Source organism: Streptomyces sp. SudanB25_2051 (assembly GCF_964272635.1).
Classification (GTDB): domain Bacteria; phylum Actinomycetota; class Actinomycetes; order Streptomycetales; family Streptomycetaceae; genus Streptomyces.
Genome location: NZ_OZ186787.1, coordinates 3,411,587 through 3,526,929, shown reverse-complemented (window position 1 = coordinate 3,526,929; position 115,343 = coordinate 3,411,587). Strand labels below are relative to the sequence as shown.

83 protein-coding genes, 10 tRNA genes, 3 rRNA genes, 1 other RNA gene, 5 pseudogenes and 1 riboswitch (2 of these 103 running past the window's edge) are annotated in these 115,343 nt (G+C 72.5%); of the genes and pseudogenes, 54 read left to right on the top strand and 48 right to left on the bottom strand.

The window, feature by feature from the left end; all coding sequences use genetic code 11:
• Window positions 1-574 carry the final stretch of a HAMP domain-containing sensor histidine kinase gene (locus ACSUPT_RS15745; RefSeq protein ID WP_436944693.1) on the top strand. It extends 872 nt beyond the left edge of the window, so the window shows 574 of its 1,446 coding nt (coding positions 873-1,446); its start codon lies off the left edge, out of view; it ends in the stop codon at window positions 572-574.
• On the opposite strand, the gene ACSUPT_RS15740 is transcribed toward ACSUPT_RS15745, so the two are convergent.
• Together ACSUPT_RS15740 and ACSUPT_RS15735 are read right to left on the bottom strand one after the other, a co-directional pair.
• The gene (locus ACSUPT_RS15740; protein ID WP_436944691.1) at window positions 554-1,423 is read right to left on the bottom strand and encodes a phosphatidylinositol-specific phospholipase C; all 870 of its coding nucleotides are present in this window, start codon (window positions 1,421-1,423) and stop codon (window positions 554-556) included. The two genes, ACSUPT_RS15745 and ACSUPT_RS15740, sit on opposite strands and share 21 nt — an antisense overlap.
• 205 nt (window positions 1,424-1,628) lie before the next feature.
• A complete protein-coding gene (locus ACSUPT_RS15735; protein WP_436944690.1) occupies window positions 1,629-3,452 on the bottom strand; it encodes a bifunctional metallophosphatase/5'-nucleotidase in 1,824 nt (607 codons plus the stop codon).
• A 510-nt stretch (window positions 3,453-3,962) separates the two neighbouring features.
• Here ACSUPT_RS15735 and mshD point away from each other — a divergent pair.
• The 8 genes and pseudogenes from mshD (at window position 3,963) to pstB (ending at window position 13,426) form a co-directional block, all read left to right on the top strand.
• The gene (mshD, locus tag ACSUPT_RS15730) at window positions 3,963-4,934 is read left to right on the top strand and encodes a mycothiol synthase (RefSeq protein WP_351963842.1); all 972 of its coding nucleotides are present in this window, start codon (window positions 3,963-3,965) and stop codon (window positions 4,932-4,934) included.
• Between the two features lie 348 nt (window positions 4,935-5,282).
• A complete protein-coding gene (locus tag ACSUPT_RS15725; RefSeq protein WP_436944689.1) occupies window positions 5,283-7,523 on the top strand; it encodes an RNA degradosome polyphosphate kinase in 2,241 nt (746 codons plus the stop codon).
• Window positions 7,510-8,472 (top strand): CHAD domain-containing protein, encoded by a 963-nt coding sequence (locus tag ACSUPT_RS15720; protein WP_351963840.1) that lies wholly within the window; start codon window positions 7,510-7,512, stop codon window positions 8,470-8,472. Before ACSUPT_RS15725 ends, ACSUPT_RS15720 begins: the two co-directional genes overlap by 14 nt.
• Entirely contained in the window at window positions 8,469-8,993 is a 525-nt protein-coding gene (locus ACSUPT_RS15715) for an NUDIX hydrolase (protein ID WP_436944688.1), read from the top strand. The genes ACSUPT_RS15720 and ACSUPT_RS15715 overlap by 4 nt, the downstream gene beginning before the upstream one ends.
• A 280-nt stretch (window positions 8,994-9,273) precedes the next feature.
• Window positions 9,274-10,404 (top strand): phosphate ABC transporter substrate-binding protein PstS, encoded by a 1,131-nt coding sequence (pstS, locus tag ACSUPT_RS15710; protein WP_351963838.1) that lies wholly within the window; start codon window positions 9,274-9,276, stop codon window positions 10,402-10,404.
• 105 nt (window positions 10,405-10,509) lie between these two features.
• A complete protein-coding gene (gene pstC / locus ACSUPT_RS15705) occupies window positions 10,510-11,508 on the top strand; it encodes a phosphate ABC transporter permease subunit PstC (protein WP_351963837.1) in 999 nt (332 codons plus the stop codon).
• A pseudogene (pstA, locus tag ACSUPT_RS15700) lies at window positions 11,505-12,583 on the top strand (phosphate ABC transporter permease PstA). Before pstC ends, pstA begins: the two are co-directional and overlap by 4 nt.
• Window positions 12,584-12,649: 66 nt before the next feature.
• Window positions 12,650-13,426 carry a phosphate ABC transporter ATP-binding protein PstB gene (gene pstB / locus ACSUPT_RS15695; protein WP_351963835.1) on the top strand — a complete coding sequence of 259 codons (777 nt, stop codon included), beginning with the start codon at window positions 12,650-12,652 and terminating at the stop codon, window positions 13,424-13,426.
• A gap of 162 nt (window positions 13,427-13,588) precedes the next feature.
• Here the strand turns inward: pstB and ACSUPT_RS15690 are convergent, their stop codons facing one another.
• Together ACSUPT_RS15690 and ACSUPT_RS15685 are read right to left on the bottom strand one after the other, a co-directional pair.
• A complete protein-coding gene (locus ACSUPT_RS15690; RefSeq protein ID WP_351963834.1) occupies window positions 13,589-14,587 on the bottom strand; it encodes an inorganic phosphate transporter in 999 nt (332 codons plus the stop codon).
• Between the two features lie 6 nt (window positions 14,588-14,593).
• On the bottom strand, window positions 14,594-15,214 hold the full coding sequence (locus ACSUPT_RS15685) for a DUF47 domain-containing protein (protein ID WP_031129396.1): 621 nt from the start codon (window positions 15,212-15,214) through the stop codon (window positions 14,594-14,596).
• Between the two features lie 190 nt (window positions 15,215-15,404).
• Here ACSUPT_RS15685 and ACSUPT_RS15680 point away from each other — a divergent pair, with 190 nt between their 5' ends.
• Window positions 15,405-15,758 carry a metal-sensitive transcriptional regulator gene (locus tag ACSUPT_RS15680; RefSeq protein WP_351963833.1) on the top strand — a complete coding sequence of 118 codons (354 nt, stop codon included), beginning with the start codon at window positions 15,405-15,407 and terminating at the stop codon, window positions 15,756-15,758.
• 113 nt (window positions 15,759-15,871) lie between these two features.
• Here the strand turns inward: ACSUPT_RS15680 and ACSUPT_RS15675 are convergent, their stop codons facing one another.
• From ACSUPT_RS15675 to ACSUPT_RS15665, 3 genes are all read right to left on the bottom strand, one after another.
• On the bottom strand, window positions 15,872-16,537 hold the full coding sequence (locus ACSUPT_RS15675) for a maleylpyruvate isomerase family mycothiol-dependent enzyme (RefSeq protein ID WP_436944687.1): 666 nt from the start codon (window positions 16,535-16,537) through the stop codon (window positions 15,872-15,874).
• 208 nt (window positions 16,538-16,745) lie between these two features.
• Window positions 16,746-16,967 (bottom strand): hypothetical protein, encoded by a 222-nt coding sequence (locus ACSUPT_RS15670; RefSeq protein ID WP_351963831.1) that lies wholly within the window; start codon window positions 16,965-16,967, stop codon window positions 16,746-16,748.
• Between the two features lie 251 nt (window positions 16,968-17,218).
• Window positions 17,219-18,127, bottom strand: a complete 909-nt coding sequence (locus ACSUPT_RS15665) for a hypothetical protein (RefSeq protein WP_436944685.1) — start codon at window positions 18,125-18,127, stop codon at window positions 17,219-17,221.
• 149 nt (window positions 18,128-18,276) lie between these two features.
• Between ACSUPT_RS15665 and ACSUPT_RS15660 the strand changes: the two genes are divergently transcribed.
• Both ACSUPT_RS15660 and ACSUPT_RS15655 read left to right on the top strand, forming a co-directional pair.
• On the top strand, window positions 18,277-18,498 hold the full coding sequence (locus ACSUPT_RS15660; protein WP_351963829.1) for a hypothetical protein: 222 nt from the start codon (window positions 18,277-18,279) through the stop codon (window positions 18,496-18,498).
• 4 nt (window positions 18,499-18,502) lie between these two features.
• Window positions 18,503-20,113 carry an FAD-binding oxidoreductase gene (locus tag ACSUPT_RS15655; RefSeq protein WP_436944683.1) on the top strand — a complete coding sequence of 537 codons (1,611 nt, stop codon included), beginning with the start codon at window positions 18,503-18,505 and terminating at the stop codon, window positions 20,111-20,113.
• Window positions 20,114-20,145: 32 nt separating this feature from the next.
• Here ACSUPT_RS15655 and ACSUPT_RS15650 read toward each other — a convergent pair whose 3' ends face one another.
• The gene (locus tag ACSUPT_RS15650) at window positions 20,146-20,874 is read right to left on the bottom strand and encodes a phosphatase PAP2 family protein (protein WP_436944681.1); all 729 of its coding nucleotides are present in this window, start codon (window positions 20,872-20,874) and stop codon (window positions 20,146-20,148) included.
• Between the two features lie 148 nt (window positions 20,875-21,022).
• Window positions 21,023-22,039 (bottom strand): bifunctional lytic transglycosylase/C40 family peptidase, encoded by a 1,017-nt coding sequence (locus ACSUPT_RS15645; protein WP_351963826.1) that lies wholly within the window; start codon window positions 22,037-22,039, stop codon window positions 21,023-21,025.
• 849 nt (window positions 22,040-22,888) lie between these two features.
• Here ACSUPT_RS15645 and ACSUPT_RS15640 point away from each other — a divergent pair.
• The 7 genes from ACSUPT_RS15640 (at window position 22,889) to ACSUPT_RS15610 (ending at window position 30,795) form a co-directional block, all read left to right on the top strand.
• Window positions 22,889-23,017 carry a hypothetical protein gene (locus ACSUPT_RS15640; protein WP_023587499.1) on the top strand — a complete coding sequence of 43 codons (129 nt, stop codon included), beginning with the start codon at window positions 22,889-22,891 and terminating at the stop codon, window positions 23,015-23,017.
• Window positions 23,018-23,411: 394 nt separating this feature from the next.
• Entirely contained in the window at window positions 23,412-23,720 is a 309-nt protein-coding gene (locus ACSUPT_RS15635) for a hypothetical protein (RefSeq protein WP_023587500.1), read from the top strand.
• Between the two features lie 141 nt (window positions 23,721-23,861).
• The gene (locus tag ACSUPT_RS15630; protein WP_436944679.1) at window positions 23,862-24,734 is read left to right on the top strand and encodes a hypothetical protein; all 873 of its coding nucleotides are present in this window, start codon (window positions 23,862-23,864) and stop codon (window positions 24,732-24,734) included.
• Window positions 24,724-26,088 carry a hypothetical protein gene (locus ACSUPT_RS15625; RefSeq protein ID WP_436944678.1) on the top strand — a complete coding sequence of 455 codons (1,365 nt, stop codon included), beginning with the start codon at window positions 24,724-24,726 and terminating at the stop codon, window positions 26,086-26,088. Before ACSUPT_RS15630 ends, ACSUPT_RS15625 begins: the two co-directional genes overlap by 11 nt.
• Window positions 26,085-27,644: an SCO6880 family protein gene (locus ACSUPT_RS15620; RefSeq protein ID WP_351963823.1), complete on the top strand. Its 1,560-nt coding sequence runs from the start codon at window positions 26,085-26,087 to the stop codon at window positions 27,642-27,644. Before ACSUPT_RS15625 ends, ACSUPT_RS15620 begins: the two co-directional genes overlap by 4 nt.
• Before the next feature lie 110 nt (window positions 27,645-27,754).
• Complete coding sequence (locus ACSUPT_RS15615; protein ID WP_351964066.1) at window positions 27,755-29,164, top strand: ATP-binding protein; 1,410 nt, start codon at window positions 27,755-27,757, stop codon at window positions 29,162-29,164.
• A 2-nt stretch (window positions 29,165-29,166) separates the two neighbouring features.
• Window positions 29,167-30,795 (top strand): type VI secretion protein, encoded by a 1,629-nt coding sequence (locus tag ACSUPT_RS15610; RefSeq protein ID WP_436944676.1) that lies wholly within the window; start codon window positions 29,167-29,169, stop codon window positions 30,793-30,795.
• Window positions 30,796-30,847: 52 nt separating this feature from the next.
• Here the strand turns inward: ACSUPT_RS15610 and ACSUPT_RS15605 are convergent.
• Window positions 30,848-31,433: pseudogene (locus tag ACSUPT_RS15605) on the bottom strand (N-acetyltransferase family protein).
• Window positions 31,434-31,572: 139 nt separating this feature from the next.
• On the opposite strand from ACSUPT_RS15605, the gene ACSUPT_RS15600 reads away from it, so the two are divergent.
• Genes ACSUPT_RS15600 through ACSUPT_RS15585 form a run of 4 tightly spaced genes read left to right on the top strand, consistent with a single transcriptional unit; the run spans window position 31,573 to window position 35,258 of the window.
• The gene (locus ACSUPT_RS15600) at window positions 31,573-32,487 is read left to right on the top strand and encodes an ABC transporter ATP-binding protein (protein WP_436944674.1); all 915 of its coding nucleotides are present in this window, start codon (window positions 31,573-31,575) and stop codon (window positions 32,485-32,487) included.
• On the top strand, window positions 32,484-33,308 hold the full coding sequence (locus tag ACSUPT_RS15595) for an ABC transporter permease (protein WP_436944672.1): 825 nt from the start codon (window positions 32,484-32,486) through the stop codon (window positions 33,306-33,308). The genes ACSUPT_RS15600 and ACSUPT_RS15595 overlap by 4 nt, the downstream gene beginning before the upstream one ends.
• A gap of 25 nt (window positions 33,309-33,333) precedes the next feature.
• The gene (locus tag ACSUPT_RS15590; RefSeq protein ID WP_399219488.1) at window positions 33,334-34,593 is read left to right on the top strand and encodes a sensor histidine kinase; all 1,260 of its coding nucleotides are present in this window, start codon (window positions 33,334-33,336) and stop codon (window positions 34,591-34,593) included.
• A complete protein-coding gene (locus ACSUPT_RS15585) occupies window positions 34,590-35,258 on the top strand; it encodes a response regulator transcription factor (RefSeq protein WP_351963819.1) in 669 nt (222 codons plus the stop codon). Before ACSUPT_RS15590 ends, ACSUPT_RS15585 begins: the two co-directional genes overlap by 4 nt.
• Window positions 35,259-35,353: 95 nt before the next feature.
• Here ACSUPT_RS15585 and rrf read toward each other — a convergent pair.
• The 4 genes from rrf to ACSUPT_RS15565 all read right to left on the bottom strand — a co-directional run bounded on the left by rrf (window position 35,354) and on the right by ACSUPT_RS15565 (window position 41,667).
• Window positions 35,354-35,470, bottom strand: a 5S ribosomal RNA gene (gene rrf, locus ACSUPT_RS15580).
• Between the two features lie 77 nt (window positions 35,471-35,547).
• Window positions 35,548-38,670, bottom strand: a 23S ribosomal RNA gene (locus ACSUPT_RS15575).
• Between the two features lie 282 nt (window positions 38,671-38,952).
• Window positions 38,953-40,480: ribosomal RNA gene (locus tag ACSUPT_RS15570) — 16S ribosomal RNA — on the bottom strand.
• Together the 16S, 23S and 5S rRNA genes form the textbook arrangement of a ribosomal RNA operon.
• 632 nt (window positions 40,481-41,112) lie before the next feature.
• The gene (locus ACSUPT_RS15565; protein WP_351966924.1) at window positions 41,113-41,667 is read right to left on the bottom strand and encodes a MarR family winged helix-turn-helix transcriptional regulator; all 555 of its coding nucleotides are present in this window, start codon (window positions 41,665-41,667) and stop codon (window positions 41,113-41,115) included.
• A 142-nt stretch (window positions 41,668-41,809) separates the two neighbouring features.
• Between ACSUPT_RS15565 and ACSUPT_RS15560 the strand changes: the two genes are divergently transcribed.
• Window positions 41,810-43,087, top strand: a complete 1,278-nt coding sequence (locus tag ACSUPT_RS15560; RefSeq protein ID WP_436946220.1) for an MFS transporter — start codon at window positions 41,810-41,812, stop codon at window positions 43,085-43,087.
• A gap of 10 nt (window positions 43,088-43,097) precedes the next feature.
• Here ACSUPT_RS15560 and ACSUPT_RS15555 read toward each other — a convergent pair whose 3' ends face one another.
• Window positions 43,098-44,831 (bottom strand): ATP-binding SpoIIE family protein phosphatase, encoded by a 1,734-nt coding sequence (locus tag ACSUPT_RS15555; protein WP_436944670.1) that lies wholly within the window; start codon window positions 44,829-44,831, stop codon window positions 43,098-43,100.
• Window positions 44,832-44,939: 108 nt separating this feature from the next.
• On the bottom strand, window positions 44,940-46,475 hold the full coding sequence (locus ACSUPT_RS15550) for an NAD(P)/FAD-dependent oxidoreductase (RefSeq protein WP_351966926.1): 1,536 nt from the start codon (window positions 46,473-46,475) through the stop codon (window positions 44,940-44,942).
• Window positions 46,476-46,830: 355 nt separating this feature from the next.
• Between ACSUPT_RS15550 and ACSUPT_RS15545 the strand changes: the two genes are divergently transcribed.
• The 3 genes from ACSUPT_RS15545 (at window position 46,831) to ACSUPT_RS15535 (ending at window position 50,502) form a co-directional block, all read left to right on the top strand.
• A complete protein-coding gene (locus tag ACSUPT_RS15545) occupies window positions 46,831-47,604 on the top strand; it encodes a TetR/AcrR family transcriptional regulator (RefSeq protein ID WP_399218562.1) in 774 nt (257 codons plus the stop codon).
• A gap of 427 nt (window positions 47,605-48,031) precedes the next feature.
• Entirely contained in the window at window positions 48,032-49,957 is a 1,926-nt protein-coding gene (locus ACSUPT_RS15540; protein WP_436944667.1) for a sigma-70 family RNA polymerase sigma factor, read from the top strand.
• Between the two features lie 8 nt (window positions 49,958-49,965).
• Window positions 49,966-50,502: a hypothetical protein gene (locus ACSUPT_RS15535; RefSeq protein WP_361654532.1), complete on the top strand. Its 537-nt coding sequence runs from the start codon at window positions 49,966-49,968 to the stop codon at window positions 50,500-50,502.
• A 34-nt stretch (window positions 50,503-50,536) separates the two neighbouring features.
• On the opposite strand, the gene ACSUPT_RS15530 is transcribed toward ACSUPT_RS15535, so the two are convergent.
• Complete coding sequence (locus ACSUPT_RS15530; protein WP_399218564.1) at window positions 50,537-52,654, bottom strand: asparagine synthase-related protein; 2,118 nt, start codon at window positions 52,652-52,654, stop codon at window positions 50,537-50,539.
• Window positions 52,655-53,737: 1,083 nt separating this feature from the next.
• Between ACSUPT_RS15530 and ACSUPT_RS15525 the strand changes: the two genes are divergently transcribed.
• From ACSUPT_RS15525 to ACSUPT_RS15510, 4 genes are all read left to right on the top strand, one after another.
• On the top strand, window positions 53,738-55,294 hold the full coding sequence (locus ACSUPT_RS15525) for an MFS transporter (protein WP_436944666.1): 1,557 nt from the start codon (window positions 53,738-53,740) through the stop codon (window positions 55,292-55,294).
• Between the two features lie 170 nt (window positions 55,295-55,464).
• A complete protein-coding gene (gene lhgO / locus ACSUPT_RS15520; protein ID WP_436946219.1) occupies window positions 55,465-56,655 on the top strand; it encodes an L-2-hydroxyglutarate oxidase in 1,191 nt (396 codons plus the stop codon).
• A 206-nt stretch (window positions 56,656-56,861) separates the two neighbouring features.
• A complete protein-coding gene (trmB, locus tag ACSUPT_RS15515; RefSeq protein WP_436944665.1) occupies window positions 56,862-57,803 on the top strand; it encodes a tRNA (guanosine(46)-N7)-methyltransferase TrmB in 942 nt (313 codons plus the stop codon).
• A gap of 261 nt (window positions 57,804-58,064) precedes the next feature.
• On the top strand, window positions 58,065-59,348 hold the full coding sequence (locus tag ACSUPT_RS15510; protein WP_351966990.1) for a PrsW family intramembrane metalloprotease: 1,284 nt from the start codon (window positions 58,065-58,067) through the stop codon (window positions 59,346-59,348).
• Between the two features lie 267 nt (window positions 59,349-59,615).
• Here the strand turns inward: ACSUPT_RS15510 and ACSUPT_RS15505 are convergent, their stop codons facing one another.
• Complete coding sequence (locus ACSUPT_RS15505; protein ID WP_404146319.1) at window positions 59,616-60,704, bottom strand: M23 family metallopeptidase; 1,089 nt, start codon at window positions 60,702-60,704, stop codon at window positions 59,616-59,618.
• 12 nt (window positions 60,705-60,716) lie between these two features.
• Window positions 60,717-60,851: riboswitch (cyclic di-AMP (ydaO/yuaA leader) on the bottom strand.
• Window positions 60,852-61,177: 326 nt separating this feature from the next.
• Window positions 61,178-61,251, bottom strand: a tRNA-Met gene (locus ACSUPT_RS15500).
• Window positions 61,252-61,645: 394 nt separating this feature from the next.
• On the opposite strand from ACSUPT_RS15500, the gene ACSUPT_RS15495 reads away from it, so the two are divergent.
• A complete protein-coding gene (locus ACSUPT_RS15495) occupies window positions 61,646-62,128 on the top strand; it encodes a DUF5994 family protein (protein ID WP_361654523.1) in 483 nt (160 codons plus the stop codon).
• An 85-nt stretch (window positions 62,129-62,213) separates the two neighbouring features.
• Here ACSUPT_RS15495 and ACSUPT_RS15490 read toward each other — a convergent pair whose 3' ends face one another.
• From ACSUPT_RS15490 to ACSUPT_RS15465, 6 genes are all read right to left on the bottom strand, one after another.
• A complete protein-coding gene (locus tag ACSUPT_RS15490) occupies window positions 62,214-62,387 on the bottom strand; it encodes a hypothetical protein (RefSeq protein ID WP_351966931.1) in 174 nt (57 codons plus the stop codon).
• 115 nt (window positions 62,388-62,502) lie between these two features.
• A complete protein-coding gene (locus ACSUPT_RS15485; protein WP_351966932.1) occupies window positions 62,503-62,859 on the bottom strand; it encodes a PRC-barrel domain-containing protein in 357 nt (118 codons plus the stop codon).
• A gap of 281 nt (window positions 62,860-63,140) precedes the next feature.
• Window positions 63,141-63,213, bottom strand: a tRNA-Lys gene (locus ACSUPT_RS15480).
• Window positions 63,214-63,365: 152 nt separating this feature from the next.
• Window positions 63,366-65,618, bottom strand: coding sequence for a DEAD/DEAH box helicase (locus ACSUPT_RS15475; protein WP_404146327.1), 2,253 nt, complete (start codon window positions 65,616-65,618; stop codon window positions 63,366-63,368).
• Between the two features lie 253 nt (window positions 65,619-65,871).
• Complete coding sequence (locus ACSUPT_RS15470; RefSeq protein ID WP_436944664.1) at window positions 65,872-66,483, bottom strand: hypothetical protein; 612 nt, start codon at window positions 66,481-66,483, stop codon at window positions 65,872-65,874.
• A 160-nt stretch (window positions 66,484-66,643) separates the two neighbouring features.
• Window positions 66,644-66,994, bottom strand: coding sequence for a metallopeptidase family protein (locus ACSUPT_RS15465; protein WP_228983271.1), 351 nt, complete (start codon window positions 66,992-66,994; stop codon window positions 66,644-66,646).
• 78 nt (window positions 66,995-67,072) lie between these two features.
• On the opposite strand from ACSUPT_RS15465, the gene ACSUPT_RS15460 reads away from it, so the two are divergent.
• From ACSUPT_RS15460 to ACSUPT_RS15425, 8 genes are all read left to right on the top strand, one after another.
• On the top strand, window positions 67,073-68,779 hold the full coding sequence (locus ACSUPT_RS15460) for a metallophosphoesterase family protein (RefSeq protein WP_436944662.1): 1,707 nt from the start codon (window positions 67,073-67,075) through the stop codon (window positions 68,777-68,779).
• Between the two features lie 137 nt (window positions 68,780-68,916).
• Window positions 68,917-68,989 (top strand) — tRNA-Glu (locus ACSUPT_RS15455).
• 39 nt (window positions 68,990-69,028) lie between these two features.
• Window positions 69,029-69,103: transfer RNA gene (locus ACSUPT_RS15450), tRNA-Asp, on the top strand.
• 22 nt (window positions 69,104-69,125) lie between these two features.
• Window positions 69,126-69,202: transfer RNA gene (locus ACSUPT_RS15445), tRNA-Phe, on the top strand.
• Window positions 69,203-69,549: 347 nt separating this feature from the next.
• Window positions 69,550-70,128, top strand: a complete 579-nt coding sequence (locus ACSUPT_RS15440) for an RICIN domain-containing protein (RefSeq protein WP_351966936.1) — start codon at window positions 69,550-69,552, stop codon at window positions 70,126-70,128.
• A gap of 239 nt (window positions 70,129-70,367) precedes the next feature.
• The gene (locus ACSUPT_RS15435) at window positions 70,368-71,219 is read left to right on the top strand and encodes a PRC and DUF2382 domain-containing protein (protein WP_436944660.1); all 852 of its coding nucleotides are present in this window, start codon (window positions 70,368-70,370) and stop codon (window positions 71,217-71,219) included.
• Window positions 71,220-71,236: 17 nt separating this feature from the next.
• The gene (locus ACSUPT_RS15430; protein WP_436944658.1) at window positions 71,237-71,548 is read left to right on the top strand and encodes a WGxxGxxG family protein; all 312 of its coding nucleotides are present in this window, start codon (window positions 71,237-71,239) and stop codon (window positions 71,546-71,548) included.
• Between the two features lie 157 nt (window positions 71,549-71,705).
• Window positions 71,706-71,873: a hypothetical protein gene (locus ACSUPT_RS15425; protein ID WP_351966939.1), complete on the top strand. Its 168-nt coding sequence runs from the start codon at window positions 71,706-71,708 to the stop codon at window positions 71,871-71,873.
• An 8-nt stretch (window positions 71,874-71,881) separates the two neighbouring features.
• Here ACSUPT_RS15425 and ACSUPT_RS15420 read toward each other — a convergent pair whose 3' ends face one another.
• The 3 genes from ACSUPT_RS15420 to ACSUPT_RS15410 all read right to left on the bottom strand — a co-directional run bounded on the left by ACSUPT_RS15420 (window position 71,882) and on the right by ACSUPT_RS15410 (window position 74,156).
• A complete protein-coding gene (locus tag ACSUPT_RS15420) occupies window positions 71,882-72,736 on the bottom strand; it encodes a cytochrome c biogenesis CcdA family protein (RefSeq protein WP_436944656.1) in 855 nt (284 codons plus the stop codon).
• Window positions 72,733-73,524 (bottom strand): DsbA family protein, encoded by a 792-nt coding sequence (locus ACSUPT_RS15415; RefSeq protein WP_436944654.1) that lies wholly within the window; start codon window positions 73,522-73,524, stop codon window positions 72,733-72,735. Before ACSUPT_RS15415 ends, ACSUPT_RS15420 begins: the two co-directional genes overlap by 4 nt.
• 80 nt (window positions 73,525-73,604) lie before the next feature.
• On the bottom strand, window positions 73,605-74,156 hold the full coding sequence (locus ACSUPT_RS15410; RefSeq protein WP_436944653.1) for a hypothetical protein: 552 nt from the start codon (window positions 74,154-74,156) through the stop codon (window positions 73,605-73,607).
• 114 nt (window positions 74,157-74,270) lie between these two features.
• Here ACSUPT_RS15410 and hrpA point away from each other — a divergent pair.
• Window positions 74,271-78,228: pseudogene (gene hrpA / locus ACSUPT_RS15405) on the top strand (ATP-dependent RNA helicase HrpA).
• 90 nt (window positions 78,229-78,318) lie between these two features.
• Window positions 78,319-78,393 (top strand) — tRNA-Asp (locus ACSUPT_RS15400).
• A gap of 52 nt (window positions 78,394-78,445) precedes the next feature.
• Here ACSUPT_RS15400 and ACSUPT_RS15395 read toward each other — a convergent pair.
• The 3 genes from ACSUPT_RS15395 to ACSUPT_RS15385 all read right to left on the bottom strand — a co-directional run bounded on the left by ACSUPT_RS15395 (window position 78,446) and on the right by ACSUPT_RS15385 (window position 81,209).
• Window positions 78,446-78,988 (bottom strand): SMI1/KNR4 family protein, encoded by a 543-nt coding sequence (locus ACSUPT_RS15395; RefSeq protein WP_399218572.1) that lies wholly within the window; start codon window positions 78,986-78,988, stop codon window positions 78,446-78,448.
• A gap of 638 nt (window positions 78,989-79,626) precedes the next feature.
• On the bottom strand, window positions 79,627-79,833 hold the full coding sequence (bldC, locus tag ACSUPT_RS15390) for a developmental transcriptional regulator BldC (RefSeq protein WP_003949541.1): 207 nt from the start codon (window positions 79,831-79,833) through the stop codon (window positions 79,627-79,629).
• A 518-nt stretch (window positions 79,834-80,351) separates the two neighbouring features.
• Window positions 80,352-81,209, bottom strand: coding sequence for a hypothetical protein (locus tag ACSUPT_RS15385; RefSeq protein ID WP_351966945.1), 858 nt, complete (start codon window positions 81,207-81,209; stop codon window positions 80,352-80,354).
• A gap of 153 nt (window positions 81,210-81,362) precedes the next feature.
• Between ACSUPT_RS15385 and ACSUPT_RS15380 the strand changes: the two genes are divergently transcribed.
• Window positions 81,363-82,445 (top strand): Leu/Phe/Val dehydrogenase, encoded by a 1,083-nt coding sequence (locus ACSUPT_RS15380; RefSeq protein ID WP_351966946.1) that lies wholly within the window; start codon window positions 81,363-81,365, stop codon window positions 82,443-82,445.
• 437 nt (window positions 82,446-82,882) lie between these two features.
• Window positions 82,883-83,134 (top strand): DUF3073 domain-containing protein, encoded by a 252-nt coding sequence (locus ACSUPT_RS15375; RefSeq protein WP_351966947.1) that lies wholly within the window; start codon window positions 82,883-82,885, stop codon window positions 83,132-83,134.
• Window positions 83,135-83,190: 56 nt separating this feature from the next.
• Here the strand turns inward: ACSUPT_RS15375 and purM are convergent, their stop codons facing one another.
• The 8 genes from purM to purS all read right to left on the bottom strand — a co-directional run bounded on the left by purM (window position 83,191) and on the right by purS (window position 93,073).
• The gene (gene purM, locus ACSUPT_RS15370) at window positions 83,191-84,270 is read right to left on the bottom strand and encodes a phosphoribosylformylglycinamidine cyclo-ligase (RefSeq protein ID WP_351966948.1); all 1,080 of its coding nucleotides are present in this window, start codon (window positions 84,268-84,270) and stop codon (window positions 83,191-83,193) included.
• A gap of 60 nt (window positions 84,271-84,330) precedes the next feature.
• On the bottom strand, window positions 84,331-85,857 hold the full coding sequence (gene purF, locus ACSUPT_RS15365; RefSeq protein WP_351966949.1) for an amidophosphoribosyltransferase: 1,527 nt from the start codon (window positions 85,855-85,857) through the stop codon (window positions 84,331-84,333).
• Between the two features lie 153 nt (window positions 85,858-86,010).
• A complete protein-coding gene (locus ACSUPT_RS15360) occupies window positions 86,011-86,853 on the bottom strand; it encodes an META domain-containing protein (protein WP_436944650.1) in 843 nt (280 codons plus the stop codon).
• Between the two features lie 201 nt (window positions 86,854-87,054).
• Window positions 87,055-87,861, bottom strand: coding sequence for a maleylpyruvate isomerase family mycothiol-dependent enzyme (locus tag ACSUPT_RS15355; RefSeq protein ID WP_361654480.1), 807 nt, complete (start codon window positions 87,859-87,861; stop codon window positions 87,055-87,057).
• Between the two features lie 23 nt (window positions 87,862-87,884).
• The gene (locus ACSUPT_RS15350) at window positions 87,885-89,765 is read right to left on the bottom strand and encodes a protein kinase domain-containing protein (protein WP_436944648.1); all 1,881 of its coding nucleotides are present in this window, start codon (window positions 89,763-89,765) and stop codon (window positions 87,885-87,887) included.
• Between the two features lie 133 nt (window positions 89,766-89,898).
• Window positions 89,899-92,148: a phosphoribosylformylglycinamidine synthase subunit PurL gene (purL, locus tag ACSUPT_RS15345; protein WP_361654474.1), complete on the bottom strand. Its 2,250-nt coding sequence runs from the start codon at window positions 92,146-92,148 to the stop codon at window positions 89,899-89,901.
• Window positions 92,148-92,828, bottom strand: coding sequence for a phosphoribosylformylglycinamidine synthase subunit PurQ (gene purQ / locus ACSUPT_RS15340; protein ID WP_351966954.1), 681 nt, complete (start codon window positions 92,826-92,828; stop codon window positions 92,148-92,150). The genes purL and purQ overlap by 1 nt, the downstream gene beginning before the upstream one ends.
• The gene (gene purS / locus ACSUPT_RS15335; RefSeq protein ID WP_023587565.1) at window positions 92,825-93,073 is read right to left on the bottom strand and encodes a phosphoribosylformylglycinamidine synthase subunit PurS; all 249 of its coding nucleotides are present in this window, start codon (window positions 93,071-93,073) and stop codon (window positions 92,825-92,827) included. The genes purQ and purS overlap by 4 nt, the downstream gene beginning before the upstream one ends.
• Before the next feature lie 394 nt (window positions 93,074-93,467).
• Between purS and ACSUPT_RS15330 the strand changes: the two genes are divergently transcribed.
• The 8 genes from ACSUPT_RS15330 to ACSUPT_RS15295 all read left to right on the top strand — a co-directional run bounded on the left by ACSUPT_RS15330 (window position 93,468) and on the right by ACSUPT_RS15295 (window position 98,756).
• The gene (locus ACSUPT_RS15330; protein WP_351966955.1) at window positions 93,468-93,794 is read left to right on the top strand and encodes a histone-like nucleoid-structuring protein Lsr2; all 327 of its coding nucleotides are present in this window, start codon (window positions 93,468-93,470) and stop codon (window positions 93,792-93,794) included.
• A gap of 562 nt (window positions 93,795-94,356) precedes the next feature.
• Window positions 94,357-94,431 (top strand) — tRNA-Gly (locus tag ACSUPT_RS15325).
• A gap of 76 nt (window positions 94,432-94,507) precedes the next feature.
• A tRNA-Gly gene (locus ACSUPT_RS15320) sits at window positions 94,508-94,580 on the top strand.
• Window positions 94,581-94,772: 192 nt separating this feature from the next.
• Window positions 94,773-95,738: an ABC transporter ATP-binding protein gene (locus ACSUPT_RS15315; RefSeq protein ID WP_403504649.1), complete on the top strand. Its 966-nt coding sequence runs from the start codon at window positions 94,773-94,775 to the stop codon at window positions 95,736-95,738.
• A gap of 1 nt (window position 95,739) precedes the next feature.
• Window positions 95,740-96,546, top strand: coding sequence for an ABC transporter permease (locus ACSUPT_RS15310; protein ID WP_365725723.1), 807 nt, complete (start codon window positions 95,740-95,742; stop codon window positions 96,544-96,546).
• A 58-nt stretch (window positions 96,547-96,604) separates the two neighbouring features.
• Window positions 96,605-98,050 carry a sensor histidine kinase gene (locus ACSUPT_RS15305; RefSeq protein WP_436944645.1) on the top strand — a complete coding sequence of 482 codons (1,446 nt, stop codon included), beginning with the start codon at window positions 96,605-96,607 and terminating at the stop codon, window positions 98,048-98,050.
• Window positions 98,050-98,658, top strand: coding sequence for a response regulator transcription factor (locus tag ACSUPT_RS15300; RefSeq protein ID WP_351966959.1), 609 nt, complete (start codon window positions 98,050-98,052; stop codon window positions 98,656-98,658). The genes ACSUPT_RS15305 and ACSUPT_RS15300 overlap by 1 nt, the downstream gene beginning before the upstream one ends.
• A 22-nt stretch (window positions 98,659-98,680) precedes the next feature.
• A tRNA-Gly gene (locus ACSUPT_RS15295) sits at window positions 98,681-98,756 on the top strand.
• A 192-nt stretch (window positions 98,757-98,948) separates the two neighbouring features.
• On the opposite strand, the gene ACSUPT_RS15290 is transcribed toward ACSUPT_RS15295, so the two are convergent.
• From ACSUPT_RS15290 to ffs, 6 genes are all read right to left on the bottom strand, one after another.
• Complete coding sequence (locus tag ACSUPT_RS15290; protein ID WP_361654460.1) at window positions 98,949-99,851, bottom strand: phosphoribosylaminoimidazolesuccinocarboxamide synthase; 903 nt, start codon at window positions 99,849-99,851, stop codon at window positions 98,949-98,951.
• Window positions 99,852-99,937: 86 nt separating this feature from the next.
• Window positions 99,938-101,404 (bottom strand): N,N-dimethylformamidase beta subunit family domain-containing protein, encoded by a 1,467-nt coding sequence (locus ACSUPT_RS15285; RefSeq protein ID WP_399218581.1) that lies wholly within the window; start codon window positions 101,402-101,404, stop codon window positions 99,938-99,940.
• A gap of 186 nt (window positions 101,405-101,590) precedes the next feature.
• On the bottom strand, window positions 101,591-103,441 hold the full coding sequence (locus ACSUPT_RS15280; RefSeq protein WP_436944644.1) for a hypothetical protein: 1,851 nt from the start codon (window positions 103,439-103,441) through the stop codon (window positions 101,591-101,593).
• A gap of 361 nt (window positions 103,442-103,802) precedes the next feature.
• A complete protein-coding gene (gene purD / locus ACSUPT_RS15275) occupies window positions 103,803-105,056 on the bottom strand; it encodes a phosphoribosylamine--glycine ligase (RefSeq protein ID WP_351966963.1) in 1,254 nt (417 codons plus the stop codon).
• A 61-nt stretch (window positions 105,057-105,117) separates the two neighbouring features.
• Window positions 105,118-107,550, bottom strand: a complete 2,433-nt coding sequence (locus ACSUPT_RS15270; RefSeq protein WP_436944642.1) for a DNA polymerase III subunit gamma and tau — start codon at window positions 107,548-107,550, stop codon at window positions 105,118-105,120.
• Between the two features lie 165 nt (window positions 107,551-107,715).
• Window positions 107,716-107,814: signal recognition particle sRNA small type (gene ffs, locus ACSUPT_RS15265), an RNA gene on the bottom strand.
• A gap of 73 nt (window positions 107,815-107,887) precedes the next feature.
• Between ffs and ACSUPT_RS15260 the strand changes: the two genes are divergently transcribed.
• Both ACSUPT_RS15260 and ACSUPT_RS15255 read left to right on the top strand, forming a co-directional pair.
• Window positions 107,888-107,975: transfer RNA gene (locus ACSUPT_RS15260), tRNA-Ser, on the top strand.
• Between the two features lie 243 nt (window positions 107,976-108,218).
• Window positions 108,219-112,415 carry a hypothetical protein gene (locus tag ACSUPT_RS15255; RefSeq protein WP_436944641.1) on the top strand — a complete coding sequence of 1,399 codons (4,197 nt, stop codon included), beginning with the start codon at window positions 108,219-108,221 and terminating at the stop codon, window positions 112,413-112,415.
• Here the strand turns inward: ACSUPT_RS15255 and ACSUPT_RS15250 are convergent.
• The 3 genes and pseudogenes from ACSUPT_RS15250 to ACSUPT_RS15240 form a co-directional block, all read right to left on the bottom strand.
• Window positions 112,399-113,175 carry a hypothetical protein gene (locus tag ACSUPT_RS15250; RefSeq protein WP_436944640.1) on the bottom strand — a complete coding sequence of 259 codons (777 nt, stop codon included), beginning with the start codon at window positions 113,173-113,175 and terminating at the stop codon, window positions 112,399-112,401. The two genes, ACSUPT_RS15255 and ACSUPT_RS15250, sit on opposite strands and share 17 nt — an antisense overlap.
• A 189-nt stretch (window positions 113,176-113,364) precedes the next feature.
• Window positions 113,365-115,118 (bottom strand): annotated as a pseudogene (locus ACSUPT_RS15245) (tyrosine-type recombinase/integrase).
• Window positions 115,115-115,343 (bottom strand): annotated as a pseudogene (locus ACSUPT_RS15240) (helix-turn-helix domain-containing protein); it runs 42 nt beyond the window's last position. Before ACSUPT_RS15240 ends, ACSUPT_RS15245 begins: the two co-directional pseudogenes overlap by 4 nt.

Sequence of the window (115,343 nt, the reverse complement as noted above, 5' to 3'; positions counted from 1 at the left end):
GGACCGGCGGGCGCTGATGGCGTCGGTGAAGGCGCAGATGACGGAGCTCGCGGCGCTGATCGGCGACCTCCAGGAGCTGGCGCGGCCGGACGCGGTGGCGCAGGGCCGCCTGGAGGTCGTCGCGCTGCACGAGGTGCTGGACCAGGCGCTGGGCCGGGCCCGGCTGCGGGGCCCGGAGCTGGAGTTCGACCGGGACGTGTGGCCGTGGTTCGTGCGGGCGGAGCCGGCGGCGCTGGAACGGGCGCTGGTGAACGTGCTGGACAACGCCGTGAAGTTCTCCCCGCCGGGCGGCGCCGTGGAGGTCCGCCTGGTGGACGGCGTCCTGACGGTGCGGGACCACGGGCCGGGCGTCGCGGAGGACGAACTCCCGTACGTCTTCGACCGGTTCTGGCGCTCACCGTCCGCCCGCTCGCTGCCGGGCTCGGGCCTGGGCCTGTCGATCGTGGCCCGCACGGTCGGCCAGGCGGGCGGCACGGTGGCCCTGACCCGCGCGGAGGGCGGCGGCACCCGCGCGGAGATCCGCCTCCCGGGCGCCCCGACGCCGCCGCCGGGGTCAGTTGTGCCGCAGGAGTGAGGCGACCAGGCCGGGGCGGGTGTCGGGGAAGTCCATGGGGACGATGCCCAGGCCGCGCCAGGTGGTGGCCTGCGCGCTGTCGAGGAGGGTGTGGACGCGGGGGTTGAGGCGGTCGGCGTTCCAGCGGGGTGGGAGGAGCGCGGCGGTGGAGACGTGGTTGACGTACAGCCTGCCGGGCTGTGTGGCGGCCTTGCGGAAGTGGGCCTCGATCTTCGGCCACTTCGCGGTGGGCTCGGCCATGTAGTCGTCCTGGATGTCGAACAGCGCGCCGTCGCCCCAGCGGACACCGGGCAGCCCGCCGTTGTCGGCGAGGAGCACGACCCGGCCGCGGGCCTCGCCGAGGAGGGGCAGTCCGTCGCCGATGCGGAAGAGGGGCCGCCAGCCCTTCACGTCGAGGTAGCGGTCGAAGACCTGCCGGAAGACCGTGTCGCTCTCCTGCGAGTACTCCTGCTTGACCCGCATGAGGACGGTCTCCGACGGGTGCGCGGCGAGGAAGTCGCGGCAGGCGGCGAGGACGTCGCCGAACATCTGGTTCTGGTAGTAGGCGCCGTGGTGGATGGCGAAGGAGTCGCCGGTGACGCGGCAGCGGATGTCGAGGTAGCGGACGCCGCTGTCCAGCTGCTGGGCGACGGTCGTGTCCTGGCAGGCCACCCAGAGGCCGCCGGCCGGGGCGGCGGAGTTGTGGGTGCCGGGGATGGTGAGGGCGCGCAGCGGGGTGGTGTCGGGGTGGCCGCCCATCCAGTCCTGGAGGCCGGCGGCGCGGGCGCGCGCGGGGGCGGCGGGTAAGGCGCCGAGGGCGAGGGCGGTGCCGGTGGCGGCCGTGAGGAAGCCGCGTCGGGTGAGGGCCATGCGCGGGATTATGGCGCGCACACGTCAATGACTGAAGGTGCGAGGACGGCCGGAGGCGCGTGGGCGGACGTAGGCGGGAAGGCCGGAGGCGGGAAGGCCGGAGGCGGGAAGGCCGGAGGCGCAGGGTGGACGGGCCGCGCGCCGGGAGACGCGGAAGCGGGGGCGGGCCCACCGGACCCGCCCCCGCTTCCTTCCGTACGGCGTGTTACTTGACGACCGTGATCCGGTCGGTCGCCGGCGGCGCCAGCGGGGCCTGCGGCGAGGAGTGCGCGCCGAGGTAGGCGATGAACACGTCCAGGTCGGAGGCGCCGACCAGCTTGTTCGCGCCCTGGCCGAGCGCGGCGAAGCCGTCACCGCCGCCCGCGAGGAACTCGTTCATCGCGACGCGGTAGGTCTTGGCCGGGTCCAGCGGCTGGCCGTTCAGCTTCACCGAGGAGACGTCGACGCGGGCGGCGCCGGTCTTGGTCATGTCCAGCGTGTAGGTGAAGCCCCGGGAGACCTGGAGGATCTTCGGGGAGGCCTCGTTGGAGCCGCTGACCTGCTGCTGGAGCGCGGTGACGATCTGCGCGCCGGTCAGGTCGACGGTGGTCATCATGTTGGTGAACGGCTGGACGGTGTACGCCTCGCCGTACGTGACGATGCCGTCCGCCGCCTCCGTGCCCGACTTGGCGTGGACCAGGTCGGCGCGGATGCCGCCCGGGTTCATGAAGGCAATCTGCGCGCCGCCCTTGTCGGCCGGGGCGAGGCCCTCCAGCTGCGCGTCGGCGATCAGGTTGCCGAGCGGCTTCTCGTACGCGGTGGAGCCGCGGCCGTCGATGTTGGCCGAGATGTGGCCCACCGGGCGGTTCGCGATCGGCGCGGCGAGACCGTTCCACTTGGTGATCAGGTCGGTCATGTCCGCGGCCTTCGGGACGTCGCGCGTCACGACGTGGTTCGCGGAGGCGACGGCCGTGCGGACGATGTCCTTGGTGGCGCGGTCGTAGGTGAGGGTCGTGTCGGTGTACAGCTTGCCGAACGACGCCGCCGAGGTGACCGTGCGCGGCTTGCCCGCCGGGTCCGGGATGGTGCACGCGTACGCCTGGTGGGTGTGGCCGGTCACCAGCGCGTCGACCTGCGGGCTGAGCTTCTTGGCGATGTCCACGACGGGGCCGGAGACGCCGTCGCCCGGGCCGGGGCTGTCGCAGTCGTAGTTGTACGCGGTGGAGGCCGGCGCGCCGCCCTCGTGGATCAGGGCGACGATGGACTTGACGCCCCGGCGCTCCAGCATCCTCGTGTACTTGTTGATCGTCTCGACCTCGTCGCCGAACTTCAGGCCCTTGATGCCCTCGGCGTTGACGATGTTCGGGGTGCCCTCCAGGGTCACGCCGATGAAGCCGACGCGGACGCCGTCCTTCTCCCAGATGAAGTACGGGTCGAGGATCGGCTTGCCGGTCTTCTCGTCCGTGACGTTCGCGGCCAGGTAGGGGAACCGGGCGCCCTCGTACGTGGTGCCCTCGGCGCAGCCGTCGACCGGGTGGCAGCCGCCGTTCTGGATGCGGGCCAGCTCGGCCGCGCCCTCGTCGAACTCGTGGTTGCCGACGGAGCTGACGTCGAGCTTCAGCTTGTTGAGCGCGTCGATGGTCGGCTCGTCGTGGAACAGGCCCGAGACCAGGGGCGAGGCGCCGATCATGTCGCCGGCGGCCGCGGTGATGGAGTACGGGTGGTTCTTGCGGGCCTCGCGCAGGTGGGTGGCGAGGTACTCGACGCCGCCCGCCTTGATCTTCTCGGTGGTGCCGTCCGCGTGGCGGTGGACGACCTCGCCGGAGGAGCCGGCCGGGGGCTCCAGGTTGCCGTGCAGGTCGTTGAAGGAGAGCAGCTGCACGTCCACGGTGCGGCCGGTCGCCTGCTTGCCGTACGTCCAGTCGCCCTTGCCGCTCTCCTCGGCCGCGCCGGCCGGGAGGGCCGCGACGAGCGCGCCGAGGGTGGCGATACCGGCCGCGGTGGCGAGTATCCGCCGCCCCGTCCGCTTCTTGTGTCGTGTCGCTGCCATTTGTCTGATTTTCCCCTTTGACACCACATGACCTTATGTGCCGTCAGGTGACGCCGTGGCCATGGTCCCTGGTCTGCCGTGCGCAGCCTAAGGTCAACGCGCGTAGCGGAACAGGGGGGAACGGGTTACGACCTGGTTGCCATCCCCCTTCCGTACGAGGGGCGAGGCCTGGGACCGATGGCCGGAACTCACCGTGCGTGACCGGCACCGGCGACCGGTACGGGCGTCACGGCGGGGACGGCGGCGGTGGGCGGGGCGGGCGACGGCGGGGCGGGCGGCGGCGGGGTGGCGACCATCCCGTACGTACGCACCGCGGCGACCACCCCTCGGGTCCGACCCGGCAACGGCGACCGCCCCGCACCCGGCAACGGCGACCGCCCCGTACAGGCCCCGGCGACCGTCCCGTACAGGCCCCGGCGACCGCCCCCGCGCAAGCCGCGGCGACCGTTCCGCCCGGGCTGTGCCGCGCAGTTCGGGTCCTGCCCGGGGTCAGGGCCTAGGCTCGTATCCATGACCACTGACGTTCGCGCAACAGCCCCCGAGGCGGGACGCCGCATCGAGATCCTCGACGAGCTCACCCCCGATCAGGCCCGCAGCGTCCTCGACCTGCTCGCCGACGCCGCGCGCGTCGACGGCATGCAGGCGGTGTCCGAGCAGGGCAGGCTGCAGCTGAAGGCCTTCATCGCGGCGCGCGGCGACTCCGAGGGGAGCGGCGGCCGGCGCGAGGGCGTGCGGCATCTGCTGCTCACCGTCTCCGACCGGCTCGCCGGCTACGCCCAGCTGGAGGACACCGACCCGGTCGAGGCCCCCGCCGCCGAACTGGTCGTCGACCCCGCGATGCGCGGCCGCGGCCACGGGCGGGCGCTCGGCTCCGCGCTGCTCGCCGAGTCCGGCAAGCGGCTGCGGGTGTGGGCGCACGGCGGCAAGTCGGCCGCCCGCCACCTGGCGCAGGTGCTGGGCCTCACGCTCTTCCGCGAGCTGCGCCAGCTGCGCCGCCCGCTGGTCCCGCTCGACATCCCCGAGCCGGTCCTGCCGCCCGGGATCGCGGTCCGCACGTTCGTGCCCGGCCAGGACGACGCCGCGTGGCTCGCGGTCAACGCCGCCGCGTTCGCCCACCACCCGGAGCAGGGCGCGCTGACCCAGCGGGACCTGGACGACCGGAAGAACGAGCCGTGGTTCGACCCGAAGGGCTTCTTCCTCGCCGAGCGCGAGTCGGACGGCGCCCTGGTCGGCTTCCACTGGACGAAGACGCACGCCGAGGAGCAGCTCGGCGAGGTGTACGTGCTCGGCATCTCCCCCGACGCGCAGGGCGGCGGCCTCGGCAAGGCGCTCACCGCGATCGGCCTGCGCCACCTGGCCGCCCAGGGCCTGCCGACGGCGATGCTCTACGTGGACGCCGACAACCCGGCGGCCCTGCGCGTGTACGAGGGCATGGGCTTCACCACCCACGAGGTGGACCTGATGTACCGCACGGAGACCTGACCCGACCCGCCACAAGGGGCGCCGCCGACGGGCCGGCGCCCCTTCCCGGATCACCGGCACGGGACCCCCGGCCCGCGAACGCCCCGCGCGCCCCGCGCCCCCGCCGGCCCCGCCCCCGCGCCCCGCCGGGACAGCCCCCGCCGGTACCGGCCGGATCCGCGACGCTGCGTGTGTTGCGGGCACTGCGCGTACACACTCCGCCCGCACCGCGCCGCACCCGGGACGTCACGTCCTCGTTACCGATCATTCAGACACGCTTGCGAAGCTCGCGCAATGAAGCCCGCCGTGTCCGCCTTCACGGCCCGCTCCGACGCGCCTGACCAGCCTCTGGCGCGGAAGAATGGTGTCATGAGCCAGCAGCCCGCAGAGGTCCCGGTCCAGCAGGTAAAGCCGTCCGCCCCGCACGCGCAGCAGCCGTCCGGGGCTCCCACAGCCGCGCGGCGGACGGGTGGCGTGCCCGCCGCCGATCTCGCGCCGGACATCGACTCCGACCTCGACGCGTACGGCGTGGACGGCGCGCGCGCCGAGCTGCCCGAGGGGCGGTTCCTCGACCGCGAGCGCAGCTGGCTCGCCTTCAACGAGCGCGTGCTCGAACTGGCCGAGGACCCCACCACGCCCCTCCTGGAGCGGGCGAACTTCCTCGCCATCTTCGCCTCCAACCTGGACGAGTTCTTCATGGTCCGGGTCGCCGGCCTGAAGCGCCGCATCGCCACCGGCGTCGCCACCCGCTCCGCGTCCGGGCTCCAGCCGCGCGAGGTCCTCGACCTGATCTGGACCCGCTCCCGGGAGCTGATGGCCCGCCACGCCGCCTGCTTCCAGCAGGACGTCGCCCCCGCGCTGGCCGACGAGGGCATCCACCTGATCCGCTGGCCCGATCTGACGGAGAAGGAGCAGGCGCGGCTGTTCACCCTGTTCCGCCAGCAGATCTTCCCGGTGCTGACGCCGCTCGCCGTCGACCCCGCGCACCCCTTCCCGTACATCTCCGGCCTCTCCCTCAACCTGGCCGTCGTCGTCCGCAACCCGGTCAGCGGCCACCGCCACTTCGCGCGCGTCAAGGTGCCGCCGCTGCTGTCGCGGTTCCTGGAGGCCTCCCCGCAGCGGTACGTGCCGCTGGAGGACGTCATCGCCGCGCACCTGGAGGAGCTGTTCCCCGGCATGGAGGTGCTGGCGCACCACATGTTCCGGGTGACCCGCAACGAGGACCTGGAGGTCGAGGAGGACGACACCGAGAACCTCCTCCAGGCGCTGGAGAAGGAGCTCATGCGGCGCCGCTTCGGCCCGCCCGTGCGCCTGGAGGTGGAGGAGTCCATCGACCCGTACGTCCTCGACCTGCTCGTACGGGAGCTGAAGGTCTCCGACGCGGAGGTGTACCCGCTGCCGGGGCCGCTCGACCTGACCGGCCTGTTCGGGATAGCCGGGCAGGACCGGCCCGAGCTGAAGTACCCCAAGTTCGTGCCCGGGACGCACCGCGACCTGTCCGAGGTCGAGTCGGCGTCCGCGCCCGACATCTTCGCCGCGCTGCGCGAGCGGGACGTGCTGCTGCACCACCCGTACGACAGCTTCTCCACGTCCGTGCAGGCGTTCCTGGAGCAGGCCGCCGCCGACCCGGACGTCCTCGCCATCAAGCAGACGCTGTACCGCACCTCCGGCGACTCCCCCATCGTGGACGCCCTGATCGACGCCGCCGAGTCCGGCAAGCAGGTCCTCGTCCTGGTCGAGATCAAGGCCCGCTTCGACGAGCAGGCCAACATCAAGTGGGCGCGCAAACTGGAGGAGGCCGGCTGCCACGTCGTGTACGGCCTGGTCGGCCTCAAGACCCACTGCAAGCTGTCGCTGGTCGTCCGCCAGGAGGGCGAGCTGCTGCGCCGGTACTCCCACGTCGGCACCGGCAACTACCACCCCAAGACGGCCCGCCTCTACGAGGACCTCGGTCTGCTCACCGCCGACCCGCAGGTCGGCGCCGACCTGTCGGACCTGTTCAACCGGCTGTCCGGCTACTCCCGCCGCGAGACCTACCGCCGTCTGCTCGTCGCGCCCAAGTCGCTGCGCGACGGCCTCGTCTCGCGCATCCACAACGAGATCGTCCACCACCGGGCGGGCCGCCCCGCGTACGTCCGGATCAAGGTCAACTCCATGGTGGACGAGGCGGTCATCGACGCCTGCTACCGCGCCTCGCAGGCCGGCGTCCCCGTCGACGTGTGGGTGCGCGGCATCTGCGCGCTGCGCCCCGGCGTCACCGGACTGTCGGAGAACATCCGGGTCCGCTCCATCCTCGGCCGCTTCCTGGAGCACTCGCGGGTCTTCGCCTTCTGCAACGGCGGCGAACCCGAGGTGTGGCTCGGCAGCGCCGACATGATGCACCGCAACCTCGACCGCCGCATCGAGGCACTGGTACGGGTCGCCGACCCCGCCCACCGCGCGGCCCTCACCCGGCTCTTCGAGACCGGCATGTCCGACACGACCTCGTCGTGGCACCTCGGCCCCGACGGCGACTGGACGCGGCACGCGACCGACGCGGACGGCCAGCCCCTGCGGCACGTCCAAGAGATGCTCATAGACGCCCGGAGGCGCCGACGTGCACAACCCTGACCCCCACCAGGCGACCGCCGGTGAGGTCCTGGCGCCGTACCTCCACGCCCGCGCGAACGACTTCCTGCGGGCGCTGCGCACCCACGCGGAGAGCAGCGGCACGGACACCGCCGGCGCGGAGGAGGCCACCCGCGCCCTGCGGGCCGCGGCCCGGCGCATCAGCGGAACGCTGCACACCTTCCGCCCGCTCCTCGACGGGGCGTGGGCGGACGGGCTGCGCTCGGAGCTGGCCTGGCTGTCCGGCACGCTCGCCCAGGAACACGCCTGCACCTCCCGGCTCGTCCGGCTCGTCGACGCCCTGTCCCGGCTGACCGGCGGCCCCGTGCCCGCCCCCAGGGGCTCCCGTACGGGCGGCTCGGGGGCGCGCGGCGCGGGCGAGACCATCGCGATGGGCGCCGCCCGCGCGGGCGCCCTGCTGGAACGGCAGATCACCCTCGCCCGGACCCGCGCCCACTCGGCCGCCCTGGAGGCGCTGGGCTCGTCCCGCTTCCACGCGGTGGCCGACGCCGTGGCCCTGCTGGCGTCGGAGGTGCCGTTCGGGCCCGCCGCGAAGTCGCCCGCCGAGGAGATCCTGCCGGTCCCCGCCGAGGCGGTGGAGCGGCGCCTCCTGGACGCGGTCGCCGCCCTGCCCATGAGCCCCGCCGTGGGCGGCGAGCACCAGGACGGCCCCTGGCACCAGGTGCGGCTGCTGCTGCGGCTGCACCGGTACTCCTTGGAGGTGCGGAGCGCCCCGGTGCCCGAGCTGTACGAGGCGGCGACCGCGCTGGACCGGCACCGGGACGCCGCCGACGCCGCCGCCGCGGCCGCGAGCGCCGCCCGCACCCCGCGCATCGCGCCCGCGACCGCGTACACGCTGGGCGTCCTCCACGCCGACCAGCGGCACGAGGTGGAGGCGGCCCGGCTCGCCTTCCACCGCGCCTGGCGCCGCACGGTGGTGGCCGCGCCGTGACCGGCGGCGCGCGGGGCGGCCGCGACGGCGCGGACGGCCGCCCCGGAGTCGTACGGGCGGCCGGCTGCGTCCTGTGGCGCCCCGCGCCCGCCGCACACCCGCGCCCCGCGCCCGCCGCACAGCAGGCCGCCCCGCCCGGCGCGCACCCCGGCCCCCCGCCCGGCGCGGGCGCGGCCGCCGGCGTCGAGCTGTGCCTGATCCACCGCCCCAAGTACGACGACTGGTCCTTCCCCAAGGGCAAGCTGAAGCCCGGCGAGGACCCGCTCGCGGCCGCCGTGCGGGAGGTACGCGAGGAGACCGGCCACACCTGCCGGCCCGGCGCCCACCTGGGCACCGTCCGGTACCGGGCGCGCGGGCGGCAGAAGGAGGTCGACTACTGGTCCGCCGAGGCGGGCCCCGGCGCCTTCACGCCCGGCAAAGAGGTGGACGCCGTGCGCTGGCTGCCGCCCGAAGAGGCGCGCGAGCTGCTGTCCCACCCGCAGGACCGGACCCTCGTCTCCTGGTTCCTCGCGGCGCTGTAGGTGAGCGGGCCGGGCAGCGGGGCACCAGGGGTGTACACGCTCCGTGGCGAACGGCGACAGAGCCTCTCACCGGCACTTACGACATGGTTCACCTCGCGTTCACTCGCCCCCGTCGGCGGCTTCACCTGATCTGCCTAATTTCGGCCGTACAAGGTGACCGACAGACGCCACCACCACCCACCCCGACACACGCCGTCGTACAACCGGCCATGGACATGGATCACCACGACCAGCCCTTTACGGCCACCAGCTCGGCGGTTACTGGAAGGAACACCCGAAAGTGAAGCTTCATCGCAAGACCGGGCTTCGCGCCACCGCGCTCGGCGCCCTCGCCGTCTCCGGCGCCCTGGTTCTCACGGCGTGTGGCTCGGACGACAACACGAACCCGAGCGGGGAGAAGAAGCCCACGGCCGCGTCGAACGTGAAGTGCGACGGCGCCACCGGCCAGCTCCTCGCCGCGGGCTCGACCGCCCAGAAGAACGCCATGGACCTCTGGGTCAAGAACTTCCAGGCCGCCTGCTCCGGCGTCGAGGTGAACTACCAGGCCATCGGCTCCGGCGGCGGCATCACCAAGTTCAACCAGGGCCAGGTGGCCTTCGCCGGCTCCGACTCCGCGCTCAAGGAGGAGGAGGTCGCCGAGTCGCAGAAGATCTGCAAGGGCGGCAAGGGCATCAACCTCCCGATGGTCGGCGGCCCGGTCGCCATCGGCTACAAGCTGGACGGCGTGGACAACCTGGTCCTCGACGCCCCCACCCTCGCCAAGATCTTCGACTCGAAGATCAAGAAGTGGAACGACCCCGCCATCGCCAAGCTGAACCCGGGCGTCAAGCTGCCCGACCTGGCGATCCAGGCCTTCCACCGCTCCGACGAGTCCGGCACCACGCAGAACCTCGGCAAGTACCTCAGCGAGGCCGCCGCCGCCGACTGGAAGCACGACCCGAAGACCAAGTCGTGGCCCGCCCCCGGCGGCCAGGCCGCGAACGGCTCCTCCGGTGTCGCCGCCGCCGTCAAGGACACCAACGGCGCGATCGGCTACTTCGAGCTCTCCTACGCCGAGGCCAGCAACATCAGCACGGTCAAGCTGAACACGGGCGCCGCCCAGCCGGTCGAGGCCACCACGGAGAACGCCTCCAAGGCCATCGCCGCCGCCAAGATCAAGGGCACGGGCAACGACCTGGCCCTCTCCCTCGACTACAAGACCAAGGCCGAGGGCGCCTACCCGATCATCCTCGTCACCTACGAGATCGCCTGCGACAAGGGCAACAAGCCCGAGACGCTGAAGACCCTCAAGGCGTTCCTCAACTACACGGCCAGCGAGGAGGGCCAGAAGGTCCTCTCCGACGCCGGCTACGCCCCGCTGCCGGCCGAGATCGCGACCAAGGTCCGCGAGATCGTCCCGACGCTCTCCTGACGTCCCCGCCGGGGCCGGCCCACTCACCCCTGGGCCCGGCCGGCCCCGGCATCCGGTGCACCGCCGCCAGGAGCCGCCCCGGCTCCGCAGACCGGAGAACTCACGATGGCCACAGCCACCACGCACACACCACCGCCCTCCGGGCCGCGCGAGAGCGCGCCCCCGAAGGCCACCGCCCCGTCCCAGGCGGGTGACCGGATATTCCGCGGGCTGTCCCGCGGCTCCGGCATCACCCTGCTGGTGATCATGGCCGCGATCGCCGTCTTCCTCACGTACCGCGCGATCCTCGCCATCGCCGACAACGAGGGCAACTTCCTCACCACGTCCGAGTGGAACCCGGCGGGCAACCCGCCCGTCTTCGGCATCGCCGTCCTGGCCTTCGGCACGATCGTCAGCTCGGTCATCGCCATGGTCATCGCCGTGCCGGTCGCCATCGGCATCGCGCTGTTCATCTCGCACTACGCGCCGCGCAAGCTCGCCGGGCCCCTCGCCTACGTCGTCGACCTGCTCGCCGCCGTCCCCAGCATCATCTACGGCCTGTGGGGCGCGATCTTCCTCGTCCCGTACCTGGACGGCCTCAACAAGTGGCTCGACCAGTACATGGGCTGGACGTACATCTTCGACAAGTCCGGCGAGGGCGTCGCGCGGAACATGTTCACCGTCGGCATCCTGCTGGCGATCATGATCCTGCCGATCATCACCAACGTCACCCGCGAGGTCTTCCTCCAGGTGCCGCGCATGCACGAGGAGGCCGCACTGGCCCTCGGCGCGACGCGCTGGGAGACCATCCGCATGTCGGTCCTGCCGTTCGGCCGCTCCGGCATCATCAGCGCCTCCATGCTGGGCCTGGGCCGCGCGCTCGGCGAGACGATGGCCGTCGCCGTCGTCCTGTCGCCCAGCTTCATCATCTCCGGGCGGCTCCTCGACCCGGGCGGCGGCACGTTCGCGCAGAACATCGCCGCCAAGTTCAACGAGGCGAACGAGTACGGCCGCGACGCCCTGATCGCCTCCGGCCTCGTCCTCTTCCTCATCACGCTGCTGGTCAACGGCGCCGCGCGGTGGATCATCGCGCGCCGCAAGGAGTACTCGGGGGCCAACGCATGAGCCACGCCATCCAGGACAAGCGCCCGGCCGTCGCCCCCACGCGCCGCCCCGCCCCGCTCGCCCATGCCCGCATGCCGCGCTGGGCCCCGGCCGCGATAGCCGTCGGCTCCATCGCCGCGGGCGTCGGCATCGGCCTCGCCGCCGGCTGGGAGAGCCGCGTCCAGTGGGGCATGATCGCCGCCCTGCTGTTCGTCCTCGCCACCTACGTCATCACCGCCAAGGTGGAGAACGCCCGCCAGGCCAAGGACCGCGTCGCGACCAGCCTCGTCTGGGTCTGCTTCGTCCTCGCCATCGTCCCGCTCGCCTCGCTCTCCTGGGTGACGGTGACCAAGGGCATGGAGTCCTCGACGGGTACTTCCTCACCCACTCGATGAACGGCGTCCTCGACGCCGAGATGGGCGGCGGCGTCTACCACGCGCTGCTCGGCACCATCGAGCAGGTCGCCATCGCCGCGGTCATCGCCGCCCCGATCGGCATGCTCACCGCGATCTACCTGGTCGAGTACGGCAGGGGCAAGCTCGCCCAGGCCGTCACCTTCTTCGTCGACGTCATGACGGGTGTCCCGTCCATCGTCGCGGGCCTCTTCATCCTCGCCACCTGGAACCTGATCCTCGGCTTCGGGCCCTCCGGCTTCGCCGGCTCCATGGCGCTGGCCATCCTGATGATGCCGGTCGTCGTCCGCTCCACGGAGGAGATGCTCAAGCTCGTCCCGAACGAGCTGCGCGAGGCGTCCCTCGCACTGGGCGTCCCCAAGTGGAAGACGATCCTCAAGGTCGTCCTGCCGACCGCGATCGGCGGCATCACCACGGGCGTCATGCTCGCGATCGCCCGTATCACCGGCGAGACGGCCCCCGTGCTGCTCCTCGTCTTCGGTACGAAGCTGATCAACCCGAACCCGTTCGAAGGCGCCCAGGCGTCGCTGCCCCTCTACGTGTACGAGCAGTACGCCGTCGGCACGGACGCCGCCGTGGCCCGCGCCTGGGCCGCCGCGCTCGTCCTGATCGCCTTCGTCATGATCCTCAACCTGGTGGCCCGCGGCATCGCCCGCTGGAAGGCCCCGAAGACCGGCCGCTAAGGCCTCGACATTCGGCTCCGCCCGGCGCACCCCGCCGGACCGGCGCACACTTGGAAGTGATTGAAGATGGCCAAGCGAATCGACGTCAGCGGCCTCTCCGCGTACTACGGCAACCACAAGGCGATCGACGACATCTCGATGACCGTCGAGCCCCGCTCCGTCACGGCCTTCATCGGCCCGTCCGGCTGCGGAAAGTCCACCTTTCTGCGCACCCTGAACCGGATGCACGAGGTCACCCCCGGCGGCCGCGTCGAGGGCAAGGTGATGCTGGACGACCAGAACCTGTACGGCAAGGACGTCGACCCGGTCGCCGTCCGCCGCACGGTCGGCATGGTCTTCCAGCGGCCCAACCCCTTCCCCACCATGTCGATCTTCGACAACGTGGCGGCGGGCCTGCGCCTCAACGGCAACTACCGCAAGTCCGAGCTGGGCGACATCGTCGAGCGCTCCCTCAAGGGCGCCAACCTCTGGAACGAGGTCAAGGACCGCCTGAACAAGCCGGGCGCCGGACTCTCCGGCGGCCAGCAGCAGCGCCTGTGCATCGCCCGCGCCATCGCGGTCGAGCCGGACGTCCTGCTGATGGACGAGCCCTGCTCCGCCCTGGACCCGATCTCCACGCTGGCGATCGAGGACCTGATCGGCGAGCTGAAGGAGCAGTTCACGATCGTCATCGTGACGCACAACATGCAGCAGGCGGCCCGCGTCTCCGACCGCACCGCGTTCTTCAACCTCGCGGCGGTCGGCCAGCCCGGCAAGCTGATCGAGATCGACGACACGGACCGGATCTTCTCCAACCCGTCGGTCCAGGCCACCGAGGACTACATCTCCGGCCGCTTCGGCTGATCCTCCCCGCCCCACAGACGTCCTGCGGTGCTGCATGGCGGTGCCACCGCAGGACGAAGGGCCCGCCCTCTCACTCCCGGAGAGGGCGGGCCCGCTCGCGTTCGGCGCCCTGCCGCCGGATCACCGCCCCGGCCGGTCAGCGCGGCCGGCGGGACCGACGGCTCAGCCGAAGAAGATCCGTACGGCGAAGAAGCTCACCGCCGCCACCGCCGCGGCGGCCGGCATGGTGATGAACCACCCGAGGATGATGTTCTTCGCGACGCCCCAGCGGACCGCGTTGACCCGCTTGGTCGCGCCCACGCCCATGATCGCGGAGGTGATGACATGGGTGGTGGAGATCGGCGCGTGGAACATGAACGACGCCGAGTACATGACCGACGCCGCCGTCGTCTCCGCGGCGAAGCCCTGCGGCGGGTCGAGCTCGATGATCCGCCGGCCCAGCGTCCGCATGATCCGCCAGCCGCCCGCGTACGTGCCGAGCGACAGCATCAGCGCGCTCGCGACCTTCACCCACAGCGGGATCGGGTCCCCGGCCTGCTCGACGTCGGCGATGACCAGCGCCATCACCACGATGCCCATCGTCTTCTGGGCGTCCTGGAGGCCGTGGCCCAGCGCCATGCCGGCGGCGGACACGGTCTGCGCGATGCGGAAGCCGCGCTTGGTCTTGTGCGGGCCCGACCTGCGGAAGATCCACATGATCGCGGCCATCACCAGATAGCCGATGATCAGACCGACGAACGGCGAGATGAACATCGGAATGACGATCTTCTCGAGGACGCCGCCCCAGATCACCTCCGTGCCGCCCGCGAGCGCCGCGCCGACCATGCCGCCGAACAGGGCATGGGACGAGGACGAGGGCAGCCCGAAGTACCAGGTGATCAGGTTCCAGACGATCGCCCCGACGAGCGCGGCGAAGAGGATGCCCATGCCCTTGTCGCCGGTCGGCGTGGCGATGATGCCCTCGCTGACCGTCTTGGCGACGCCGCTGCCCATGAAGGCGCCGGCGAGGTTCATGACCGCCGCCATCAGCAGCGCGGCGCGCGGGGTGAGCGCCCGCGTGGACACGGACGTGGCGATGGCGTTCGCCGAGTCGTGGAAGCCGTTCGTATAGGTGAAGAAGAGCGCGACCCCGATGGTCACGACCAGTGCGAAGGTGTCCACGGGACCTCAGGACTCCTTGACGGCGATGGTCTCCACCGTGTTCGCCACGTGCTCGAAGGCGTCGGCCGCTTCTTCCAGCACGTCCACGATCTGCTTCAGCTTCAGCACCTCGATGGCGTCGTACTTGCCGTTGAAGAGGTGGGCGAGCAGCTTGCGGTGGATCTGGTCGGCCTGGTTCTCCAGGCGGTTGACCTCGATCCAGTACTCGGTGAGGTTGTCCATCGTCCGCAGGTGCGGCATCGCCTCGGCGGTCAGCTCGGCGGCCCGGGCCAGCACCTCGATCTGCTGCTCGACGCCCTTCGGCAGCTCCTCGATGTTGTAGAGGACGACGAGGTCGACGGCCTCCTCCATGAAGTCCATGATGTCGTCGAGCGACGAGGCCAGGGCGTAGATGTCCTCGCGGTCGAACGGCGTGATGAAGGAGGAGTTCAGCTGGTGGAAGATCGCGTGGGTGGCGTCGTCCCCGGCGTGTTCGGCCGCCCGCATCCGCTCCGCGATGTCGGCCCTCGCGGACGCCTCCGCTCCCAGCAGTTCCATCAGGAGCTTCGAGCCGGTGACGATGTTGTCCGCCGACGCGGAGAACATGTCGTAGAAGCTCGTCTCCCGGGGGGTCAGACGAAAGCGCACGTGGGGTCCTTCGGTGCATGGAGGTCGGTCAGGCTGATGCTAGGCGCATCATCCGGCCACGGCGAACCGGCGTTCCTCAGTGTCGCCCATCGGGCACAGTGAACAGAACCGACCCCGCACAATCCCGCGAGGATCGGTACCATATACCCGCGAGGGGTATACCCACCCTTTGCGGACAACGGGAGGACCCATGACGACCACCGAGCCGGCCGGCCTTCCGGTCGCGGAGCCCGTCGAGGCGCACGGTGACCACGATCACGCGGTGCACGGGTACCACGACCAGAAGCCCGAGCACCTCAAGCGGCTGCGCCGGATCGAAGGCCAGATCAGGGGCCTGCAGCGGATGGTCGACGAGGACGTCTACTGCATCGACATACTCACCCAGGTCTCGGCGTCCACGAAGGCCCTGCAGTCCTTCGCGCTCCAGCTGCTGGAGGAGCACCTGCGCCACTGCGTCGCGGACGCGGCGGTGAAGGGCGGCGACGAGATCGACGCGAAGGTCGAGGAAGCGACAAAAGCGATCGCCCGCATGCTGCGCACCTAGCCTCCCGCCCCTGTCCGAATCGCACCGCCCCGTCGGCGCCCCGCTCCCGCCCGGCCACCCTCGCGGATGGGCGCCCCACGCGCCGGTGGGCGCCCACCCGCTGAGCGCGGCCGTCAGGGCGTGGGGCAGCGGCTGCGGAGAAGCTCGACGCCGTCGCCCACCAGGTCGTCGCAGTACACCCCCCGCCCCGTCATCGCCATCACCAGCGCGACGGTCGGCCCCGACACCAGCGCCCCGGCCCCCGCGGCGAACGCCCCGTCCTCCGCGACGAGCCTCAGCCCGCCGACCCGCCCCTTGGCCGGGACCACGAGGTCCGACCCCCGGTAGTACTCCGCCACGAGCGTCACGACGTCGACCGGGTACGCCCGCCGGATGCCCAGGGGCCTGCGGATGTCCTCCGCGTGGACGAGCGTCTCGCCGAGCATGGCCACCACGGGAAGGGGCGGTTTCGTCGTACTGGCTGCCACGCGCCGGAACCGCTCCAGCGTCTCCGCCGGGCCCGCACCCAGCTGCTCGGCCAGCCGCATGGCGACCTGCCGGTCGAAGTCGAACCGGCAGCGGATCACGCCCGCCATCCAGCGCACCGCGTCGAGGCTCGCCCCCGCGGTGAGGTGCGCCAGCACCTCGCGGACCGTCAGCCCGGCGCACAGCGACGGCGTCGCCCACTCCCGCTCGGGCAGCCCGGCGAGATCGGCGGCCAGCGCCGCGCGCTCGGCGTGGATCGCGGCCCAGGCCCACGCCTTCGCACGGCGGTCGGCGGTCGCTTCGGGAACAGTCATACGGCGGCTCTCCTGTCACGGGTGGATGTGCGAGGAGAGACTGCCGCCGGCCGTCGAAGTCATCGGCAGGACGGGGCTCGGCACGTACCCGAGCGGCGCCCTCGGAGCCATCACGGCCCCCCGGCCGCGACCGGACCCGGACGGCTCCAAGCGGCCCCCAGCCGACGGGTCCGGCGCGTGGCGTCCGGGCCCCGGACGGCGGGGTGTCTCAGGCGCGTGGCGTCCAGGTGCCCGGTGCGGGGCGCGGCTCGGGGACGTACGGGGACTGCGTACCGGAGGACACCTTCAGCACCTCGTCGATCCGGTCCGCGCTGAGCCGCTCGCCGTCCGCGGTGGAGGCGGCGATCATCAGCTCCCCGCACAGTTCTATCTCGGCGAGGGCCACGTGGTCCTGGAAGGTCTTCGCACTGAGGAGCGGGAGCGGGACCACGCGCGTTCACCTCTTCCAGCCGGTATCGGCTTCCCACGGTGCCGGTATCGGTGTCCCAGCGTAGGGAGTGCGACACGGACCGCGCATGACACGTCCGGACCATTCGGGAGTCACCCAGAGGGCCCTCCCCCGGCGCCTCCGCACCACCCGGTCAGGCCGGGCGGCGGCGGATACCGGCCCGCGTCCGGCACCCGGCCCCCGTCACGGACCCGAGGTCCGGGAGGCGCGACGGCCGGGCCGGGGCCTCGGGCTCAGCCGGCGATCCGCCCCGTGTAGATGTCGCGGCGCGGCGGCAGCCGTACGTCGACGGGCGCGCCGAACCCGTACAGCTCCGTCGTCGACGCGACCTCCACCTCCCGCTCGCCGTTCGCGAAGCTGAACCGGTGGCGCACCTTCCGCAGCCGCCCCTCGCCGTCCAGGTACGCGTCGAACGGCACCGTGTCGGTGGTGAACCCTTTCGCCGCCGCCTCCAGCACATCCCGCACGCGCGGCGACGCGACCTTCGCGGCAGCACCGATGTCGGTCGTGCCCCGGTAGTGCGCGACCCGCACCCCGCCCATCCGCACGGCGCCGACGTAGGTGACCCGCCGGGCCGCCCGCAGCAGCTCGGCCGCGGCGCCCGGGTCGGTGGCGCCGCCCGTGACGAGGTTGCCGTCGGCGAGCCCCGTCGTGTCGATCCGCACCCACTTGTCGGCGGGCACGCCGGCGCCCCGGTTCTTCATGTAGAGGGCGCCCGGCGTGAACAGCTCGGTGATCCTGCGGCGCGGCCGGTCGCCGTCCTCGGGGAGCAGCACCCGTACCCGGCCGTGCCCGGCCCGGAAGTCGTAGCCGCCCTCGCCCTCGATGGTCAGCCGCGTGCCGCCGGTCGCCATCTCCAGTGCCGTCCTGGCCTTCGACGTACCGGCCCGCGCCAGCAGGTCGGGAGCGGCGCGCACCGCGTGGAGCGGCCCGCCCGCGTCACCGGCCTTCGCCCCGCCGGCGGCCGCCCCGTCCGGGCCCGTGCCCGCGGCCTCGCCGACCACGGCGCCCGCGGGCGGCGCGGCACCGGCGCCCGTGCCCGGCGAGCACCCGGCCAGCCCCGTCGCCACCGCCGCCACGACCGCCGCGGTGGCGGTGACGGCGTCCGCGCCGCCCGCCCGCCTGAGCTTGTGCACCACCATCGCCTGCCTACCCCCAACGCCTGCCGCTGCCTGCCGAAACCCCCGCCCCTTCGGCCCGCGGCCTCGACGACCGGGGGACGACCCACTCGCATAACGACCGCTTCCGCCGCCCGTCACGCCCTCCGACCGGGGCCCGGTACCGTGGACGTGTGCACCCGCATGACGCGCCTTCGTCGCCGCCTCTCGACAGCGGCGCCCCGCACGACACACCGCCCCGGGTCCCGCACCAGGCGACCACCACCGAGCGCGGGGCCTTCGCCCTCGCGCGCTGCAGCTGCGGCTGGTCGGGGCCGGCCCGCCGCTCCCGCGACAGGGCCCGTACGGACGCCGTCGCGCACATGTCGGAAGAGGGGCTGCCCGTGCGACAGTGACGCCATGGACCGGCGCGCACTGCTGACCACGGGACTGACGACCGGGCTGGCGACGGGGCTGACGGCGGCGATGGCCGCGACGTCGGGCTGCGACGGCCCACCCCCCGCCGGCACGCCCTCCGCCGGTCCGTCCTCCGCGACGGCACCCACCTCTTCCTCCTCCCCCTCCCCTTCCTCCGGCCGGGCGCCGTCCTGGAAGGCGCTTGCCGCGGGGCTGGAGGGGCTCCTCGTGCTGCCCGGCGACGCGGCGTACGCGACGGCCCGTCAGCTCTACAACCGCCGCTTCGACCGGCTGCGTCCGGCGGCGGTCGCGTACGTGGCGGGCGAGGAGGACGTACGGGAGTGCCTGGCGTTCGCCCGCCGCCACGGCCTGCGGGTGTCGGCGCGGGGCGGCGGCCACTCGTACGGCGGCTGGTCCAGCGGCGACGGCCGCCTCGTGGTGGACGTGTCGCGGCTGGCGGGGGCGGAGGCGGACGGCGGCACGGGCGCCGTGGTGGGGGCGGGGGCGCGGCTGGTGGAGGTGTACCGGGCGCTGGCGGCGCGGGGCCGTACCGTGCCCGCGGGGTCGTGCCCGACGGTCGGGGTGACCGGCCTGACGCTGGGCGGCGGGCACGGGGTGATGTCCCGCGCGTACGGCCTGACCTGCGACAGCCTGGAGGCGGCGACGGTCGTGACGGCGGACGGCCGCACCGTGCGGGCGTCGGCGGACGAGGACGCGGAGCTGCTGTGGGCGCTGCGGGGCGGCGGTCTGGCCGGGTTCGGGGTGGTGACGGAGCTGCGGTTCCGTACGCACGCGGCGCCGCCGACGGTGACCGCGTATCTGAACTGGCCGTGGACGCGAGCGCGCGCGGTGCTGGCCGCCTGGCAGGAGTGGGCGCCGGGGCTGCCGGACGAGGTGTGGTCGCAGCTGCACCTGTCGGCGGGGGCGGGTGGCGGTACGCCGTCGGTGACGGTGACGGCGATGACGCTGGGCGGGCGCGGCGGTCTGGAGGACGCGGTGGACCGGCTGGCGGACCGGTCGGGCGCGCCGGCGCCGCGGGTTGCGCTGCGGGAGCGGGGGTTCCTGGAGTCGATGCTGGTCTTCGGGGGGTGCGCGGGGCTCTCGGAGGAGCAGTGCCGGCTGCCCGGTGAGCTGCCGGGGCGCAGCCCGCGCGGGGCGCTGGGCCGGGAGACGTACGCGGCGTCGTCGGACTTCTTCGACCGTCCGCTGCCGGACGCGGGGCGGGCGGCGCTGACCACGGCGGTCGAGGCGTTCACCCGTACGGCGGTCGCGGAGGGCGGGGGCGGTGGTTCGGTGGCGCTGACGGCGCTCGGCGGGGCGGTGAACCGGGTGGACCCCGCGGCGACGGCGTTCGTCCACCGGGGCTCGCGGATGCTGGCGCAGTACGTCGCGTCCTGGCAGCCGGGCACGCCGGGCGCGGCGCAGCGGCGGTGGCTGCGGGAGGCGCGGGCGGGGATGCGCCGGTACGCGTCGGGGGCGGCGTACCAGAACTACCCGGACCCGGATCTGCCCGACTGGCGGCGGGCCTACTACGGCGCGGCGGCACCGCGCCTGGCGGAGCTGCGGGGGCGGTACGACCCGGAGGGCCTGTTCACGTACGCGCAGTCGCTGTGAGCCGGTGGCCCGCGCGGGCTCGGGCGGCCGCGCTACGCGGCGAGGTCGCGCTCACCTCCCCCGCCCGTCTCGCGCCGAGGGTCCGTGAGTTCCACCGTGCCGTGCGCGCCTCGGGTCCCACCCCCCGGGGGCGCCTTCGGGGAGCGCACGAGCCGGCCGACGCGCGGGGAGCGGGCGACGGCGGCGGTGAGCGGGGTCAGCAGGGCGAGGGCGACGGGCGCGAGGAGGAGGGCGACGGCGGTGCCGAGGGCGAAGCCGCCGACGACGTCGGTCGGGTAGTGGACGCCCATGTAGACGCGGCAGAAGCCCTCCGCGAGGGCGAGGGCGATGGCGGCGAGGCCGAAGCGCTTGTTGGCGATGAAGAGGCCGACGGCGATGGCCATGGCCATGGTGGCGTGGTCGCTGACGAACGAGTAGTCCGTCTTGCCCTGGACGAGGACCTCCAGGTTCTGGTGGTCCCGGAAGGGCCGGGGCCGTTCGACGAACCCGCGGATGGGGATGTTGACCAGGACGGCGACCGCGCCGGCGAGCGGCGCCCAGACGATGGACGCGGCGGCGGAGACGGAGTCCTCCAGGGTGCCGCGCCGTCGGACGCTCCACCAGCACCAGAGGGCGACGAGGACGAGACCGAGCATGATCCCGTACTCGCCGACGAACCCCATGACGCGGTCCAGCCAGCCCGGGGCGGCCTTGGCCAGCCCGTTGATGTCGTAGAGCAGGCTGACATCGGGGTTCGTACCGTCCGATGCGAGTCCGGCCATGCGCTGCGGCCCCTTGCCTTGTGCTGCGGTGAGGTGGGTGCGGTCAGTCGGGGGAACGTCCTGTGTGAGGGGTACGTTCCACGCTCCACGAAACGCTCACACGACGTTATCGAAGAGAGATCACACGGCTTCGGCCGGGCCCGTCCGATCAGGCGTCAGTTCCGTGCCGGGGCAAGGCGGCTGCGCCGTCCTGGGTGACGCGGGTGGCGCCGAAGTAGTCGGGTGTGTCGATCTTGTCGAAGCGGATGACGGCCCCGGTGTAGGGGGCGTTGATCATGTATCCGCCGCCGACGTAGATGCCGACGTGCCGGATGGCTCGGGAGTCCGTGAGGTCGTCGGAGAAGAAGACCAGGTCGCCGGGGAGGAGCTCGTCGCGCGAGGGGTGGGGTCCAGCGTTGTACTGGTCGTTGGCGACGCGCGGGAGCTCGATGCCGACGGTGGCGTACGCGGCCTGGGTGAGCCCGGAGCAGTCGAAGCGGCCGCCGTCGGCCGCGGTGCCCTCGCCACCCCACAGGTAGGGCTTGCCGAGCTGCTTCTGGGCGAAGTAGATGGCGCCGGCGGCCTGCCGGGACGGTTCGACGGGGCCGACGGGGCGGGCGAAGCTCTTCTCCAGGGAGCGGATGATCCGGACGTAGTTCTGGGTCTCCTTGTACGGGGGGACGCCGCCGTACTTGATGACCGCGTAGGCGCCGGCGTTGTAGGCGGCGAGCATGTTGTCGGTCGGGTCGCCGGGGACGTTCTTCACGTACTGGGCGAGGGAGCAGTCGTAGGAGGCCGCGGACGGGATGGCGTCGTTGGGGTCCCACACGTCGCGGTCGCCGTCCTTGTCGCCGTCGACGCCGTGCGCGGCCCAGGTGCCGGGGATGAACTGGGCGATGCCCTGGGCCTGGGCGTGGCTCTGGGCACGCGGGTTCCAGCCGCTCTCCTGGTACAGCTGGGCGGCGAGCAGCGCGGGGTTGACGGCCGGGCACAGATTGCCCCACCGCTGGACGAGCGGCTGGTACGCGGCCGGCACGGCGCCCTTGGCGAGGCCGACGACCCCGCGGACGCCCCCGCCGGCGCCGCCGAGGTGGGCGGCGGCGACGTAGGTGCCGACGACGAGCAGCGCGACGAAACTCAGGCAGGCGCCGAAGACGACCCCGCCCACCAGCCACGTCTTACGCACCGTCAACCCCCGTCGGCAGTAGGGCCTCTCGTCCACGCCGCATCCAGTCTAGGCGCGGGCCGCCCGCCCGAGCAGGCGCGGAAGCCCATTGCATCCGAAAACCCGCACATGTGATGATCCGACACATGGCCACATGGGGGAAGGGTCACCCGTCCGGCGACCCAGCGACACGACAACGCAGGTCATCCCGCCTGGCGTCCCTCGACACCCAGCCGGTCGACCTCACCGCGCACCCCAGGCCCAGGAAGTTGAATCCGCAACTGCAACGCTCGGTTCCAGCCATCACGACCGAAGCGAGCCACCGACCCTCCGCGAGCCGACCGCAATAGCGCGGGCCGCGAGCCGCGGTTGGGACGAGCGCACGGCTTCGTCGGGTACCGACCGCCTTGGGGGCGGCGAACAAACGGTGTACGCATGTGAACATCTGGCGAACACATGCGCTCCTCCTCGGCCGAAAGTACGCCCGCCCGTACGGCATCCATCACTACCGCAGACATCACACACCCCGGAAGCAACCGCACCGCCCCATCCCACGTCTACCCTTGAGCCGACGGTTTGTCAGCGTGCGTCGCGGTGGGCGATCCGGCGACAGACAGGCTCTGACGTGCCCGGATGCCGCCAAGCCGCAAACCCGAGTGGCGCCCGGAGCCCGGCCGCGCGGGCGGTCGGCCCCGGGGCCCGCCTCGGGCCGAACGCCAGTCGACCCCTCCGACCCCCGCCACCACCCTCCACCCGACCCCCTCCAACTGGTCTGGACCACTCGCGCTACGCTGGGCCACGCAGCCGCAAACGGCTGTGTTCACACCCCGGCACCACGACCAGCCGGGGTCAGCACCACAGGAGAGCACCATGGGGAACAAGGTGAGCCGGCTCGGAGACTCCGGGGGAACGGCCGCCGCGATCGCCGTCATCGCACTGACCGCCGTCGCCATCGTGGTTCTGGGTTACTTCCTCTTCAGCCAGACGGGGCAGTCCTGACCCTGACGGGGACCCCCGACGGCCCCCTCCGGGGGACCCTCGCAGGGGTCTGACGGGCGATCGACCTCGCCCAGCCACGCGCACCGCGCCCACGCCGCCGCCGGAAGCCTTCCGGTGGCGGCGTCGCCGTTCACCGGGCAAATCCCCAATCAAGGGACAACGACGGTCATTGCCCGCAGTCACGCACCGTGATACACAGAGTGACCGCACGCGTATCCGTACGAGCCGGGCACCCGACCGCGCAGGTCAGAGGCATCGGCTCGGTCAAACGTGCGGGGATCGGGTAAAGAGACCAGCCAAGTCGTCGTACGCCGACGGTTCGATCAGCGAAGATAGTTGACGACCCATGCCATCCGGCGGGGCGTCAAACTACCGAACAGGGGCGGTGAGTTACATGTACCTGGCGGCCGAAAAGGGCGACATCACCACCATCATTGGCGGAATCGCCCCGAACTGGGGCCCCTTCGGGAGCCTGGGGAACCAGGCCCGTGTGATGATCGAGATCGTGATGGCCGTGGCCATCCTTCTGTGTCTCGGCATCGCCATCTGGGGTGCGGCCAAGCAGCGCATCGGCGCGACGGCCATGCGGGACACGTTCAGCGCCGAGCAGGGCAAGGGCCTGATCGTGGCCGGCCTGACCGGCGTCTTCATCATCGGATCGCTCGGCACGCTGTTCACCATCGTGTACGGGATGGCCGTCTAGCCCGCCGTCCCGCCCGTCCCGCCTCCAGCTCCGGCGCCCGCAGAGGATGCGTCTCCTGATGTCCACTCACCCCACCGCGCACCCGGCGCGGACAGCAGTACGGCAGCGGCAGCAGTCGTCGTTCGAGGAGGCGTACCCGTCATGAGCTTCGGCGACGAGTACGAGGGCGGGAGCGGCCGGGGCAGGGGCGGCCGGGGCGGCACGGGCCGGACCCGTACCCGCCTCCCGGAGAACGAGGCCGCGGACACGTACGGCGACGGGTTCGGTGACGGCTTCGGCGGCCCGGCGCGGCGCCCACCGCGCACCTCCCGCTCGCTGGTGACCGTCGTCGGGGTGGTCGTCCTGCTGATCGCCGCGATCGCCTTCGCGAACCGGCAGGGCGACGGCGACAGCGACGGCACCGCGAAGGCCCCCCGCGAGGGCGCCGCGCCCACGGCCGCCACCGGCACGAAACCCATCACCGGCAAGAACGGCACGATCCCGGCGGGCTTCGCCCAGGACGAGCAGGGCGCGCAGAGCGCCGCGGCGAACTACGCGGTGGCGCTCGGCTCCGCCGGCATGTTCCAGCAGGAGTCCCGGCACGCCATCGTCCGCGCCGTACACGACCCGGCCGTGGCCGACGGCCTGCTGGCGGATCTGGACAAGGCGTACTCCCCCGCCTTCCTCAAGAAGGTCGGTCTCAACGAGGACGGCACCACCCCTCCGGGCCTGACCTTCGTCTCCCGCACCATGCCCGTCGGCACCCAGCTGATCGAGATGAACGGTTCCACGGCCACCGTCGAGGTCTGGTGCACGGGGCTGGTCGGCATGGCCGGCGAGACGTCGACGAAGCCCGTGACGCAGAACTGGTTCACCATCACCCAGAAGCTCAAGTGGGTGGGCGGCGACTGGAAGATCCAGTCTTCGACCCAGGAGGAGGGGCCGACGCCGGTGAACGGTGACGACCGCGCCTCCACCGCGGACGAGATCGCCGAGGCGGTCGCGGGATACGGAGGCTTCACCTATGCCCGGTAAGGCCCGGCAGCACCGCCGCTCGCTCATCACCGCGCTTGGCGTGACCGGTGCGGCCCATGCGCTCCTCCTCGCTCTCCCCACGCGGGCGAGCGCCGCGCCGACTCCGACGCCCAGTCCGTCCCCGTCGCCCAGTGGGAGCAACGACCCCTGCGACCTCGTCTCGGGGCTCGCCCGTGATTACTGCGAAAGCGACAACCCCGGCAGCAGCTCCCGCTCCGTCAACCCCCTGGAGCCCGGTGACGCGGTCGACCCCCTCTCCTCCCTCGCCCGCGGCTGCGCCGACGCCGCCGCGTGGACCGTCGACAAGCTGAGCGCCGCCGTCGACAGCACCGCCGCCGTCGACTTCACGAACCCGCAGTTCCTCAAGCAGTACGCCGTCGTCTTCGCGGCCTCCACCATCCTGACGCTGGTCCTGTGGCTGCTGGCCGTCGCCAAGCGGGCCATCCGGGGCGTGGCGCTGAGCACGGCGATCTCCGAGGCCGTCGGGTTCCTGTGGCTGACGGTGCTGGCCTCGGCGTTCACGCCGCTGATCCTGCACACGGTCGTCTCCGCGACCGACGGCGTCACCGAGGTCATCGCGTCCGGCACCGGCGGGCAGACCGACGCGTTCTTCGGTTCGTTCTCCGCCGCGCTGAAGAAGGGCGACGACATCGGCGGCGGGCCGATCATGCTGATCGTCGTCGCGCTCGTGTCGATCCTCGCCGCCGGCATCCTGTGGCTGGAGCTCGTCATCCGCGCCGCCCTGCTCTACGTGGGCGCGCTGCTCGGGACGGTCGTGTACGCGGGGCTCGTCGACAAGAACATGTGGGGCCACGTCCGCCGCTGGGCCGGCATCATGATCGCGATCATCCTGGTCAAGCCCGTGATCGTGATCGTCCTCGGGCTGGCCGGGGCGCTGTCCTCCGGTGACGGCCCCGACGCGTTCTCCGCCGTCGTGTCCGGCCTCGCCATCATCCTGCTGGCCATCTTCGCGTCCGCCGCGATCTACCGCTTCGTACCGGGCTTCGGCGACGAGATCGCCACCGCCCGTACGAACCGCAAGCAGGCCACCGACGGCGCCCAGGCCGCCGCCGTCATCTCCTCCCCCGCCGCGCTGGTCTCGCAGGGCATCAAGACCCACAGCTCCCGCAACCACCAGCAGCAGGCGAGCGCCCCCGTCAGCGCCAACACCGTCTCCGGCGGCGTCGCCGCCCACAGCAGCCGAGGCGGCACGGCCGGCGCGGGAGGCACCGGAGCCGCCGCGCCCCCGCCCCGCAGCGCTCCCAGCGCCCCGGCGACCACCAGCAGCCCGCACACCAGCCGCGGCACCAGCAACACCGGTAACAACAACAGCTCAGGAGGTGGAGGGCGGTGACGACCCAGACCCATCCGATCACGCCCCGCCGCACGTATCTCATCGGCCGCGCCCGGCCGAACGCGATCATCGGCAAGAACCGCGAGACCGGCGAGATCGCCCTGATCATCGCCGGCGCGTTCCTCGGCATGATGTGCGGCCTCCTCGTCCCGGTCCTCTCGCTGCGCATCGTGCTGCTCGCCGGGTTCCCGATGCTCGCCCTCGCCGCCGTGTACGTGCCCTACCGCGGCCGCACGTTCTACCGCTGGTACGAGGTGAACCGCAGCTACAAGCGGGTCCTCCGCCAGGGCACCACGTACCGCTCCGCCGCCATGGAGGCCGGCACCCGCCTCGACGGCAGCGAGGTCGAGATCGGCCCCCCGCCCGGCATCGGGCGCATCAACTGGCTCTCCGCCCCCTTCGGCCCCGACGAGATCGCCGTACTCCTCCACGCCGACCGCCGCACCGTCACCGCGGCCATCGAGATCGAGGGCCCCGGCGTCGGGCTGCGCGACAGCGAGGACCAGGAAGCCCTGGTGGACCGTTTCGGCACCCTCCTCAAGCACGTCGCCAACGGGGACGGCTTCGTCACCCGCATCCAGATGCTGGCGCGCACCCTGCCCGCCGACCCCGACGCCCACGCCAAGGACGTCGCCCAGCGCGGCGACCCGAACGCCCCGCGCTGGCTCCTCGACTCGTACGACCAGCTGCTCTCCATGGTGTCGACCTCCAGCGAGCAGCACCGCGCGTACCTCGTCGCGTGCATGCACTACACGCGGGAACTGGCCGCCGAGGCCCACGCCATCGCCCGCGCCGCCCGCCACGCCGCGGGCGGCAGGCGGCAGCGGCTCGACAAGGACGCCGGGCTCGCCGTCGTCATGGCCCGCGAGCTGACGGACATCTGCGCCCGCCTCGCCGAGGCCGACATCCGCGTCCGCCAGCCCCTCGGCCAGTCCCGGCTCGCGTCGCTCATCCACTCCATGTACGACCCCGACCACCCGATCGACCACATCCAGGCCATGTCGAAGCGCAACGCCTGGCCGGCCGAGCTGGACGCCGTAGAGCCGACGTACCTTCAGGCGAAGACCCGCGAGTCGGCGACCCGCGCGCCCTGGTGCCACGCCACGGCCTGGATCAAGGAGTGGCCGATGACGCCCGTCGGGGTGAACTTCCTCGCCCCGCTCCTGGTCCACACCCCCGACGTGATCCGCACGGTCGCCGTCACCATGGACCTGGAGCCGACCGAGGTCGCCATCGAGCGGATGCTCACCGAGAAGACCAACGACGAGGCGGAGGCGAGCCGCGCCGCCAAGATGAACCGCACCGTCGACCCCCGCGACATCGCCGCCCACGGCCGCCTCGACCAGCGGGGCGAGGACCTCGCCAGCGGCGCCGCCGGCGTCAACCTCGTGGGGTACATCACGGTGTCGTCCCGCTCCCCCGAGGCACTCGCCCGTGACAAGCGGACGATCAGGGCGTCCGCCGGCAAGTCGTACCTCAAGCTGGAGTGGTGCGACCGCGAGCACCACCGGGCGTTCGTGAACACGCTGCCGTTCGCGACCGGCATCCGCCGGTGAGCCGGCCGCCGGCGGTGGACCGGCCGCCGCGGCGGTCGCCCGCGGGCCCGGCCGGCCGCCCGCGAACGGGACACAGGACGAGACGACGATAGGACGATAGGGGCCTGATGATGCGCGATCCGCTGTCCGTCCTCACCGACGCCTTCACCTCCTTCCTCTTCGGGAAGGTGGAGACCACCCGCCTGCCCGTCCGCACCTCCACCGGCCAGGCCCAGGCCGTCTACCTGCCGACCGCCGCGCCCGGCCTGGGCGACTCCGGCGTGATCATCGGCCGCGAGGTGTACAGCGGCAAGGGCTACATCTACGACCCGTTCCAGCTGTACGGCCAGCAGCTGCCCGCCCCGCACTGGCTGGTCCTCGGCGAGTCCGGCAACGGCAAGTCGGCGCTGGAGAAGACGTACGTGCTGCGCCAGCTCCGGTTCCGCGACCGCCAGGTCGTCGTGCTCGACGCGCAGGGCGAGGACGGCGTCGGCGAGTGGAACCTCATCGCCGAGCAGCTGGGCATCACGCCCATCCGCCTGGACCCGATGGCCGCCCTCGACGACGGCATCCGCCTCAACCCGCTCGACCCGTCCATCACCACGACGGGCCAGCTCGCCCTGCTGCGCACCATCATCGAGGTCGCGATGGGCCACGGGCTGGACGAGCGGGCCGGCTTCGCGCTGAAGGTCGCCCACGCGTACGTCAACGAGACGATCACCGACCGGCAGCCCGTCCTCACCGACATCGTCGAGCAACTGCGCCACCCGGAACCGGAGTCGGCGCACGCGATGAACGTCGACATAGACGATGTGCGCGCCTGGGGCCTCGACGTGGCGCTGGTCCTCGACCGGCTGGTCGACGGCGACCTGCGCGGCATGTTCGACGGGCCGACCACCGTCGGCATCGACCTCGACGCGCCGCTGATCGTCTTCGACCTGTCGCACATCGACCGCAACTCCATCGCCATGCCCATCCTCATGGCGATCGTCGGCGTCTGGCTGGAGCACACCTGGATCCGCCCCGACCGGAAGAAGCGCATCTTCCTGGTCGAGGAGGCCTGGCACATCATCAACAGCCCGTTCGTCGCGCAGCTGTTCCAGCGGCTGCTGAAGTTCGGCCGGCGCCTCGGCCTGTCCTTCGTCGCCGTCGTCCACCACCTCAGCGACGTGGTCGACGGGGCTGCGGCGCGGGAAGCGGCGGCGATCCTCAAGATGGCCTCCACCCGCACCATCTACGCCCAGAAGGCCGACGAGGCGCGGGCCACCGGGCGGGTACTGGGCCTGCCGCGCTGGGCCGTGGAGATCATCCCGACGCTGACGCCCGGCATCGCCGTCTGGGACGTCAACGGCAACGTCCAGGTCGTCAAGCACCTGATCACCGAGGCGGAACGGCCGCTCGTCTACACCGACCGCGCCATGACCGAGTCGGCCCCGCCCGAGCTGCCCGACGACCTGAAGGCCGCCGAGTGGGAGGCGGAGCAGCGTGCGGCCCTGATGGAGCGCCAGATGAACGGCTCGCCCGAGTCGACGGTGGCCTGACCGTGCACGGCACGCGGGACGTACGGGACGGGGGCGGCGCGGCGGGGCCCGGGGCGCAGCGGGGCGGCATCCCCGACGGGCTGCTCGTGGGGCTGCTGGGGTTCCTGCTCGGCATGACGCTGGTGGTGTGGACGGCGACCGGCCTGGCGGGGCTGTTCGCGCACGGCGCGTGGCCGCGCGGGGTCACCTTCACCCGCACTCCGCTGGCGCTGCGCCATCTGATCGCCGACCCGCGCGACCTGGCGGGCGCCTGGCCGCTGACGCCGGCCGATCAGCTCCCCGGGTACGGGGTGTTCTGGGGGCTGCTGATCGGCGAACTGATGGTCGCGGCGGTCCTGGCCGTGTTCGTGATCGGTACGGTGGCCCGCTGGCGCGCGGTACGGGCGGCCGCCCGCGCCGCCCGGCACGGCCACCCCGGCAAGGCGGTCGCCGTGCGTACGGCGTCCGAGGCGCCCGCGCCGACGGCGGCGCCCCTGACGGCACGGGACCCCGCACCCGTAGGCGCGCCGGAAGAGGAGCCCGTACGGGACGAGGTACCGGAGCCGGTACGGCAACCCGTACGGGACGCGGTGCCTGAGCCGGTACGGCAACCGGTGCAGGAGCCGGTACGGGACGGGCTGCGCGAGCCGGTACGAGAGCCCCGTACGGTCCTCGCGGCGCACCCCCCGGCCGCCGCCTTCCCCGGCCCCCGCACCGCCGCGCCGTGCCTCGTCTACGGCGACCGCGCCGCGCGCCGCCCCCGCGCCCTGCAGGCCGTACTGGACGCGGAAGGCCCCGCCCTCGTCGTCACGTCCGACCCCAGCCTGTGGGCCGACACCAAGGACGCGCGCGCCAAGCTGGGCCCCGTCCTCCTCTACGACCCCGGTCACCTCTGCGACAGCCCCGCCCGCCTCCACTGGTCGCCGGCCGACGGCTGCGAGGACACCGCCACGGCCGCCGCCCGCGCCGCCGCGCTCCTCGCCCCGGTGCGCCCCCGCGCCCGCGTGGACGCCGCGATCGCCGACACCGCCGAGACGCTGCTGCGCTGCTGGCTGCACGCGGCGGCGGTCGACGGGCGGCCGTTCAAGCAGGTCCACCGCTGGGCGCAGCACGGCGGCGCCGCCCACGAGCCGGTGCGTATCCTGCGCACCCACCCCAAGGCCACCAACAGCCACGCCGGTCTCCTGGAGTCCGCGCTCACCGCGTATCCCGAACGCCGGGACGCCGCGCGCGCCCTGACGGGCCGTGCGCTGGCCGCCCTCTCGCTGGTCCACATCCGCGAGGCGTGCACCCCGAACCGGACCGACACCCTGACCTTGGAATCATTCGCCGCCGAAGGGGGAACCCTTTATGTGGTGGGCGAACCGATCGAGGACCCCCGGACCGACGCCGGGGCGATGCCCCTCCTCACCGCCCTCGCCTCGCACGTGGTCGAGCACGGCCGCCGCATGGCCGCACGGTCATCCGACGGTCGGCTCGACCCACCAATGACCCTGGTGCTCGACGACGCGGCCGCCGTCGCCCCGCTCCCCGGGGTGCCGGAGCTCCTCGCGACCGGCCACGACCAGGGCCTCCCCACGCTCGTACTGCTCCGCTCACCGGAACAGGCCCGCGCCCGCTGGCAGACCCCCCTGGCCACACCGGCCCCCTGAGCCCCTGGAGCCACGCTCGTGGCCCCCTGAGCGCCCCGGCAGCCCCCAGCGCCTACAGCCCCAGCGGCCCGAAGTCCCCCGCGCACACGACCGGCCGCCGCATCTCGTACTCCAGCTCCAGCGCGCCCGGCTCGCCCTCCACCGGAACCGTCCGCCCCGTCGGCCGGAACGCGACCTTCCGGTACAGCGCCGCCGCCCGCCCGTTGCGCTCGTGGACGTACAGCCGCACCCGCCGCACCACCGGGTCGGTCAGCGACCACGACCACCGCCGCCCACATCAGCTTCTGCGCCACGCCCGCCCCGCGCGCCTCGGGCCGCAGATACACGCCCACCAGGTGCGTCTGGTCCTCCTCCGGCGTCTCGCCGAACACCACGCCGGCGCCCCGCCGCTCCACCAGAGCGGTCACCGAACCGACCCACCGCCCGTCCGGCGCGACCGCCACGAACTGCCGCGCCGAGCCGCTGCCCTCCGCCGCCCGCTCGGTCCGCTCCCGCCAGTACGCCTCCGGCCTGGCCGCCGCGTCCTCGTACGACTCCAGGAACGCGAGCGGCGCGTCCGGGTCCCGCAACGCCGCCAGCCGCAGCTCCCGCACCGCGGCCCACTCATCGGCCCGTACGGGCCTCACCTCGTAGTCCATCGTCATCCCCCGATCGTTCAGACCAGCCCGCCCCCGGGGCAACCCCTTAACCGCCGTCATACCCCGGTACCACTCCGCCGCCCGCGCTCCCGCCCCCGGTCCGACGCCCCGGGGCGCTCCGCTCCCTAGCGTCGACAGCATGATCCGGGCACATGACCTCACCAAGACGTACGGCACGAGAACGGCCGTCCAGGACCTCACCTTCACCGTCCGCCCCGGCACCGTCACCGGCTTCCTCGGCCCCAACGGCGCCGGCAAGTCCACCACCCTGCGCATGCTCTGCGGCCTGGACGCGCCGACCCGCGGCCGCGCCACGGTCAACGGCCGCGCCTACGCCGCCCACCGCGCGCCCCTCACCGAGGTCGGCGCCCTGCTGGAGGCCCGCGCCGTCCACCCCGGCCGCACCGCCCGCGCCCACCTCCACTCCCTCGCCCTCACCCACGGCCTGCCGCGCCGCCGCGTCACCGAGGTCCTGGAGCTGACCGGCCTGACGGCCGTCGCCGACCGGCGCGTAAAGGGCTTCAGCCTCGGCATGGGCCAGCGCCTCGGCATCGCCTCCGCCCTGCTCGGCGACCCGGCGACGCTCATCCTGGACGAGCCGGTCAACGGCCTCGACCCGGAGGGCGTCCTGTGGATGCGCACCCTCCTGCGCTCCCTCGCCGACGAGGGCCGCGCCGTGCTGATCTCCTCCCACCTCATGTCGGAGATGGCCCTCACCGCCGACCACCTGATCGTCATCGGCCGGGGCCGGCTCCTCGCCGACACGACGGTGGCCGACCTCGTACGGCGCTCCAGCGGCCGCACCGTCCACGTCGTCACCCCGCACGCCGCCGATCTGCGCCGCGCGCTCCTCGCCGCCCACCCGGACGCGGAGGTCACCGCGGACGGCCCCGAAGCCCTCGACGTACGGGGCGTGGAAGCACCGGACATCGGCCGCGCCGCCGCCGCGCAGGCGATCCCGCTGTACGAGCTGACGCCCCGCGAGGCGTCCCTCGAGGAGGCGTTCATGGACCTCACCCGCGACACCGTCGAATACCAGGGAGCAGCCGCATGACCACCACCGTCCCCGGCACCACGCCCCCGAGCGCCCCCGACGCGCGGGCGGCCGGCCCCTACGGGGTCACACCGGTCCGCGTCGTGCGCTCGGAGTGGTTCAAGCTCCGCTCGCTGCGCTCCACCCGTGTCACGGCCGCGACCGCGGTCCTCGCCGTCGTCGGTGTCGCCCTCCTGATGGGCGGCACCTACGAGTCGGGGGGCGGCGACGGCGACATCGACCCGGTCGTCCTGGTCCTCCAGGGCACGCTGCTGTCGCAGATCTGCCTCGCCGTCCTCGGCATCCTCGTCACGGCCGGCGAGTACGCGACGGGCGCCGTCCGCGCCACCCTGACCGCCGTCCCGGCCCGGCTGCCCGTGCTGTGGGCGAAGGCGGCCGTGTTCACCGCCACGGCGTTCACCCTCAGCTTCGTCACGGCCCTGATCGCCTACCCGTCGGCGCAGCTGCTGCTCGCCGACACGGACAAGGCCGGTTCGCTGGGCGACGACGGGGTGGTGGCCGCGCTCGCCGGGAACTCCCTGGGCGTCACGCTGGTCGCGCTCATCGCCCTCGGCCTGGGCGCGCTGCTCCGCTCGGTGCCGGGCGCGCTGGGCGCGTTCATCGGCGGCGTCGTGATCGTCCCGGAGATCCTCGGCGCCCTCCCGTACGGGTTCACCGACGACGTCCTGCGGTACTTCCCCACGCAGGCGGCGAACGCGCTCGGCTCGTCGACCCCGCTGCCAAGCGCGGCCGCGCCGGGCGGGGCGCTCCTGGCGCTGCTGCTGTGGGCGGGCGGCACCCTGGCCCTCGCGGGTGTGCTGCTGAAACGCCGCGACGTGTGACGGCGTCCCGTACGAGGATGGCGGCATGGAGGAACGCGCGGAAGGCGTCGGGGCGTTGACGGCGCGGGTGCAGTCGGTGCTGCACCGGGTGCGGGTGTTCGACCGGCGCCGCCCGCTGGTGTGGGACGCGCTGCTGACGGGCTTCTTCGTGGTGGCCGCGATGACCGACGCCCGCGGCGGGTGGCGGAACATCGCCGCGAACCCGGACGTGGCGCCGGAGCTGGTGGCGGCGGTGAGCCTGGTGTTGTCGCTGCCGCTGCTGTGGCGCCGCCGAAGGCCCCTGGCGGTGCTGGCGGTGATGGCCGCGGGGGCGCTGGTCAGCCAGTGGACGGGGGCGTTGCTGCAGGCGGCGCTGATCCAGCTGGTCGTGGTGTTCAACATCGCCCTGCGGCTGCCGCTGCGCCGGTTGTGGTGGGCGATGGCGCTGGTGCTGCCGCCGCTGGTGGTGGGTGCCGTGCGCTTCCCGCGGGGCTCGTGGGATCAGTTGATCGTGGCGCCGCTGTGGGCGTATGTGCTGGTGGCGCTGGGGGCGGTGGTCGTGCGGACCCGGCAGGAGTACACGGCGTCGCTGCTGGAGCGGGCACGCCAGCTGGAGGTGGAGCGCGACCAGCAGGCCCGGCTGGCCGCGGCGGCGGAACGGGCCCGTATCGCGCGGGAGATGCACGACATCATCGGCCACAACCTGTCGGTGATCACCGGCCTCGCGGACGGCGGCCGGTATGCGGCGGCGAAGTCGCCGGAGCGGGCGGCGCAGGCGCTGGACGGGATCGCGTCGACGAGCCGCCAGGCCCTGACGGAGCTGCGCCGGCTGCTGGGGGTCCTGCGCGACGAGCCGCCCGCGGGCACCGCGCCGCCGGAGCTGTCGCCGCAGCCCGCGCTCGCCGATCTGGACCAGCTGCTGGAGGGCGTGCGGGCGGCGGGCCTGCCGGTGCGCTTCACGGTCCGCGGCGAGCCGGCCGCGCTGCCGCCGGGCCGGCAGTTGACGGTGTACCGGGTGGTGCAGGAGGCGCTCACCAATACGCTGAAGCACGCCGGGCCCGGCGCGACGGCGACGGTGGAGGTGTCGTACGGCTCCGGTGCCGGCGTCGCCGTCACGGTCACCGACACGGGCCCCGCCGCGGGTGCTCCCCGCCCGGTGTCCGGCGAGCGTGCCGGGGGCCGGGGTCTGACGGGCATGCGCGAGCGGGCCGCCCTGTACGACGGCACGTTGGAGGCCGGCCCGCTGCCCGCCCCGTCGGGGGGCTGGCGTGTCCATCTGTCCCTGCCGAAGGATTCCGTGACGTGACGACCGTACTCATCGTGGACGACCAGCCCTTGCAGCGGTTCGGTTTCCGCATGCTCCTGGAGAGCCAGGACGACATGGTGGTGGCCGGGGAGGCCGGGACGGGCGCGGAGGCGGTGCGTCTCGCGGCGGAGCTGCGGCCGGACGTGGCCTTGATGGACATCCGCATGCCGGGCATGGACGGGATCGAGGCGACGCGTCGGATCGTGGCGTCGGGCGGCCGGACGCGGGTGCTGATCCTGACGACGTTCGATCTGGACGAGTACGCGTACGCGGGGCTGCGGGCGGGTGCGAGCGGGTTCCTGCTGAAGGACGCGCAGCCGGAGGAGGTCCTGTCGGGCATACGGGCGGTCGCGTCGGGCGACGCGGTGGTGGCGCCGCGCCTGACGCGCCGGCTCCTGGACGCGTATGTGCAGCATCTGCCTCCGGTGCCGGGTGCCGCGCCGGCGCCGGACCCGCGGCTGGCGTCGCTGACGGAGCGGGAGCGGGAGATCCTGACGGTGATCGGCCGGGGCTGGACGAACACGGAGATCGCCGAGCGTTTCCATCTGGCGGAGTCGACGGTGAAGACCCATGTGGGCCGCATCCTCGCGAAGACGGGCTCCCGCGACCGGGTGCAGGCGGTGATCCTGGCGTACGACGCCCGCCTGGTGCACCCGGAGGGGTAGGGATCGGGGCCTGCCTGGGCCCTTCACCCATCGAATTGACCCTGGAAATGCGGAAAGCCCCGTGCCATCAGGCACGGGGCTCCCCGTCAAAAATTGTTCGGCGGCGTCCTACTCTCCCACAGGGTCCCCCCTGCAGTACCATCGGCGCTGAAAGGCTTAGCTTCCGGGTTCGGAATGTAACCGGGCGTTTCCCTAACGCTATGACCACCGAAACACTATGAAGATATGAACTCAACCAGCCAAATGGGAGTTCGTTACTTCAGAACTAACACAGTGGACGCGAGCAACTGAGGACAAGCCCTCGGCCTATTAGTACCGGTCAACTCCACCCATCACTGGGCTTCCATATCCGGCCTATCAACCCAGTCGTCTACTGGGAGCCTTACCCTCTCAAGGAGGTGGGAATACTCATCTCGAAGCAGGCTTCCCGCTTAGATGCTTTCAGCGGTTATCCCTCCCGAACGTAGCCAACCAGCCATGCCCTTGGCAGAACAACTGGCACACCAGAGGTTCGTCCGTCCCGGTCCTCTCGTACTAGGGACAGCCCTTCTCAATATTCCTACGCGCACAGCGGATAGGGACCGAACTGTCTCACGACGTTCTAAACCCAGCTCGCGTACCGCTTTAATGGGCGAACAGCCCAACCCTTGGGACCGACTCCAGCCCCAGGATGCGACGAGCCGACATCGAGGTGCCAAACCATCCCGTCGATATGGACTCTTGGGGAAGATCAGCCTGTTATCCCCGGGGTACCTTTTATCCGTTGAGCGACGGCGCTTCCACAAGCCACCGCCGGATCACTAGTCCCGACTTTCGTCCCTGCTCGACCCGTCGGTCTCACAGTCAAGCTCCCTTGTGCACTTACACTCAACACCTGATTGCCAACCAGGCTGAGGGAACCTTTGGGCGCCTCCGTTACCCTTTAGGAGGCAACCGCCCCAGTTAAACTACCCATCAGACACTGTCCCTGATCCGGATCACGGACCCAGGTTAGACATCCAGCACGACCAGAGTGGTATTTCAACGGCGACTCCACCTGAACTGGCGTCCAAGCTTCACAGTCTCCCACCTATCCTACACAAGCCGAACCGAACACCAATATCAAACTGTAGTAAAGGTCCCGGGGTCTTTCCGTCCTGCTGCGCGAAACGAGCATCTTTACTCGTAGTGCAATTTCACCGGGCCTATGGTTGAGACAGTCGAGAAGTCGTTACGCCATTCGTGCAGGTCGGAACTTACCCGACAAGGAATTTCGCTACCTTAGGATGGTTATAGTTACCACCGCCGTTTACTGGCGCTTAAGTTCTCAGCTTCGCCTGGACGAATCCAAGCTAACCGGTCCCCTTAACGTTCCAGCACCGGGCAGGCGTCAGTCCGTATACATCGCCTTACGGCTTCGCACGGACCTGTGTTTTTAGTAAACAGTCGCTTCTCGCTGGTCTCTGCGGCCACCCCCAGCTCCGAGTGCAAGACTCATCACCAGGCGTGGCCCCCCTTCTCCCGAAGTTACGGGGGCATTTTGCCGAGTTCCTTAACCATAGTTCACCCGAACGCCTCGGTATTCTCTACCTGACCACCTGAGTCGGTTTAGGGTACGGGCCGCCATGAAACTCGCTAGAGGCTTTTCTCGACAGCATAGGATCATCCACTTCACCACAATCGGCTCGGCATCAGGTCTCAGACTATGTGTCACGCGGATTTGCCTACGTGACGTCCTACACCCTTACCCCGGGACAACCACCGCCCGGGCTGGACTACCTTCCTGCGTCACCCCATCGCTCACCTACTACCAGTCTGGGCCACCGGCTCCACCACTCCGTGCTTGTCCGAAGACGCACACGGCGGTTTCACGGGCTTAGCATCGCTGGGTTCAGCGCTGGCGCTTCAAAGCGGGTACCGGAATATCAACCGGTTGTCCATCGACTACGCCTGTCGGCCTCGCCTTAGGTCCCGACTTACCCTGGGCAGATCAGCTTGACCCAGGAACCCTTAGTCAATCGGCGCACACGTTTCTCACGTGTGTATCGCTACTCATGCCTGCATTCTCACTCGTGAACCGTCCACAACTCGCTTCCACGGCTGCTTCACCCGGCACACGACGCTCCCCTACCCATCACAGCGGGCGTTGGCCCTCATGCTGCAATGACACGACTTCGGCGGTACGCTTGAGCCCCGCTACATTGTCGGCGCGGAATCACTTGACCAGTGAGCTATTACGCACTCTTTCAAGGGTGGCTGCTTCTAAGCCAACCTCCTGGTTGTCTCTGCGACTCCACATCCTTTCCCACTTAGCGTACGCTTAGGGGCCTTAGTCGATGCTCTGGGCTGTTTCCCTCTCGACCATGGAGCTTATCCCCCACAGTCTCACTGCCGCGCTCTCACTTACCGGCATTCGGAGTTTGGCTAAGGTCAGTAACCCGGTAGGGCCCATCGCCTATCCAGTGCTCTACCTCCGGCAAGAAACACACGACGCTGCACCTAAATGCATTTCGGGGAGAACCAGCTATCACGGAGTTTGATTGGCCTTTCACCCCTAACCACAGGTCATCCCCCAGGTTTTCAACCCTGGTGGGTTCGGTCCTCCACGAAGTCTTACCTCCGCTTCAACCTGCCCATGGCTAGATCACTCCGCTTCGGGTCTTGAGCGCGCTACTAAAATCGCCCTATTCGGACTCGCTTTCGCTACGGCTTCCCCACACGGGTTAACCTCGCAACGCACCGCAAACTCGCAGGCTCATTCTTCAAAAGGCACGCAGTCACGACCCACATCCGAAGATGTGAGCGACGCTCCCACGGCTTGTAGGCACACGGTTTCAGGTACTATTTCACTCCGCTCCCGCGGTACTTTTCACCATTCCCTCACGGTACTATCCGCTATCGGTCACCAGGGAATATTTAGGCTTAGCGGGTGGTCCCGCCAGATTCACACGGGATTTCTCGGGCCCCGTGCTACTTGGGTGTCTCTCAAACGAGCCGTCAATGTTTCAGCTACGGGGGTCTTACCCTCTACGCCGGACCTTTCGCATGTCCTTCGCCTACATCAACGGTTTCTGACTCGTCTCACGGCCGGCAGACCGTGAAAGAGAGATCCCACAACCCCGCATGCGCAACCCCTGCCGGGTATCACACGCATACGGTTTGGCCTCATCCGGTTTCGCTCGCCACTACTCCCGGAATCACGGTTGTTTTCTCTTCCTGAGGGTACTGAGATGTTTCACTTCCCCTCGTTCCCTCCACTTACCCTATGTGTTCAGGTAAGGGTGACAGCCCATGACGACTGCCGGGTTTCCCCATTCGGACACCCCCGGATCAAAGCTCGGTTGACAGCTCCCCGGGGCCTATCGCGGCCTCCCACGTCCTTCATCGGTTCCTGGTGCCAAGGCATCCACCGTGCGCCCTTAAAAACTTGGCCACAGATGCTCGCGTCCACTGTGCAGTTCTCAAGCAACGACCAGCCACCCATCACCCCACCGCTATCGCGGCGAGTTCACTGGGGCCGGCGTTCGAAGGGCGAGCAACGCTCGCACCCTCAGACACCCAACAGCGTGCCCGGCACGATCTCCGCCACTCTTACTGTGTTCCACGCCGAAGCAGTACTAACAGAAGGCTTTGAAGAATCGCGCCGAATAGTCAACGTTCCACCCATGAGCAACCGTGCGAGTCATTCGCTCGCAGTCGGCTATGTGCTCCTTAGAAAGGAGGTGATCCAGCCGCACCTTCCGGTACGGCTACCTTGTTACGACTTCGTCCCAATCGCCAGTCCCACCTTCGACAGCTCCCTCCCACAAGGGGTTGGGCCACCGGCTTCGGGTGTTACCGACTTTCGTGACGTGACGGGCGGTGTGTACAAGGCCCGGGAACGTATTCACCGCAGCAATGCTGATCTGCGATTACTAGCGACTCCGACTTCATGGGGTCGAGTTGCAGACCCCAATCCGAACTGAGACCGGCTTTTTGAGATTCGCTCCACCTCACGGTATCGCAGCTCTTTGTACCGGCCATTGTAGCACGTGTGCAGCCCAAGACATAAGGGGCATGATGACTTGACGTCGTCCCCACCTTCCTCCGAGTTGACCCCGGCGGTCTCCCGTGAGTCCCCAGCACCACAAGGGCCTGCTGGCAACACGGGACAAGGGTTGCGCTCGTTGCGGGACTTAACCCAACATCTCACGACACGAGCTGACGACAGCCATGCACCACCTGTACACCGACCACAAGGGGGCACCCATCTCTGGGTGTTTCCGGTGTATGTCAAGCCTTGGTAAGGTTCTTCGCGTTGCGTCGAATTAAGCCACATGCTCCGCCGCTTGTGCGGGCCCCCGTCAATTCCTTTGAGTTTTAGCCTTGCGGCCGTACTCCCCAGGCGGGGAACTTAATGCGTTAGCTGCGGCACGGACGACGTGGAATGTCGCCCACACCTAGTTCCCAACGTTTACGGCGTGGACTACCAGGGTATCTAATCCTGTTCGCTCCCCACGCTTTCGCTCCTCAGCGTCAGTATCGGCCCAGAGATCCGCCTTCGCCACCGGTGTTCCTCCTGATATCTGCGCATTTCACCGCTACACCAGGAATTCCGATCTCCCCTACCGAACTCTAGCCTGCCCGTATCGAATGCAGACCCGGGGTTAAGCCCCGGGCTTTCACATCCGACGCGACAAGCCGCCTACGAGCTCTTTACGCCCAATAATTCCGGACAACGCTTGCGCCCTACGTATTACCGCGGCTGCTGGCACGTAGTTAGCCGGCGCTTCTTCTGCAGGTACCGTCACTTTCGCTTCTTCCCTGCTGAAAGAGGTTTACAACCCGAAGGCCGTCATCCCTCACGCGGCGTCGCTGCATCAGGCTTTCGCCCATTGTGCAATATTCCCCACTGCTGCCTCCCGTAGGAGTCTGGGCCGTGTCTCAGTCCCAGTGTGGCCGGTCGCCCTCTCAGGCCGGCTACCCGTCGTCGCCTTGGTGAGCCGTTACCTCACCAACAAGCTGATAGGCCGCGGGCTCATCCTGCACCGCCGGAGCTTTCCACCACCATCAGATGCCTGAAGTGGTCGTATCCGGTATTAGACCCCGTTTCCAGGGCTTGTCCCAGAGTGCAGGGCAGATTGCCCACGTGTTACTCACCCGTTCGCCACTAATCCCCCACCGAAGTGGGTTCATCGTTCGACTTGCATGTGTTAAGCACGCCGCCAGCGTTCGTCCTGAGCCAGGATCAAACTCTCCGTGAATGCTTCCGGGTTATCCCGGTGAACACTCGCGTTGAGCGGAACCCGAAGGAGGAATAGTCCTTCCGGTTCTCAGCGTCCTCGCTGTGTTTTTCAAAGGAACCTCGTCTCAGAGAGACGGGGTTATCAACATATCTGGCGTTGACTTTTGGCACGCTGTTGAGTTCTCAAGGAACGGACGCTTCCTTTGTACTCACCCTCAGTTCCCTGCGGGCTTTCCTCCGGGCGCTTCCCTTCGGTGTTTCCAGCTTAGCAGATCCCTTTTCCGTTTCTGCCACCCGCTGGAGCGGGCTGCCGGGCTGTTCTCCGCTTTCGCGTTTTCCTTTCCGGCGGTTCCGACTCTATCAGATCCTTTCGGGCCTGACTCCCAGTCAGCGGGCTTTGCCTTCCCGACCGTTGGGCCGTTCCGACGTTTCAAACTCTAGCTGATTTCCCCGGCCGCTCATAATCGAGCCGCTGGAATGAATTACGGCATGCCGAAATCCACCCCGTGAGGAGATCGTGCTTGGGTTTGGGTGCCGCTATTCGCGGCGGAGTGGCTGCCCCGGAACCGTCCGGCTCCGCGACAACCCGAAGAACTTTACGGACCGGGGAGGGTCGTGTCAACCCCCCTCCGGCGGCGGCCGGGCTGTCGCTCAGCCGTCCAGGTCCGTGAGCCGGCCGCCCGCGTCCGGCTGGGCGTGCTCCACCCTGCGCAGCAGGCGCGTGAGCAGCTCGCCGAGGACGCGCCGCTCGTCGCCGGAGAGGTCCTGGAGCAGGTCGCCCTCGAAGGCCGTGGCCATGCGCATGGCCTCCAGCCACTTCGCGCGGCCCTCGTCGGTCAGCTCCACGATGACCCGCACCCGGTTGTTCTCGTCGCGGTCGCGGGTGACCAGGCCCTCGCCGGCCATGCGGTCGATGCGGTGGGTCATCGCGGCCGGGGTGAGGCCCAGGCGCTTGGCCAGCTCGCTCGGCCCCATCCGATAGGGGGCGCCCGCCAGGACGAGGGTCTTGAGGACCTCCCACTCGGCGTTGCTGATGCCCAGCTCGGCGAGCTGGCGCCCGTACGCCACGTTCATGCGGCGGTTCAGCCGGCCGAGTGCCGAGACGACCTGCTCGACCTGGGGGTCGAGGTCGCGGTACTCGCGCTGGTAGGCGGCGATCTGCTCGTCGAGGCTCGGCTCGACGGTCGGCTCGTGGGCTTCGGGCATGCCGAGGAGTATCCCACGGCCCGCTTGGCTTCAAAGTCCTTCAATGTGTACAGTTAAGCATCGAACTTTAGTGTTGAAGTCTTCAGACTTCAGTCCTACGAACATGAAGTGGGTGAGTGTGTCCAAGGCGAGGGGCGCCGCGATGCGCCGGGTACAGGCGGGCAACGCGCTGAGCGCGTTCGGGCTCGGGTTCACCGTGCCGTATCTGTACGTGTACGTGGCCCAGGTGCGGGAGCTGGGCGCGGGCGCGGCCGGTGCCGTGCTGGCGGTGTTCGCCATGGCCGCTCTCGTCGTGCTGCCGTTCACCGGCAGGGCCATCGACCGCCGCGGCCCGCTGCCCGTCCTGGTCGGCGCGGCGCTGCTGGCCGCGGTCGGCGCGCTCGCCATGGGCGTGGCCGGCAGCGTCGCCACCGTGGTCGGGGCCGCCGCGCTGCTCGGAGCCGGTACGGCGGTGATGCAGCCGGCGCTGGCCACGATGATCGTCTGGAGCTCCGCGCCGGACGCCCGTACGCGCGCGTTCGCCCTCCAGTTCTTCCTGCAGAACCTCGGCCTGGGCCTCGGCGGGCTGATCGGCGGCCAGCTGGTCGACGAGAGCCGTCCCGGCAGCTTCCTGCTGCTCTTCTCCATCGAGGCGGCCATGTTCCTGGTGCTGGCGGTCATCGCCGCGACCGTGCGCATGCCCCGTACGCCGGCCATCGCGGGCGCCCGTCCCGCCGAGGCGGGCGGCAAGGGCGCGGGCGGGCTGCGGGCGCTGCTCGGCCACCGGGCGATGGTCCAGCTGTGCGTGCTGGGCTTCGTGCTGTTCTTCGCCTGCTACGGGCAGTTCGAGTCGGGCCTCGCCGCGTACGGCACGGAGGCCGCCGGGATCGAGCCGTCGACGCTCGGCATGGCGCTGGCCGCCAACACGGCCGTCATCGTCGTCGCGCAGTTCGTGGTGCTGCGGTACGTGGAGCGGGCGCGTCGTACGCGGGTCATCGCCGCCGTGGGCCTGATCTGGGCCTTCGCGTGGCTGATCGCCGGGTACGCGGGGCTGGGGCACGGCAGCCAGGCCATGGCGACGGCGGCGTTCATCACCACGTACGGGCTGTTCGGCCTGGGCGAGGCGATGCTGTCGCCGACCGTGGCGCCGCTGGTGGCGGATCTGGCCCCGGAGTCGGCCGTCGGGCAGTACAACTCGGCCTTCGCCCTGGTGAAGCAGCTGGCGCTAGCCGTCGGCCCCGCCGTGGGCGGGCCCATGGGCGCGTCGCTGCACGGGCCGTACATCGTGACCTTCGTGCTGTTCTCGCTGGGCATCAGCGTGCTCGCGGTGCGGCTCGGCCGGGGGCTCACCGCCGCGCAGGACCACCCGTACGCGGTGGCCCGGTCGAGGGTCGTCGTCCGGCACGCGCCGGGCGAGCGGGCCGTGGAGACGGCGGCCTGACCCCGGCGGGTCAGCCCGGGAGGGCGAACTCGCACCACACGGCCTTGCCACCGCCCGGAGTGCGGCGGCAGCCCCAGGACGAGGCGATCGTGGCGATGATCGAGATGCCGCGACCCGCCTCGTCCTCCGTTTCGGCGCGGCGGCGGCGCGGCAGATGGTCGTCGCCGTCCGTGACCTCGATGATCAGCCGCCGGTCGGTGCGGCGCAGGCGCAGCCGCATCGGCGGGGTGCCGTGCTGCAGGGAGTTCGCGACCAGTTCGCTGGTGGCGAGGACTCCCAGGTCGCGCAGCTCCACGGGGAAGCGCCAGCTGGAGAGCACCCCGGAGGCGAAGGCACGCGCGCGTGGCGCCGCTTCCACGCCGCCGAGCAGGTCGAGCGCGGCGTTGTGGAACAGCTCCGCGTCGGCGCCCGTGCGCGAGGGGTGCTGGAGGACGAGGACGGCCACGTCGTCGTCGTGGTCGGCGGCCACGCCCAGGGAGCGCAGCAGGCGGTCGCAGACGACGTGCGGGGCGCCGGTCGCGCCGGACAGGGCGCGCTCCAGGGCGGCGACGCCCTCGTCGATGTCCTCGCCGCGCCGCTCGACCAGGCCGTCGGTGTAGAGGACGGCGGTGGAGCCGGGTGGGAGGTCGATCGTGCCGGACGTGTGGAGCCAGCCGCCGGTGCCGAGCGGCGGGCCCGTGGGGTCCTCGGCGCGGCGGACCGTGCCGTCCTCGTCGCGTACGAGGATCGGCAGGTGGCCGGCGGAGGCGTAGACGAGGCGGCCCTCGTTGGGGTCGTGGACCGCGTACACGCAGGTGGCGATCTGGCTGGCGTCGATCTCGGCGGCCAGGCCGTCCAGCAGCTGGAGCACCTCGTGGGGCGGGAGGTCGAGGCGGGCATAGGCGCGGACGGCGGTGCGGAGCTGGCCCATGACGGCGGCGGCGCGGACGCCGCGGCCCATGACGTCGCCGATGACGAGCGCCGTGCGGCCGGCGCCGAGGGTGATGACGTCGTACCAGTCGCCGCCGACCGCGGCGTCCGCGCCGCCCGGCTGGTAGGTGGCGGCGACCCGCAGGTCGTCGGGCTGCTCCAGCTTCTGCGGGAGGAGGGAGCGCTGGAGGGTGACGGCGGTCTCGCGGTGGCGGCGCTCGCTGGCGCGGAGCCGCTCGGCCGCCTCGGCGTGGTCGGTGACGTCGGCGGCGTGGACCAGGACGCCGCCGCCCGGCTGCCCGGGGCGGCCGTGGTGCGCGGGGACGTCGACGGGGAGGCAGGAGACCGTGTACGAGCCGCCGCTCCTGGTGCGGCGGGATTTGACCGTCCGGGACTTGCCGCTGCGCAGGACCTGGTCCATCAGCGGGAGGAGGCCCAGCTCGTCCAGCTCGGGGCAGCTGTCGGCGACGGTGTGGCCGGGTGCGCGGGGCCCGAAGGCGGCGGCGTAGGCGTCGTTGACGTAGGCGACGCGGTGGTCCGTGCCGTACGTGAGCGCGACGAGTCCCGGCAGGTGCCCCAGGAGCTCCCGTACGGAGAAGTCCTCCAGCGCGGGGGGCGCGGGGTGTGCGCCGGGCGCGCACGGGTCGGCGGGCGCGCCGGGTGGCTCCGCCGGTTCGTCGTCGGAGCCGGGCGCCGGGCGCTCCCCGTAGGCGCCGCGGGCGGCCGGGACGGAGCCGTCACCGCGCTGCGCCGGCGCACCCGCGTGGTCGGTGCGGCGCGCGGCGGCGCGGCGCTGCGTACCGGGGAAGCGGGCGCTCCAACGCGTGAAGTTCACGGATCTCTTTGCCTCGTGGTGTCGTTGCCGTGGGGGTCACTCTGTGCAGGTGTGGGCCCACCTATGGTCACACGCCCAGTGTGACGGAGCGCACTGACAGCGGGGGCGTCAATCGGCCGCGCGGCCGGTGTCCCCGCGTCCCGGGGTCTCGCCTTCGACGCCGCCGCTGCGCGTGTCCCCGGTTCTGCCGGTGTCCGCCGCGCGGTCCGCCGCCGCGTCGTCGGTCGTGTCGTGGGCGCCCGGCGACGAGTCGGCGGTGACGGCCGTGTCCGGCGGGGGGCTCGCCGCCTGCGCGAACTCGGCGCGGGGGTGCTCCAGCGAGCCGAGGGAGACGATCTCCCGCTTGAACAGTCCGGCGAGCGTCCACTCGGCCATCACGCGTGCCTTGCGGTTGAAGGTGGGGATCCGGCTGAGGTGGTACGTGCGGTGCATGAACCAGGCCGGGTAGCCCTTGAGCTTGCGTCCGTAGACGTGGGCGACGCCCTTGTGGAGGCCGAGCGAGGCGACGGACCCGGCGTACTTGTGCGCGTACCGCCGCGGCGGGCGTCCCCGCAGGGACTCCACGAGGTTGTCGGCGAGGACCTTCGCCTGCCGTACGGCGTGCTGGGCGTTGGGGGCGCACTCGCGGCCGGGTTCCGGGGCGGTGACGTCCGGGACGGCGGCGGCGTCGCCGGCCGCCCAGGCGTGTTCGACGCCCTCCACGGTGAGGTGGGGGGTGCAGCGGAGGCGGCCGCGTTCGTTGAGCGGCAGGTCGGTCGCGGCGAGGAGGGGCGCCGGTTTGACGCCGGCCGTCCACACGACCGTGCGGGTGGGGAAGCGGCTGCCGTCGCTGAGGACGGCGACCCGGTCCACGCAGGACTCCAGGCGGGTCTCCAGGCGTACGTCGATGTTCCGGGCGCGCAGTTCCCGCACGGTGTAGCGGCCCATCTCCTCGCCCACCTCGGGCAGGATGCGGTCGCTGGCCTCGACGAGGACCCACTTCAGGTCCTCCGGCTTGATGTTGTGGTAGTAGCGCGACGTGTAGCGGGCCATGTCCTCCAGCTCGCCCAGCGCCTCGACGCCGGCGTATCCGCCGCCGACGAAGACGAAGGTGAGCGCGGCGTCGCGGATGGCGGGGTCGCGGGTGGAGGAGGCGATGTCCATCTGCTCGATGACGTGGTTGCGCAGCCCGATGGCCTCCTCGACCGTCTTGAAGCCGATGCCGTGGTCGGCGAGGCCGGGGACGGGCAGGGTGCGCGAGATGGAGCCGGGGGCGAGGACCAGCTCGTCGTAGCCGAGTTCCAGCGGGCCCGCGCCCTCCTCCTCGGTGGCGAGGGTGGCGACCACGGCGGTGCGCTTGGCGTGGTCGATGGAGGTGACCTCGCCGATGACGATCCGGCAGTGGTCCAGGACGCGCCGCAGTGGTACGACGACGTGGCGGGGGGAGATGTTCCCGGCCGCCGCCTCGGGCAGGAACGGCTGGTACGTCATGTAGGGGTCGGGGGTGACCACGACCACTTCGACCGCGCCGCTCCTCATCTCGGCTCTGAGCTGCCGCTGGAGGTGCAGGGCGGTGTACATGCCGACGTAGCCACCGCCGACGACGAGAACGCGCACGCGTGCCGGGGATTCGTCGGTTCCCCTCGGGATTGCAGCCGTCACCATCCCATGACGCAACGGCCCCGGTGGTTTGTCCACAGGCCCGACCGGATTGTGTGACTGGAAGTGCGGGCGGGAGCGGGGTGCAGACAGGGCTGCGGGAAGAGGGGATTCCGCAGGTCGGAGGGGGTTTGGAGGGGTCCGTGCGGGTGGGGAAACAGGAGTCTTCCGGGCCTTGCTCCGATCGGGGGGCGCACCGGACGGAACTACCCCTTCTGAATTGACTGCCTCTCAACTATGTTCGTATCTCACCGGGGTGCCGGGGCCGACGCGTGTGACCTGATCGTCGGCAGGCCGGGCAACCCGGACGTCAGGGCGGGGAGTCTCCGGGGGGAGACGTCGAAGCAACCGGGGGAAACACATGCACATTCAGGATTCGCATGGGCAGGCGCGGGCCGCGCAGACCGTCGGCGGGATGCCGGCGCAGGGCGCGGTCGGCACGGTGGCGGGGGCCGGTGTGGCCGGGGCCGCGCGTCCCGCGCCGCTCCGCGTGGACGCCCAGCGCAACCTCGAGCACGTCCTGAGGGCGGCGCGCGAGGTGTTCGGGGAGCTGGGGTACGGGGCGCCGATGGAGGACGTGGCGCGCCGGGCCCGGGTCGGTGTGGGCACGGTCTATCGCCGCTTCCCGAGCAAGGACGTGCTGGTCCGGCGCATAGCCCAGGAGGAGACCGCGCGGCTGACCGAGCAGGCGCGGGCCGCCCTGGGGCAGGAGGACGAGCCCTGGTCGGCGCTGGCCAGGTTCCTGCGCACGTCCGTCGAGTCGGGTGCCGGACGGCTGCTGCCGCCGCAGGTGCTGCGGGTCGGCGTGGACGTGGAGGAGACGGGCGCGGCCGACGACGTGCGGGTGCCGCACCAGCGGGGCGCGGGCGCGTCGGGCGCGCTGCGGGTGGTGACGCCGCGTGCGGTGCCCGCGGCGGAGCTGGACGACGCGGGTGCGTCGGAGCTGCTGGACGTGGTGGGCCGGCTGGTCAGCCGCGCCCGGGAGGCCGGGGAGCTGCGGCGGGACGTGACGGTCGCGGACGTGCTGCTGGTCATCGCGACGGCGGCGCCTTCCCTGCCGGACGCGGCGCAGCAGAGCGCGGCGTCGGCGCGGCTGCTGGAGATCCTGCTGGAGGGGCTCCGCTCGCGCCCGTGACGGTACGCGTGTGAGGTGCGGGCCGCGGGGCGTCCGTGAGGGGAGCCCGTGGCGGGGCGTCCGTGAGGGGAGCCCGTGGCGGGGCGTCCGTGACCCGGCGCCCACGGGGTCCGTGTGCGGAGTCCCCGCTGCGGCCTGTGGCGCACGCCCCGCTGCGGGTCCGTGTGCGGAGTCCCCGCTGTGGCCTGTTCGCGTGCCTCACGGTGCGGGCCCGTGGCGCGGCGGCCTTGGCGGCGCGCCTTGGCCGAGGTGCCTGTGGCGGGGCCGTGTCGGGGGAGCCTACTCCGAACATGTGCCCGCCGGCGGGCGCGTGGGAAAGTTCCGCCCCGGACGGGTGGTTGGCGGGCCCGTGCCCGCGGCCGTTCGGGGCGCTGTGGGAACCTTGGCCGGTGTTCCGGTCTGAGGTTGGGTACGGGGGGCGGTCGCGTTGAACGGTGACGGTGGCGACGAGCAGCTCGGCGGCACCGACGCGGTCGGGTCGGCCGGAGGACGGCACTCGGCGCAGGTTCCGGCCCAGGGCGGCCGCGGACCGGTGCGGGGCGGGCCCCGCCCGGACGAGCCGGGCATCCCTCCGCAGCGCGCCGAATCGGTGCTGCCGCCGCCGGTGGAGCTGCCGCCGTCCGACGCGGAGCTGGTCCAGCGGATGCGGGGCGGTGACGACTCCGCGTACGAGGAGCTGTTCCGGCGCCACTCGGGCGCGGTGCTGCGGTACGCGCGCACCTGCTGCCGCGACCGGCACACCGCCGACGACCTGACCGCCGAGGTGTTCGCCCGGACCCTCCAGGCGGTGCGGCGCGGCGCCGGTCCCGAGCAGGCCGTGCGGGCGTATCTGCTGACCACCGTGCGGCACGTCGCGGCGGCCTGGACGAAGACGGCCAAGCGCGAGCAGCTGGTCGAGGACTTCGGGGTGTTCGCCGCGGAGGCCGCTCGGGCCTCCGAGCTCACCGACGAGGACACGGTGGAGCTGGGCGCCGATGTGCGGGCCATGCAGGAGGCCGAGCAGTCGCTGGCCCTGCAGGCGTTCCGGTCGCTGCCGGAGCGGTGGCAGGCGGTGCTGTGGCACACGACCGTCGAGGAGGAGCCGCCGAGCGCGGTGGCGCCGCTGTTCGGGCTGACCGCGAACGCCACGGCGGTCCTGGCGAGCCGTGCCCGCGAGGGGCTGAAGCAGGCGTACCTCCAGGCGCACGTCAGCCAGTCCCTGACGGCGGGCGGCGACTGCGCCAGGTACGCGGACCGGCTCGGCGCCTACGCGCGCGGCGGGCTGCGGATGCGGGCCGAGCGGGGGCTGCGCAAGCACCTGGAGGAGTGCGCGAAGTGCCGCCTGGCCGCCGGTGAGCTGGAGCAGGTCAACGCCGGAATCCCGGCGCTGCTGCCGGTCGCGGTCATCGGCTGGTTCGCCACCGGGTTCTCGCTCAAGGCTGCGGGGGTCGTCGCCGGGGGCGCGGCGGGTGCGGCGGGCGCCGGTGCGGCGGCCGCGGCGACCGGGGGTGCCTCGGGTGCCGCCGCCGGGGGCGCGGCGGCCGAGGGGCTGGGCGCTCCCGCGAAGGCGGGCATCGCGGCGACGCTGGCCGTCGCGGCGACCGCGGGGCTCGTCTGGGCGCTGTCGGGCGACCCCGGTCCCGCGCCGAAGGCGGTGGCGCGGCCGCCGGTCGCCCAGCCCGTCGTACCGCCCGTGGTGGAGCCGCCGGCGCCCGCGCCGCAGCCGCCACCGCCGCGGATGGTGCCCGTGTCGGCGCCGAAGCCCGCCCCTGAGCCCACGCCGACGCCCACGCCCACCCCCGCTCCGGAACCGAGCCCCACGCCGACGCCGAAGCCGGCGCCGCCGAAGCCCTCGCCGTCCCCGACGCCCACGCCGTCCCCCACCCCGACGCCGAAGCCGAAGCCGAGCCCCACGCCGACCCCGGCGCCCGCGCCGGCCACCTACCGGGTGGGGCACCTGAAGTACGACGTGTTCGGCGACCACACCGGGCCCGAGCTGCGGCTCGGCGGGTCCGGCTGGGTGTGGCAGCGGTCTGGTCTGTCGATCGGCGGCACGACGTACGGGCACGGCATCACCGTGCACCCCCGCTCGTCGGTGATCGTGGACCTCAACGCGGAGTGCTCCACCTACCAGGCGTTCGTCGGGGTGGACGACATGTCGAAGGGGCTCGGCTCCGTCCGGTTCTCCGTGTGGGCGGACGGGGTGCGGCTGTGGCAGTCGCCCGTGGTCGACGGGGGTGATCCGGCGGTGCCGGTGAGCGTCGGCATCGCGGGCCGCGAAACGATCCGGCTGGTGACGGAGCCGTCCCGGCCGTCGGGAGCGATGGCGCTCGCGGACTGGGCGGACGCCGGCATCAGCTGTACAGGAGGGTGAGGAAGTCGATGGACCTGCCGTGTGAGGCGCCCGTGACGGTGCGGGAGACCGAGGACACGCTGTTCGGGTCGGTGGCGGTCGCGCTGGACACCGCCGCCGGAGTCGTGGACGTCCGCGGCGACACGGTGCCGGGCGTCGTCGTGCGCCGCGCCGACGGAGTGGCCGACGTGGACGAGCACATACCCGTCGGCACCCGCGACGGGGCGCTGCTGTCGCTGGTCGTCGACGGCGAGGCCGTGCCGGTCCGGCCGGGCAAGGGGCGGCTGACCAGGCGCTCCTTCCGGGTGGACGTGACGTACGAGGGGGTCGCCTACCGGCTGGTGCCCGACGCGCTGTCGGAGAGCCGGCTGCTGCGGGACGGCAAGCCGATCGGGCGGTTCTCGTCGGACGGCGACGGTGTCGTGCTGGCCGAGTGGCAGGACGACGCGCGGGTGCGGGCCGTGGAGGCGGCGCTCGGCTACGCCCTGGCCGCGGCGTTCGGCACCGGGGCGCTGCCCATGTGGATGCTGGTGCTGGAGGCGCTCGGGGACCTGCTGCCCGGTTAGGGCCTGTCTTTCGAATCTTCCCGGGGCCGCGGGCTTACGAGCGGAGGGTCGGCCGGGACGGTACGCCCCCGGCGACGGCGCGGCGGCGGGGCGCGGCCGTGCCGGTCCAGCAGGTGCCGCGGCGGGCCACGAGGCGGTGCAGCCACAGTTCGGTGGAGACCAGGTCCGCGATGCCGTCCAGGGGGACCGGTTCGCCGTCGGCGGCGGCGCGCAGGGCGGTGCGGACGACCCGCGCCTCGATCAGCCCGGCGTCCGCGAGGAGCGGCGCCTCGAACAGGCGGAGCAGCTGCGGCAGGGCGACGCGCAGCCCGGCCTGGACGGCCGCCTGCGACGGCGTGAGGGTGGGGGCGCCCCAGCCGGGCGGCAGGTCGTGGATGCCGCTGCCGGCGAGGACGGCGCGCAGGATGTCGGCGCGCGCGCCGGGCCGTACCCGCAGCGATTCCGGGAGGTCCCGGCAGGCCCGTACGACCTGGTTGTCGAAGAACGGGGCGTGCAGGCGCTGGCTGCGGACCTCGGCGGCCTGCTCCAGGACGCGGTGGTCGGCGGCGTGGCGGGCCAGGGCGGCGCGGGCGCGGGCCTCGCCGGGGCGCTGCACCGAGGTCGGGCGGGTGGCGGCCTGGTGGAGGCGAACCGATACTTCCGCGAGCGCCTCGCCGGTGAGCCAGCGGGCGGCGGGGCCGGGCCGCGACCAGGCGAGCGCGGCGAGGGACGCGTCGAGCGGGCCGGGCGCGGTCGCGCCGGTGGCGAGGCCCCGGTTGGCTTCGAGGAGGCGCCCGGCGGCGGCCTCCAGACCGGCGCGGTACGGGGTGCGGGCGAGGCGGCGGGCGGCCCGGTAGACGGTGATCGGCACCAGCAGCGAGCCCGCCGTGGTGCCGGTCGCGCGGGCCAGGGCGGTGACGGGGCGCAGCAGGTGGCGGCGCCTGCGGTCCATCAGCAGGTCGGCGAGGCGGGCGGGGTGGGCGTCGAGGACCTGGCGGGCGCCGTGCCCGGTGAAGTGGTCGGCGCTGCCCGCGGCGAGGCGGCGGCGGTGGCGGGCGGCGGTGACGAGGGCGGGTCCCGGCTCGTCGGTGAGCGGCACGTCGAGGTCGGCGTACGGCAGGGCCTCCTCGGTCGCGGCGACGACGACGTGGTGGAGGCGCGGGTCCTCGGCGAGGGCGTGGGCGCGTTCCAGTTCGGCCGTGTGGGCCGGTTCGCGGGCCGCGGCGGTGAGGTCGTTGAAGGTGACGGCGAGGAGGCGTTCGCCGGCGCCCGCGCCGCCCTGCCCGGTGATGGTGCCGGGTACGCCGGGCAGGCCGGCCGCGAGGAGGGCGAGGGTGCTGGAGGCGCTGCCGCCGGACAGGTCGGCGCCGATGCCCGGCGCGGGCGCCTCGCCGCGGGCGGCGCGCCGGTCGGCGGGCCCCATGCCGGGGACGGGGCCGGGGTCGGGCGGCAGGCCGGCGGGGGCGTGGCGGGGGGCGGTGAGGCGGGCCCGTACGGCTTCGACGAGGGCGTCCCGGACGCCTTCGACGGCGCGGTCGGGGTCGACCTGGGGCGCGGCGACGGCGAGGGAGGCGACGGGTTCGTACCCGGTGATCTCGCGGGAGCCCTCGCGCAGGACGAGGGCGTGGCCGGGCGGTACGCGTTTGACGCCGGCGTACGGGGTGGAGTCGCGCAGCGCCTCAGGGGTCTCGGGGCAGGCGAGGAGCGCGGCGAGGTGGCCGATGTCGAGCTGTGCCTCGATGAGGTCGGCGAGCGGCAGCGCGGCGGTGGCGTAGGCGGTGCCGTTGGCCCAGGGGGTGTGGAAGACGGGGCGGGCGCCGGCGAGGTCGGAGGTGACGGTGATGCGGCGGCCGGTCTGGACGACGGCGGTGTAGCTGCCGGGCCAGGCGGTGAGGTGGCGCAGGGCCCCGCCGCGCGCGGCGAACAGGCCGACCTTCAGTTCCTCGTCGGACGCCGCGCAGCAGCCGAGGACGGCGAGGCGCACGTCGGGGGCGACGCCGACCACGCGGATCTCGTCGGGGCGCCAGTCCCCGACGGCCCACAGCGGATCGGGGTCGCCCCACAGGAGCTGGCCGCCGACGGGCTGGATGGTCGCGCCGTCGTCGGTGGGGCCGACCGCGCCCGCGGTGCCGAAGCTCGCGGCGATACTGCTCCACCCCACCAGCCAGCGCATCGCCGCCTCCACAGCCTGTGGACATCTTCAGCCACTCGCGGCACGCCCGGCACGGGCCACTGGGGCGGCTGGTGCGACGGGGGTGCCGACGGGGACATGCTGCCACGACAAGGGGCGCACGGGAGGGCGTCGGGGCGGCGGGCCGGTAAACGGGTACGCGCCCCTGGCAATTGGCGCCGAGGCCCGCGGGGCGGCCGCGTCCGTGAGCGGGCGGCGCGGCGGGGGCCGGGCGCGGCCGTGGACGGGGCGGCGCCCACGCGCGGGCGGCGGGCGCACGGCGGGCCTCGGAGCGGGGCGGGGCGGTGTCCACGCGCCGGGCGCGGCGGGTGTCCGGGCTGTCGGGAAGGCGACCGGGTACGAGGCGCGGCGGGCCTCGGAGTGGGGCGGGAGCAACGCCCAAGCGCCGGACGCGGCGGGCGTCCGGGAAGGCGACCGCGTACGAGGTGCGGCGGGCCTCGGAGCGGGCAGGGCGGGTGTCCGCGAGGCGCAGGCTCAACTCCCCCGCCGCGAAGGCCTCTTCTCCGCCCGATCCGGCGGGCGGCCCCTCACACGGGCCCTTGGACTCGTACGCACAGCGGACCCAGCCCCGTACGCACAGCGACCCGTCGCCCCAACTCCGCATCGGTACACAGGGGTTCGCCCGGCCGAACCATGGGCATCATTCAGCCATTCTCAGGAACCCAACCAACCGGAACGTTTGTCGGCCACTCCCCCCTCCACGGTGATCCATACGCGCGGTCCGGAGGGCGCTGCTCGCCCTCCGGACCCGTCCGCCGCCCGCGGGGAATGAGGCGGCGGTGTCCCCCAGCCCGCTGGTTCCCGCCAGCGGGCCGACCCACGCGGCACCATGGAAGCGCTCCCCGCACGCCGCGAGCCAGAGCGCACGGACGGGCGCACGGCCACACGCCCGGGAGCACGGTGGGACGGGGCCGGGCGCACGCCAACTTCCCTTACGCACAACAATCCCGCCATAGGGAACACCACCCCTTAACGGTAGGGATGCGGCGAACTACGCTGGGTTTACGAATGCCGCGCGCCTATGCCTGGCAGCGCGGCGGCCGTCTGGGTGTCGAGGGGTGGCGCATGTCCAGGGAGCTACGCGGACCGAACGAGAAGCTCGGCACCGTTCTCGCCCTCGCCGGGATCAGCAACGCCGGCCTGGCGCGGCGCGTCAACGACCTGGGGGCGCAGCGGGGCCTGACCCTGCGCTACGACAAGACGTCGGTGGCCCGCTGGGTGTCGAAGGGCATGATCCCGCAGGGTGCCGCGCCGCATCTGATCGCCGCCGCGATCGGCCAGAAGCTCGGCCGTCCGGTGCCGCTTCACGAGATCGGCCTCGCGGACGCCGACCCGGCGCCCGAGGTGGGCCTGGCGTTCCCGCGCGACGTGGGCGAGGCGGTGAAGTCGGCGACGGAGCTGTACCGGCTGGACCTCGCGGGGCGCCGGGCGGGTGCGGGCGGCATATGGCAGTCGCTGGCCGGCTCGTTCGCGGTGAGCGCGTACGCGGTGCCCGCCTCCCGGTGGCTGATCACCCCGGCCGACCCGTCGGTGGAGCGGCGCCTCACGCGCGCGGAGGGCGGCGCGACGGGCGCGGCCGGTCCGGGCGCGGCGGGCTCCGGTGCGGGCACCGCCACGGGAGCCGGGGCCGGCGCGGGGGCCGGGGCGCAGCAGGCCGCCGTGCCCGTGGCGACGGTCGACGAGCCGCCGCCGGAGGGCGCCCACGCGCGCGTGGGCCACAGCGACGTGGCGAAGCTGCGGGAGGCCGCCGAGGACGCCCGCCGCTGGGACTCCAAGTACGGCGGAGGAGACTGGCGTTCGTCGATGGTGCCCGAGTGCCTGCGCGTGGACGCGGCGCCGCTGCTGCTCGGCTCGTACTCGGACGAGGTGGGCAGGGCCCTGTTCGGCGCGACCGCCGAGCTGACCCGGCTGGCCGGCTGGATGGCCTTCGACACCGGCCAGCAGGAGGCCGCCCAGCGGTACTACATCCAGGCGCTGCGCCTCGCGCGCGCGGCGGCGGACGTGCCGCTCGGCGGGTACGTGCTGGCGTCGATGTCGCTCCAGGCCACCTACCGGGGCTTCGCCGACGAGGGCGTGGACCTGGCGCAGGCCGCCGTGGAGCGCAACCGGGGACTGGCCACGGCGCGCACGATGTCGTTCTTCCGCCTCGTGGAGGCCCGCGCCCACGCCAAGGCCGGGGACGCGGCGGCGGCCGGGGCCGCGCTGAAGGCCGCCGAGGGGTGGCTGGAGCGCTCCCGCGACGGCGACGCCGACCCGTCGTGGCTGGGCTTCTACTCGTACGACCGGTTCGCCGCCGACGCCGCCGAGTGCTACCGCGACCTGAAGGCGCCGCGCCAGGTCCGCCGGTTCACCGAGCAGGCGCTCTCCCGCCCGACGGAGGAGTACGTGCGCTCGCACGGGCTGCGGCTCGTCGTCAGCGCCGTCGCCGAGCTGGAGTCGGGCAACCTCGACGCGGCGTGCGCGGCCGGCACGCGCGCGGTGGAGGTGGCCGGGCGGATCTCGTCGGCGCGTACGACCGAGTACGTACGGGACCTGCTGCACCGCCTGGAGCCGTACGGGGACGAGCCGCGCGTCGCCGAGCTGCGCGAGCGCGCCCGCCCGCTGCTGACCGCCCCGGTGTGACGGCTCCGGCCCCGCACGTCCCGGCCCGGCCGGGGACACGCCGCCGAAGGGCGTGCCACCTGGCGTGATCCATCTCCCACCGCCGTACGCGCCTGGTTTAACGGCGTTGTCAGCGGGCCAGTGCACTATCGGGGTGGGAGGTGGCACAGGTGTCCGGGTTCGGCGGCGGCATGTTCGACTGCGACGTCCTGGTGGTCGGCGGCGGGATCATCGGACTGTCGACGGCGTACGCGCTGTCGCGGGCCGCGCCCGGCACCCGCGTGACCGTCCTGGAGAAGGAGCCCGGCCCCGCCCGCCACCAGACGGGGCGCAACAGCGGCGTCATCCACAGCGGCATCTACTACCGCCCCGGCTCCCTGAAGGCCCGGTTCGCGGTGCGGGGCGCCGCCGAGATGGTGAAGTTCTGCGCCGAGTACGGGCTGCCGCACGAGGTGACCGGCAAGCTGATCGTCGCCACCGACCGCGCCGAGCTCCCCCGCCTGCACGCCCTCGTCCAGCGCGGCCGCGAGAACGGCATCCCCGTGCGCGAGCTGGGCCCGGCGCAGATCAGCGCGTACGAGCCGCACGTCGGCGGCATCGCGGCCATCCATGTGGGCACGACCGGGATCTGCGACTACGGCGCGGTCGCGGCGCGGCTCGCGGAGGCGTCCGGCGCCGAGGTGCGCTACGGGGCGCGGGTCACCTCCGTGGACCGGCGCCCCTGGGGCGTGGCGGTGCGCACGGCGGACGGCGCGGTGGTGCGCGCGCGGGCGCTGGTGAACTGCGCCGGGCTGCACTGCGACGCGGTGGCGCGGCTCGCGGGCGACGAGCCGGGCATGCGGATCGTGCCGTTCCGGGGTGAGTACTACGAGCTGGCCAGGCCCGGGCTGGTGCGGGGGCTGGTGTATCCGGTGCCGGACCCGGCGTTCCCGTTCCTGGGCGTGCATCTGACGCGGGGCGTCGACGGGGGCGTCCACGTCGGACCGAACGCGGTGCCCGCGCTGGCCAGGGAGGGGTACGGCCGGCTCACGGTACGGCCCGGCGAGCTGGCCGGGACGCTGGCGTGGCCCGGCGCGTGGGCGATCGCGCGCCGGCACTGGCGGTACGGGGCGGGCGAGCTGCGCCGGTCGCTGTCGAAGGCGGCGTTCACGGAGGCGGTGCGGCGACTGCTGCCGGAGGTGCGGGCCGAGGACCTGCGGCCGGCCCCGGCGGGGGTGCGGGCGCAGGCGGTGCTGCGGGACGGGACGCTGGTGGACGACTTCCTGATCCGCGAGGCGCCGCGCACGGTGCACGTGCTGAACGCCCCGTCCCCGGCGGCGACGGCCTCCCTGCCGATCGGGCGCGAGGTGGCGCGGAGGGCGCTGGCGCACCTGAGCGGGTAGGGGCGGCGCGGGCCGCCGGTGGGCCGGGAGCGCGGGCCCGTCGAGGGGCCGGGAGCGCGCGCCGGTTGGGAACACGGCCCGGAGCGCGGCCCCCGGTTGTCTGCGGGCGCGGCCCCCGTGCCTGCGGGCCCGGAGCGCACCCGCCCACGGGCCGGGAGCGCGGGCCCGGGGGGAACGCGGGCCGGGTTCGTAGAATCGAAAGCACTGTGTCCGAGAAGACCGCGTCGAGCACGCCCCCCACGCCCCCCGCCCCCCAGCCGGCCGCGCCCGCGTCCGCCGCGTCCGGGCCCGCCCCCGAGCCGGCCGCGCCCGCGTCCGCCGCGCACGGGTCCGCCCCCGGGTCCGGCGCGCCCGGCACCGGCGCGTCCGGGTCCGCCGCCCGGTCGTCCGCGTCCGGGACCGTACCGGCCTCGCGGCGCGGGAGCCGGATGTTCCCCGACGGGACCGGGCCCTCGCCCGACCCGGCCGGGTCGCACTTCGAGCGCCGCATCCGCAGCTTCCAGCCGCGCCGCAGCCGGGTCACCACCGGCCAGGGCGAGGCCCTGCGCCGCCTGTGGCCGGTCTGGGGCCTGGACATCGACGGGCGGCGCGTCCTCGACCTGGACGAGATGTTCGGCGGGCTGCCCGTCGTCCTGGAGATCGGCTTCGGCATGGGCGAGGCGACCGCGGCCATGGCCGCCGCCGACCCTTCGACCGGCATCCTCGCCGTGGACGTCCACACGCCCGGCCAGGGCAACCTGCTGGGCCTCGCCGAGCGCAACGGCCTGACCAACGTGCGCGTGGCCAACGGCGACGCGATCATCCTGCTCCGCGAGATGCTGCCGCCCGCCGCGCTCGCCGGCGCCCGCGTCTACTTCCCGGACCCGTGGCCGAAGCAGCGGCACCACAAGCGGCGGCTGATCCAGCCCGAGTTCCTCAGCCTCCTCGCGACGCGGCTGAAGCCGGGCGCCGTCCTGCACTGCGCCACGGACTGGGAGCCGTACGCCGAGCAGATGCTGGAGGTGCTGACCGCGCACCCGGACTTCGTGAACACGGTGCCGGACGGCGGGTTCGCGCCACGGCCCGGCTTCCGGCCGCTCACCCGGTTCGAGCAGCAGGGCCTGCGGAAGGGGCACGTCGTCCGCGACCTGCTCTTCGCCCGCGCGTAACAGCCTCGCCGTAACCCTCCGCAACGCCCTCGCGCGGTGTCAGTCCGGCCGTCTAGGGTCGATGGGGTGTCAGATTCGCACGCACCCCGCCTCGATCCACGGACCCCCGCACCGGGCTCGCCCGCCCGCCACGCCCGTCCGGCGGGCCAGGCGCGTCCGGCGGACCGCCCCCGGGCGGCGGACCACGCCCCGCTGCCGGGTCAGGCCGGGCGGCCCCGGCCCGCCGACGCCGAGCGGCCGGCCGGGCATGCCCAGCCGGCCATCCCGGCCTACGATCCGCGGCCGTCGTTCGACGCCGTGCCGGAGCGGGCCCGCTGGCGGTACAAGCCGAGGGGCCGGTTCTGGCGGAGCCGGGTGGTGCGGCTGTCGGCCGTCTGCCTGGTCCTCGCGCTGTGCGCCCTGGTGATCCTGGCGCTGGTGCGGGAGCAGACGGGCACGACCGGCTTCCTGGTGGGGCTCGGCCTCGCGCTGCTGCCGGTGCCGCTGCTGATGGCGGCGTTCCGCTGGCTCGACCGGGTGGAGCCCGGCCCGTGGAAGAACCTGCTGTTCGCCTTCTCCTGGGGGGCGTTCGCGGCGGCGCTCGTCGCGATCCTGGCCAACACCCTCGCGACCCGCTGGATAGCCACGGCGACGGCGGACCCGACGTCGGCGGACACGCTCGGCGCGACCGTCGTCGCCCCCGTGGTGGAGGAGAGCGCCAAGGCGGCGGCGATCCTGCTGATCTTCCTGTTCCGGAGGCGGGACTTCACGGGCCTGGTGGACGGGGTGGTCGTCGCCGGGTTCACAGCGACGGGCTTCGCGTTCACCGAGAACATCCTGTACCTGGGCAGCGCGTTCGGCGAGGACCAGGAGATCGGCACATCGGGCCTGGAGTCGGTGACGGCGGCGACGTTCTTCGTACGCGTGGTGATGTCGCCGTTCGCGCATCCCCTGTTCACGGTGCTGACGGGCATCGGCTTCGGCATCGCCGCGATGACGGCCCGCCGCCGCAGGGTGGTGCGGACACTGCTGCCGCTGCTGGGCCTGGTCCTCGCGATGGGTGTGCACGCGCTGTGGAACGGCTCGACGACGTTCGGGCCGTGGGGGTTCATCCTCGTGTACGGGGCGTTCATGCTGCCGGCGCTGGGCCTGCTGACGTGGCTGGCGATATGGACGCGGCAGCGGGAGCTGCGGACGATATCCGGTGAGCTTCCGGCGTACGCGGCGGCCGGCTGGCTCTCCGCCGACGAGCCGCTCGCCCTGTCGTCCATGCGGGCGCGGAGCCTCGCCCGGTCGTACGCGGCGCGGGCGTTCGGCCCGGCGGCGGCGCGGACGGTGGGCGAGTACGAGGCGTTCGCCACGTCCCTGGCCTTCCTGCGGTACCGGGCGCGCAAGGGCGTGACGGACCGGGACTTCACGGCGCGGGAGCAGGAGCTGCTGCACCACCTGTGGCAGCGCAAGGCGGTGGCGGCCCCGTCCCTGACGTTCGCCGCGCGGGCCACCGGCCGCGTCTGGACCCCGCCGCCCCACCGGGACTACGCGGGCTACAACCCGTACCGGTACTGACCGCCGTACGGGCCGCGCGACGGCCACGGGCCCGGCGTGCGGGCCCGCAACGCGGACCGGCAGCCCTGGCGTGGGGGGTGTGCGCCAGGGCTGCCGGGGTACAGGGGGTGGAGCGCGACGGGCTCGCACCGGCGCCGCGGTGAGGCGGCGTACGGGGTGGGCCGGCCGTCGGGTCGGGCCCGTGCCGCACGAGGGGACCGTGCGGCACCGGCTCCGATGGCGGCCAGGACCGACGGCCGGGTGAGAAGGCCCGGCCGGTGAACCGGGTCAGACGGTGAGGCCCTTGCCCCGCATCCAGGCCAGCGGGTCGATGCCGCCGCCGGACGGGGTGTGGACCTCCATGTGGAGGTGCGGGCCCGTGACGTTGCCGGTCGCGCCGACGCGGCCGATCGTCTCGCCCGTGCCGACCGTCTGGCCGGCGCTGACGGTCATGGAGGAGAGGTGGCAGTACCAGACCTCGGTGCCGTCCGGGAGTTCGAGCACGATGCGGTACCCGTACGCGCCGGACCAGCCCGCCGACTTGATGGTGCCGCCGTGGACGGCGTTGGCCGGGGTGCCCGTGGGGGCGGCCAGGTCCAGGCCGGTGTGGTAGCCGGAGGACCACATGGAGCCGGCCTGGCCGTACGTCGAGGTGATCGTGTACGAGGAGGTCGGCAGGGCGTAGCTCGCGGCGAGCTTGGCCAGGCGCTCGGCCTCGGCCTTCGCCGCGGCTTCGGCCTCCGCGCGCTTGCGCTCCGCCTCGGCGGCCTTCGCGGCGGCCTCGGCGGTGGCCTGCTGGGCGGCGGCCTCCTGCGCGGCCTTCTCGGCCGCCGCCTTCTCCGCGGCCTCCTGCGCCGCGGCCTCGGCGGACGCCTGCTGCTGCTCGACCTGCTGGAGGATGCGCGCCCGCAGCGCCTCGCCCGCGTCGGCCTCGGCGCCCTGGGCGTCGGTCGCGGCCTGGTCGGAGGAGAGGGTCAGCGTGGCGAGGTTGGCGGGGGCGGCGGCGGGCGCCTCCTCGGCCGTGTCCTGCGCGTCGTCGCCGATGAGCGTGCCCACGCCGGGAAGTGAGGAGGCGTCGGGGAGGTTCACGTCGGGGAGGGATATGGCGACGCGCGGCTTGTCGTGCGCGGTGGCCATGCCGCCCGCTCCGACGGCGGCGATGACGCCGACCCCGAGGACGGTGGAGCTGCGGGCGAGGCCGCCGCGCTGCTTGACGACACGGTGCCGGCCCCGGACGGGGCGGACGGTGTCCTCGGTGGGGTTCCACTCGACGGTGGCCGCGGGGGCGGCGGCGTCCGGGATTCCCGAAGCCGTGGGGTGGCCGATCGGGTCGTACGAGCCGAAGGGGGCTTCGGGGGCAGGCCTGTTGGACGCCACGGAGGCGTACTCCTTTCCTTCCTTCACCGCCTACCGGGTTAGCTGACGGGTTCGGAGCAGGAAGGTCTCCTACGGGCCGGTGAGGGCCCGATTCACCCCAAGTGTGTGGTTCCCCGGTTCCCTTGCGGGATTCGGCGCATGCGCACGGTGCCGCCTCTTGCGACGACTGGGACGACCGCGCTGCGTTATCGAACGTTAATAGAAGCGGGGCCCGTATTCCAAGCCGTTCCCTTGGATGCCCCGCCCACGTACCGGCGGCGCAAGACCCCATAAAGGGACAAGCCAGAGCGAACTGACCCCGAATCAGGCCGCTGCGGGACCGGAACGCCTTAATCGAGTTTCTGACTGCCTGTCAACTGCCCTAGCGGAACGCGCCCCGGCGTTCACGGAGCGTGGGGACCGGTCGTCGGGGGCCCAGAGGGGCCCGGACACGCCGAAGGCCGGATCTCGAGAGATCCGGCCTTCGGTTTCAGTAGCGGGGACAGGATTTGAACCTGCGACCTCTGGGTTATGAGCCCAGCGAGCTACCGAGCTGCTCCACCCCGCGTCGGTGAACACCACCTTACGCCATCCCGGAGGGGGTCGTTTACCAATTACCGGCCCAGGCTCCGAAAACCTGGTCGAATCGGCCGGCTGAGCGTCCGGCCGAGCGCCCTGGGCGTGCGCGACGGCCCCGAGACCGCGGGCCCGGAGACGCGGGCGCCACCTCCCCAGCGTGCGCGCGACGGCCTCGAGGCCGCGGCCCCGCCGGGCCGGGCGGAGGCGGTCCGCCCGTACGGCTCCGTCCGGCCGGGCCGAGGGCGGTCCTCCGACCCGGGTACGTGCCGTCCCCGTGGGGCGCGAGTGGCGCGGCGGGCCCCTTGTCGCGGAGTACCGTGGAAGAGGGTGAACGTCCGGTTCGCCGCAGCGACCGGACCCCGCGCAGACAGGCGAACACCACCATGGCCGACTTCGACACCCCTTCCGCCCCCGGCCGCCTCCCGGACGCCGTCCACGAGGCGGTGCGGCCGGGCACGGCGCTGCTCCGGCTGGAGACCACGGGCTCCCGCGAGGGAGTGCTGGACGGGGCGTGGTGGCCGCGCTCCCGTGACATCGGGGAGGAGCTGCCCGCGCTGGTACGCGCGCTGAGCGAGCACCTGGGCCCGGTGACCCGCGTCGGCCTGGACGCCGCCGCGTGGGACGAGCTCCCGGTGCGGCTGATCGTGGACGACCGGGTGGTCCACATCGCCTCGTTCCCGGTCGGCGACGACACGGTACTGATCACCCGCGGCGACCGGGACCACTTCTCGCTGCTCGTGGTGCCCCCGCACGCGACGCCCGAGGCCGCGCGGGCCGCGATGGCGCGGGCCGTGCAGCCCGGCAACACCGCGCAGGCCGGGCAGATCCTCATCGACACGGGCACCGGGAGCAGCGCGCAGGTCTGAGCCGCCGGACGCCCGCTGGCCGCGTGCCAGGGCGCCGGGCCCTCGCGTGCGCGGCGCCGGGCAGCGCGTGCCGGCGCGCCGGGCCCTACCGGGCGGCGCGCCCGCGGCCGCGCCGCCGGGACAGGAAGGCGCCGAAGAAGATCAGGTCGGCGACCAGCAGGACGGCGCCGATGACCAGCAGGTACATCAGCCCCTCGACCGCGACGCCGATGAGGCCGAGCACGATGGCCACGAGGATCAGGAACAGGAAGATCGCCATGCTGGTACTCCTCCGTGCGACGGGCCGGTGACGGACCTGTGGGGCGGGGCCCCGGGAAGCGGACCTGTGGAGCCGGGCCCCGAGAGCGGGCCTGCGGGAGCGGGCCCACGGGGGCTCAGCGGCGGGCGAGGACCCGCTCGCCCGCGGGACCGGGCTGGTAGGCCAGGCCGTAGTGGTGGAAGACGACCGCCTCGTCCTCGGCGGCCAGCACGTCGTCCAGCCCGATCGCCGGGGCCTTGCGGACCGTGCCCTTGTCGTACGGGACCCTGACGTACCCCGGACCGACCGTCGCGTCGTCCAGCGGGACGAACACCAGGCGCTGACGGGTGGGCAGTCCCGTGCGGACGGTCGCCATGGCCGGCTCGTCCGTCGCGGTGTGGACGTAGACCGCCTCCAGGACGCCGATCTTGTGCCCCTTGGGGTCCACGACGTCCTGGTTGCGCCACTCGCGGATGTCTGCTGGATGGATCATGCGGTCTGCTCCCCTGGTCGGGCCACGCTCCGGCAGTGCCGCTCCACGGGACGCCGACGGCGCGACGGCGCGCCCGCCCTGCCTCTTCCCCAGCCTGCCCCGCCGCTCCCCGCCCCGCCACACGAGCGGGCGTGCCCGCCCCGGCCGGTCGGCGCACCGGACGGGCCTCCGGTCCCGGACGGGGCCGCGACCGGTCCCGCACCGGGCCGGCGAACGCTCGTCCAGGCGGCCGAAACGACGAGGACCCCGGCTCGCCGCAGCGCGAGACGGGGTCCTTCCGGTAGGCCCTGTGGGACTCGAACCCACAACCAATGGATTAAAAGTCCACTGCTCTGCCAATTGAGCTAAGGGCCCGTGACGGGTCATCCCCGAGCATAGCCCGCCGGGGGGCGTGAGCCGATCGGGTATCGGCACAACACCGCTTCCGGCGCGTCCCGGACGGGGGACGGGCCCGCACGCGGCACCTGGGGTGCCGGGCGCGGGCCCGTCCGGGGTCCTACGGGGCGTCAGCCGTTGCGCTTCCAGCGCGGCTTGTCGTCGCGGCGGCCGAACGAGGACGAGGAGCCGGAGCCCCGGTGGTCGTCACGACGGTCGTCGCGGCGGCCGAACGGGCGGTCGTGGCCGCCGGCGCGGTGGCCGCCCGCCGGGCGGTCGTCGCGGCGGTCGCGGTTGAACGGGCGGTCCGGGCGGCGGAAGCCGCCGCGGTCGCCACCGCGGTCGTCACGGCGGTCGCGGTTGAACGAGGGGCGCTCGTCGCCGCGGTCGCGGTTGTTGTACGACGGGCGGTCGTCACGGCGGAAGCCGCCACGGTCACCGCCGCGGTCGTCACGGCGGTCGCGGTTGAACGACGGACGCTCGTCCCGGCGGTCCCGGTTGAACGCCGGACGGTCGTCGCGGCGGAACCCGCCACGCTCGCCACCGCGCTCGTCGCGGTCGCGGTTGTTGTACGACGGGCGGTCGTCACGGCGGAAGCCGCCACGGTCGCCACCGCGGTCGTCACGACGGTCGCGGTTGTTGTACGAGGGACGGTCGTCCCGGCGGTCGCGGTTGCCGTAGGACGGGCGGTCGTCGCGGCGGAAGCCGCCACGGTCGCCGCCGCGGTCGTCGCGGTCGCGGTTGTTGTACGAGGGGCGGTCGTCACGGCGCTCGTACGACGACGGGCGCTCCTCGCGCTGCGCCGGCACGGACACCGTCTCGTCGGCCTCGGCCACGACGGGGGCGGCAGCCGCCTCGGCGGCCTCGGCGACGGCCTTCTCCGGGTCCTCGCCCCGCTCGCGCGCCGCGCGCGCCACCAGGCGGTCGGCCTCCTCGCGCAGCTCGGCCGCGCGGCGCTGCATGCGCTCCAGCTGCTTCGCCAGGTCGGCGACCTCGCGCTCGGCCTGCTTGGCGGCGTTGTTCGCCGAGTCGGCCTGCACCTCGGTCAGCGACCGGGCGCCGGTGATCTCCGCGACCTCCGGGTCGAAGGCGCCGCCCTGGCCGATGATGTGGCGCGAGGCGTCGACGCCGGCGTCCTCCATGAGGCGGAAGATCTGGCGGCGCTGGTGCGGCAGCGCCAGGGAGACGACGACACCGGAGCGGCCGGCGCGCGCCGTACGGCCCGAGCGGTGCAGGTAGTCCTTGTGGTCGCCGGCCGGGTCCACGTTCAGGACCAGGTCGATGCCGTCCACGTGGATGCCCCGCGCGGCGACGTCGGTGGCGACGAGGACGTTGACGTACCCGTCCTTGAAGTCGGCGAGCGTCCGCGTACGGGCGCCCTGCGTCATGCCGCCGTGCAGCGCGTCGGCCTTCACACCGGCGTCGCGCAGCTGCTCGGCGACGCGGTCGGCGCCCAGCTGGGTGCGGACGAAGATGATCGTGCGGCCCTTGCGGGCGGCGATCGCGGCGGTGACCGGCGCCTTGTCCTTCGGCTTCACGACGAGGACGTGGTGGGTCATGGTCGTGACGTTGCCCTGGGCGCTGTCGACCTCGTGGTTGACCGGGTCGTTCAGGTAGCGCTTGACCAGGGTCGCGATCTCGTTCTCCATGGTGGCGGAGAACAGCATGCGCTGGCCGCCCGCCGGGACCTGGTCGAGCAGCTCGGTGACCTCGGGCAGGAAGCCCAGGTCGGACATCTGGTCGGCCTCGTCCAGTACGGCGACCTGGACCTGCTCCAGGGAGCAGGCGCCGCGGTTGATGATGTCGCGCAGACGGCCCGGCGTGGCGACGAGGACGTCGACGCCGCGCTCCAGGGCGTAGATCTGGTTGCCCATCGACGTGCCGCCGCAGACGACCTTCATCTTCAGGCCGAGCACGTCGCCGTACGGCTGGAGGGCGTCCGCGACCTGCATCGCGAGCTCGCGGGTCGGGGTGAGGATGACGCCGCGGGGCTTCTTCTTCTCGGTGCGGCCGGTCGCCAGGGTGGCGAGCAGCGGCAGACCGAAGGAGAGCGTCTTGCCGGAGCCGGTGCGGCCGCGGCCCAGGATGTCCTTGCCGGCCAGGGCGTCCGGGATGGTCGCGGCCTGGATCGGGAACGGGACGGTGACGCCGTTCTGGGCGAGCTTGCGGACGACGCCCTCGGGGAGGCCGAGGTCGGCGAAGGTGACGGTGTTCTCGTCGTCGCCCTCGTCGGCGGCGTCGGCGGCCGGGGCGGCCTCGGCGGCGGCGGTCTCCTCGATCGCCTGCTCCGCGGCGGCGACGGCGGCCTGCTCGTCGGTGGACTCGGTGATCTGGGTGATCTCGGCGTTCTCGTTCAGAACGGCGTCAGTGCTGGAAATGGACATGCGAAATGCGAAACCTTCCGGAGTCTCGGCACGCGCCCGTCAACTCCGTGTTTCGCTGCTTAGCAAATCGACCGCCTCGATGCGGTCAGCCACGGCAAGGGAGAGAACGCGCCACACGGCGCGCTTCGGTTCACGGCGCCGGGCAAATGGGATCAAACGATCTACCACCATACGCACCTTCCCCCACTCAGCGCAAGCCGCCCCGTGGCGGGCGGACGAGATCTACGTCACGCGCCCCCGGCTCCGGCCGGCCTCACGCGGGGGCGGCCTGGGGGGAGGCGGCGGGCTCCAGCCAGTCGGCCGGCGGGTAGGGGGCGCGCAGCGCCTCGGTGCGGGAGTCGGCGGACGGTGACTCGCTGGGCGGCTCCGTCGGCCCCGTCGCGGGCGGTTCGGTCGGCTGCGGCTGCCCCGTGGGCGTCGGCTCGGGCGGGTTCGCGGGCTCGGAGGGCGTCGGGGCCGGCCCGCCGCCCGTGCCCGCACCGCCGTCGTGGCCGCCCGCGCCCCCGCCCGTACCGCCGCCCTGTCCCGCCGTGCTGCCCGTGCCGCCCGCGCCCCCGGTGGCGCCGCCGTGCCCCGCACCGGGGCCGGCACCGGGCGCGGGCCCGCCGGAGTGGCCCGTACCGCCGCCGGGGTCGCCGCCCCGGCCGGGAGCGGGGGACGGGGACGCCGGGCCGGAGGGCGCCGGGGACGGCCGCGAACCGTCCGCGTGGCCGCCGTCCGCCGCGCCGCGCGGGCGGCCCGCGCCGCGCGGTTCGTGGCCGCCGCCGGTCGTGGCCACCCCCGCGTCACGCTCGGCCGCCGCCGCCCCGGAAGGGTCCACCGCCTCGGTCGGCAGGGGCCTGGCGCTGTCGTCGGACACGCTCATGCACCCGCTGACGGAACCTGCGGAGGCCACGACCGCCACCGCGGTGACGGCCCATCGGACGGGTGCGGGCAGCTGGCGCACGGGGGCACCTCCAGGCGGACGGGGTTTCCCTGACCAACTCCCCGCGCCCCGTGGGGGACACGCCCGGACGGCGTACCGGTCAGCCGTATCCCAGTTCGTGCAGCCGCGCGTCGTCGATGCCGAAGTGGTGGGCGATCTCGTGCACGACGGTGATCTCCGTCTCGGCGACGACGTCCTCGCGGGAGTCGCACATCCGCAGCGTCGGCCCCCGGTAGATGGTGATCCGGTCGGGCAGCACACCCGCGTACCACTCGCCCCGGTCGGTCAGCGGCGTCCCCTCGTACAGCCCGAGCAGGTCGGGGTCGTCGGCGGACGGCTCGTCCTCGACGAACACGGCGACGTTGTCCATCAGCCGGGTGAGTTCGGGCGGGATCCGGTCGAGCGCCTCGGCCACCAGTTCCTCGAACTCCTCGCGCGTCATCTCCAGCACTCGGCCATTGTCGTGGATGAGGGGCGCGTACGGGCGCGTACCGGCATAGCCGCGCGCCCCCGCGGGCATACGGCCCCAATGGCCCGAGCAGTCGCCCGTACGACGTACGTCCGCATCGCCCGAGCCCTGCGCCGCACGAGGGGCCGACCGGGGGGCGGTGCCCCGTCCGGCACCCCCCGCCGCCGCACCCGCCTCCCCGGCCGTACCGGCTCCTTCGCGCTCCCCGGAGGTCACGCCCCGGCCCCCCGCCGCCTGGTCCGGGCCCTGGGGCTGTTCGCCGTGGTGGTCGCCGGGGCGTGGCTCGGGCTGCTGGTGGTCGGCAGCGTGCGCGCGCCCGTGGGGCCGATGGACACGAGCATGACGCTGCGCCCGTCCCTGACCGGCGGCACGAAGATCAACGTCTCGCCGCTCGGCGCCCTGGAACTGGACTCCCACACCGCGCCGATCCGCCTCGACGTGGACGTCGACCAGCTGGACCCGGACCGCTCCCAGGCCCTGGTGCAGCACCCGGAACGGATCTCCGGACTCCAGGAGGAGATCGCCGCCGACGTGGAGGACGGCACCCGCGAGCTGGCCGTGCGCTCCCTCGTCGCCGTCGTCTCCGGCGCCACGGCGCTGGGCCTGGTCGTGTACCGCCGCCCGCGCCGCGCCCTCGCCGCAGGCGGGCTGGCGCTGGCGCTGCTCGCGGTCTCGGGCGTCTCGGCGTACGCGACCTGGAACCCGAAGTCCGTGCTGGAGCCGCGCTTCTCGGGGCTGCTGAGCAGCGCCCCTTCGGTGGTCGGCAGCGCGCGGTCGATCGTCACCGAATTCGACGTGTACCAGAAGGAACTGGCGCGGCTCGTCACCAATGTGACGAAGCTGTACGACGCCACGTCGACGCTCCCCACCTACCAGCCCGACCCCGCGACGATCCGCGTCCTGCACGTGTCGGACATCCATCTGAACCCGGCCGCGTGGCACATCGTGGCGTCGCTCGTGGAGCAGTACGAGATCGACCTGATCATCGACTCGGGCGACACGATGGACCACGGCAGCGCCGCCGAGAACGTCTTCCTGAACCCGATCCCGACCCTCGGCGCCCCCTACGTGTGGGTGCGCGGCAACCACGACTCGCCCGTCACGCAGAAGTACCTCGAGGGGCTGCGCAACGTCCACGTCCTGGACGGGGGGCGTGCCGTCACGGTCGCCGGAGTGCGGGTGGCCGGCATCGGGGACCCGCAGTTCACCCCGGACCGGTCGGTCGTGGCGGCCGGGGACGACGCCGAGCGGGCCGCGGGCCGGCAGCTGGCCGAGTCGCTGCGGGCGCAGGCCCGGGCGGGCACGCCCGTGGACATCGCGGTCGCCCACAACCCGGTCGCCGCCCACCAGACGGACGGGGCGGTGCCGCTCGTCCTGTCCGGCCACGTCCACCGGCGGGTCAACGAGGTGCTGCCGAACGGCACGCGGCTGAAGATCGAGGGCTCGACGGGTGGCGGGGGGCTGCGGGCGGTCGAGAAGGAGGAGCCGGAGAAGGTCCACGCCTCCGTGCTGTACCTGGACCGGGACTCGCGGCGGCTCCAGGCGTGGGACGAGATCACGCTGGGCGGTCTCGGCCTGACCACGGCGGAGGTGGCGCGCCGCGTCCCCGACGAGGTCCTGCCGGGCACCACCCCGGCCCCCACCGGCTCCCCCACCGGCCCCGTGTCCCCCGCGCCCCCCTCGGGCAGTCCCTCGGGTCCCGCCCCGTCCCCGCCCACGGCTCCCGCGCAGCCGCCCCGCACGTCCGCGCCGGCGCCCCGACCGTAGGGCCGCCGGGCACGGACGTGCGGCGGTCCCGCGGGCCGCCGGCAAGGCCCCCGTAAACCGTTTTGGCGAACCGTCCCCCCATCCCATATGCTTCTCACGTCCCCGACGCGCTGACGAAGCGCCCAGGCGGGCCTTTAGCCCTCATCGTCTAGTGGCCCAGGACGCCGCCCTTTCAAGGCGGTAGCACGGGTTCGAATCCCGTTGGGGGCACGCTTTACCTTGTGCGAGACTAGTGATCGCGCGAAGCTTGGTCCTGTGGAGCAGTTTGGAGTGCTCGCCACCCTGTCAAGGTGGAGGCCGCGGGTTCAAATCCCGTCAGGACCGCTGTGACTCGCAAGAGTCACGTGGCTGGGTAGCTCAGTTGGTACGAGCGTCCGCCTGAAAAGCGGAAGGTCGCCGGTTCGACCCCGGCCCCAGCCACCAGCCGAAAGGCCCCGTCTCCGGACGGGGCCTTTCGCGTGTGCGCCCACCGGTACGCCGGCGGTCCCCGAAGGCGCCGCGCGGACCCGCGTCCGCCGCGCCTTTCACCCGGTTGCAGGGCACCGGGCGGGCGCCGATAGTGGAGGTGCGGCCCCTGCCGCGGCGGGCCGAGCCCCCCCCCTTCCGGGCCGTACGGCCGTCGAGCCGGCCGCCTGGCCGCCGGGCCGATCTCCCGCTCCCGTCCCGCGCTCGCCGCGCCGCCTTCGGGCGCGCCGCCTTCGGGCGCGCCCGCCCGACCGGTGCTTCCGGCCTCTCCCCCGGGTCACTCCGATCAAGAGAGAAGCACTCCCATGCGCAAGAACACCCGGTCGCGCCGTGTCGTGACCGCATCGACCGCCCTACTCGCCGGCGGTGTCCTGCTGCTGCCCTCGCCCGCGTCCGCCCGTGCGGTCGCCGCCGACAGCGCCGCGCCGCAGATCTCGGGGGGCAGCTTCCAGATAAGGAACCTGCAGACCGGCAAGTGCGCGACCCTCGCGGGCGGCCGCTCCGTCGAGAACAACGTCGAACTGCTGCAGTTCTCCTGCGACACCGACCCGTCGCGGCGCTGGCGCGTCACCAACTGGGACGGCAGCTCCTACCAGCTCGTCAACGTCCAGACCCGCAAGTGCGCCACCGTCGCGGGCGGCCGGTCCACGGACAACAACGTCGGGCTCGTCCAGTTCACCTGCGACACCGACCCCTCACGCCGCTGGCGCGTCACCAACTGGAACGGCAACTCGTACCAGCTCGTCAACGTGCAGACGGGCAAGTGCGCCACCGTCGCCGGTGGCCGGTCCACGGACAACAACGTCGGGCTCGTCCAGTTCAGCTGCGACACCGACCCCTCACGCCGATGGACGCTCCGCCTGGCCGGTACACCCGCCGGCTGACGCGGCACGGAGGTGGCCCCCCGACCCCCGGTGCTCACCCGTTCGGCGCAATGCCGTGCCGGTTGCCGTGTGGCCGGGGCACGGGGCTCCGGCGGGCCCGGGGCGCGGTCCCGCCGGGCGGTGCCCGAGTTGCAGGGCGTCGCGGGGTCACCGGCAATGGACCCAGGGTCCGGCCCATCACACGCGCCCTCACTCGCGCTGTCTCGGAGGCCGGGCCCCCAGCTAGGGAGGAATCCAGCATGGCCCAGAACGAGAAGGCGTTCCCCGTGGAAGGACTCCAGGGCGCGACGGCCTACGACTCGAACGGCGAGAAGATCGGCACGATCGGCCAGGTGTACGTCGACGACCGGCTCGGCACCCCGGAGTGGGTCACCGTCAAGACCGGCCTGTTCGGCACCAAGGAGACCTTCGTGCCCCTCGCCGGCGCCCGCCGGCAGGGCAGCGACCTCCATGTGCCGTACACCAAGGACATGGTGAAGGACGCCCCTCGCCTCGACGCCGACGAACACCTCGACTCCTCCGAGGAGCAGCGGCTCTACCGCCACTACCAGCTCACCCCCGGCGGCGCGGCCACCGGCACCCAGGGCCGGACGGGCACGGCAGCCGGCGGCGTCGCGGCGGGCGGCATGGCCGGCGCGGAGGGCACCCGCGGCCGCCACGCCCGCGAGCACCGCGAGCCCGCCACCGCCATGCGCGGCCGCGAGGACGAGGGCATGACCCGTTCGGAGGAGCAGCTCCAGGTCGGCATGGAGCAGTACGAGTCCGGGCGCGCCCGGCTGCGCAAGTACGTCGTCACGGAGGACGTGACCACCAGCGTGCCGGTGACCCACGAGGAGGTCCGCGTGGTGCGCGAGCCCATCCGCCCCGGTGAGCGCGAGACCCGCATCGAGGAGGCCGAGCAGGAGGTCACCCTGCACGCCGAGCGGCCGACGGTGAGCAAGAAGAACGTCCCGGTCGAGCGCGTCCGCCTGGAGACCGAGAAGGTCACCGAACAGCAGGACGTCACCGGCCAGGTCCGCAAGGAGAAGATCGAGTACGACGACGGCCGGACCGAGCGCGGGCGCGGCCCCAAGCAGGGACCGAACCGCTGACCGGCGAAGGAGGAGCCATGCGACGCACCACTGCCGGCGCCCTTCTGGCCGCCGCACTGCTCGCGGGCCCCGCGACGGCGACCGCCGCGGCCCAGCCGCTGCCCGCGGCCCAGACCGCCGCCGTCACGGCGGCACCGGCGCAGGGAGCCGCGCTCGCCGCGGACAGCGCCCGCGACGATGACGACGGCGGAGGCGGCTGGGGCCTGTGGGGTCTGCTCGGACTGCTGGGCCTGCTGGGGCTGATCCCCCGCAAGTCCAAGGGCGGCGGCACCACCCACCGCGGTACCCCCGGCACCGGAAGCGGCGCCCACCCGACGGACCGCATCTGACGGACCACGTCCGACGGACCGCGTCCGACGAAGCGCATCCGACGGGACCCGTTCCCCCCGGCCCGGCCACCCGCCGCGCCGTGTCAGTACGTACGGCCCGACCGCTCGCCGGCCGGGCCGTACGTCGTGCGCGCCGGGGCCGCTAGCATCGGGCCCCATGGGGGAGTTCGCGCGTCGGGGACCGGTCGTCGTCCCGTGCAAGTGGTGCAACAAGCCGGTGGTGCAGAACCGCCGCTGGTTCGCGAAGCAGTACTGCGGCCGCTGGCACAAGTGGAAGCACCGCGTCACGGAGATCGTCGGCGATGTCCTCGGCGGCGGCGCCTGACCCTCGGCTCAGGCGCGTCCGCGCCAGCCCCGCACGCCCAGGACCACGGCGGCGACCGCGACCACGGCCAGCAGCAGCATCCAGTCGGGCACCGCGCCGCCCACCCGCGACGCCCACCGCTCCACCTCGAACGAGGCGTCCACGGGCAGCGGGGAGGGCAGGGCGCTCGTACCGTCGAAGGCCAGGAACAGCACGCCGAGCAGGACGAAGAAGCCACCCGACAGCAACGACGTCGTGTGCAGTTCCCACCCCCCGGGCCGGCCCGGCCCGTCCGAGGGGCGCCGTCGGCCCAGCCGCACCACCCGTCCGCGCAGCCATGCGCGGCGCCCCAGGTCGTACCGCTCCCACAGCAGCGCCAGGACGAACAGCGGCACCGCCATGCCCAGCGCGTACACCGCCAGCAGCAGCCCGCCGTACACGGCGCTGCCGCCCAGCGCGGCCACCGTCAGCACGCCGCCCAGGATCGGGCCCGCACAGAACCCGGCCAGCCCGTACACCAGGCCCAGCGCGTACACGGACACCGCCGTCGTGGGGCGGATGCGCCCGCTCGCCTCGGCCAGCCGGCGCGGGGCGAAGCCGAGACCCAGCACCTGCGCCGCGCCCAGCGCGATGATCAGCCAGCCGCCCGCCGTGACGAGCAGGTCCCGGTTGCCGTAGAAGAAGCGCCCCGCCAGCGAACCGGCCGCGCCCAGCGGCACCAGCGTCGTCGCCAGGCCCGCGTAGAAGATGCCGGTACGGGCGAGGAGCCGGGCCGCGGAGTCGATCGAGTACGCGAAGAACGCCGGCAGCAGCAGCGCGCTGCACGGACTGACCAGCGCCAGCAGGCCGCCCAGGAACGCGGCCAGATAGCCGACCTGGGTCACCGGCCGGCCTTCGCCTTCGCCGCCGCCTCGTCGATCGCGGCCGTGAACGTCTCCAGCGGCTGGGCGCCCGAGAGGGGCCGCCCGTTGACGAGGAACGACGGCGTGGACGCCACGCCCAGCGCGAAGCCCTCGTCCTGGTCGCGCTTCACCGCCTGGCGGGCCGCCGCGCCGTCCAGGTCGCGGGCGAACCGGGCGATGTCCTTCACGCCCGCCTCGCGCGCGAGGACGGTCAGCTGGTCCTTGCCGAAGCCTTTCTCCTTGGCGTCCTCGGCGTACGCGGCCCGGTGGAACTCCCAGAACCGGCCCTGCTGCCCCGCCGCCCACGCGGCCCGGGCGACCCGCTCCGACTCCTCGCCGAAGATCGGGAAGTTCCGCCACTCGATGCGCAGCACGCCCGCCTCGACGTACTTCTCCATCAGCGCGGGCTCCGTGTCGCGGGCGAACTTGCCGCAGTACCCGCACTGGAAGTCGGCGTACTCGATCAGGACGACCGGGGCGTCGGCGCGGCCCGCCGCGAGGGCGTCCTTCGCGTCGCGGCGCGCCAGCTTCTCCGCCTCGGCGTAGAGGCCCTCCTGGCCGCCCGGCGCGGCGGCGGCCGGGTCGGACGGGGCGGCGGAGGCGGGCGCGGACGCCGACGCGGCGGGGGCGGCCTCGGTGGCGTCCCGCTCGGCGGGCTTGGTGGCCGTGTACGAGCCGAACGCCAGCAGCCCGGCGGCGACCGCGACGCCGGCGCCGATCAGGTACGGCTTCACGGAGGAGGTGGAGGACGGAGAGGGCTTGGTGGACACGCGTGTGCTCCTGCGGTGTGGTGGTGGAAGAGGGGTGCGGGGTCGCGGCGGTGTGGCGTGAGGCCGCCACGGCGGCGCCGCTACACGCGCAGGATCGACAGGTCCATCGGGGACGGCGGTGCGAGCGGTGGCGGGGCCCGCCCGGGGCCGGTGGCCCCGGGCTCCCGGGGCGTCCAGCCGGCGCAGCCGGAGGCGCCGCGCGCGTCGTGCGGGGCCGGGAGGAGGTCGCCGGCCGTCAGACCACGCGGCGGCGCCGCGGGGGCGAGCCCCCCGTCGTCGGCGCGGGAGTCGCCGCGGCAGCCGGGCGGACGCCCCTCGCGGGCCGGCGCGGCGACCGGGTGCGGACGGCTCGCGGCGGCCTCGGTGATCCGCGCGGGACGGTCGGCGGCGCGCGCACCGCCGAAGGCGTACGCGGCCCCGGAGACCCACCCGGCATCGGAGACCCGCCCGGTATCGGAGGCGTGCGCGGCATCGGAGCCTCGCCCGGCATCGGAGGCGTGCGCGGCCGGCGTACGGTCGCCGTGGCCCCGCTCCCCGTACGTCGGTGTCCCGGCCGCACCGGGGCACACGCAGAGCACCAGTACCACCAGCACCAGGGCCCACGCGCCCCGCCGGGCATCGGTACGGGGCATCGGGCGGGTGCCTTCCTGGTCGGGGCCGGGTGATCAGCTGATCGGCTCGCCCGAAATGGTACGGCGAAATGGGTTCGCCACTCCCGAGCCGCGGGTGAGATCCTGGGACACGGTATGTCTACTTCCTTCGCCGACCTCCAGACCCTGCTGACCGAGGTCTCGCTGCGCGACGCCCACCGGCTCGGCCGCCGTCTCGAAGGCGCCCGCCGCATCCGTAAGCCCGAGGCCAGGCAGGCCGTGCTGGACGAGATCGCCGCCGAGGCGGCGAAGGCGGCGGCCCGCACCGCCGAGCGGGCGTCCCGCGTGCCCGAGGTCACCTACCCCGAGCAGCTGCCCGTCAGCCAGAAGAAGGACGAGATCCTGGAGGCGATACGCGACCACCAGGTCGTGATCGTCGCCGGTGAGACGGGCTCCGGCAAGACCACGCAGATCCCCAAGATCTGCCTGGAGCTGGGCCGGGGCGTGCGCGGCATGATCGGCCACACGCAGCCCCGCCGGATCGCGGCCCGCACGGTCGCGGAGCGGGTCGCCGACGAGCTGGGCACCCCGCTCGGCGAGGCGGTCGGCTGGAAGGTGCGGTTCACCGACCAGGTCGGCTCCGACACGTTCGTGAAGCTGATGACGGACGGCATCCTCCTCGCGGAGATCCAGACCGACCGCGAGCTGCGCGCCTACGACACGATCATCATCGACGAGGCGCACGAGCGCAGCCTCAACATCGACTTCCTGCTCGGCTACCTCGCGCAGCTGCTGCCGAAGCGCCCGGACCTCAAGGTCGTGATCACCTCCGCGACCATCGACCCGGAGCGGTTCTCGCGGCACTTCGGGGACGCGCCGATCGTGGAGGTCAGCGGCCGGACGTACCCGGTGGAGGTGCGCTACAGGCCGCTGCTGGAGGAGGACTCCGAGGAGCCGGACCGCGACCAGATCACCGCGATCTGCGACGCCGTGGACGAGCTCCAGGCGGAGGGCCCCGGCGACATCCTGGTCTTCCTCTCCGGCGAGCGGGAGATCCGCGACACGGCGGACGCGCTGCTGAAGAAGAAGCTGCGGAACACCGAGGTCCTGCCGCTGTACGCCCGCCTGTCGCACGCCGAGCAGCACCGGGTGTTCCAGCAGCACTCCGGCCGCCGCATCGTCCTCGCGACCAACGTGGCCGAGACGTCCCTGACGGTTCCCGGCATCAAGTACGTCATCGACCCCGGCACGGCCCGGATCTCCCGCTACAGCCACCGCACGAAGGTGCAGCGGCTGCCGATCGAACCGGTCAGCCAGGCCAGCGCCAACCAGCGCAAGGGCCGCTGCGGCCGCACCAGCGACGGCATCTGCGTCCGCCTGTACTCCGAGGACGACTTCCTCGCCCGCCCGGAGTTCACCGACGCGGAGATCCTCCGGACGAACCTCGCCTCCGTCATCCTCCAGATGACCGCGGCCGGGCTCGGCGACATCGAGAAGTTCCCCTTCATCGACCCGCCGGACCACCGCAACATCCGCGACGGCGTGCAGCTCCTCCAGGAGCTCGGCGCGCTCGACCCGGCGCAGAAGGACCCGAAGAAGCGCCTCACCCCGCTCGGCCGGAAGCTCGCCCAGCTGCCCGTCGACCCCCGCCTGGCGCGCATGGTGCTGGAGGCCGACAGGAACGGCTGCGTCCGCGAGGTCATGGTCATCGCGGCGGCCCTGTCCATCCAGGACCCGCGCGAGCGGCCCGCGGAGAAGCAGGCGCAGGCCGACCAGATGCACGCCCGGTTCAAGGACGAGACGTCCGACTTCCTCGCCTTCCTCAATCTGTGGCGGTACATCCGCGAGCAGCAGAAGGCCCTGTCGTCGTCGGCGTTCCGCCGCATGTGCAAGTCGGAGTACCTGAACTACCTGCGCATCCGCGAGTGGCAGGACATCTACAGCCAGCTGCGCACGGTCGCCAAGCAGATGGGCCTCCACCTCAACGAGGACGACGCCGGCGACCAGCAGGTCCATGTCTCGCTCCTCGCCGGACTCCTGTCCCACGTGGGGATGAAGGACGTCAAGACCACCGGGGGCGAGACCGGGAAGGGCTCGGCGAAGAACGAGTACCTGGGCGCGCGGAACGCCAAGTTCGCGATCTTCCCCGGCTCGGCGCTGTTCAGGAAGCCGCCGCGGTTCGTGATGTCGGCCGAGCTGGTGGAGACGTCCCGGCTCTGGGCGCGGGTCAACGCGAAGATCGAGCCCGAGTGGATCGAACCGCTCGCCGGGCACCTGCTGAAGCGCACGTACTCCGAGCCGCACTGGGAGAAGGACCAGGCGGCCGTCATGGCGTACGAGAAGGTGACGCTGTACGGCGTGCCGATCGTCGCCCAGCGCAAGGTGCACTACGGGCGCATCGACCCCGAGGTGTCCCGCGAGCTGTTCATCCGGCACGCCCTGGTGGAGGGCGACTGGCGCACCCACCACAAGTTCTTCGCCGACAACCGGAAGCTGCTCACCGAGGTCGAGGAGCTGGAGCACCGGGCGCGGCGCCGCGACATCCTCGTGGACGACGAGACGCTGTTCGACTTCTACGACCAGCGGGTCCCCGAGCACGTCGTGTCGGGCGCGCACTTCGACTCGTGGTGGAAGCACAAGCGGCGCGACGAGCCGGAACTGCTCGACTTCGAGCGGGAGATGCTCATCAACGAGAAGGCGGGCGCGGTCACCAAGGCCGACTACCCCGACTCGTGGCGGCAGGGCCCGCTGAAGTTCCGGGTGACGTACCAGTTCGAGCCGGGCGCCGACGCGGACGGCGTCACCGTCCACATCCCGCTCCAGGTGCTGAACCAGGTCACCGACGAGGGCTTCGACTGGCAGATCCCCGGCCTGCGCGAGGAGGTCGTGACGGAGCTGATCCGCTCCCTGCCGAAGCCGATCCGCCGCAACTACGTACCGGCGCCGAACTTCGCCAAGCGCTTCCTGGAGACGGCGGCGCCGAGCGCGGAGCCGCTGGCGTCCGTCCTGGCGCGGGAACTGAAGCGCATGGTCGGCGTCCCGGTGAGCGCGGACGACTTCGACTGGGCAGGTCCCCGACCATCTGAAGATCACGTTCCGGATCGTGGACGAGCGGCGGCGGAAGCTCGCCGAGGACAAGGACCTGGAGGCGCTGAAGCTGAGGCTTCGCCCGAAGGCCCGTCAGGCCCTGTCGAAGGCCGCCGCGGCGGCCACGGCGGGCCCCTCGGGGCAGGGCCAGTCGCTGGAGCGCACGGGCCTGAAGGACTGGACGATCGGCACGCTGACGCGCGTCTTCGAGACCCGCAGGGCGGGCCAGCCCGTGAAGGCGTATCCGGCGCTGGTCGACCAGGGCGAGAGCGTCGCCGTGCGCCTCTTCGACACGGAGGCCGAGCAGGCCCGCGCGATGTGGCGGGGCACCCGGAAGCTGATCATGCTGAACATCCCGGTGAACCCGGCGAAGTTCGCCTCCGACCGGCTGACGAACCAGCAGAAGCTGGCGTTGTCCCGCAATCCGCACGGATCGGTGCAGGCCCTGTTCGAGGACTGCGCGACGGCGGCGGCCGACCAGCTGATCGCCGACCACGGCGGCCCGGCGTGGGACGAGGAGTCGTACCGGAAGCTGTACGACGACGTCCGCGCCGACCTGGTCGAGCTGACCGTGCGGACGGTGGACCGGGTGCAGCAGATCCTGGCCGCCTGGCAGGCCTGCGAGCGCCGGCTGAAGGCCACGAACAGCCTGGCGCTGGCCGCCAACGTCCAGGACGTGCGGGAGCAGCTGGCGGCCCTCGTGCCGCCCGGCTTCGTCACCGCGACGGGCCTGCGGCGGCTGCCGGACCTGATGCGGTACCTGGTGGCGGTGGACCGCCGGCTCCAGCAGATGCCGACGTCCGTGCAGCGGGACACGACCCGCATGGAGAAGGTCCACGAGATGCAGGACGAGTACGCGTGGCTGCTGGAGCAGTTCCCGAAGGGCCGCCCGGTGCCGCAGGAGGTCCTGGACATCCGGTGGATGATCGAGGAGCTGCGGGTCAGCTACTTCGCGCACGCGCTGGGCACGGCGTACCCGGTCTCCGACAAGCGGATCGTGAAGGCGATCGACGCGGCGGCGCCGTGATCACGCGGTCGCCGTGGGTGAGTTCGACCGCACGGTCTGAGCTGCTGTAGAGTCTTACTCGCAGCCACGGAGCAAGCGGCTGCGAAACCTGGTCCTGTGGAGCAGTTTGGAGTGCTCGCCACCCTGTCAAGGTGGAGGCCGCGGGTTCAAATCCCGTCAGGACCGCAGTAATCGAGGCCCGCACCGGTTGGTGCGGGCCTCGCTCGTTGTGCGTGGATCAGTCCCACCACTCATGGCCGGCGTGCCAGTGCCGCACCCACTCCTCGAAGCCCCACGCGACGTCGCCGGGCGCCGGGGCCGCGCCGACGTCGCCGGCCATCCACACCTCGCCGCGGCGCGGCCCGGCGGTCACCAGAAGCCAGTACGTCGCCCCGTCCTCGGAGCCGAGCACCACGGAGCCGTCGTTGTACGCGGCGTCGGTCCGCGGATCGCCGTCCGGGTCGACGGTCTCGTCGTCCTCCCAGTTCCACGCGGCGTCCAGCGGGAACGGTGCGCCGGGCCTGCGCGGCCCGAGATCGGGCCAGCCGTCGGGCAGCACGCCGAGCGGCTGCAACCCGCCGTCTCCCGCGGGGCCGAGAGCGGAGCCGTTGCTGATCTCGGCGACGAAGGTCCGGTACGGCTCCGGGAGCCTCACGCCGTTCTCCTCCTCCCACGCCGCGACGGCCGCCTCCCCGAGCGGGGACTCGCGCCACTCCTCGGGGAAGGCGGTGCGCAGGAAGTGGAGGGTGGTGTCAGAGGGGTACGTGTCAGGTGCACTCACGTCGGCATGCTGCCACGCGCCGGGACCGCCGGCGCCTGCCGCCCCAACTCCCCCGGGGAGCGGACGGGAAGGCGCACGGGGGGCCGCCGCGGGCGGGGGAAGCACACGCACCACAGGGTCGGCAGCCGCAAGGGCGACGGGGTGATCCGAAGACGCGTGGGGTGCCGGCTCGGGCAAGAGCGGCCGGAAGGCGCGGGGGCCTCCGTACCGGCCCGCGGACGGGGCCGGCGGCGCCCAGCGGGGCTCGGCTCGCGAGGGGCCGCCAGAGCCGCACGGAGGGACCGTTTCTGACGGGGCGTCGGCGGCCGGGGTCGCGGGGCAGGGGCCGGACGGCCTGGTGAAGCGGGGCACGATACCCCAGAAAGCGCCGCGTCCGTGTGACGCGAGTCACGGAACTCACTGGAGAAACCGCTTCACTTATCCCATCCCTACACCCGCCCCATTTAATACGTGCAATTGCACCGCCATACCGCCATCCGCAAACCCCACCCCCCTGGGCATAAAAAAAGACCGCGCCGGACCCGGCGGAGTCCAGCGCGATCGGAGACGTCAGCCCGTTGGGGCGGGATGCCGTCAGTGGTGCTCGGGGTGGGCGGTCCGGGTTGGGGGGCCCGGAAATGCCCGGTCTACAGGGGTGTTCAGGCCTCGCTACGCTGCTGCGGGATACCCGCGAGCAGCGCACGGACCTCTGCCTCGCGGTACCGGCGGTGTCCACCCAGGGTGCGAATGGACGTGAGCTTGCCGGCCTTCGCCCAGCGGGTCACCGTCTTCGGGTCCACGCGGAACATCGTGGCAACCTCAGCGGGGGTCAGCAGCGGCTCAGCATCAGGGGTGCGAGCGGTCATGAGCGGCCTCCTCGGGAGAACCGACGTTCTCGGTTCTTTCCTCTAAATTCTGCACCTTGACCCGCGTTGCCCGAAATGGCGGACGCGGGCCGAGTCGGTTATAGGACGAACGGCTTGTCCTCGGCACTACAACTACACCATCTGTCCAGCCACGTTCGGCCAAACCGATGGAATTGCCCTCTCAGGTGTCCATCAGCGGCGGAAGCCGATGGACCATGCCATAGCGGACAGTCACGTCACAGTGACGATCAGTCACAGAGCGATCAGGAGCCACCAGACCCCCCATAGCGTGCAATGCTGAGCCTTCCACCCAAACTTGGGCGGAAGGAGCCCTCCCCGGACTCCTTGTCCTATTTTGGCATGAGGTTGGGCGATGGGCGCAAGAGCCGCTGTTAGTGCGATCCATCACCCTTGAGACAAAGGACCGGTTCGGGACCCGCCGCTTCGTTCTCTGACGTCACACAAGACTCAGGTGCAACAGCCTCCGGCGCAATGGCCTCAACTGGGCAATTTTCGGTTCAGTTGGCGAACTGCCGGTCCCGGACCGCGCGCCACCGCTCCGCGAGCCGCCCGTACGCCTTCTCCGCCGCCGCCTCGTCGCCGTCGCGCAGCGCGGCGATCCCGGCAGTGACATCCGCCACGGACCGGTCACCGGCGAGCAGCTCGGCGGGCAGGGCGTGCACCAGGCCGCCGTAGTCCAGCTCCACCAGCGAACGCGGATGGAACTCCTCCAGCCACCGCCCCACGTCCACCAGGCCCTCGGTGAGCGGCCCCTCGTCGACCGACTCGCGCAGGGTCCGCAGCGTCCGCGCCACCCGCCGCCGCGCCTCGACCATCGGCGTCCGGTACCGCAGCAGCGGCCCCTTCCCGGAGGGCGCGCCGGCGGGGACGTACTCGCGCTCCCCGTCGGCGAACAGCACGAACCACCGCACCGGCACCTGCCACACCGCGCTCCTGATCCACGGCCGCGCGTCCGGGTTGCGGGCCCGCCACCGCTCGCGGTCGGCCTCGGCCTGCCCCCGCACCACCGGCGGCAGCGCCGCGTCCAGCACCGGCCGGGGCAGCAGCTGGTCCAGCTCCTCCAGCGCCAGCCAGGCCCGCAGCCGCGTACGCCACGGGCAGACGCACACCGACCCGCCCGCCTCCACCACGAACGCGTCGCCGCTCTCGTGCACCGGCACGGGCACGGGGGGCGTCGGCACCAGGTCCGCGAGCGCGCGCCGGAGCTCGTCCTGCGCGGTGGGCGCCCCGCCGCGCAACGCGCGCTCCGCATAGCGGGCCCAGTGGGCGCGCTCGGGCTCCGGGAAGGCGGCCAGGGGCTCGTACACGCGCAGATAGGAGGCGTACGGGACGAGAACCGATGAGACAGCCGGCATGCGCCGCATCCTTCCACGCGACCACACCCCTGAGGGTGATCCTGAGCACTGCGTCGGACCTACGCCCAGGTAGGACTTACTCTCTTGCCGAACAGGTCCCTCCCCACCCCTAGGGGGGCCGACATCGCCGCTTCGTACTTGGGAGTCACCACCGTGACCGATGTGACCGACGGCGTCCTGCACACCCTGTTCCGTTCGGAGCAGGGGGGCCACGAGCAAGTCGTGCTGTGCCAGGACCGCGCCTCCGGCCTGAAGGCCGTCATCGCCATCCACTCGACCGCCCTGGGCCCCGCCCTCGGCGGCACCCGCTTCTACCCGTACGCCTCCGAGGAGGAGGCCGTCCTCGACGCGCTCAACCTGTCGCGGGGGATGTCGTACAAGAACGCCCTGGCCGGTCTGGAGCACGGCGGCGGCAAGGCCGTGATCATCGGTGACCCGGAGCTGATCAAGACCGAGGAACTGCTGCTGGCCTACGGCCGGATGGTGGCCTCCCTCGGCGGCCGGTACGTCACGGCCTGCGACGTCGGCACGTACGTCGCCGACATGGACGTCGTCGCCCGCGAGTGCCGCTGGACGACCGGCCGCTCCCCCGAGAACGGCGGCGCCGGCGACTCGTCGGTCCTCACCGCGTTCGGTGTCTTCCAGGGCATGCGGGCCTCCGCCCAGCACGTGTGGGGCGACCCCACGCTGCGCGGCCGCACGGTCGGTGTCGCCGGTGTCGGCAAGGTCGGCCACTACCTGGTCGAGCACCTGCTGCAGGACGGCGCCGACGTCGTGATCACCGATGTGCGCGAGGAGTCGGTACGCCGCATCACCGACAAGTTCCCGCAGGTCAGGGTGGCCGCGGACACGGACGCGCTGATCCGCACCGAGGGCCTGGACGTCTACGCGCCGTGCGCGCTCGGCGGCGCCCTCAACGACGACACGGTGCCCGTGCTGACGGCGCGGATCGTGTGCGGCGCGGCCAACAACCAGCTCGCGCACCCCGGGGTCGAGAAGGACCTGGAGGAGCGCGGCATCCTCTACGCGCCCGACTACGTCGTCAACGCCGGCGGTGTCATCCAGGTCGCCGACGAGCTGCACGGCTTCGACTTCGACCGGTGCAAGGTGAAGGCGACGAAGATCTTCGACACCACGTCGGCGATCTTCGCACGTGCGAAGGAGGACGGCATCCCGCCGGCCGCGGCGGCCGACCGGATCGCCGAGCAGCGGATGGCCGAGGCCCGACGCGCGTAAGGCGCGCACGGGTCGCGCGGGCCGGTCGCGCACCGGCCCCGCACCGGCTGTTTTCGGTCACGGAACGTGCGTCCGCCCGTCCGGCGCCCTTGACAGGGTGCGGGGCGGGCGGGACCGTGCGTGCCCACAGGTACCTTCCAGACACTCTCCGCATTGGTGTGTTCGCACAGACATGCGTTCGCCCTCAGAGAGAGATGACTCACGCCGGTCGGCGGGTCGGCCCCGATTTGAGGTTAAAATCGCAGCTGACCAGCGAGGACGGGGCGCCCCGCCGGTCCGGCTCCGAGGCGCGTCATGCGGGCGGCGTACCGTATGGCCCCGGAAGCAGGTACCGTTGAAGCCCACGGGCCGGTCTCTCCACGGAGAGTCCGTTCCACATCATGAACGCGTGTCAAGACTCTGGGGCCGTCGAGCCCCGTCACCGAGGGGGTCGAGCCATGGGGCGCGGCCGGGCCAAGGCCAAGCAGACGAAGGTCGCCCGCCAGCTGAAGTACAACAGCGGTGGGACGGACCTCGCACGGCTGGCCAGCGAGCTGGGCGCATCGACTTCGAGTCAGCCTCCGAACGGAGAGCCGTTCGAGGACGACGACGAGGAAGACGACCCGTACGCCCGCTACGCGGAGCTGTACAACGACGACGATGACGAGGACGAGGAGTCCGGTCCGTCATCCCGGCGTCGCGGCGCTTGACGCCCGCACTCTTCCAACCCGGTCCGGGGCTCGCCCCGGACCGGGTTTAGTGCTGTTCAGCTCGCGTAGTCACCCGTCAGGGCGGCTCCGGTCGAGTGGTCCCCGCGCTCGGTGATCTCACCGGCGACCCAGGCGTCGACGCCCCGGTCGGCGAGGGTCGCGAGGGCGACGTCCACCGAGTCGGCGGGCACGACGGCCATCATGCCGACCCCCATGTTCAGGGTCTTCTCCAGCTCCAGCCGCTCCACCTGGCCGGCCTTGCCGACCAGGTCGAAGATCGCGCCGGGCGCCCAGGTCGAGCGGTCGACCGTGGCGTGGAGGTGGTCGGGGATGACCCGCGCCAGGTTGGCGGCGAGCCCACCGCCGGTGATGTGGCTGAAGGCGTGCACATCGGTGGTCCGGGTGAGCGCCAGGCAGTCCAGCGAGTAGATCTTGGTCGGCTCCAGCAGCTCCTCGCCGAGGGTGCGGCCGAGCTCGTCGACCTGCTGCTCCAGCTCCATGCCGGCCCGGTCGAACAGCACGTGGCGGACGAGCGAGTACCCGTTGGAGTGAAGGCCGGACGACGCCATCGCGACGACGACGTCACCCGTACGGATGCGATCGGCGCCCAGCAGGCGGTCGGCCTCCACGACGCCCGTGCCGGCACCGGCGACGTCGAAGTCGTCCGGGCCGAGCAGGCCGGGGTGCTCGGCGGTCTCGCCGCCGACGAGGGCGCAGCCGGCGAGGACGCAGCCCTCGGCGATGCCCTTGACGATCCCGGCGACCCGCTCGGGGTGGACCTTGCCGACGCAGATGTAGTCGGTCATGAACAGCGGCTCGGCGCCGCACACCACGATGTCGTCCATGACCATGGCGACCAGGTCGTGCCCGATGGTGTCGTACACGCCCATGCGGCGGGCGATGTCGACCTTCGTGCCCACACCGTCGGTGGCGGAGGCGAGGAGCGGGCGCTCGTAGCGCTTGAGGGCGGAGGCGTCGAAGAGGCCGGCGAAGCCGCCGAGGCCGCCGAGGACCTCGGGGCGCTGCGTCTTCTTCACCCACTCCTTCATCAGCTCGACGGCGCGGTCGCCCGCCTCGATGTCGACGCCCGCGGCGGCATAGCTGGCGCCGCCATTGGCACTGGTGGCCTGAGACATGGCTACGGAACTTCCTGTCGTACAGCGGGGGAGGGAGGTGCCTACGGGCCTTGCGGGGGCCTACGGGCGGCGGAGCGCGTCGGTGGCGGCCGTGGCGGCGGGGCCCGCGGCGAGCTCCGTCTCCAGCAGCTGCTTGCCGAGCAGCTCGGGGTCGGGGAGCTCCATGGGGTATTCGCCGTCGAAGCAGGCGCGGCAGAGGTTCGGCTTGGCGATCGTGGTCGCCTCGATCATGCCGTCGAGCGAGATGTAGGAGAGGGAGTCGGCGCCGAGGGACGTGCCGATCTCCTCGACCGACATGCCGTTGGCGATCAGCTCGGCGCGGGTGGCGAAGTCGATGCCGAAGAAGCACGGCCACTTCACGGGCGGCGAGGAGATCCGGATGTGGACCTCGGCGGCGCCGGCCTCGCGGAGCATCCGGACGAGCGCGCGCTGGGTGTTGCCCCGCACGATCGAGTCGTCGACGACGACCAGGCGCTTGCCCTTGATGACTTCCTTGAGCGGGTTCAGCTTGAGGCGGATGCCCAGCTGGCGGATGGTCTGGGACGGCTGGATGAAGGTCCGGCCGACGTAGGCGTTCTTCACGAGGCCCGCGCCGAACGGGATGCCGCTCGCCTCGGCGTAACCGATCGCGGCGGGGGTGCCGGACTCGGGCGTCGCTATGACGAGGTCGGCGTCGACGGGGGCTTCCTTGGCCAGTTTCCGACCCATCTCCACACGGGAGAGGTGGACGTTCCGCCCGGCGATGTTGGTGTCGGGGCGGGCCAGGTACACGTACTCGAAGACGCAGCCCTTGGGCTTCGCATCCGCGAATCGGGAGGTGCGCACGCCGTTCTCGTCGATGGCGATGAGCTCGCCCGGCTCGATCTCGCGGACGAAGCTGGCGCCGACGATGTCGAGGGCGGCGGTCTCCGACGCGGCGACCCAGCCGCGCTCCAGCCGGCCGAGGACCAGCGGGCGGATGCCCTGCGGGTCGCGGGCGGCGTACAGCGTGTTCTCGTCCATGAAGACGAGGGAGAAGGCGCCCCGGACCTCGGGGAGCACCTTGGCGGCGGCCTGCTCGATGGTGAGCGGCTTGCCGTCCTCGTCGGTCTGCCCGGCGAGCAGCGCGGTGACGAGGTCCGTGTCGTTGGTGGCGGCGACCTGGGTGGCGCGGCCGTCCTTCCGGGGAAGGTCGGCGACCATCTCGGCGAGGCGCGCCGTGTTGACGAGGTTGCCGTTGTGGCCGAGGGCGATGGAGCCGTTGGCCGTGGCCCGGAACGTCGGCTGGGCGTTCTCCCAGACGGACGCGCCGGTGGTCGAGTAGCGGGCGTGACCGACCGCGATATGACCTTGGAGGGAGCTGAGAGAGGTCTCGTCGAAGACCTGGGACACGAGGCCCATGTCCTTGAAGACGAGGATCTGGGAGCCGTTGCTGACCGCTATTCCAGCGGATTCCTGACCCCGGTGTTGGAGGGCGTAGAGCCCGAAGTACGTGAGCTTTGCGACCTCTTCACCCGGCGCCCAGACACCGAAGACGCCACAAGCGTCCTGGGGGCCCTTCTCGCCGGGAAGCAGATCGTGATTGAGTCGACCGTCACCACGTGGCACGCCACCGAGTGTAGGCGAGATCGACCACTGGTCCGAATTGGGGACGGGGCCGCCCGGGAGGGCCCGCGGCGGGAAGGGGTCCCTGCCCAGGCGCCCTTTCCGCGCTCGCGGGAACCCTTTCCGGCCGCGTGCGGTGTGACGGAGCTCGCACCTTTACCGGTCTTTTCGGGCCAGTTCAGCCTGGGCGCCGAACCCGGAGCCGTCCTGAGCGGTGACCGTCAGTTGATGGCCCTGGACCCGGTACGTCACCGGACCGCTGCTGAGCGTGCCGTACAGCTTCTGCTCCAGGCCGTTCTGGAGGGTCGTGCACATACGGCGGGTGATCGCGAGGGCGTCGAACGTCATCTTGTCGCCCTCCACCTTCACGGTGGCGGTGAAGTTGTTGCAGCCGAGGTTGCCGGTGGCGGAGCCGTCGGCGGCGATGGTCAGGTGGGGGCCGCTCCTGACCCCGGTGGGCAGGGAACTTGCGGTCTTGCCGTCCAGGAGGGTGTCGACGCTCCACTTGGTGCCCTTGAGGGGCGCGGGGGGCCGCTCGGAGAGGGCGAGGGTGTCGCCGCCGGGGGTGGTGAGGGTGAGGCGGTCGAGCCCGATGTCGGTGTTGCTGGTGCCGTCGCGGTCGCCGAGCTCGGCCTGGAGCTTGCCGGTGAACGCCTTGAGGAAGGCGTCCTCGAAGTCCTGCACGGCCTTGTCGCAGGCCATCTCGGTCCTGGTGACCTCGCCGACGGTCACCGTGTCGCCGGTGACGGCCGCCTTGGCGGTGAAGCGGTTGCACCCGGCGTTGCCGGTGGCGGTGCCGTCTGGCTTGAACTCGACGTACGCGGGCCGGGGGGCGGTCTTCCTGGCGCCCTCGACCGTGAGGGCGTCCACGGTCCAGTGGGTGCCGGTGAGGGGGAGGTCGGGGCGGTCGCCGGGGGTGGGGCCCTTGGAGCAGCCGGCGAGGGTGGTGGCGGTCGCGGTGACCGCGAGGACGGGGAGCAGGCACTTGGTGATCCGCATGCCGCTCTGACGCCCGACCCCCCGATCCGGTTCCCCCGGCCGGACCGCCGCGCAACGGGGTGCCCCGCCCGGGAGGGTGCCCCCTTGTGCGGCGGGCGCAGGAAGATCGTGCGGCGGGCGCGCCGTGCGCGGATCGGGCCTCGGGGGCGCGCGGCCGGAGGGGGTGCGGGGGCTCGTGGTGCGGCGCCCCGGCGCCGCCCGTCAGCCCAGGACCGGGAGCCAGGGGGTGAGGTCGGCACGGTCGCCGCTCGCGTGGACGTGGGCGTCCGACAGCGCCTCGTCCCACGCGACGCGGCCCGTCGCGAGCCGGGCCCAGGTCAGCGGGTCGGTCTCCACGACGTTCGGCGGCGTACCGCGCGTGTGCCGCGGACCCTCCACGCACTGGACGACGGCGTACGGCGGCACCCGCAGCTCCACCGAGCCGCCCGGCGCCTTGGCGGCGAGCGCGTCCGCCAGGACCCGCGCGCACGCCGCGAGCGCCTGCCGGTCGTGCGGCACCGCCAGGCCCGTCGCCGCGTTCAGGTCGTCGGTGTGGACGGTCAGCTCCACCGTCCGCGTCACCAGGAAGTCGCCGAGCGGCATCCCCCCGAAGCGCGTCACGATCAGCCGCTCGTCCGGCGCCGCGGCCAGCGCCGCCGCGAAGTCCCGCTCCGTACGGGCGTACAGCTCCGCGAGCCCGCCGGACTCCTCGGCCCACTCCGCCAGTTCCCGGGTGTCCGCGTCCACCGCCCCCGCGAACCCGCGCGTCGCCGCGGGCCAGTCGGCCAGTCCCACGTCCCGTACGGCCGGCTCGGGCGCCTCCACGCCCCGCACCACGGACCGCAGCACCATCGCGATGTGCGCGGCCAGCTCCCGTACTGTCCACTCCCCCAGGCGCGTCGGCAGCGCCAGCTGCTCGGGCGTCAGCCGCTCGACGCCCTCCCGTACGTGCGCGAACTGCGCCGTGACCGCCGCGCGGGTCTTCGCGGGGTCGTACCTGCGGGCGGCGCGCTTCCTCGGCTGTGGCATGCCCCGAGGCTACCGCCGCCCCGTCAGGTGGTGGAGCGGAGCGCCGCCCAGGTCCTCGGGCCGACGATCCCGTCCGCCTCCAGGCCCTTGGCGCGCTGGAAGGCCAGTACGGCGTCCTTGGTCGCCGTGCCGAAGTCGCCATCCACGCCCGCCTCGCCCACGCCGTAGCCGCGCTTGGTCAGCATGCACTGGACCTGCGTCACGCGGACGTTCTTGTCGCCGTACCTGGTGGTCTGCGTGCCGTCGTAGAAGGTGCAGCCGGTGATCCACGCGGGCTTCGGGGCCGGTGTCGGGGACGTGGCCGGTGCCGGGGTCGGGGTGGGGCGCGCGGGCGGGGCGGTGACCGTGACCGTCGGGCGGGGTTCGGCGCGCGACGGGGACGGGGCGGCGCTGCCCGGCGGCGGGGTCGGGGCGGTCGACGGGGAGGGGTCGCCCGTAGGGGAGGCGAGGGGCGAGGCGGCCGCGTCGTCCGGGGCGCCGCCCTCCGCCACGGGGGCGGCCGCCGGTGCCGAGGGCGCGCCGGCGGCGGCCGGGGGCGCGGCGGGGCCCTCCGGCCGCGTGAACAGGTACGCGGACACCGCGACGGCGCACACCGTCAGCGCGGCCGCCACCGCGAGGTACGCCCTCGTACGGGTACGGCCACCGGACCGGGCCGGGGGCGTCTCCCCGTAGGGGGGCGGGGTCGTCAGGGGCGGCGTCGGGGTGATCCCGGAGGGGTACGGAGGCGTGTGCGGGGCCCGCGCAGGGGTGGGGACGGGGCCCGCGGGGGTGTGGCCGTCCGGGGCGTGGGCCGGGTGCGGGTACCCGTAGGGCGCCGTCGGGGGCTGCGGCCGCGAAGGCGCCGGGGCGGGCACCGGGGCCGGGAGGCGGGTCAGGGCGTCGTACGCGGCCTTCCTCGCCGTCACCCGCGCCCGCAGCGCGTCCGGCCACGCGGGGCCCGACGCCGCCGGTGCCGCCGTCACGAGCTGCGCCGGGGTCGGGCGGTGCGCCGGGTCCTTCGCGAGGCAGGCCGCCAGCAGCGCGCCCAGCGCGGGGTCGGCCGCCGCGACCGCCCCGATGACCTGCGGGTCCGGCTCCTCGTACACGACCCGGTGCATCACGTCCATGCCGGTCCCGAGGCCGAAGGGGCCCCGCCCGGACACGGCGTAGACGAGCGTGCCGCCCAGCGAGAACACGTCCGACGCGGCATCGGTGTGCCCGGTCCGCAGGTACTCGGGCGCCATGAACGCGGGCGTGCCGACCCGGCTGTCGGTCGCCGTCAGCATGCTGGCGCCCGACGACTTGGAGATGCCGAAGTCGATGACGTGGGCCCCCCGCACGGAGAGCAGCACGTTCGACGGCTTCAGGTCCCGGTGGACGACGCCCGCCGCGCCGAGCGCCATCAGCGCCCGCCCCAGGTCGGCGACGATCCGCCACGCGGCTGCCGGGCCGAGCGCCCCGTACTCGCGCACCGCGTCGCTCAGGCTGTACCCGGGTACGAAGTCGGCGGCCAGCCACAGCAGTTCGTCGTGGAAGCCGGTGCCCTGGAAGCGCGGCGCGTGCGGGGTGTGGACGCTCGCCTGCACGGCGGCCTCCCGCTCGAAGCGGCGCCGGAACTCGGGGTCCTCCGCGTACTCGGGCCGGATCACCTTCACCGCCGCGAGTCCGCCGCCCGCTCCGGGCCCCGGCGCGGCTCCCGTGCCCGTGCCTCCGCCGGCCGGCGGCAGCGCCAGGTACACCCGGCCCATCCCGCCGCTGCCGAGCACGCCGAGCGGCACATAGGGGCCGATGCGCGGCGGGTCGGACGGCCGCAGCGGCGCCGCACCCGCCTCCCGCAGCACGGCCTCGTGGCCCAGGTGCCCGGAGTACCCCTCGTACGGGGCAGAAGACGACGAAGACGATGGCGACGGCCGCTGGTCTGACACCCGAATCCCCCGAAACGCCCTGTGCGTAGGCCAGTTCGCCGAGGCTACCGCAGCAGCGCGGAGGGCCGGCCCCCGGTGTCCTCCGGGGGCCGGCCCTCCGTCCGCTCGGTGCTCGGCTCGGGCGTACCGGCCGTCAGGCCAGCAGGCCCGGGATCGTCGCCTCGTGCGCCTCGCGCAGCTCGGCCAGCGGCACGCTGAACTCGCCCTGCACGTCGATCGTGTCGCCGTCCACGACACCGATGCGGGTGGCGGGCAGGCCCCGGGCGCCGCACATGTCGGTGAAGCGGAGCTCCTCGCTGCGCGGCACGGCCACGACGGCGCGGCCGGCGGACTCGCTGAACAGGAAGGTGAACGCGTCCAGACCGTCCGGGACGATCAGCCGCGCGCCGTTCCCGCCGCGCAGGCAGGACTCGACCACGGCCTGGATGAGGCCGCCGTCGGACAGGTCGTGCGCCGCGTCGACCATGCCGTCGCGGGAGGCGGCGATCAGGATCTCGCCGAGCAGCCGCTCGCGCTCCAGGTCCACCTTGGGCGGCAGGCCGCCGAGGTGGTCGTGGACGACCTGCGACCAGGCCGAGCCGCCGAACTCCTCGCGCGTGTCGCCCAGCAGGTAGAGGAGCTGGCCCTCCTCCGCGAAGGCGATCGGCGTGCGCCGCGTCACGTCGTCGATCACGCCGAGGACGGCGACGACGGGCGTCGGGTGGATCGCGGTGTCACCGGTCTGGTTGTACAGCGAGACATTGCCGCCCGTGACGGGCGTGCCCAGCTCCAGGCAGGCGTCCGCGAGACCGCGCGTGGCCTCGGCGAACTGCCACATGACCGCCGGGTCCTCGGGCGAGCCGAAGTTCAGGCAGTCGGAGACGGCCAGCGGCTTCGCGCCGGACGCGGCGACGTTGCGGTACGCCTCCGCCAGGGCGAGCTGCGCGCCCGTGTACGGGTCGAGCTTGGCGTAGCGGCCGTTGCCGTCCGTGGCGATGGCGACGCCGAGGTTGGTCTCCTCGTCGATCCGGACCATGCCGGCGTCCTCGGGCTGGGCGAGGACGGTGTTGCCCTGCACGAACCGGTCGTACTGGTCCGTCACCCACGCCTTGGACGCCTGGTTCGGCGACGCGACGAGCTTCAGGACCTGCTCGCGCAGCTCCTCGGAGGTCTGCGGCCGGGGCAGCTTGTTCGCGTCGTCGGCCTGGAGGGCGTCCTGCCAGTCCGGGCGCGCGTACGGCCGGTGGTAGGTCGGGCCCTCGTGGGCGACGGTGCCGGGCGGCACGTCAACGATCTGCTCGCCGTGCCAGAAGATCTCCAGGCGGTCGCCGTCGGTCACCTCACCGATGACGGTGGCGATGACGTCCCACTTCTCGCAGATCTCCATGAACCGGTCGACGTGCTGCGGCTCGACGATCGCGCACATGCGCTCCTGCGACTCGCTCATGAGGATCTCCTCGGGCGAGAGCGTCGCGTCGCGCAGCGGGACGGTGTCGAGCTCGATGCGCATGCCGCCGGTGCCGGCGGACGCCAGCTCGGAGGTCGCGCAGGACAGGCCGGCGCCGCCGAGGTCCTGGATGCCCGCGACGAGCTTCTCCTGGAAGACCTCCAGGGTGCACTCGATGAGGAGCTTCTCCTGGAACGGGTCGCCGACCTGGACGGCGGGGCGCTTGGTGGGCTTAGTGTCGTCGAAGGTCTCGGACGCGAGGACCGAGACGCCGCCGATGCCGTCGCCGCCGGTGCGGGCGCCGTACAGGATGACCTTGTTGCCGGGGCCGGACGCCTTGGCGAGGTGGATGTCCTCGTGCTTCATCACGCCGATGCAGCCGGCGTTGACCAGCGGGTTGCCCTGGTAGCAGGAGTCGAAGACGACCTCGCCGCCGATGTTGGGCAGGCCCAGGCAGTTGCCGTAGCCGCCGATGCCGGCGACGACGCCCGGCAGGACGCGCTTGGTGTCGGGGTGGTCGGCGGCGCCGAAGCGCAGCGGGTCCACCACGGCGACCGGGCGGGCGCCCATGGCGAGGATGTCGCGGACGATGCCGCCCACGCCGGTGGCCGCGCCCTGGTAGGGCTCGATGTACGACGGGTGGTTGTGCGACTCGACCTTGAAGGTGACCGCGTAGCCCTGGCCGACGTCCACGACGCCGGCGTTCTCGCCGATGCCGACGAGCATCGCGTCGGACTCGGGCTTCTTCTCGCTGAACTGCTTCAGGTGGACCTTGCTGCTCTTGTACGAGCAGTGCTCGGACCACATGACCGAGTACATCGCCAGCTCGGCGCCGGTCGGGCGGCGGCCGAGGATCTCGCGGATGCGCTCGTACTCGTCCTTCTTCAGGCCCAGCTCGGCCCACGGCTGCTCGACGTCCGGGGTCTCGGTGGCGTGCTTGACGGTGTCGAGGCTCATCAGGCGTTGACCAGCTTCTTGAGGATCGAGGTGAAGAAACCGAGGCCGTCGGTCCTGCCGGTGCCGACCAGCGGCTCGACGGCGTGCTCGGGGTGGGGCATGAGGCCGACCACGTTGCCCGCGGCGTTGGTGATGCCCGCGATGTCGCGCAGCGAGCCGTTGGGGTTCACGTCCAGGTAGCGGAAGGCCACCCGCCCCTCGGCCTCCAGCTCGTCGAGCGTGCGCTCGTCGGCGACGTACCGGCCGTCCATGTTCTTCAGCGGTACGGAGATCTCCTGGCCCTGCTCGTAGTCGGAGGTCCAGGCGGTGTTCGCGTTCTCCACCCGCAGCTTCTGGTCGCGGCAGATGAAGTGCAGGTGGTTGTTGCGCAGCATGGCGCCGGGCAGCAGGTGCGCCTCGGTGAGGATCTGGAAGCCGTTGCAGATGCCGAGGACCGGCATGCCGGCCTTCGCCTGCTCGATGACCGACTCCATGACCGGCGAGAACCGGGAGATCGCCCCGGCCCGCAGGTAGTCGCCGTAGCTGAAGCCGCCCGCGAGGACGACCGCGTCTACCTGCTTGAGGTCCTTGTCACGGTGCCAGAGCGAGACCGGCTCCGCGCCGGCGAGCCGGGCGGCGCGCAGGGCGTCCTGGTCGTCGAGCGTCCCGGGGAAGGTGACGACTCCGATGCGAGACGTCACGCCTCCTCCACCTTGACGACGAAGTCCTCGATGACGGTGTTGGCAAGGAAGGTTTCGGCCATCTCGTGGATGCGGGCGAGGGCGGCGTCATCGACCGGGCCCTCCACATCCAGCTCGAAGCGCTTCCCCTGGCGGACGTCCGCGATCCCCTCGAAGCCGAGACGGGGCAGTGCGCGCTGCACCGCCTGTCCCTGCGGGTCGAGGATCTCGGGCTTGAGCATGACGTCGACTACGACGCGTGCCACTGGCACTCCCGGTGGTGTGTTGCGTGGGCGGTTCACCCAGCGTACCTGCCTACAAATTCTACGCGAGTAGATTTCCGGAGGAACGCACAAACGCATGAAACGATCTTGGGCGGAAGAGACGTGCGCGCCGGCCGCGCGGCTCGCCGGAGGGACCGGAAGGGGGCGGGGAGCATGCGCGGCACCGCGCGTCGAGAACCGCGCGGAAAAATCCCGGAAAAGAATCGCGGCTTCACCAATGCGCGCGGACACGCGGGCACAATTGCCGGGTCTTCCCAGCGCGGCACTCCGCGCTGTACAAAGGAATACACCCATCTAAATCAGGTATCGCCGCACGTCAAACGTGTCACACAACACACCCGGAACGGCGGCTTACCACGGGAAAGGACCGATATCCGTGGCGCAGCGCGTAGTAGTCACGCTCACCGACGACATCGAGGGCGGGGAAGCGGCGGAAACGGTCAGGTTCGGCCTCGACGGTAAGTGGTACGAGATCGACCTCAATGAAGCCAATGCAGAGAAACTGCGCAAGGCTCTCGCCCCGTACATGGAGGCCGGACGAAAGAAGTCCGGCACGGAGAAGGCCCGCAAGGCGTTCCAGCACACCTCGGTCGACCCCGATCCGGCGGCGGTACGCGCCTGGGCGCAGTCCAACAAGATGGACGTGCCGGCGCGGGGGCGCATCCCGAAGCGCGTCTACGACGCGTTCCACGAGGCGAACTGATCCGGCCCGACCCCTGTCCGCCCCCGCGCGGCACGGCGCCCGCGCCCTCGTCCGGCGATACGCACGGGGCCGGAGCGCGCACGGGCCGTCGTCTGATCCGCCGAGGGGGTGGGTCGCGCGGCTCGGGGCGACCGCTGGCTCGGGGCGGTACGGGCGGGGCCAGGGCGCGGGGCGGGACCGGGCGGGGCCCTGCCGGATGCGCCCGGGCGGTACCGCGGGCGGTACGGGGCAGGGCTCAAGCGCCCGGGGCCTGGGCGGTGCGGCCCCCCGGCGCCGTCCAGGACGTACTGACGGATGCCCTGCCGGACGCCCTGCCGGACGGGACAGGACGGGCCGGGCTGCGGGCGCCTTCGCCGAGCCGGGCCCGCAGGGCCCTGCGGGCTCCACAGCCGTGGCCGCCGCCGTCGAGTCGTACCGCGCCTGGTCGCCGCCGGGGCGGCGCCGGTCCGCAGGGGCGGAACGGGGCCTTCCGGCACCGAGTTGCGCGGCACCCCCCTTGATCGGCTAAAGTCTGGAGCACGCCGAGGGGCGAGGCCGAAAAGCCAAGCGCCTCACGGAGCGTGCGGGTGTAGTTCAGTAGTAGAACATCCCCCTTCCAGGGGGAAGGCGCAGTGTGCGATTCCTGTCACCCGCTCCACATCACATACCAACCACTCCGGTGGATCAGGTACAGTGGTGTTCGCACCGCCCGGTGAAAGCCGGTCGGGAGCAATGCGGACGTGGCTCAGTTGGTAGAGCATCACCTTGCCAAGGTGAGGGTCGCGAGTTCGAATCTCGTCGTCCGCTCGTGAATGAGGGCCCCGGTCAATCGACCGGGGTCCTCGTCGTTTACCACCTGCCGGTGGCAGTCGGCCCGGACCTGTGCGCCGGGCTTTCCGGCGGGACTTCCGGCCGGGCGGCGCCGGCGTGACATTTGTCAGCGGTCCCCGATGACACGGCGTACTGCCGTACCGCCCGCTCCGCCCCGACGCTGGAGCCATGACCAGCGACGACCACCACCCGGGCCCCGCCCGGCCCGGACACGGCGACGCCATCGAGGCACGGGACCTGCGGCGCCGGTACTCCGAGGGCTTCGAAGCCGTGAGCGGCATCACCTTCACCGTCCCGTACGGCGAGGTCTTCGCCCTGCTCGGCACCAACGGGGCGGGCAAGACCTCCACCGTCGAGCTCCTCGAAGGGCTCGCCCCCGTGAGCGGCGGCCGGGTCCGCGTCCTCGGCCACGACCCGTACGCGGAACGCGCCGCCGTCCGGCCGCGCATCGGCGTGATGCTCCAGGAAGGCGGCTTCCCCTCCGACCTGACCGTCGCCGAGACCGTCCGCATGTGGGCCGGCTGCACCAGCGGCGCCCGCCCCACCGGCGAGGCCCTCGACATGGTCGGCCTCGCCGCCCGAGCCCGGGTCCGCGTCAAGCAGCTGTCCGGCGGCGAACGCCGGCGCCTCGACCTGGCGCTCGCCCTCCTCGGCCGCCCCGAGGTGCTGTTCCTCGACGAGCCGACCACCGGACTGGACGCCGAGGGCCGCCGCGACACCTGGGACCTCGTACGGCATCTGCGCGACACCGGTACGACCGTGCTGCTCACCACGCACTACCTGGAGGAGGCCGAAGCCCTCGCCGACCAGCTGGCGATCATGCATGGCGGGCGGATCGTCGCCTCCGGCACCCCCGCCGAGGTCACCGCGTCCCGGCCCGCCCGCATCCGGTTCGAGCTGCCCGCCGGGGTGCCCGCCGCCCGGCTCCCGCTCCAGCTTCGGGCCGCCCAGCCCGACGGGCGGCGCGTCGAGATCCGGACCCACGACCTCCAGGGCGCGCTCACCGAGCTGCTGCGGTGGGCCGGCGAACACGGCGTACGGCTCGAAGCGCTCGACGCGCGGTCCGCCTCCCTGGAAGAGGCGTTCCTCGACATCGCCCGCACCGGCACGCAGACCCGACCCGCAGAGGTATGACATGGCGGACACCACCACCGGCGCGACGACGGCGCCCGCGGGCCGCACCACACCGGCCGGGCGGCTCGCCGCGCTCGCCCGCGCCGAAATGGTCCTCCTCGTCCGCAACAGGACCGCGCTGTTCGTCACCCTCCTCATGCCGCTGCTGATGATCGGCTCCATCCGGGCGGGCCTCGACCGCGTCGGCCTGGACGGGACCGGGATGACCCTCGTCGAGGCGGCCATGACCGGCGGCCTCGGCATGGTCCTCGTCATCGTCGTCTACCTCAACCTCGTCCCCGCCTACGTCGCCCGCCGCGAGGAGCTCGTGCTGAAGCGGCTGCGCACCGGCGAGGCGTCCGACACGGAGATCCTCACCGGGACGGCCCTGCCCTCGGTGGCGCTCACCCTCGCCCAGTGCGTGATCATGGTGGTGGCCGCGGTGGCGTTCCTCGACGTGCGGGCGCCGCAGCGGCCGGAGCTGCTCGTCGCCGGCGTGGCCGTCGGCATCGTGCTGCTCGGCGCGCTCGCCGCGTACACCGCCACCCTGACCAGGACCGTGGAGAGCGCGCAGCTGACGACGATGCCGCTGTTCCTCGTCTCGGCGATGGGCTCCGGGCTGTTCGTGCCGCTGGAGGCGTTCCCCGAGCGGGTCGAGGCGGTGTGCGCGCTGCTGCCGGTGACCGGTGTCGTGACGCTGCTGCGGGCCGGGTGGCTCGGCGGCGCGGAGACCGGGGAGCTGCTGCGGGCCGGGGCGACCGCCCTGGTCTGGACGGCCGTCGCGGTGTTCGCTGTACGGCGGCGGTTCCGCTGGGAGCCGCGCCACTGACGCGCGACGTCGGCGGGACGGGCGGGGACGGCAAGAACGACGGGAGGGGGACGGGCGCATGGCCAGGCTGACCGGCTGGTGGACCCGCAGGAGCAACCCGGAGAAGGTCGAGCTCTACACGCGGTGGACGTACCACGGGCTGGCCTGCGTGGCCGTCTTCATCGGCGGGATGCCGGCGTTGGCGGTGAACCGTGAGGTGGGACCGGTCGGCGGGTGGCTGTTCCTCACCGTGCTGGTGCACATCGTGCTCGTCGCCGTGCTGTCGTCGCGGGCGCTCAGCTGGCAGCTGGGCCGGCGCGAGCGCCCCGGCCGGCTCGCCGCCGTCATCGCCGTGCTCACCTCGGCGGGCTGCCTCGCCGTGCTCGCCCTGCAGCGCTGGCTGCCCGGCGCGGACCTCCAGATGACCATGTACGTGGCGGGCGGGCTGGTCAGCTGGGGCGTCGGCGCGCTCGCCCTGTGCACGGTCCGGGTACGCCACATCCTGGGGCTCACGGTGGTCGCCGTGGCAGGGCCCGCGGCGAGCGCCGTCCTGCTGGGGCTGCCGCTGACCAGCACCGTCGCGTTCACGTTCACGATCGCCTTCGGCACGGTCGTCTTCGCCACCACCAGCGGCTTCTCCGGATGGCTGCTGCGCGCCGTGTGGGAGCTGGACGCCGCCCACCGGCTCCAGGCGCGGCTGGCCGTCGCCGAGGAGCGGCTGCGGTTCGCACGGGACCTCCACGACGTGATGGGGCGCAATCTGTCGGTCATCGCCCTCAAGAGCGAGCTCGCCGTGCAGCTCGCCCGGCGCGGGGCCGCCGACCGGGCCGTGGCGGAGATGGGCGAGGTGCAGCGGATCGCCCGCGAATCGCAGCGGGAGGTACGGGAGGTCGTGCGGGGCTACCGGGAGGCCGACCTGCACACCGAGCTCGACGGCGCCCGGGGCGTCCTCCAGGCCGCGGGCATACGGTGCCGCATCGACCTGCGGGACGCCGCCGAACTGCCCGCCGCCGCCCAGTCCGCCCTGGCGTGGGTCGTCCGCGAGGCCACGACGAACGTCCTGCGCCACAGCGACGCCCGCCACTGCCACGTGACCGTGACGGCCGAATCGGGCGACCGGGCCGGTGCCGAAGCCCGGGCCGGTGTGACGGGCAGGGCCGGTGCCGAAGGCCGGGCTGGTGCCGAGAGCCGGGCCGGTGTGGCGGGCCCGGCCCATGGGGAAGGCCGGGCCCATGGGGAAGGCCGGGAGGTTTCCGGCGGCCCGGTCGCCGGAAGCGGCGTGGCGGCGGACACGATGGCGGACGGAGGACAGGTGGTGCTGGTGATCGAGAACGACGGGGCGCGGGCCACCGGGACCGGGGGATCCGGGCTCGCGGGGCTGCGCGAACGGCTCGCCGTGCTGGGCGGCGTGCTCGACGCCGGGCCCGTGGGCGACGGCGGGCGGTTCCGGGTGACCGCCCGGGTGCCGCTCGACGGCGCGGAGCTCCGGCCCGCCGCGGGCGCGCCCGCCGGGAAGGGGCTGTGATGACCGTACGCGTGCTGCTCGCCGACGACGAGCACCTCATCCGGGGCGCGCTCGCCGCGCTCCTCGGACTCGAAGAGGACCTGGAGGTGGTCGCGGAGGCGGCGTCCGGGCCGGAGGCGATCGCCATGGCCCGCGTCCACCGCCCCGACGTGGCCGTCCTCGACCTCCAGATGCCGGGTGCCGACGGTGTGAGAGTCGCCACATCCCTGCGGGCCGAACTCCCCGGCTGCCAGACCATGATCGTGACCGGCCACGGCCGGCCCGGCCACCTCAAGCGGGCCCTCGCGGCAGGGGTGCGGGGCTTCGTCCCCAAGACCGTCAGCGCCCAGCGGCTCGCCGAGATCATCCGCAGCATCCACGCCGGAAACCGTTACGTGGACCCGGAGTTGGCCGCCGACGCCATCTCCGCGGGCGACTCCCCGCTGACCGCCCGCGAGACCGAGGTACTGGAACTCGCGGGCGACGGCGCCCCCGTGGCGGAGATCGCCCGGCGCGCCTCCCTCTCCCCTGGAACGGTTCGCAACTACCTCTCGTCCGCCGTCTCGAAGCTCGGTGCGGAGAACCGTCATACGGCAGTGCGTCTCGCGCGCGAGCGAGGTTGGGTATAGTAGGTCTCGCGCTACGGCGCAGGCGGACGTGGCTCAGTTGGTAGAGCATCACCTTGCCAAGGTGAGGGTCGCGAGTTCGAATCTCGTCGTCCGCTCCAGAGCGAAGGCCCCGGTCATCAGACCGGGGCCTTCGACGTTTCCCCACGCGGGTCCTTGCGCGCCCTCGCGCGGGCTCCGGTGTTTCACGTGAAACACGCGCGCGAGGCAGTGCAACCGCCCCGCCGAGCGGGTGCTCGACGGGGCGGAGTGGCCGGGCGGTCGTCCGGCGCCCTGCGCGCCACGACCACGCGCTACGACCAGGACGTGCCGGTCAGCAGCTCGTACGCCTCGATGTACTTGGCGCGCGTCGCGTCCACGACCTCCTGGGGAAGCGGCGGGGGCGGCTGCTCGCCGTGCCGGTCCCAGCCGGAGTCCGGGGAGGTCAGCCAGTCCCGGACGAACTGCTTGTCGTACGAGGGCTGCGCACGGCCCGGCTGCCACTCGGCGGCCGGCCAGAACCGCGACGAGTCCGGCGTCAGCACCTCGTCCGCCAGGACCAGGCCGCCGTTCTCGTCGTAGCCGAACTCGAACTTGGTGTCCGCCAGGATGATCCCCCGGTCCCGCGCCACATCCCGCGCGCGGCTGTACACGGCGAGCGTCGACTGGCGCAGCTGCGCGGCGGTCTCCGCGCCGACCTGGCGGGCGACCTCCTCGTACGAGACGTTCTCGTCGTGCTCGCCGACGGCGGCTTTCGTCGCGGGCGTGAAGATCGGGGCGGGGAGCTCCGAACCGTCGGTGAGGCCCTCCGGGAGGGCGAGCCCGCAGACGGTGCGCGACTCGTTGTACTCGACCAGGCCGGAGCCGGTCAGATAGCCGCGCGCCACGCACTCGACCGGGATCATCCGCAGGGACTTGCAGACCAGCGTGCGGCCCGCCCAGTCGGCGGGGGCGCCCTCGGGCAGCTCCGTCGAGATCACGTGGTTGGGGATGAGGTCCGCGAGCTGGTCGAACCACCACAGCGAGAGCTGGGTGAGGACGCGGCCCTTGTCCGGGATCTCCGTGGGGAGCACCCAGTCATAGGCGGACATGCGGTCACTGGCGACCATCACGAGGTCGCCCGCCTCGTTCTGGTACAGCTCGCGCACCTTCCCGGTGTGCAGATGCACCAGGCCCGGCACCTGAAGGGGCTCGGGCTTTTCTACGAATCCGGACACGGTTCCTCCCCGTGGATCTGACCAATCGGTTCCGATTCTCCCGCACGCGGGGGGAGAGGCCGTGGCCAGGGGTGCAGGGAACGGTTCTAGTCCCGTTTGCAGATGCGGTCCAGCAGGTTCGCCGTGGCGCGCTGGACGGCCGGGTCGACATGACCCGGCCGGTCCAGAGCCGGGGACCAGCCGAACGTGCCGGACGCGAAGACGAGTGCCCCGGACGGCGCCCGGTAAAGGGACGTCTCCTGGTGGCGCCGGGCCCCGGCCGCGTCCAGGTACGGGGAGTGGGCGAGCAGGATGCGCTCCTGGTGGTCGGGGAGCGCCGTGCGCGGGAAGTACCGGTCGGCCTCGCCCGCGACCAGGCCCGGCAGCTCGTCGCCCTCACCGGCGCCCGACGCCTCCCACAGCCAGTGGCCGGCGTTCCGCACGACCAGCGGGTACGGCTCGGGGACCCGGCCCGCGTACTGGATGCCGAGCAGCTGCTGCTCCGGCCGGTCCGCCTCCCGCCACAGCGCCGAACGGCCCGGCCCCCGGCGTTTGCGGCACGTCAGCAGGCGGTCCGGCACACCCGACGGGGACGGGGCCAGCTCGACCTGCCAGTACAGGGTGTTGGCGGAGAGGAACACCAGGGACGTGCCACTGTCGCGGGCCGCCTCCACGGCGCGGCGCAGCGGCACCGACCAGTACTCGTCGTGGCCGGGGAAGACCAGGCCCCGGTAGCGGGTCGGGTCGACCAGGCCCGAGTGCAGGTCGGTGGCGTTGGCGTAGGCGAGGTCGTAGCCGTAGCGCTCGGCCCAGCGGATCACGTCGTACGCGTGCCCGATGTGCAGGGGCAGGCCCTGGCCGGCGTACGGGCGGTCGAAGGAGAGCGTGACGGCCGCGTCGGCCTCGCCCAGGAGGCGGCCCTCCTCGTCCCACGCGTGGTACAGGCTCGCGCCCGTACGGCCATCCTCCGGATACAGGTTGTACGCCTGCCACGTCATGTCCGGCAGGACCAGCAGCAGGTCGGCGGGGTGACCGTCGCGGACCGTGAAGGGGATGTGGGAGCGGTAGCCGTCGGCGGTCGTCAGGACGGCGACGTACGCGCCGGTCGACCAGTACGAGGGGATCTGCAGCCGCCAGGACAGCCACCAGTGGTGGCAGGAGACCGTGCGGTCGGCGGTCAGCGGCGGAGGCTGGACGATGCCGGAGAGCCGGGGGCTCGTGGTGACCTTGGCGGCGCCGTCGCCGCCGTAGTGGCCCACGCGGTAGACGTCGGCCGAGAACTGCTGCGGCGGGTTCACGGTGATGTGGAAGTCGATCGCCTCGCCGGGGGCGACGGCCCCGGTCGACGCGAAGCCCTTGATCTGGAGGCCCACGTCGTCGGCGGCGCGCGGCCCGTTCCCCCGGTCGTCGCCCGGGCGGCGGGCCGGCCGCGCGTACCAGGGGGTGATCCGGCCGTCCTCGCCCACGTACTGCTCGGTGCCGCGCAGCCAGGGGAGCGGCCCCTGTCCGTACGGGTCGTTCACGGCATGGGCCAGCGCCCCGGACTCCCACCGCCGAACCTGCTCCGCCCCCATGCTGCGCCCCTCCCTCGACTCCCCCGGTGTCCGGCGAATCCGACGCGCTCGGCGTCGGCCCACAGCACATCACATAACGCACGCGGTCCGTCACCCGTCGTCGTGAAATGACGCGAACGGAACGGAGCGTTCCCGGTGCGGTGCGCGGGGGCGCGCGGAGCCCGCGGGAGCGGGGGTGGCGTGCCGTCAGCCGAGGCGCACGGGTTGTTCGGGGCGGGCGCCCACGGAGGCGAGCCAGTCGCGCAGCGGCTCCGGGTCGGCGTCCTCGATCAGCGCCAGCACGCCGGGGGCGACATCGGCCCGCCGCCGTCCGGAGCCGTCCGCGTCACCGTCGCCGATCAGCAGGACGGGGCCGTCCAGCCAGTCCAGGCCGGGGGCCGCACCCGCCGTGTCGACGGCGGCGCAGCAGACGACGGCCAGCACATGGTCGGCCAGCAGCTCACGGCCGGTGCGCGGCGGCTGGAGCGGGAGCAGCGGCAGGTCGTCGGCGCCCCAGATGGCGGGCCCTCCCGATGTCTCCGGCGCCGGGTCCGCGCCGGGAGCGGGCAGGGGCCCGGCGGCCGGCTCGAACGCGGCCGTCGGCACGACCGGCCCGGCGCCGGAGCGGCCTGCCCTGGAGCCGTTCGCGCCGGAGCGGTCCGCCGGGGCGCGGTCCGCCTGGGAGTGGTCCGGCCCGGAGCGGCCTGTCCGGGGGCCCGTCGCGGCTGCCGTGCCGGTGGTGTCCGTCGTGCCGTCGGGCTGGGCGGGGCCTCGCGGGGCGTGCTCCTCGCGGGACAGCTCCGCGCTCAGCGCGGCCGCCACCGTCTCCCCGTCCTCCGCCGTGGCGAAGTGGTCGAGGACGCGCGTCAGGGTCGGCCCCTCCGGTGCGGGCCCGGTGCCCAGCCGGTCCAGCACGCGGTGCAGGCGCGCGGCCTCCGTGCGCCACTTCCGGTCCACGACCTCCTCCGGATACCGCTGCCAGTCCACCGGCGCCCAGTCCGGCCCGGGCTCGGCGGGCCCGCCGTGGAAGAGGCGGGCGGCCAGCAGCGACGTGGCCTCGTCCACCAGGCCGGGCTCCTCCAGCAGGTCGCACGCCGGGCGCTCGCCCAGCCGCGACGCGAACCCCTCCGCGAGCCGGTCGCGCCGGGACAGCTCCGTGAGCGCCGAGACGACACCGGCGTCCAGCCGGGACGGCCAGCGGCCCATGCGCCAGGCGGGCAGCGCCACCCGCGTCAGCAGCCGGTCCCAGCCCGCGTACGCGAGGCCGACCTGCTCCTGGGCGACGATCCTCAGCCCGTAGTCCACCGCCTGCGCCCGCTCCGACGCCGCCGCGGCCACCCCGCGCTCCATCTCCGCGGCGTGCTCCCTGACGGCCCGGAGCATCAGCCGGGCCACCACGGCCACGGCACGCGCGCCCAGGCGCCGCACCGGACCCGTGCCGGGCCGCGCGGGCAGCGCGACCGCCGCGTCGAGACCGCGGACGAACCGCCGCGCGGCGGCTATGTCCGGGTGGGCGGAGGGGCCCGTACCGGCGACGACCGGCGCCAGCACCGCCCGCAGCTCGCCGACCCGCATCCACCACAGGAACGGCGACCCTATGACCAGCACCGGAGCGGCGCCCGCCGTCCCGTGCACCCCGCCGCCGGATATCCGGTGCGCACGGTGCGTACGGTCCTCCAGCCAGCTGTCGCAGTCGGGCGTGAGCGCTATCGCGGACGGCTCGGGCACCGCGAGGCGGGCCGCGAGGTCCCGCACCATCCCGTACAGGTCCGGCGCGGACGACTCGGCGATCTCCACCGTCGGCGTGAGCGCCGGGCGGGCCCGCGCGACCACCGCGCCGACCGCCACCGCGCCCAGCAGCACGGCCGACGCGGCCCCGGACACCACCCAGCGGGCGGCGTCCCAGGCGGGGCCCTCCAGCTGCCCGGTCACCGCTCCTGCCAGCAGGACGACCGCCAGCGCGGCGGGGAGCACGGCGAGCGCCAGGGCTCTGCCGCGCACGCGCAGCACGGCCCGGGCGCGGGCGCGCGCGGCCCGCGCGCCCCGCTCCTCACCCATGGCGCCCAAGGTGCTCGTCGCGCCCCTGTCGGCGCTGTCGGAACCGGGACCGAACACAGCCGTACGTCACCCCCTCCACCCCCGCGGCGGTTTTGCTCACTCCCCCACTGTGACACCCGCCACTGACATCGCAATGCCGGTGGGCCAAGTGCCGGAACGCCTGCGCGGCACCCTAGTTGGGGCGTCGGCGGCCGTCAGTCGGATGGGTGAGCCGTCACTCGATGGAATGGCTTGGGCAGGGCTCGGGACGGTTCGGGGTGCGGGTGGGTGTAGTGAGGGCCCGGGTGCGCATCGCCACCCGGGCCCTGCCCGCTGACCGGGATACCGGCCGGGTTCTCCTCCGGCCGGCTCTCCGGCCGGTTCAGCTCTGCTCGGCCGCCGCGCGGGCGATGTCCGTACGGTGCTGGGAGCCGTCCAGCCGGATGCGCCCGACCGCCGCGTACGCCCGCTCGCGGGCCTGCGCCAGGTCGTCGCCGGTCGCGGTGACCGACAGGACCCGCCCGCCGGCGCTCACGACCGCGTCGCCGTCCCGCTTCGTACCGGCGTGGAGGACGTACGCGTGCGGGGCGTCCAGCTCCGCGACCTCGTCCAGGCCGGTGATCGGGTCGCCCGTGCGGGGCGTGCCGGGGTAGTTGTGCGCGGCGACGACCACGGTGACGGCCGCCTCGTCGCGCCAGGTGAGCGGCGGCTCGGAGTCGAGCGTGCCGTTCGCCGCGTGCAGCAGCACCCCGGCGAGGGGCGTGCGCAGGCGGGCGAGGACGACCTGCGTCTCGGGGTCGCCGAAGCGGGCGTTGAACTCGATGACCCGCACGCCGCGCGAGGTGATGGCGAGCCCCGCGTACAGCAGTCCGGAGAACGGCGTGCCGCGGCGGCGGAGTTCGTCGACGGTCGGCTGGAGGACGGAGGCCATGACCTCGTCGACCAGCTTGGGGTCGGCCCACGGCAGCGGCGAGTAGGCGCCCATGCCGCCCGTGTTGGGGCCCTCGTCGCCGTCCAGGGCGCGCTTGAAGTCCTGGGCGGGCGTGAGGGGGAGGACGGTGGTGCCGTCGGTGATCGCGAAGAGGGAGACCTCGGGGCCGTCGAGGTACTCCTCGATGACGACGCGGTCGCAGGACAGGGCGTGGGCGCGGGCCTGCTCCACGTCGCTGGTGACGACGACGCCCTTGCCGGCGGCGAGGCCGTCGTCCTTCACCACGTACGGGGCGCCGAACGCGTCGAGGGCGGCGTCGATCTCGGCGGGAGTGGTGCAGACGTAGCTGCGGGCCGTGGGCACACCGGCGGCGGCCATCACGTCCTTGGCGAACGCCTTGGAGCCCTCCAGCTGCGCGGCCTCCTTGGAGGGGCCGAAGCAGGGGATGCCGGCCGCGCGCACGGCGTCGGCGACACCCGCGACGAGCGGGGCCTCCGGGCCGATGACGACGAGGTCGGCGGCCAGGTCGCCGGCGAGGCGGGCCACGGCCGCGCCGTCGAGGGCGTCGACCTGGTGGAGCTCGGCGACCTCCGCGATTCCGGCGTTGCCGGGCGCGCAGTGCAGAGCGGTGACGTCGGGATCGAGGGAGAGGGAGCGGCACAGGGCGTGTTCGCGGGCGCCGCCGCCGATGACGAGGACCTTCACGCCAGCCAGGGTAGCCCGGCGGGCGGTCCGCCCTTTGTGCGGGCCACTGAGCGGACGGTCCCTACTCGTTCGTATATTCCTCCACCACGGTCGCGCCGAGCTCCCGGACGATCAGCTCGTGGCCGGAGAGCGCGGAGTCGACCAGGTCCGGGTCGTCCTCCTCCGGTACGTCGTCCTCGGGGGCGACCTGCTGCGGCGCGGCGGGGCGGTGGGTGTCGTAACCGGCGGCTCCCGGGCCCTGGCCAGCGCCCTGGCCGGGTCCCTGCGTGGTGGACCCCGCGGGGCCCGGAGCGGGGCTCGCGCCGTGGGCGGCGGGGCCGGGCCGTCCGCCGGGGCCCGTGGCGCCCTGCTGGTGGGGCGCGGGGGCGGACTGCGGCTGCTGTGCGGGGCGGGGGGCGCCCTGCGGGCTGTGCGGGGCCTGGGGGGCCGCGTACGGCGCCTGCGCGGCGGACCCGAGGGGGCCGCCGGACGCGGGGCGGCCGTATCCGCCCTGGCCGGGGGCCTGGCCGGCGCCTCCCGACGGGTCGACGATGGCCTCGATCTTCCAGTTCACGTGGAACTGCTCGGCGAGGGCCTGCTTGAGGACCTCCTCGCTGCCGCTGCTCGCGAAGTTGTCGCGGGCGCCGGCGTTGAGGAAGCCGAGCTGGAGGGTCGTGCCGTCGAACCCGGCGACCTGGGCGTTCTGGCTGAGGAGGATCCAGGTGAAGCGGCGCCGGTTCTTGACGGCCTCGAGGATGCCGGGCCACATGTTGCGCGCCTGTACGGCGCCCTGCGCCATGTCGGCGGAGACGCCGGGGGCGGAGGCGGCCGGAGCGGGGGGCGCGGCGGGGGCGGGCGCCTGGGGCTGCTGGTGCGGCGGTGCCTGGTGCGGCTGGGGCTGCGGCTCGGCGGGGCGGCCCTGGCCGGGCGCGGCGGCGGTGGGCCAGGCCCCCGGCTGCCGTACGCCCCCGCCGGCGGCGGGACCGGCGCCGGGACTGGCGCCAGGCGCGGCGGCACCGGGTGCGGGGGCTCCCGGCGCGGGGGCTCCTGGTGCGGCGGCGGTGGGCCAGGCGCCCGGGGCGCGGGACGCGGGGGCGGCGGGCGGTGCGGCGGGGGCCGCGGCGGCAGGGGCTGCGGGCTCGGCGGGAGCGGCGGGCGCCGGGGCGGGCGGAGCCACGGGCGGCACAGGCGCGACGGGGGCCGCGGGGGCCGCGCCGGGGGCCGCGGGGGGCATCCCCGGCTGCGCCTCGCCGCCGCGGACGGCGGCACGCGCGGCGGCGGCGCCTCCGTCGGGCACATGGGCGCCGGGCCCCGGCACGTACCCCATGGCGGGGCCGGGTCCGGCGGGCTGGACGTGCATTCCGCGCTCCAGCCGCTCCAGGCGTGCCTGGACGGAGCGCTCGTCGTCGAACGCGGCGGGCAGCAGCACGCGCGCGCAGATCAGCTCCAGCTGGAGGCGCGGGGAGGTGGCGCCGCGCATCTCCGTGAGGCCGGTGTTCACGATGTCGGCGGCGCGGCTCAGCTCGGCCGCGCCGAAGGTGGACGCCTGGGCCTGCATGCGCTCCATGACGTCGGCGGGGCCGTCGATGAGCCCCTTGTCGGCGGCGTCCGGCACGGCGGCGAGGATCACCAGGTCGCGCAGCCGCTCCAGCAGGTCGGCGACGAACCGGCGAGGGTCGTTGCCGCCCTCGACGACCCGGTCGACCACCTCGAACGCGGCGGCGCCGTCACCGGTGGCGAACGCCTCCACCACGGCGTCGAGCAGCGAGCCGTCGGTGTAGCCCAGCAGGGAGGTGGCCATGGCGTACGTCACACCCTCCTCGCCCGCGCCGGCGAGGAGCTGGTCCATGACGGACATCGAGTCACGCACGGAACCGGCGCCGGCCCGCACGACGAGCGGCAGGACGCCGTCCTCGACGGGGATGCCCTCCTGCCCGCACACCTGGGCGAGGTACTCGCGCAGCGTGCCGGGCGGGACAAGCCGGAACGGGTAGTGGTGGGTGCGCGACCGGATCGTGCCGATGACCTTCTCGGGCTCGGTCGTCGCGAAGATGAACTTGAGGTGCTCCGGCGGCTCCTCGACCACCTTCAGCAGGGCGTTGAACCCCGCCGACGTGACCATGTGCGCCTCGTCGATGATGTAGATCTTGTACCGGCTGCTCGCGGGGCCGAAGAACGCCTTCTCGCGCAGGTCGCGGGCGTCGTCCACACCGCCGTGCGACGCGGCGTCGATCTCGATCACGTCGATGGAGCCGGGCCCGTTGCGCGCGAGGTCCCGGCAGGACTGGCACTCGCCGCACGGGGTCGGCGTGGGGCCCTGCTCGCAGTTCAGGCACCGCGCGAGGATGCGGGCACTGGTCGTCTTGCCACAGCCACGCGGCCCGCTGAACAGGTACGCGTGATTGACCCTGTTGTTCCGCAGCGCCTGCTGCAGCGGGTCGGTGACATGCTCCTGCCCGATGACCTCGGCGAAGGTCTCGGGTCGATAGCGGCGGTACAGCGCGAGGGACGACACGCTTACGACGATATCGGGCCGCACCGACAACCGGACCGCCCCAAGATCGACGGGCCCTGCCCGCGGCCGCCACCGCGAAGATCCCCACCGCGCCGGGCCCGCCCCGCCCGGGAACCGCTCCACCCGGCGGCCGCGCACCCCCGCGAACCCCCGCGCACGCCCGTGAACGCAAGCGCCCCTCACGCACCCGCCAGAGCCGACCTACCCTTGCTGCCTTCCGGCCCTGGGGGAGTTCAGTCAGATAGCGCCACGTGAGGGGCTGGGCCCCAGCGTACCCGATCCGTCGCCGGACGAACGAGTTCGCGAGCACCCCCCGGAGTCATGTAATGTTCCCGGCGGAGGATTCGCCTAGAGGCCTAGGGCGCACGCTTGGAAAGCGTGTTGGGGGCAACCCCTCACGAGTTCGAATCTCGTATCCTCCGCCACGGCTGACCAGCCGAAACGAAGGCTCCGACCGCACAGCGGTCGGAGCCTTCGTCGTTCGCTGGTTGCAGTTTTGGTTGCAGTTGCCCCCGGTGCGGCCTTCGGCCGCCTGGAACGGTCCCCAGGTGTCGGAGCACGAGGCCAGGTCGCTCCTTCCGACAGAAAGGGTCGGACGTCACAGGCAAGCCCTACCGTGGGTGGTGACAGCCGGCGCGTGAGCAAGGGTGCGATGAAGGGGGATCAGCATGGCCGGGCGGATCGAGTGGCCTTCGCTGGTCCCGTGGGAGCGCAAGCTGGTCGTGATGGGGCCCCAGACTCACACCGACTACGGCTGGGGACTAGACGGAGCGTTCGGGGCACGTGCGGGCGTGGCTCTGAAGGATCTGAGGCACAGACCGGTCGTGGTCCTCAGGGCTGAGCGCGGTGCGGGAAAGTCTGAGGCTTTCCGACAGGAGCACGACACCCTGCGTGCCGCTGGCCTGCCCTCCATGTGGGTGGACCTGGGGCGCTGCCAGGATGCACTGATTGCCAGGGACTCACTACAAGCCGCCTTTTCTCCGCCCAAGGGCGAAGGTGAGTGGTTCGTCCTGCTCGACGGCCTGGATGAGGGCCTCAACGCCGTTCCCGCTCTCGCCCAACACATTGCCGCTCGTCTCGGGGCTGTTCCAGAGGCGGCATGGCGGCGGCTGCGGATACGGATTTCGTGCAGGAGCGGGAGATGGCCGCAGACCCTGTACGAGGACCTCGCCCGCTTGTGGAGCCGTGACGATGTCGATATGAGGGGGCTCGCGCCACTGTCCCGCAGTGATGTCGCGCTTGCCGCCAGCATCAGCGGGATCCAGAGTACCGAGTCGTTCATGGGCGCAGTTCAGGAGCGAAGGCTGGTCGCTCTGGCAGTGCATCCTGTCACGCTCAGACAAATGGTCATCACCTACGGTGAGAGCGGCAGCCTGCCCCGGACAGCTCACGAGGCTTACCTGGACGCGTGCCGCCATCTATGCACGGAGAGCAAACGGCCCAATGACCCGGTCATCTTGGACCGACAGGTGCCTGCTGGAGACCTGATGTCGGTCGCGACGCGTATCGCTGCGTCAGCTCAGTTCGGCGGTCACGCTGCGATCTCCGACCACCCGCAGCCGGCCACAGGTGATCTGTCCGTGACGCTGCTGTCCGGTGGCAGCGAACCGGGCCCCCTGGGGGTTGGTGTCGACTGCACTCTGCGTGAGCTGCGTCAGGTTCTCGAGTCCGGCCTTTTCGTCCCCGTCGGGGAGCAGCGCTGGAAGTTTGCTCATCGCAGCTACCAGGAGTTCCTCGCCGCGCAGTTCCTCGCCAACCGGCAAATCCATCCGGAAGTACAGCGAGAACTGCTGTGGATCGGCGCTGGCCCGGCGCGCCACGTCCTCTCGGCGCACCAGGAAGTCGCGGCCTGGCGCTGCGTGAACGACCGTGAGCTCTTCGAGGAGCTACTGCAGGACGACCCCCTCGTGCTGCAGGCGGCTGACCTGCAGGCACTGCCCGACGCCAGACGCGCCGAAGCAGTTGCGGCGTTCCTGGCCCACTTCGAGGACGACGAAACCGCCTCATTCCAGTGGGATGCCCTGCCACGGTTCGCGCACCCCGGCCTTGCAGGCCAGATACGGCGGCTCCTGCACGACCCCACCCAAACAAACCTGCTGTACACCGCGGTGGCACTCGCCGATGCCTGCCACACAGGCGGCCTGGACAGCGAACTGCTGACGATTGCGGAGAACCAGAGCCTGCCTAGTGAAATCCGCGTCCGGGCAATCAGCGCAATCCGGACGCCGGCAGAGGCCGTCATCCGAATCAAGGCTCTTACAACCGACTCGTCGCCGGACGTAGTGGCTGGCGCCTTGGAGCGTCTCTGGCCAGACCACGTCGGCCTGGACCAGTACCTCGACCTGGTTCCAGAACCCGACCCTGCCTACCTCGGCACCGCTTATGCGCTGCACGAACAGCTGCCGACCGCACTCGACCGAAAAGACCTTCGGTCCGCACTCGCCTGGGCACTGCGAACCCTGAGCGACCAGGACAGCACCGGCAGCCGGACCCTGGCCATGGCTCTGATCACTCAGGCCGTACTGAACATGGAGCCAGATCACACCGGGGCCGGGGACCTGGCCGACGACATCGTGGCCGCCATGCTGGCCCTCTCAGAGTGCGGCGACGGCTTCCTCTACTCCACTGAAACGCACGACGCACTGAGCAAACTGGGCCAAGCGTTTTCGCAGCGTCTTCCGACACGTCGGCTGATCGTCCGTAAGCTCTTTCAAAGGGCAACCGAGCACCAGCTGCTGACCATCGATGTCGCCATAGGAGCCCGCAACCTCCTGCCCTACGAGGACGCGCTGTACTGGATGACGCAGTGGGGAGCGCTCTCCCCCTCAGAGCAGAGGCTGGCCGTGTACGCGGTCCGCATCGCCAAGCCTGAAGACCCGGCCGAACTGCAGACAGCGCAATCGGCGCGGGCCGCACATCCCAGCCTGCGTGAAGCCACAGCCCACTGGGACATGCCCCCACCCGCACGTCCGGGCAACGACAGAGCCGCGCAGCTCCGGCGAGATTCCTACAGCGAAACAGCACTCCGGCAGGCGATCAGCCTCGTTCACCAAGCCCAAACGGACGACCTACGCAGCGCGTGGCTCAACGTACTGCGCGAGATTCGCAAGACCGCGGATGGATCCCCCGCTCACCAGCACACGCCGCTGTCCATCGCACGCCAGGCGCCGTCGTACCCGTCGGCCGGCAGCGAACTGGCCCACGAGCTCCAACAGGCGGCCATGTACGTTTTGGCGCACGTGCCGCCGCTCACCGCCGCCGACTTGACTCCCCATGGTTCCGTCGCGTGGCACGCGATGCCAGAGATCACGGCATTCGCCGTCCTGGGGGCTAACGAGACCCTGGCCTTGACCGCCACCGCGGAACACGCGGCGGGCTGGACCATCGCAATCGCATCCGCATCGATCTACGACAACGCCGACGTACAGCTGCGCGACCAACTACTTCCCCACTTCGCCGCACGAGCAGGGAGCGCCCTCGGCGCGCTCCTCACCGAAGTCCTATGTACCGCAACAGCGACCACCGTCCAGGGCATGGTCGGGGGACTCGCAGCCCACGCCCTCGAACAGAGCCGCTCTGCCCTCCTGGCCTGGGCCATCGCCCCCGAGCGCACACCCGAACAATGGGGCCGCACGCTCCACGAGCTCGCCGCCAACCAGGATTCGAAGGCCAGGGAGGTGCTACGGGCCGAGCTCGCCGAGGACCCGGCTTCCCATGCCCCTGACAGCCCCAGCCGCGCACGGTGGCTCGTAGCTGCTCACGCGCTGATGTACCGAGACAACCACCTCGCGACCGTGCTCCCGGATGTGTGGCCCGCTGTTCGCCCGCACCTGTCAAATCCCGAGATCCTCACCCAGCTCCTCAACCGCCTCTCCAGCACCTCCAGCAACTGGCCAGATGGGACCGGTACCCTGACGGCGCGACAGCTCGGCGACCTGTACACCCTGATCCTGGGCCACTTGGGGGCAGGCGTCCTGAAGTCGCCCTACCACCGGGTCGGCATCATCGGCCCCCAGCACCGGCTCCACGACTTGGTCCGCTCCCTGCCCAGCCTCATCGCCAGCCAGGAGACCCCTCAAGCAGCCGCTGAACTGCATCAGCTGGCCGATCTCCACCCCGAAGCCTGGTTCCTCCGCCGCGATGCGCGCTCCACGGCCCGGGCGGCAGCGGCCCGTCATGCAACGCCTCTGCCCCCAGCAGAACTCCTTCGGCTCGCTGACAACGTCCAACTGCGGCGCGTCACCGACGAACGTCAGCTCCACGACATCGTCGTGGAGTCCCTCCACCGTTTCGAGCAAGCCCTCCACCGCCCCAACGGACTCGTCATCGCTCTATGGAACCGGGACCGGCCCGGTGTGAATCACGACCGATGGTGGCCATGCTGGGAGGAGGATTTCAGCGACATCGTCGCCGCCTTCCTGCTCCAGGACATCGGCGGGCATCGCGTAGTGATCAATCGAGAAGTGCAGCTGCGCCGGCCAGGTCTGCCCGGCCTTCGCACGGACATCCAGATCGAGGCGCCCGGCGCCCCAGGCGGCGGCGAAGACCCGATCAAGGTCGTGATCGAGTGCAAGGGCTGCTGGAACTCGTCCCTGCCCACTGCTCTGGCCGACCAGCTCGTCACGGACTACCTGCATACCCCCAGGACCGCAGGCATCTTCCTCGTGGGCTACTTCGACTGCGAGCGATGGGGCATCCACAAGCGGCAATGCCCCGCGCACGGCCACACCTCTAAGCAGATCCATGAATACCAGCAAGAACAGGCCCGGCAGCAACACGCAAAAACAGGATCCGCAGTCTCTGCATTCGTGGTCGACTGTCGCCTGCCTGGGCGAGAGCACGGCGAGATCATCGACCGCGGGTAGCGGTACGTGGCTTAAGACTGAACTTACGGTGGACGCCCCTTTTCTCCGACCACAGCGGTACTCCGGTGCGCAGCAGCGTCCAACCGTAATGTCGGCTTGGCATTAATTCGCCCACGTTGAAGTGGCCGAGGAGACGAATGAGTTCCAGAGCCGTCGCGCGACGCTGCTCATGCTCCCTGTGCACGTCATCTTCGAAGCCCAGGCTGCGTGCCGACGCGTCCTCCGCGTCAAGCCGGGCTTGCCAGTCTCGCTTCGCCTTGTCCGCGCGTGCCACGACACGCTCCGGCGTGTCACCTCGGAGAGGCAGCATGGCAGCGAGCCGAATCTCACGCTCCTTTGCAAATTCCGGCCCGTTCGCCCGGCGCTTCCGCAGCACAGCAAGGTGCTCCTCGCTAGACAGGAAGCCAACCATCGGCGATGGGCAGAGAAAGACCTGTACCCGCCCAAACCGCCCGAACTCGGATTGCGTGTAATCTGCCGCTTGCCCAGCCCACGCATAGTACGAACTGAGATTTCCATCCTGGACTGGACGCTTGAACTCGATCCCGAACGCCGGTTCATCATCAAACCAAGGCTCCGGGTCACGTGGAACCAGAATCGCATCGATTCTCACGGGGTCGCCCCCGTGATGCAGGCCGGTGACCTGCTCCTCAATGTGGAACCACTTATCTAGCGCACCCAGTACGTGGGAACTGAGGTCTCGTTCTGATTTGAAGTTCTCCGCCTTCGGGAATATCCAATCCCGCGCGTAACCGAGCACCGTCCCCCCTAACAGACCACCCACCTTTGATCATGCCCCGTCCCTGCCTGCTGCATGAGCCGCACGCCGGACGATGTCTGAAAGGCTCCTCCTTCCCTTGGCCGCCAAGATCTCGCCGCCGCAGGTTCGCTTAAGACCGACGCCAACACCGGCCCCAAGCGAACACCTCTGGGGAGCGCCGGGGAGGCTCTACCACTCGTCCGTGTCACCGTACTTTCCCGGGTTCTGAGCGCGGTCCACAGCCTGTGAACATGCCTCGACAAAGGCCGCCTCTACAGCGTCCTTGTCCGTGCCTCGCACCTGGGCCGCGACCTCCAGGCCCGTGCCAGTGCGCCAGGCCGAGGCGCGGTCGGTGTAGCGGTCGGTCTCGAAGTCCCAGGCCGGCACCGACCACTGCTCCGGGAGTTCGGTCGCCGCGCGTTCCCCGCCGGGAAGGAACAGAGCTCGGGCGTGGAAGACCACGGCCCGCTCAGGCGCCCGGTCGCGGATGGCGCTCGCACCGCCCGGGCCCTGCTGTTCCCAGCGCCAGCGGTCCCATTCCTCGACCTCGGCAGAGTGATCGGGCCAGTCCTCGCTCCACCGTGCGACGACCTCGTCAGCGTGCTCGCGGTGGAGGAAGGGAACGCGCCGCTCGCCGAGGCGGGCGACGTGGACCACCAGCTCGGCGGGGACGGGGCTCTGGCCGGCCTCCGGCGCGGCGCTACCCGCAGACTGGTTCGTGCCCCACAGGAGGCCGCCCACCTTGGCCGCGGTGTCCTTGAGGACGCGGCTGGTCAGGTGCTGATAGCGGCGGCGCATCCGGGCGGACTTGCCGGGCTCCCAGCCCATGATGGCGTCGACGACCGCGTCGGGAACCCCGAGGATCAGCAGGACCGTCGCCGCGGTGTGGCGGGCGTCGTGAAGGCGGGCATCGCGGACGCCGGCGGCCTTCAGCAGCTCCTTCCACTTGTCGTAGTCCGTGTTCGGGTTCAGGGGCTCGCCGGTAGGCGAGGTGAACACGTAACCCTTCTCCGTCCAGAGGTCGCGGGCCCGGGCTCGCTCGCGGGCCTGCTCCTCCTTGTGCTGGCGCAGGAGCTGGAGGAGCTCGTCGGGGACACCGATGGGGCGCTGGCCGGCGCGGGACTTGGCGTTCTTCGTCTCGCGTCGGGTGTTGATCTTCTGGGGGCAGAAGCCGGGCTTGCGTCCGCAGCGGTCGCCGCAGCCGTGCTTGTAGCGGGGCCGCAGCCGGCCACGCCGTACACGGATGACGCCGAGCTCGAAGTCGACGTCGTCCCACTGCATGCCGAGGACCTCCCCTGGCGCACGCCTAGGGCGAGCGCGATGACCCAGCGGGCGGTGTTGCGGTGCTTGCCCGCTTCGGCGAGGAGGCGCTGGACCTCTTCGACGGTGTACGGCTCGACCTCCTCCTCTTCGACCTTGGGAGCCTTGGCAATGGACCCCGGGTTCGAGGTGAGGTGCTGGCGACGCACGGCCTCGTTGAGAGCGGCGCGGACCGTGCGGTGGGCCTGGTGGGCGGTGCCGGCGGCGCTGCCGTTGTCCTGCATCTTCTTGTAGAACCGCTCCAGATGCTCGGGGTCGAGCTTCTCCAGGCGGTGGGCGCCGAGGCCGGGAATGAGGTGGTGGTAGACCGCCACCCGATATCCGTCGATCGTGTTCTCCGAGACGTGCGCGGCAGCGATGTTCTCGACCCAGTGGGTGAGCCACGTCTTCACGGTCCACGACTGGCCAGCCTTGCGGACGGCCCCCTGGTCGCGCTGGCGCTCCAGGTCGCGGACGACCTTGGTGACCTCGGGGCGGGTCTTGCGGCTGACGTGGCGCCGGTCCGGGGTGCCGTCGTCTTTGACGCCGACGGTGACGTAGCCGTGCCAACGACCGTCCTTGCCCCGGAAGATCGAGGAGGCACCGTTGGGCTGGCGGGTCTTGGCGGGAAGGGACTTGGTCACGCGGCCGTCCCGAAGTCCGACGCGCCGAGCTGGCGGGTCAGGAAGTCGTTCACCGCCTCCGCTGGGATGCGCCGGAGGCTCCCGATCTTGACCGAGGCGATCTCTCCAGCGGAGACGTATTCGTACAGCTTGGTGCGGCCGATGCCGAGGCGGCGGGCAGCCTCCTCAACCGTGAGTGCGACGAGCGTGGCGTCACCGTCGGCGGGGCGGCGCTGGGCCACGAGG

Bases quoted from the DNA above. Each gene is read 5' to 3' on its own strand.
- ACSUPT_RS15635 (WP_023587500.1), top strand. From the start codon at position 23,412: ATGTACCTGGCGGCCGAAAAGGGCGACATCACCACCATCATTGGCGGA.
- bldC (WP_003949541.1), bottom strand. From the start codon at position 79,833: ATGACCGCTCGCACCCCTGATGCTGAGCCGCTGCTGACCCCCGCTGAG.
- ACSUPT_RS15680 (WP_351963833.1), top strand. From the start codon at position 15,405: ATGACGACCACCGAGCCGGCCGGCCTTCCGGTCGCGGAGCCCGTCGAG.
- ACSUPT_RS15565 (WP_351966924.1), bottom strand. From the start codon at position 41,667: ATGCCCGAAGCCCACGAGCCGACCGTCGAGCCGAGCCTCGACGAGCAG.
- pstC (WP_351963837.1), top strand. From the start codon at position 10,510: ATGGCCACAGCCACCACGCACACACCACCGCCCTCCGGGCCGCGCGAG.
- ACSUPT_RS15460 (WP_436944662.1), top strand. From the start codon at position 67,073: ATGGCCCGAGCAGTCGCCCGTACGACGTACGTCCGCATCGCCCGAGCC.
- ACSUPT_RS15525 (WP_436944666.1), top strand. From the start codon at position 53,738: ATGTCCAGGGAGCTACGCGGACCGAACGAGAAGCTCGGCACCGTTCTC.
- ACSUPT_RS15655 (WP_436944683.1), top strand. From the start codon at position 18,503: ATGGACCGGCGCGCACTGCTGACCACGGGACTGACGACCGGGCTGGCG.
- ACSUPT_RS15735 (WP_436944690.1), bottom strand. From the start codon at position 3,452: ATGGCAGCGACACGACACAAGAAGCGGACGGGGCGGCGGATACTCGCC.
- ACSUPT_RS15740 (WP_436944691.1), bottom strand. From the start codon at position 1,423: ATGGCCCTCACCCGACGCGGCTTCCTCACGGCCGCCACCGGCACCGCC.
- ACSUPT_RS15535 (WP_361654532.1), top strand. From the start codon at position 49,966: ATGGACCTGCCGTGTGAGGCGCCCGTGACGGTGCGGGAGACCGAGGAC.
- ACSUPT_RS15355 (WP_361654480.1), bottom strand. From the start codon at position 87,861: ATGCCACAGCCGAGGAAGCGCGCCGCCCGCAGGTACGACCCCGCGAAG.
- ACSUPT_RS15280 (WP_436944644.1), bottom strand. From the start codon at position 103,441: ATGGGTGAGGAGCGGGGCGCGCGGGCCGCGCGCGCCCGCGCCCGGGCC.
- ACSUPT_RS15640 (WP_023587499.1), top strand. From the start codon at position 22,889: ATGGGGAACAAGGTGAGCCGGCTCGGAGACTCCGGGGGAACGGCCGCC.
- ACSUPT_RS15285 (WP_399218581.1), bottom strand. From the start codon at position 101,404: ATGGGGGCGGAGCAGGTTCGGCGGTGGGAGTCCGGGGCGCTGGCCCAT.
- ACSUPT_RS15310 (WP_365725723.1), top strand. From the start codon at position 95,740: ATGGCGGACACCACCACCGGCGCGACGACGGCGCCCGCGGGCCGCACC.
- ACSUPT_RS15410 (WP_436944653.1), bottom strand. From the start codon at position 74,156: ATGCCCCGTACCGATGCCCGGCGGGGCGCGTGGGCCCTGGTGCTGGTG.
- mshD (WP_351963842.1), top strand. From the start codon at position 3,963: ATGACCACTGACGTTCGCGCAACAGCCCCCGAGGCGGGACGCCGCATC.
- ACSUPT_RS15475 (WP_404146327.1), bottom strand. From the start codon at position 65,618: ATGTCCATTTCCAGCACTGACGCCGTTCTGAACGAGAACGCCGAGATC.
- ACSUPT_RS15470 (WP_436944664.1), bottom strand. From the start codon at position 66,483: ATGAGCGTGTCCGACGACAGCGCCAGGCCCCTGCCGACCGAGGCGGTG.
- pstB (WP_351963835.1), top strand. From the start codon at position 12,650: ATGGCCAAGCGAATCGACGTCAGCGGCCTCTCCGCGTACTACGGCAAC.
- ACSUPT_RS15255 (WP_436944641.1), top strand. From the start codon at position 108,219: ATGGCCGGGCGGATCGAGTGGCCTTCGCTGGTCCCGTGGGAGCGCAAG.
- ACSUPT_RS15545 (WP_399218562.1), top strand. From the start codon at position 46,831: ATGCACATTCAGGATTCGCATGGGCAGGCGCGGGCCGCGCAGACCGTC.
- ACSUPT_RS15430 (WP_436944658.1), top strand. From the start codon at position 71,237: ATGCGACGCACCACTGCCGGCGCCCTTCTGGCCGCCGCACTGCTCGCG.
- ACSUPT_RS15530 (WP_399218564.1), bottom strand. From the start codon at position 52,654: ATGCGCTGGCTGGTGGGGTGGAGCAGTATCGCCGCGAGCTTCGGCACC.
- purM (WP_351966948.1), bottom strand. From the start codon at position 84,270: ATGTCTCAGGCCACCAGTGCCAATGGCGGCGCCAGCTATGCCGCCGCG.
- ACSUPT_RS15600 (WP_436944674.1), top strand. From the start codon at position 31,573: ATGATCCGGGCACATGACCTCACCAAGACGTACGGCACGAGAACGGCC.
- ACSUPT_RS15550 (WP_351966926.1), bottom strand. From the start codon at position 46,475: ATGGTGACGGCTGCAATCCCGAGGGGAACCGACGAATCCCCGGCACGC.
- ACSUPT_RS15360 (WP_436944650.1), bottom strand. From the start codon at position 86,853: ATGCGGATCACCAAGTGCCTGCTCCCCGTCCTCGCGGTCACCGCGACC.
- ACSUPT_RS15490 (WP_351966931.1), bottom strand. From the start codon at position 62,387: ATGGCGATCTTCCTGTTCCTGATCCTCGTGGCCATCGTGCTCGGCCTC.
- ACSUPT_RS15485 (WP_351966932.1), bottom strand. From the start codon at position 62,859: ATGATCCATCCAGCAGACATCCGCGAGTGGCGCAACCAGGACGTCGTG.
- ACSUPT_RS15300 (WP_351966959.1), top strand. From the start codon at position 98,050: ATGACCGTACGCGTGCTGCTCGCCGACGACGAGCACCTCATCCGGGGC.
- ACSUPT_RS15375 (WP_351966947.1), top strand. From the start codon at position 82,883: ATGGGGCGCGGCCGGGCCAAGGCCAAGCAGACGAAGGTCGCCCGCCAG.
- ACSUPT_RS15625 (WP_436944678.1), top strand. From the start codon at position 24,724: ATGCCCGGTAAGGCCCGGCAGCACCGCCGCTCGCTCATCACCGCGCTT.
- ACSUPT_RS15385 (WP_351966945.1), bottom strand. From the start codon at position 81,209: ATGCCGGCTGTCTCATCGGTTCTCGTCCCGTACGCCTCCTATCTGCGC.
- ACSUPT_RS15650 (WP_436944681.1), bottom strand. From the start codon at position 20,874: ATGGCCGGACTCGCATCGGACGGTACGAACCCCGATGTCAGCCTGCTC.
- ACSUPT_RS15315 (WP_403504649.1), top strand. From the start codon at position 94,773: ATGACCAGCGACGACCACCACCCGGGCCCCGCCCGGCCCGGACACGGC.
- ACSUPT_RS15425 (WP_351966939.1), top strand. From the start codon at position 71,706: ATGGGGGAGTTCGCGCGTCGGGGACCGGTCGTCGTCCCGTGCAAGTGG.
- ACSUPT_RS15725 (WP_436944689.1), top strand. From the start codon at position 5,283: ATGAGCCAGCAGCCCGCAGAGGTCCCGGTCCAGCAGGTAAAGCCGTCC.
- ACSUPT_RS15665 (WP_436944685.1), bottom strand. From the start codon at position 18,127: ATGGTGGTGCACAAGCTCAGGCGGGCGGGCGGCGCGGACGCCGTCACC.
- purL (WP_361654474.1), bottom strand. From the start codon at position 92,148: ATGAGCCTCGACACCGTCAAGCACGCCACCGAGACCCCGGACGTCGAG.
- ACSUPT_RS15435 (WP_436944660.1), top strand. From the start codon at position 70,368: ATGGCCCAGAACGAGAAGGCGTTCCCCGTGGAAGGACTCCAGGGCGCG.
- ACSUPT_RS15560 (WP_436946220.1), top strand. From the start codon at position 41,810: ATGCGCCGGGTACAGGCGGGCAACGCGCTGAGCGCGTTCGGGCTCGGG.
- ACSUPT_RS15590 (WP_399219488.1), top strand. From the start codon at position 33,334: ATGGAGGAACGCGCGGAAGGCGTCGGGGCGTTGACGGCGCGGGTGCAG.
- ACSUPT_RS15615 (WP_351964066.1), top strand. From the start codon at position 27,755: ATGCGCGATCCGCTGTCCGTCCTCACCGACGCCTTCACCTCCTTCCTC.
- lhgO (WP_436946219.1), top strand. From the start codon at position 55,465: ATGTTCGACTGCGACGTCCTGGTGGTCGGCGGCGGGATCATCGGACTG.
- ACSUPT_RS15440 (WP_351966936.1), top strand. From the start codon at position 69,550: ATGCGCAAGAACACCCGGTCGCGCCGTGTCGTGACCGCATCGACCGCC.
- ACSUPT_RS15630 (WP_436944679.1), top strand. From the start codon at position 23,862: ATGAGCTTCGGCGACGAGTACGAGGGCGGGAGCGGCCGGGGCAGGGGC.
- ACSUPT_RS15305 (WP_436944645.1), top strand. From the start codon at position 96,605: ATGGCCAGGCTGACCGGCTGGTGGACCCGCAGGAGCAACCCGGAGAAG.
- ACSUPT_RS15495 (WP_361654523.1), top strand. From the start codon at position 61,646: ATGGCCGACTTCGACACCCCTTCCGCCCCCGGCCGCCTCCCGGACGCC.
- ACSUPT_RS15595 (WP_436944672.1), top strand. From the start codon at position 32,484: ATGACCACCACCGTCCCCGGCACCACGCCCCCGAGCGCCCCCGACGCG.
- ACSUPT_RS15675 (WP_436944687.1), bottom strand. From the start codon at position 16,537: ATGACTGTTCCCGAAGCGACCGCCGACCGCCGTGCGAAGGCGTGGGCC.